The organism is Bacillus sp. WC2507 (assembly GCF_052656125.1).
In genome coordinates, this window is record NZ_JBQXPN010000003.1 from 230,687 (window position 1) to 346,029 (window position 115,343).

The 115,343-nt window shown below is 32.5% G+C and carries 92 protein-coding genes, 16 pseudogenes and 2 riboswitches (2 of these 110 running past the window's edge); of the genes and pseudogenes, 38 read left to right on the forward strand and 70 right to left on the reverse strand.

What is annotated here, in order from left to right:
• Positions 1-10: pseudogene (locus ACUN28_RS29025) on the reverse strand (IS6 family transposase) (its annotated part extends 121 nt beyond the left edge of the window); the annotation flags it as partial.
• A gap of 480 nt (positions 11-490) precedes the next feature.
• Between ACUN28_RS29025 and ACUN28_RS29030 the strand changes: the two are divergent.
• The 8 genes from ACUN28_RS29030 (at position 491) to ACUN28_RS29065 (ending at position 11,105) form a co-directional block, all read left to right on the forward strand.
• Positions 491-1,327, forward strand: coding sequence for an acyltransferase family protein (locus tag ACUN28_RS29030; RefSeq protein WP_445423467.1), 837 nt, complete (start codon positions 491-493; stop codon positions 1,325-1,327).
• Positions 1,294-2,304 (forward strand): acyltransferase family protein, encoded by a 1,011-nt coding sequence (locus tag ACUN28_RS29035; protein ID WP_445423468.1) that lies wholly within the window; start codon positions 1,294-1,296, stop codon positions 2,302-2,304. Before ACUN28_RS29030 ends, ACUN28_RS29035 begins: the two co-directional genes overlap by 34 nt.
• A gap of 481 nt (positions 2,305-2,785) precedes the next feature.
• Positions 2,786-3,199, forward strand: a complete 414-nt coding sequence (locus ACUN28_RS29040; protein WP_016089703.1) for a hypothetical protein — start codon at positions 2,786-2,788, stop codon at positions 3,197-3,199.
• Between the two features lie 269 nt (positions 3,200-3,468).
• Positions 3,469-5,874 carry a PAS domain S-box protein gene (locus ACUN28_RS29045; RefSeq protein ID WP_098560579.1) on the forward strand — a complete coding sequence of 802 codons (2,406 nt, stop codon included), beginning with the start codon at positions 3,469-3,471 and terminating at the stop codon, positions 5,872-5,874.
• A 275-nt stretch (positions 5,875-6,149) separates the two neighbouring features.
• Positions 6,150-8,366 (forward strand): binary toxin-like calcium binding domain-containing protein, encoded by a 2,217-nt coding sequence (locus ACUN28_RS29050; protein ID WP_016089701.1) that lies wholly within the window; start codon positions 6,150-6,152, stop codon positions 8,364-8,366.
• A gap of 374 nt (positions 8,367-8,740) precedes the next feature.
• Positions 8,741-9,454: a response regulator transcription factor gene (locus tag ACUN28_RS29055; RefSeq protein ID WP_016089700.1), complete on the forward strand. Its 714-nt coding sequence runs from the start codon at positions 8,741-8,743 to the stop codon at positions 9,452-9,454.
• A complete protein-coding gene (locus tag ACUN28_RS29060) occupies positions 9,451-10,509 on the forward strand; it encodes a sensor histidine kinase (RefSeq protein WP_016089699.1) in 1,059 nt (352 codons plus the stop codon). The genes ACUN28_RS29055 and ACUN28_RS29060 overlap by 4 nt, the downstream gene beginning before the upstream one ends.
• 98 nt (positions 10,510-10,607) lie before the next feature.
• Positions 10,608-11,105, forward strand: a complete 498-nt coding sequence (locus tag ACUN28_RS29065) for a DM13 domain-containing protein (protein ID WP_016136327.1) — start codon at positions 10,608-10,610, stop codon at positions 11,103-11,105.
• Positions 11,106-11,973: 868 nt separating this feature from the next.
• Here ACUN28_RS29065 and ACUN28_RS29070 read toward each other — a convergent pair.
• Complete coding sequence (locus ACUN28_RS29070) at positions 11,974-13,404, reverse strand: IS4 family transposase (RefSeq protein ID WP_016089694.1); 1,431 nt, start codon at positions 13,402-13,404, stop codon at positions 11,974-11,976.
• A 304-nt stretch (positions 13,405-13,708) separates the two neighbouring features.
• On the opposite strand from ACUN28_RS29070, the gene ACUN28_RS29075 reads away from it, so the two are divergent.
• On the forward strand, positions 13,709-14,218 hold the full coding sequence (locus ACUN28_RS29075; RefSeq protein WP_016089695.1) for an RNA polymerase sigma factor: 510 nt from the start codon (positions 13,709-13,711) through the stop codon (positions 14,216-14,218).
• On the forward strand, positions 14,199-15,215 hold the full coding sequence (locus ACUN28_RS29080) for an anti sigma factor C-terminal domain-containing protein (protein ID WP_445423469.1): 1,017 nt from the start codon (positions 14,199-14,201) through the stop codon (positions 15,213-15,215). The genes ACUN28_RS29075 and ACUN28_RS29080 overlap by 20 nt, the downstream gene beginning before the upstream one ends.
• 439 nt (positions 15,216-15,654) lie before the next feature.
• Here ACUN28_RS29080 and ACUN28_RS29085 read toward each other — a convergent pair whose 3' ends face one another.
• Positions 15,655-17,085: an IS4 family transposase gene (locus ACUN28_RS29085; protein WP_016136321.1), complete on the reverse strand. Its 1,431-nt coding sequence runs from the start codon at positions 17,083-17,085 to the stop codon at positions 15,655-15,657.
• A gap of 233 nt (positions 17,086-17,318) precedes the next feature.
• Between ACUN28_RS29085 and ACUN28_RS29090 the strand changes: the two genes are divergently transcribed.
• A complete protein-coding gene (locus tag ACUN28_RS29090; RefSeq protein WP_016090092.1) occupies positions 17,319-18,239 on the forward strand; it encodes a Nif3-like dinuclear metal center hexameric protein in 921 nt (306 codons plus the stop codon).
• A gap of 402 nt (positions 18,240-18,641) precedes the next feature.
• Here ACUN28_RS29090 and ACUN28_RS29095 read toward each other — a convergent pair.
• Together ACUN28_RS29095 and ACUN28_RS29100 are read right to left on the reverse strand one after the other, a co-directional pair.
• Positions 18,642-18,788: pseudogene (locus ACUN28_RS29095) on the reverse strand (DUF5065 family protein); the annotation flags it as partial.
• 160 nt (positions 18,789-18,948) lie between these two features.
• On the reverse strand, positions 18,949-19,911 hold the full coding sequence (locus ACUN28_RS29100; protein WP_098506198.1) for a nucleoside hydrolase: 963 nt from the start codon (positions 19,909-19,911) through the stop codon (positions 18,949-18,951).
• Here ACUN28_RS29100 and ACUN28_RS29105 point away from each other — a divergent pair.
• A complete protein-coding gene (locus ACUN28_RS29105) occupies positions 19,825-20,427 on the forward strand; it encodes a DUF1963 domain-containing protein (protein WP_016090089.1) in 603 nt (200 codons plus the stop codon). The two genes, ACUN28_RS29100 and ACUN28_RS29105, sit on opposite strands and share 87 nt — an antisense overlap.
• 301 nt (positions 20,428-20,728) lie before the next feature.
• Here the strand turns inward: ACUN28_RS29105 and ACUN28_RS29110 are convergent.
• A pseudogene (locus ACUN28_RS29110) lies at positions 20,729-20,914 on the reverse strand (DUF2935 domain-containing protein); the annotation flags it as partial.
• Positions 20,910-21,125 (reverse strand): annotated as a pseudogene (locus ACUN28_RS29115) (hypothetical protein); the annotation flags it as partial. The pseudogenes ACUN28_RS29110 and ACUN28_RS29115, both read right to left, overlap by 5 nt.
• A gap of 1,853 nt (positions 21,126-22,978) precedes the next feature.
• Here ACUN28_RS29115 and ACUN28_RS29120 point away from each other — a divergent pair.
• Positions 22,979-23,689, forward strand: coding sequence for a DUF421 domain-containing protein (locus ACUN28_RS29120; RefSeq protein WP_098506196.1), 711 nt, complete (start codon positions 22,979-22,981; stop codon positions 23,687-23,689).
• 189 nt (positions 23,690-23,878) lie between these two features.
• Here the strand turns inward: ACUN28_RS29120 and ACUN28_RS29125 are convergent, their stop codons facing one another.
• Positions 23,879-24,298: a DUF1259 domain-containing protein gene (locus ACUN28_RS29125; protein ID WP_016090086.1), complete on the reverse strand. Its 420-nt coding sequence runs from the start codon at positions 24,296-24,298 to the stop codon at positions 23,879-23,881.
• 412 nt (positions 24,299-24,710) lie between these two features.
• Here ACUN28_RS29125 and ACUN28_RS29130 point away from each other — a divergent pair, with 412 nt between their 5' ends.
• The 4 genes from ACUN28_RS29130 (at position 24,711) to ACUN28_RS29145 (ending at position 27,887) form a co-directional block, all read left to right on the forward strand.
• Positions 24,711-25,736 carry an alpha/beta hydrolase gene (locus ACUN28_RS29130; protein ID WP_016090085.1) on the forward strand — a complete coding sequence of 342 codons (1,026 nt, stop codon included), beginning with the start codon at positions 24,711-24,713 and terminating at the stop codon, positions 25,734-25,736.
• Positions 25,737-26,144: 408 nt separating this feature from the next.
• The gene (locus tag ACUN28_RS29135; protein WP_255290079.1) at positions 26,145-26,270 is read left to right on the forward strand and encodes a hypothetical protein; all 126 of its coding nucleotides are present in this window, start codon (positions 26,145-26,147) and stop codon (positions 26,268-26,270) included.
• Positions 26,271-26,498: 228 nt separating this feature from the next.
• The gene (locus tag ACUN28_RS29140) at positions 26,499-26,660 is read left to right on the forward strand and encodes a hypothetical protein (protein WP_154214109.1); all 162 of its coding nucleotides are present in this window, start codon (positions 26,499-26,501) and stop codon (positions 26,658-26,660) included.
• A gap of 66 nt (positions 26,661-26,726) precedes the next feature.
• Complete coding sequence (locus tag ACUN28_RS29145) at positions 26,727-27,887, forward strand: Ger(x)C family spore germination protein (RefSeq protein ID WP_141537581.1); 1,161 nt, start codon at positions 26,727-26,729, stop codon at positions 27,885-27,887.
• Between the two features lie 429 nt (positions 27,888-28,316).
• Here ACUN28_RS29145 and ACUN28_RS29150 read toward each other — a convergent pair whose 3' ends face one another.
• Both ACUN28_RS29150 and ACUN28_RS29155 read right to left on the reverse strand, forming a co-directional pair.
• Positions 28,317-29,264 carry an aromatic ring-hydroxylating oxygenase subunit alpha gene (locus tag ACUN28_RS29150; RefSeq protein ID WP_016090083.1) on the reverse strand — a complete coding sequence of 316 codons (948 nt, stop codon included), beginning with the start codon at positions 29,262-29,264 and terminating at the stop codon, positions 28,317-28,319.
• Positions 29,265-29,481: 217 nt separating this feature from the next.
• The gene (locus ACUN28_RS29155) at positions 29,482-30,249 is read right to left on the reverse strand and encodes a polysaccharide deacetylase family protein (RefSeq protein WP_016090082.1); all 768 of its coding nucleotides are present in this window, start codon (positions 30,247-30,249) and stop codon (positions 29,482-29,484) included.
• A 237-nt stretch (positions 30,250-30,486) separates the two neighbouring features.
• Between ACUN28_RS29155 and ACUN28_RS29160 the strand changes: the two genes are divergently transcribed.
• Positions 30,487-30,939: a MarR family winged helix-turn-helix transcriptional regulator gene (locus ACUN28_RS29160; RefSeq protein ID WP_016090081.1), complete on the forward strand. Its 453-nt coding sequence runs from the start codon at positions 30,487-30,489 to the stop codon at positions 30,937-30,939.
• A 577-nt stretch (positions 30,940-31,516) separates the two neighbouring features.
• On the opposite strand, the gene ACUN28_RS29165 is transcribed toward ACUN28_RS29160, so the two are convergent.
• A complete protein-coding gene (locus tag ACUN28_RS29165) occupies positions 31,517-32,638 on the reverse strand; it encodes an FtsW/RodA/SpoVE family cell cycle protein (protein ID WP_098560582.1) in 1,122 nt (373 codons plus the stop codon).
• A gap of 186 nt (positions 32,639-32,824) precedes the next feature.
• A riboswitch (M-box (ykoK) riboswitch) is annotated at positions 32,825-33,001 on the reverse strand.
• A 507-nt stretch (positions 33,002-33,508) separates the two neighbouring features.
• A riboswitch (M-box (ykoK) riboswitch) is annotated at positions 33,509-33,676 on the forward strand.
• A 279-nt stretch (positions 33,677-33,955) separates the two neighbouring features.
• On the opposite strand from ACUN28_RS29165, the gene mgtE reads away from it, so the two are divergent.
• From mgtE to ACUN28_RS29180, 3 genes are all read left to right on the forward strand, one after another.
• The gene (gene mgtE, locus ACUN28_RS29170) at positions 33,956-35,284 is read left to right on the forward strand and encodes a magnesium transporter (RefSeq protein WP_016090079.1); all 1,329 of its coding nucleotides are present in this window, start codon (positions 33,956-33,958) and stop codon (positions 35,282-35,284) included.
• A 157-nt stretch (positions 35,285-35,441) separates the two neighbouring features.
• Entirely contained in the window at positions 35,442-36,527 is a 1,086-nt protein-coding gene (locus ACUN28_RS29175) for a phosphodiester glycosidase family protein (RefSeq protein WP_098560583.1), read from the forward strand.
• 185 nt (positions 36,528-36,712) lie between these two features.
• A complete protein-coding gene (locus tag ACUN28_RS29180) occupies positions 36,713-36,967 on the forward strand; it encodes a hypothetical protein (RefSeq protein WP_016090077.1) in 255 nt (84 codons plus the stop codon).
• A 271-nt stretch (positions 36,968-37,238) separates the two neighbouring features.
• Here ACUN28_RS29180 and xerS read toward each other — a convergent pair whose 3' ends face one another.
• From xerS to ACUN28_RS29210, 6 genes and pseudogenes are all read right to left on the reverse strand, one after another.
• A complete protein-coding gene (gene xerS, locus ACUN28_RS29185; protein ID WP_016090076.1) occupies positions 37,239-38,315 on the reverse strand; it encodes a tyrosine recombinase XerS in 1,077 nt (358 codons plus the stop codon).
• Between the two features lie 1,098 nt (positions 38,316-39,413).
• Positions 39,414-39,566 (reverse strand): hypothetical protein, encoded by a 153-nt coding sequence (locus ACUN28_RS29190; protein WP_016090075.1) that lies wholly within the window; start codon positions 39,564-39,566, stop codon positions 39,414-39,416.
• A gap of 868 nt (positions 39,567-40,434) precedes the next feature.
• Positions 40,435-41,142 (reverse strand): IS6 family transposase, encoded by a 708-nt coding sequence (locus ACUN28_RS29195; protein WP_016136293.1) that lies wholly within the window; start codon positions 41,140-41,142, stop codon positions 40,435-40,437.
• Positions 41,143-41,790: 648 nt separating this feature from the next.
• Positions 41,791-42,015: pseudogene (locus ACUN28_RS29200) on the reverse strand (DDE-type integrase/transposase/recombinase); the annotation flags it as partial.
• Positions 42,016-42,038: 23 nt separating this feature from the next.
• Entirely contained in the window at positions 42,039-42,533 is a 495-nt protein-coding gene (locus tag ACUN28_RS29205; protein WP_016090072.1) for a hypothetical protein, read from the reverse strand.
• 53 nt (positions 42,534-42,586) lie between these two features.
• Entirely contained in the window at positions 42,587-42,997 is a 411-nt protein-coding gene (locus tag ACUN28_RS29210) for a transporter (protein WP_098560584.1), read from the reverse strand.
• A gap of 486 nt (positions 42,998-43,483) precedes the next feature.
• Here ACUN28_RS29210 and ACUN28_RS29215 point away from each other — a divergent pair.
• Positions 43,484-44,843 (forward strand): annotated as a pseudogene (locus ACUN28_RS29215) (alpha/beta hydrolase family protein).
• Between the two features lie 70 nt (positions 44,844-44,913).
• On the opposite strand, the gene ACUN28_RS29220 reads toward ACUN28_RS29215, so the two are convergent.
• Both ACUN28_RS29220 and ACUN28_RS29225 read right to left on the reverse strand, forming a co-directional pair.
• Positions 44,914-46,271 (reverse strand): IS3 family transposase gene (locus tag ACUN28_RS29220; RefSeq protein ID WP_154214473.1). Its coding sequence is split into 2 segments (ribosomal slippage): positions 44,914-45,815 and positions 45,815-46,271, totalling 1,359 coding nucleotides; the frame shifts between segments, so codons are not numbered across the junction.
• Between the two features lie 226 nt (positions 46,272-46,497).
• Entirely contained in the window at positions 46,498-47,550 is a 1,053-nt protein-coding gene (locus ACUN28_RS29225; protein WP_016090067.1) for an amidase domain-containing protein, read from the reverse strand.
• A gap of 123 nt (positions 47,551-47,673) precedes the next feature.
• Between ACUN28_RS29225 and ACUN28_RS29230 the strand changes: the two genes are divergently transcribed.
• Both ACUN28_RS29230 and ACUN28_RS29235 read left to right on the forward strand, forming a co-directional pair.
• Entirely contained in the window at positions 47,674-48,006 is a 333-nt protein-coding gene (locus tag ACUN28_RS29230) for a hypothetical protein (RefSeq protein WP_016136290.1), read from the forward strand.
• A gap of 437 nt (positions 48,007-48,443) precedes the next feature.
• A pseudogene (locus tag ACUN28_RS29235) lies at positions 48,444-48,680 on the forward strand (hypothetical protein); the annotation flags it as partial.
• 235 nt (positions 48,681-48,915) lie between these two features.
• On the opposite strand, the gene ACUN28_RS29240 reads toward ACUN28_RS29235, so the two are convergent.
• Positions 48,916-49,341 (reverse strand): DUF4879 domain-containing protein, encoded by a 426-nt coding sequence (locus tag ACUN28_RS29240; RefSeq protein ID WP_033660014.1) that lies wholly within the window; start codon positions 49,339-49,341, stop codon positions 48,916-48,918.
• A 679-nt stretch (positions 49,342-50,020) separates the two neighbouring features.
• On the opposite strand from ACUN28_RS29240, the gene ACUN28_RS29245 reads away from it, so the two are divergent.
• Complete coding sequence (locus ACUN28_RS29245) at positions 50,021-50,203, forward strand: hypothetical protein (protein ID WP_016090064.1); 183 nt, start codon at positions 50,021-50,023, stop codon at positions 50,201-50,203.
• Positions 50,204-51,192: 989 nt separating this feature from the next.
• On the opposite strand, the gene ACUN28_RS29250 is transcribed toward ACUN28_RS29245, so the two are convergent.
• The 10 genes and pseudogenes from ACUN28_RS29250 to ACUN28_RS29295 all read right to left on the reverse strand — a co-directional run bounded on the left by ACUN28_RS29250 (position 51,193) and on the right by ACUN28_RS29295 (position 62,041).
• Positions 51,193-52,629 (reverse strand): MBL fold metallo-hydrolase, encoded by a 1,437-nt coding sequence (locus tag ACUN28_RS29250; protein ID WP_098560585.1) that lies wholly within the window; start codon positions 52,627-52,629, stop codon positions 51,193-51,195.
• Between the two features lie 66 nt (positions 52,630-52,695).
• Positions 52,696-53,895, reverse strand: coding sequence for an FAD/NAD(P)-binding oxidoreductase (locus tag ACUN28_RS29255; RefSeq protein WP_016090062.1), 1,200 nt, complete (start codon positions 53,893-53,895; stop codon positions 52,696-52,698).
• Between the two features lie 641 nt (positions 53,896-54,536).
• Positions 54,537-54,862, reverse strand: a pseudogene (locus ACUN28_RS29260) (GntR family transcriptional regulator).
• Positions 54,863-55,171: 309 nt separating this feature from the next.
• On the reverse strand, positions 55,172-55,816 hold the full coding sequence (locus ACUN28_RS29265; protein ID WP_080118251.1) for an HXXEE domain-containing protein: 645 nt from the start codon (positions 55,814-55,816) through the stop codon (positions 55,172-55,174).
• Positions 55,817-55,824: 8 nt separating this feature from the next.
• The gene (locus ACUN28_RS29270) at positions 55,825-56,412 is read right to left on the reverse strand and encodes a TetR/AcrR family transcriptional regulator (protein WP_016090059.1); all 588 of its coding nucleotides are present in this window, start codon (positions 56,410-56,412) and stop codon (positions 55,825-55,827) included.
• 596 nt (positions 56,413-57,008) lie between these two features.
• Positions 57,009-57,221, reverse strand: coding sequence for a DUF2164 family protein (locus ACUN28_RS29275; protein WP_016090058.1), 213 nt, complete (start codon positions 57,219-57,221; stop codon positions 57,009-57,011).
• A 303-nt stretch (positions 57,222-57,524) separates the two neighbouring features.
• Positions 57,525-58,727, reverse strand: a complete 1,203-nt coding sequence (locus ACUN28_RS29280) for an MFS transporter (protein WP_016136288.1) — start codon at positions 58,725-58,727, stop codon at positions 57,525-57,527.
• 74 nt (positions 58,728-58,801) lie between these two features.
• Complete coding sequence (locus ACUN28_RS29285; RefSeq protein WP_016090056.1) at positions 58,802-59,851, reverse strand: Gfo/Idh/MocA family protein; 1,050 nt, start codon at positions 59,849-59,851, stop codon at positions 58,802-58,804.
• Positions 59,852-59,868: 17 nt separating this feature from the next.
• Entirely contained in the window at positions 59,869-60,729 is an 861-nt protein-coding gene (locus ACUN28_RS29290; protein WP_016136287.1) for an HAD-IIB family hydrolase, read from the reverse strand.
• Positions 60,716-62,041: a DegT/DnrJ/EryC1/StrS aminotransferase family protein gene (locus ACUN28_RS29295; RefSeq protein WP_098560586.1), complete on the reverse strand. Its 1,326-nt coding sequence runs from the start codon at positions 62,039-62,041 to the stop codon at positions 60,716-60,718. Before ACUN28_RS29295 ends, ACUN28_RS29290 begins: the two co-directional genes overlap by 14 nt.
• A gap of 98 nt (positions 62,042-62,139) precedes the next feature.
• Here ACUN28_RS29295 and ACUN28_RS29300 point away from each other — a divergent pair, with 98 nt between their 5' ends.
• On the forward strand, positions 62,140-63,129 hold the full coding sequence (locus ACUN28_RS29300) for a LacI family DNA-binding transcriptional regulator (protein WP_000256376.1): 990 nt from the start codon (positions 62,140-62,142) through the stop codon (positions 63,127-63,129).
• A gap of 284 nt (positions 63,130-63,413) precedes the next feature.
• Positions 63,414-63,743 carry a hypothetical protein gene (locus ACUN28_RS29305; protein WP_445423470.1) on the forward strand — a complete coding sequence of 110 codons (330 nt, stop codon included), beginning with the start codon at positions 63,414-63,416 and terminating at the stop codon, positions 63,741-63,743.
• Positions 63,744-64,034: 291 nt separating this feature from the next.
• Here the strand turns inward: ACUN28_RS29305 and ACUN28_RS29310 are convergent, their stop codons facing one another.
• On the reverse strand, positions 64,035-64,235 hold the full coding sequence (locus ACUN28_RS29310) for a PrpF domain-containing protein (protein WP_016135569.1): 201 nt from the start codon (positions 64,233-64,235) through the stop codon (positions 64,035-64,037).
• Positions 64,236-64,727: 492 nt separating this feature from the next.
• Between ACUN28_RS29310 and ACUN28_RS29315 the strand changes: the two genes are divergently transcribed.
• The 3 genes from ACUN28_RS29315 to ACUN28_RS29325 all read left to right on the forward strand — a co-directional run bounded on the left by ACUN28_RS29315 (position 64,728) and on the right by ACUN28_RS29325 (position 67,101).
• The gene (locus ACUN28_RS29315) at positions 64,728-65,843 is read left to right on the forward strand and encodes a response regulator aspartate phosphatase (RefSeq protein WP_088083746.1); all 1,116 of its coding nucleotides are present in this window, start codon (positions 64,728-64,730) and stop codon (positions 65,841-65,843) included.
• Positions 65,843-66,004, forward strand: a complete 162-nt coding sequence (locus ACUN28_RS29320; protein ID WP_016090048.1) for a transcriptional regulator — start codon at positions 65,843-65,845, stop codon at positions 66,002-66,004. Before ACUN28_RS29315 ends, ACUN28_RS29320 begins: the two co-directional genes overlap by 1 nt.
• A gap of 722 nt (positions 66,005-66,726) precedes the next feature.
• On the forward strand, positions 66,727-67,101 hold the full coding sequence (locus tag ACUN28_RS29325) for a hypothetical protein (RefSeq protein WP_016090047.1): 375 nt from the start codon (positions 66,727-66,729) through the stop codon (positions 67,099-67,101).
• A gap of 485 nt (positions 67,102-67,586) precedes the next feature.
• On the opposite strand, the gene ACUN28_RS29330 is transcribed toward ACUN28_RS29325, so the two are convergent.
• From ACUN28_RS29330 to ACUN28_RS29355, 6 genes are all read right to left on the reverse strand, one after another.
• Positions 67,587-67,922 (reverse strand): hypothetical protein, encoded by a 336-nt coding sequence (locus tag ACUN28_RS29330; RefSeq protein ID WP_033660013.1) that lies wholly within the window; start codon positions 67,920-67,922, stop codon positions 67,587-67,589.
• Between the two features lie 1,553 nt (positions 67,923-69,475).
• Entirely contained in the window at positions 69,476-70,024 is a 549-nt protein-coding gene (locus ACUN28_RS29335; protein WP_098885276.1) for a fascin domain-containing protein, read from the reverse strand.
• 255 nt (positions 70,025-70,279) lie between these two features.
• Entirely contained in the window at positions 70,280-72,481 is a 2,202-nt protein-coding gene (locus tag ACUN28_RS29340) for a M60 family metallopeptidase (RefSeq protein WP_098560390.1), read from the reverse strand.
• A gap of 549 nt (positions 72,482-73,030) precedes the next feature.
• A complete protein-coding gene (locus tag ACUN28_RS29345) occupies positions 73,031-74,299 on the reverse strand; it encodes a glycoside hydrolase family 5 protein (protein ID WP_016090043.1) in 1,269 nt (422 codons plus the stop codon).
• A 417-nt stretch (positions 74,300-74,716) separates the two neighbouring features.
• Positions 74,717-75,658: a hypothetical protein gene (locus ACUN28_RS29350; protein ID WP_098560391.1), complete on the reverse strand. Its 942-nt coding sequence runs from the start codon at positions 75,656-75,658 to the stop codon at positions 74,717-74,719.
• Between the two features lie 586 nt (positions 75,659-76,244).
• Complete coding sequence (locus ACUN28_RS29355; RefSeq protein ID WP_016090039.1) at positions 76,245-76,475, reverse strand: hypothetical protein; 231 nt, start codon at positions 76,473-76,475, stop codon at positions 76,245-76,247.
• Positions 76,476-77,246: 771 nt separating this feature from the next.
• On the opposite strand from ACUN28_RS29355, the gene ACUN28_RS29360 reads away from it, so the two are divergent.
• The 3 genes from ACUN28_RS29360 to ACUN28_RS29370 are packed head-to-tail and all read left to right on the forward strand — an operon-like array spanning position 77,247 to position 79,273.
• On the forward strand, positions 77,247-78,512 hold the full coding sequence (locus tag ACUN28_RS29360; protein ID WP_016090037.1) for a Y-family DNA polymerase: 1,266 nt from the start codon (positions 77,247-77,249) through the stop codon (positions 78,510-78,512).
• Positions 78,509-78,850 (forward strand): YolD-like family protein, encoded by a 342-nt coding sequence (locus ACUN28_RS29365; protein WP_016090036.1) that lies wholly within the window; start codon positions 78,509-78,511, stop codon positions 78,848-78,850. The genes ACUN28_RS29360 and ACUN28_RS29365 overlap by 4 nt, the downstream gene beginning before the upstream one ends.
• A 48-nt stretch (positions 78,851-78,898) precedes the next feature.
• Positions 78,899-79,273, forward strand: a complete 375-nt coding sequence (locus ACUN28_RS29370) for a hypothetical protein (protein WP_016090035.1) — start codon at positions 78,899-78,901, stop codon at positions 79,271-79,273.
• Between the two features lie 29 nt (positions 79,274-79,302).
• Here the strand turns inward: ACUN28_RS29370 and ACUN28_RS29375 are convergent.
• From ACUN28_RS29375 to ACUN28_RS29395, 5 genes and pseudogenes are all read right to left on the reverse strand, one after another.
• Positions 79,303-79,543: pseudogene (locus ACUN28_RS29375) on the reverse strand (D-alanyl-D-alanine carboxypeptidase family protein); the annotation flags it as partial.
• Between the two features lie 39 nt (positions 79,544-79,582).
• Positions 79,583-80,851 (reverse strand): serine hydroxymethyltransferase, encoded by a 1,269-nt coding sequence (gene glyA, locus ACUN28_RS29380; protein WP_445423471.1) that lies wholly within the window; start codon positions 80,849-80,851, stop codon positions 79,583-79,585.
• Positions 80,814-81,683 (reverse strand): pyridoxine/pyridoxal/pyridoxamine kinase, encoded by an 870-nt coding sequence (pdxK, locus tag ACUN28_RS29385; protein WP_016090033.1) that lies wholly within the window; start codon positions 81,681-81,683, stop codon positions 80,814-80,816. Before pdxK ends, glyA begins: the two co-directional genes overlap by 38 nt.
• Positions 81,684-81,741: 58 nt before the next feature.
• Positions 81,742-82,902, reverse strand: coding sequence for an aminotransferase class I/II-fold pyridoxal phosphate-dependent enzyme (locus tag ACUN28_RS29390; protein ID WP_016090032.1), 1,161 nt, complete (start codon positions 82,900-82,902; stop codon positions 81,742-81,744).
• A 136-nt stretch (positions 82,903-83,038) separates the two neighbouring features.
• On the reverse strand, positions 83,039-83,764 hold the full coding sequence (locus tag ACUN28_RS29395) for a type 1 glutamine amidotransferase (protein WP_016090031.1): 726 nt from the start codon (positions 83,762-83,764) through the stop codon (positions 83,039-83,041).
• A gap of 418 nt (positions 83,765-84,182) precedes the next feature.
• On the opposite strand from ACUN28_RS29395, the gene ACUN28_RS29400 reads away from it, so the two are divergent.
• Positions 84,183-85,079 carry a LysR family transcriptional regulator gene (locus ACUN28_RS29400; protein WP_016090030.1) on the forward strand — a complete coding sequence of 299 codons (897 nt, stop codon included), beginning with the start codon at positions 84,183-84,185 and terminating at the stop codon, positions 85,077-85,079.
• A gap of 383 nt (positions 85,080-85,462) precedes the next feature.
• Here the strand turns inward: ACUN28_RS29400 and ACUN28_RS29405 are convergent, their stop codons facing one another.
• From ACUN28_RS29405 to ACUN28_RS29425, 5 genes are all read right to left on the reverse strand, one after another.
• Positions 85,463-86,686: a cysteine desulfurase gene (locus tag ACUN28_RS29405; protein ID WP_016090029.1), complete on the reverse strand. Its 1,224-nt coding sequence runs from the start codon at positions 86,684-86,686 to the stop codon at positions 85,463-85,465.
• 2 nt (positions 86,687-86,688) lie between these two features.
• A complete protein-coding gene (gene hemL, locus ACUN28_RS29410) occupies positions 86,689-87,996 on the reverse strand; it encodes a glutamate-1-semialdehyde 2,1-aminomutase (protein WP_048894695.1) in 1,308 nt (435 codons plus the stop codon).
• 690 nt (positions 87,997-88,686) lie between these two features.
• Entirely contained in the window at positions 88,687-89,262 is a 576-nt protein-coding gene (locus ACUN28_RS29415; protein ID WP_016090027.1) for a replication-relaxation family protein, read from the reverse strand.
• 22 nt (positions 89,263-89,284) lie between these two features.
• Positions 89,285-90,451, reverse strand: coding sequence for an FtsK/SpoIIIE domain-containing protein (locus ACUN28_RS29420; protein ID WP_016090026.1), 1,167 nt, complete (start codon positions 90,449-90,451; stop codon positions 89,285-89,287).
• Positions 90,452-90,465: 14 nt separating this feature from the next.
• Entirely contained in the window at positions 90,466-90,786 is a 321-nt protein-coding gene (locus ACUN28_RS29425) for a hypothetical protein (protein WP_016090025.1), read from the reverse strand.
• A 293-nt stretch (positions 90,787-91,079) separates the two neighbouring features.
• Between ACUN28_RS29425 and ACUN28_RS29430 the strand changes: the two genes are divergently transcribed.
• On the forward strand, positions 91,080-91,301 hold the full coding sequence (locus tag ACUN28_RS29430) for a helix-turn-helix transcriptional regulator (RefSeq protein ID WP_016090024.1): 222 nt from the start codon (positions 91,080-91,082) through the stop codon (positions 91,299-91,301).
• 219 nt (positions 91,302-91,520) lie between these two features.
• On the opposite strand, the gene ACUN28_RS29435 is transcribed toward ACUN28_RS29430, so the two are convergent.
• The 9 genes and pseudogenes from ACUN28_RS29435 to ACUN28_RS29475 all read right to left on the reverse strand — a co-directional run.
• Entirely contained in the window at positions 91,521-93,503 is a 1,983-nt protein-coding gene (locus ACUN28_RS29435; RefSeq protein ID WP_048894686.1) for a methyl-accepting chemotaxis protein, read from the reverse strand.
• A gap of 1,355 nt (positions 93,504-94,858) precedes the next feature.
• A complete protein-coding gene (locus tag ACUN28_RS29440; protein ID WP_445423472.1) occupies positions 94,859-95,200 on the reverse strand; it encodes a zinc ribbon domain-containing protein YjdM in 342 nt (113 codons plus the stop codon).
• 132 nt (positions 95,201-95,332) lie between these two features.
• Positions 95,333-95,572 carry a D-alanine--poly(phosphoribitol) ligase subunit DltC gene (dltC, locus tag ACUN28_RS29445; RefSeq protein ID WP_016090021.1) on the reverse strand — a complete coding sequence of 80 codons (240 nt, stop codon included), beginning with the start codon at positions 95,570-95,572 and terminating at the stop codon, positions 95,333-95,335.
• Between the two features lie 357 nt (positions 95,573-95,929).
• The gene (locus ACUN28_RS29450) at positions 95,930-97,693 is read right to left on the reverse strand and encodes a SulP family inorganic anion transporter (RefSeq protein WP_016090020.1); all 1,764 of its coding nucleotides are present in this window, start codon (positions 97,691-97,693) and stop codon (positions 95,930-95,932) included.
• A gap of 135 nt (positions 97,694-97,828) precedes the next feature.
• Positions 97,829-98,269, reverse strand: coding sequence for a hypothetical protein (locus tag ACUN28_RS29455; protein ID WP_016090019.1), 441 nt, complete (start codon positions 98,267-98,269; stop codon positions 97,829-97,831).
• Between the two features lies 1 nt (position 98,270).
• The gene (locus ACUN28_RS29460) at positions 98,271-98,624 is read right to left on the reverse strand and encodes an ArsR/SmtB family transcription factor (protein WP_016090018.1); all 354 of its coding nucleotides are present in this window, start codon (positions 98,622-98,624) and stop codon (positions 98,271-98,273) included.
• A 676-nt stretch (positions 98,625-99,300) separates the two neighbouring features.
• Positions 99,301-99,807: a GNAT family N-acetyltransferase gene (locus ACUN28_RS29465; protein ID WP_016090017.1), complete on the reverse strand. Its 507-nt coding sequence runs from the start codon at positions 99,805-99,807 to the stop codon at positions 99,301-99,303.
• A 252-nt stretch (positions 99,808-100,059) separates the two neighbouring features.
• A pseudogene (locus ACUN28_RS29470) lies at positions 100,060-100,311 on the reverse strand (ABC transporter ATP-binding protein); the annotation flags it as partial.
• A gap of 104 nt (positions 100,312-100,415) precedes the next feature.
• A pseudogene (locus ACUN28_RS29475) lies at positions 100,416-100,649 on the reverse strand (transposase); the annotation flags it as partial.
• 206 nt (positions 100,650-100,855) lie between these two features.
• Between ACUN28_RS29475 and ACUN28_RS29480 the strand changes: the two are divergent.
• Both ACUN28_RS29480 and ACUN28_RS29485 read left to right on the forward strand, forming a co-directional pair.
• Positions 100,856-101,929, forward strand: coding sequence for a Rap family tetratricopeptide repeat protein (locus tag ACUN28_RS29480; RefSeq protein WP_016090016.1), 1,074 nt, complete (start codon positions 100,856-100,858; stop codon positions 101,927-101,929).
• Entirely contained in the window at positions 101,926-102,084 is a 159-nt protein-coding gene (locus tag ACUN28_RS29485; RefSeq protein WP_016090015.1) for a hypothetical protein, read from the forward strand. The genes ACUN28_RS29480 and ACUN28_RS29485 overlap by 4 nt, the downstream gene beginning before the upstream one ends.
• Positions 102,085-102,314: 230 nt before the next feature.
• Here the strand turns inward: ACUN28_RS29485 and ACUN28_RS29490 are convergent, their stop codons facing one another.
• The 5 genes and pseudogenes from ACUN28_RS29490 to ACUN28_RS29510 all read right to left on the reverse strand — a co-directional run bounded on the left by ACUN28_RS29490 (position 102,315) and on the right by ACUN28_RS29510 (position 104,253).
• Positions 102,315-102,608 carry an ArsR/SmtB family transcription factor gene (locus ACUN28_RS29490; protein WP_016090014.1) on the reverse strand — a complete coding sequence of 98 codons (294 nt, stop codon included), beginning with the start codon at positions 102,606-102,608 and terminating at the stop codon, positions 102,315-102,317.
• Positions 102,609-102,705: 97 nt separating this feature from the next.
• Positions 102,706-103,127 (reverse strand): annotated as a pseudogene (locus ACUN28_RS29495) (disulfide bond formation protein B).
• Positions 103,128-103,171: 44 nt separating this feature from the next.
• A pseudogene (locus ACUN28_RS29500) lies at positions 103,172-103,459 on the reverse strand (hypothetical protein).
• 76 nt (positions 103,460-103,535) lie between these two features.
• Positions 103,536-103,736, reverse strand: a complete 201-nt coding sequence (locus ACUN28_RS29505) for a hypothetical protein (RefSeq protein ID WP_016090011.1) — start codon at positions 103,734-103,736, stop codon at positions 103,536-103,538.
• 51 nt (positions 103,737-103,787) lie between these two features.
• Positions 103,788-104,253 (reverse strand): annotated as a pseudogene (locus ACUN28_RS29510) (thermonuclease family protein).
• A gap of 612 nt (positions 104,254-104,865) precedes the next feature.
• On the opposite strand from ACUN28_RS29510, the gene ACUN28_RS29515 reads away from it, so the two are divergent.
• The gene (locus ACUN28_RS29515; RefSeq protein WP_016090009.1) at positions 104,866-105,024 is read left to right on the forward strand and encodes a hypothetical protein; all 159 of its coding nucleotides are present in this window, start codon (positions 104,866-104,868) and stop codon (positions 105,022-105,024) included.
• A gap of 151 nt (positions 105,025-105,175) precedes the next feature.
• On the opposite strand, the gene ACUN28_RS29520 is transcribed toward ACUN28_RS29515, so the two are convergent.
• The 9 genes and pseudogenes from ACUN28_RS29520 to ACUN28_RS29560 all read right to left on the reverse strand — a co-directional run.
• On the reverse strand, positions 105,176-105,886 hold the full coding sequence (locus tag ACUN28_RS29520) for an epoxyqueuosine reductase QueH (RefSeq protein ID WP_176543713.1): 711 nt from the start codon (positions 105,884-105,886) through the stop codon (positions 105,176-105,178).
• 334 nt (positions 105,887-106,220) lie between these two features.
• On the reverse strand, positions 106,221-106,859 hold the full coding sequence (locus ACUN28_RS29525) for a nuclease-related domain-containing protein (protein WP_016090006.1): 639 nt from the start codon (positions 106,857-106,859) through the stop codon (positions 106,221-106,223).
• A gap of 16 nt (positions 106,860-106,875) precedes the next feature.
• Entirely contained in the window at positions 106,876-107,259 is a 384-nt protein-coding gene (locus ACUN28_RS29530; RefSeq protein ID WP_016090005.1) for a hypothetical protein, read from the reverse strand.
• A 342-nt stretch (positions 107,260-107,601) separates the two neighbouring features.
• Positions 107,602-108,237, reverse strand: coding sequence for a hypothetical protein (locus tag ACUN28_RS29535; RefSeq protein WP_016090004.1), 636 nt, complete (start codon positions 108,235-108,237; stop codon positions 107,602-107,604).
• The gene (locus ACUN28_RS29540) at positions 108,237-108,866 is read right to left on the reverse strand and encodes a hypothetical protein (protein WP_016090003.1); all 630 of its coding nucleotides are present in this window, start codon (positions 108,864-108,866) and stop codon (positions 108,237-108,239) included. The genes ACUN28_RS29535 and ACUN28_RS29540 overlap by 1 nt, the downstream gene beginning before the upstream one ends.
• 333 nt (positions 108,867-109,199) lie before the next feature.
• Positions 109,200-109,873, reverse strand: a pseudogene (locus tag ACUN28_RS29545) (transposase).
• 253 nt (positions 109,874-110,126) lie between these two features.
• A pseudogene (locus ACUN28_RS29550) lies at positions 110,127-110,535 on the reverse strand (DUF6018 family natural product bioysynthesis protein); the annotation flags it as partial.
• Positions 110,536-111,142: 607 nt separating this feature from the next.
• A complete protein-coding gene (locus tag ACUN28_RS29555; protein WP_016089999.1) occupies positions 111,143-113,872 on the reverse strand; it encodes a sensor domain-containing protein in 2,730 nt (909 codons plus the stop codon).
• Between the two features lie 700 nt (positions 113,873-114,572).
• Positions 114,573-115,343 carry the 3' portion of a hypothetical protein gene (locus tag ACUN28_RS29560; RefSeq protein WP_445423474.1) on the reverse strand. Its footprint extends 132 nt past the window's final position, so the window shows 771 of its 903 coding nt (coding positions 133-903); the start codon falls outside the window, past its right edge — the gene reads right to left on this strand; the stop codon is at positions 114,573-114,575.

Sequence of the window (115,343 nt, forward strand, 5' to 3'; positions counted from 1 at the left end):
TCTTTAAAATATCACATCTGTCATGTTCCTTATTTGCTTTCCCAGAATTTATTCTAGTTAAAAAAACCTTGCACTAGAACACATATTGTTCTGATGCAAGGTTCGCTGCAATATAAAATACACGACAGTAAGGGCAAGACATAAAATGTGGTTTCAAATGAAACATATGTATATGTGAAGTAAGGTAAAAAAGGGGCTGCTCATAACCAGTAGCCCTTCTTTATAACGTTATTTTGCAGGGAAATGTTCAAATATACGTTACATATTATATTCCTCTTTTTCGGAAGAGAAACAAGAACATCTAGCTTAAAAATTTTCACAACAGAGCCAGATAACGTGTTAAAGTATTAATTACTGTGCATGTAAAGATAAAAGAAGAGCCTTACAAAAAGATGTTTGTAATAGTTTAGCTTATACGATTTTAGGGGATTAATAGCATTTTATGCCGTTATTATTAACCTAATTTCCAAGAAATAGAGGTGAATGTAGGATGACTAAACCTTTTAAAAAAAATAGTCGTTATATGGTTGGGTTGGACAGTCTAAGGGGTCTAGCTATACTAGGTGTTATTTTGTATCATATTAATTTTAATTGGATGCCTGGAGGGTTTTTAGGAGTTACTGTATTTTTTGTACTTTCAGGTTATTTAATTACAGATATTCTAGCGATAGAGTGGAAGAGAAATAAGAGAATTGATTTAAAAAAATTCTGGCTTAGTAGGGCAAGAAGATTGCTTCTGGGAATGCTTGTTATGCTCGTTATAACGTTGGCATGGATTACGATGTTTCATAGCTCTTTACTTGAAAAAATGCGCGGAGATTCATTAGCGGCATTATTTTATGTTAGTAACTGGTGGTATATTTATCATAAATTATCGTACTTTGATAATTTTAACCAGCTTTCTCCATTGAATCATTTTTGGTCGTTAGCAGTTGAGGAACAATTCTATGTTGTTTGGCCGTTTATCATTAGTTTAGGGCTTTACTACATAAAAAAACAATCCCGTATGATTTTATTAATTTGTCTGGGAGCCGTTGCTTCAGCTTTAGCGATGGCAATTTTGTATGAACCTGGAGCTGACCCAAGCAGAATATATTATGGTACAGATACGAGGGCCTTTTCCTTACTTATCGGAGCGGTACTTGCCTTAGTTTGGCCAAGCAATAGGCTTGCAAATAAAATTATTCCAAAGGCGCGTTTCATTCTTGATGTAGTGGGGGCATTGCCCTTATTATTATTTTGGTTATGTTTTGGAAGACCAATCAATATGATCCATTTCTATACAAGGGAGGAATGGTTCTCTTATCAATTGCAACAGCATTGTTAGTGGCAAATCTAGCTCATCCAGCTAGTCGTATTGCTCAATTTTTACGATTTAGACCTTTACGTTGGATAGGGATAAGATCGTATGGTATATACCTCTGGCATTATCCAATTCTTACATTGACGACTTCAAAGGTAAATGCTGGGGATTTTTCACTAATAAGAGCAATCCTTCAATTTCTTTTGATTATATTGATTGCGCAAATTTCATGGAAGTTTATTGAAAAACCAATCCGAGAAGGAGCGCTCCGGAACATTCAGTTTAAGAATTTAAGAATTCAAAATGTCACTTTAGGTGTTAAGTTAGCTTTAATTTGTACATTATTCGTTTCGTCGATAGCAGTCGTAGGGTTATCAAAAGCTAGTAAGGCTAAGGAGAATTCTCAACAAGATAAGGTGGAAGTAGCACAAACACAACCGTCGCCACATCCAGTTGCAGTTTGGGAAAATCCAAATCAAGAGACGCCTCAAAAACAAGGGGAATCAAGAGAAGTAAATTCTGCGCAACCTAAAAATTCACTCACGGTTACTGCGATAGGTGATTCCGTTATGATTGATATTACTCCGTATTTAAAAAATACTTTTCCTGATATTAGGATTGATGCGCAAATTGGTCGCCAGCTGTCAAAAGCGATTCCGGTAGTTGAACAGTTAAAATATGAAGGGAATTTAGGAAACTATGTCATTATTGGATTAGGTACAAATGGAGCCTTTACTACTGAGCAACTTGTTTCATTAATAAAAGTAATTGGAAACGAACGTAAAATCATATTTATTAATACGAGAGTACCACGTCCGTGGGAATCAATCGTGAATGAGAGACTGAAAGTAACGGCATCTGAATATCCGAATGTAACTCTAGTCGATTGGTATGCAGCAAGTGCTGGAAAGAAAGACTACTTTGCACCTGACGGTGTGCATTTAACCAAAGTAGGTGCAGAAGCATACGCAGCACTTGTAGCCAAAGCGGTGAAGCAATAATTAACCATGTTTTATTAACTTCTGTTGGGTAAGGAAATGATTCTGGGTATGGGGTGCCACTCTGAGGTTTAATTACAATTCAAAAAAGAATATTATTCATGTTCTTCTAATCTACGATTTAGAGTGACCTGACTCACTTCTGTAATTTGACATGAAATATACGCAAACCTGAAAAGAAAAGGAACTAGAAGAGGCTATAAAAAATAAAAAATATGAAGTTGAAATATTAGGAAGAGGCTCCGCAGGTAGAAGCACTGCAAATACATTAAAAGAACGACTTGCAATGAAAAAAATTAATTCAAATCCACAAAGAATAGTTCTAACGAGAATACCAATGACAGATTCTTGTTGACCCAAAGAAGGTGGCTAGGCGCAAATGGCGCATAATGTAACTCTTGTAGCAATTCATTATTTTAAAAATAATAGAACAGGCGAATTTAATGATTTTAAATTTAAAAATTAATTTTTTGTTGATAGGAGCTTGTATGTAAAGGTACTATGTATAAAAAATTCAGGAGATACATTTTCAGAGGTTTTATTAGATCAAGGATATAATCGAGACTCTATTATAAATTTAGAAACCGATAAGGAATATGTGGTTTATGGTATTAATTCATTGAATGGAGCATTAGACTATCTAATCTTGGGTGAAAATGAAAACTTGCCTTCATGGTACCCAGCGGAATTGTTTGAAGTATCGAACCCTTTACAACCTTTAGAATGGTATTTTGCGGATCATAAACATAGTAAAGCGACAACAATAGAATATATATGGGGTTATAAAGAATTAGCTTTAAATGATAGACATGCTCTTGGTTTAATAGAAAGGGAGAATAAAGATATTGCAATATTTTTAAAGCGAAAAGCCGAAATTGAGGAATTAGAAGAATTGTAATAGTGAAGGAGTTGATTAATTTATAAAAAACGTAGGAATTAAATATTCCTACGTTTTTTTGTACATAACATTTAAATAAACACCTTATTTTTGGGGGATTTGCAGGTTCATATGGAAGATTCCCTGGTTTTCGATTTGAATCAATATGATACTATTTACATGTATTATCATGTACGGAATTATATTTTTTGCACCTGAACTGTTTATACTATTTGTAGGAATTTCTGTTTTTTTGTCGAATATATCTTTAATGCAAGGAGGGACATTACATGATTATTAAAGACTATTTCATCAATATTTCTATTTTTTCTTTATTAGTTAGCGCAGCGATATTTATTCAAGTGTTTTTGGTTCATTCCAGGCGATATTTCGAAAAATTCTATGGAGGAATTATTGCAGTTACTTTGATGCTCTTTTCTTTTCCATACATGGGATTTTCCTACGATCTTCGAGTTGTTCCTCTTATTCTATCTTTTATTTATTTTGGTCGCATTGCTGGCTGGATTACACTAATTAGCATAATTATAATGCGTATCTTTTTCATTGGTGGGTATTGGGAGCCACCTGTGATTGCATATTTAAGTATGAGTGTTCTATTTTCTACTTTTAAAACATATTTTAAAAACCTTCATCCTTTTAAAAGTGCATCTTTATATTTTTCTATTTTTGTCGGAATAAAGTGGTTAGTTGGTGTATTCTTTAATACTACGTTACTTTACTCTGGAGGTTTATTATATATAGCGTTAGGACTTTTAATTGGGCTATTTCTTATGGAAGCCTATCAGAGATTGTATTATTTAACACAGGACTTATCTAAAATGAATCGGGAATTAAAAAAATCCAAGCAAGAACTTACAGATACCGTACATGAGCTTCAAGGAGGGATTTTTAAATTTAAAAAAGTGGGTAAGCACTTTATACACACTTTATGTGATGGACAGTTTTATTATCAAAAAGGATTTTATTCTGAACAGGTGGTAGGAAAAAGCTTACGGACTATTGATGCTTCTATTGTTCCACCACATTTAGTTCCGCAATTGATGAAGTATTATCTTCAGGCATGGGAAGGGAAAGAAATTATATTCGAATTACCCTGGCCAGATGATAAAACAATTATTCTTATTGCACTTAGGCCGATTAAACGAAATGGACAAGTTATTGAAGTTGTTGGTTCTGCAGTCGATATAACCGAAAGAAAAAAGGTAGAATCAGAATTAAGGGCTACCAAAGAATTACTAGAATCATTTATAAAGCATAATGTAGATGCTATTACCATTTCTGATCGAAAAGGGCATATTTTACAAGCAAATAAAGCTTATGAAAAGATATTTGGATGGTCACTACAAGAAATCGTAGGTAAGAGATTACCCTGTGTACCAGATTTCTTAATGGAAGAATCACTTGAAAATATTCAGGAAATTCTAACAGGAAAATCCGTAGTTACTAGATTAGAAACTGTTAGACGACGTAACGATGGAAGTCTACTTGATGTCAGTCTGACAGTTTCTCCTATACTAGACGTAAGAGGAAATGTAATAGCTTTATCTGCAATATGTAGAGACATCTCTGAAAGAAAACAAGCAGAAAGAGAACGACATCGATTACACCAACAATTAAAAGATAGTGAAATGAAGTACCGTGCACTAATCGAACAAGCAACTGATGCAGTATATGTAGTAGAGCTGAATGAAAATCATGTTCCAAGTCGATTCATTGAGGTAAACCCTGTTGGTTGTAAAAGATTTGGATATAGTAGAGAAGAGCTGCTCTCGTTACCATTTCCAAATGTCGTACCACAAGATTCTAAAATGATTGTAAGGTTATTAGAAAAAATTAGAGAGGGACAAACTTCCTTCACTTTGCAAGATGAATATGCTTTTCCAACAGGAAAAATAATAACTACCGAGTTTAGTGTCCGTGTTTTTAACTTAAATGGTAAAAAGGTTTTCCTGAGTATTTCTCGTGATATCACTGAACGGCTAAAAACAGAAGAATTACTACGAAAATCTGAAAAACTTGCTGTCGTAGGACAATTAGCGACTGCAATGGCTCATGAAATTAATAATCCATTAACCGCAATGAAAGGGTTTATGCAATTACTAAAATCAACGGAAACTGAGAATAATCAGGGTTATATAAATATAGTATCATCAGAGATTGAGCGTATAGAAAGTATTACTAATGAATTTATGGCGGTAGCCAAACCACAGGTTGTAAAGATACAACCTAATGATATTAGTGTGCTAATGGATCAAGTTTTAATGCTACTGCAACCTCAAGCAATGATGAATAATATAAAAATTAGAATTGATTTTACACCTGGTATTCCACTGATTCCATGTGAAGGAAATCAATTAAAACAAGTATTTGTTAATATTATAAAAAATGCAATTGAATCCATGCCAACAGGAGGAGAAATTTTGATTCAATTTGATAAACTTGATAATAATCAAATAAGGATTCGCTTTATCGATCAAGGATGTGGGATTCCAAAAGAACGTATACCATATTTAGGAGAACCTTTTTACAGTATTAAGGAAGAGGGAATCGGTTTAGGATTAATGGTCTGTTATAAAATTATTGAAACACACCAGGGGAAGGTATTTATTGAGAGTGAAGTGAATAAGGGAACTATAGTTGAAGTAACTCTTCCAATTTGCACACTTCAAAATTAATACATTCTTTTACTGAAATTTTATAAATGAGTAAGCAGTTAGCTTTGGCTAGCTGCTTTTTTGTATATATTGTAATCGATTCTTCATATTACGGCTTTTTGATGTTTCATATATAGATTTTATGGCTTTTAAAAACTCTGTAAGTGTTTTGTAATATTTACGAGAGACTTTTTTAACAGTTATGAGAGAGAAAAGAAAGATTTGTTATATATGATGAAATTAATCTTACTAGTAGGTGTTCTAATGGAACTAGAAACCAAGGAGGAAAAATAACAATGAAACAATTGAAGCCAGCAATTAGTGTATTAGGTAGTGTATCGATGGCACTGACTTTAGCATCTCCTGCTTTAGCAGATGTAAAACAACCGAATCCAGGAGGTACAGTTGAAATATTCAAAGAGAATGCAAATGTAAAAAAAGAAGATAAGAATTTCACGCTCGGATCTGATGGGGAAATAGGTTCACTCATTACACAAAACATTGAAATGGCAAACAACGATTGGGATAAAGATGGTATTTCCAACGACTTAGAGATTAATGGATATAAAATTGAATTCAATTCACAAACTGGAAAAAATGAAGCGAAAGCATGGGATACCGAGAAGGATAAAGGGAAAACAAAATTTATATCGAATCCTATGAATGCAAATACGGATGGTGATCCTTTTACTGATATGTATGAGGTTGAGAATTATAACAACGATTCTGATACTAATTTCAATCCGATAGTTGCCAACATGCCGAATTTGCAAATTGGTGTCAAACGAATTGAAGTAATTCCTATTGCAACCATTACGGATAATAATGGCGGATCAGTTAGTAGAGGATGGGAAAAAAGTGTATCTACACAACATTCATTTAATGTAGGTTTAAGTGGTTCAGGTGGTGTAGAAGGCTCAGCAGCCGGTCCTGTTCCTTCCGGAAGTGTTTCAGCAAATGTGGGATACGGATATTCAAAAACAACTACGGAAACGGAGAGTTATACAAATAATTTCGATTGGTCTACTGCAACAACTGTGGATACAGCGAACGCAGCAAAATTACGGGTACATTTGGAATATAAGAATGTAGGAACAGCATCCGCTGAAAATGTTTCGCCTCATTTTAATATTCGTTTAGGAAACAAAATTATTAATACTGTAAAGGCAACACAAGATCGTTATAAAGCAAACTATTTAAGTACAGAAAAAGGTGGACGGAATAAAACAGAAGTAGTAATTGACAGTTTAGAAGGACAAGCAGATGCGAATATTGTCTTATCTTTGGATGAATTGAAAGCTGTTGAACAAGGGGAACTTCTTTCGATTGAAGTTTTACCTACAAGTACAATGGATTTATCTATTGAAAAAGGTGAAGAAATTATGCATTTGGGGGATTCAGGGAGATATGAGTCTAGAGTAAATGCAGCTACTGAACAATTAGAAACAGATATAGGAAATATACCAAAGTTTAGGGTATATACTCCTAAAGACAAATCTCTTGCTGATAAGCCAGTTTTATCCTATAACGAAGTTTTTCAACAGGTAAATATAGATACGAAAAAAGTAAATCATATTGTAAACAAGGCTAAAAGTACTAATAACGTATCAGTGGTTTCAGCTAATAATGGAACTGATGCATTGAACGATTTAAAAGCGGGACAGGGAGATCGCGGTTATTTACATAAAGACTCTGTACACGGAGCTTTTGCAAAACTACAGCAACCAACATTAGTAGAAGGTAGTTATGATTCTGTGACGCAAAAGATTAGGGCAACAATTTTACCTGGTTTATTTGGAGTGAGTAAAGATATTCCTACTACTTATAGTAAGAAATGGAGTGCTCCGTCACAAACAGTAACACTGGTTAAACGTGAAAATGGATTTACATATGAGTCTAGAGAAAATATACACCCTATTAAATCTGAAATTGCTGCGCACAGAAAAGTTACATTTGAAATCAATGACGCACACAATCTAACGCCTACACAAAAGATTGATACTGAAATTAAAGCTAATAAAGAATTTGAAGATTATGTAGTAGATAATTCAGGTGAATTTGTTACAGAAGGAGTCCCTTATACCGTGGCTTCATATGGAAATACAGCTTATTTGGGAAGTCATCATGCAGGGAATAAATGGGAGTATCTTTGGGCTGAAAAATCTAGCGATGAAAAAGTGAATGTAATTATTGAAAGAGTAGGTCAACCTAAACCTGGAAAACCAATTAAAAAGGATGAAGAGGTATTAATTAAATTTCAAAATCCTATTTATTCAGATTATGCATATTTAAAACTTCAAGATAGTTATATCCATTTAGATCAAAAACAGAACGCAAGTACTTTTAAATTTAATCATGCATATCCAAAGAATTTCACTGGACACCATAAGCAATGGAACATACTATCTAATGGTAATAAGTTAAAGGTAGGATATTTAATCGATTATATGAAATATGGTAATGGAGAGAATGGGACTGATACTATAGCATGGAATCTATCAAGAGTTCAGTAATAGGTAACAGTTCTGTTGCTAAGTTTGAAAAGAGAACCGGAAATGAATTGTATCTGAAAAGTTAGATACAAAAATTTAGGTTACTAGTAAGGAATGAGTTCGATGTTGAATCGGACTCATTCCTTTTAATTTATATATGATTTAGAAACTACTATTTTAAATACTTATCTAGTCATATAAGTAATCAAATGTTAAGATTACTATCTGTATTACATGATTTATTTTCCGAATTTTCATTCGTTTTGAGGGTTAAATGTGGAATTCTGATTTATTTATGTGATTAGTTTTTATATCTTTACCTATAAAGATATTTTTATTGGATAATAGAAAAAATAAATTTTTTGTTATTGGTGAAAAAGAAGTGAGGATAGTATATGAAGAAAAGAATTTTAATCGTAGAAGATGAAGAAAATATTCGAGAAGTATGCAAACGGTATTTAGAAAGAGAAGAATATGAAGTTTATACCGCTGTAAATGGTAAAGAAGGTTGGGATTTATTTCTTACACATCAACCAGATTTAATTATATTAGATTTGATGATGCCAAAAAAAGATGGATGGGAATTATGCGAGGAAATTCGTCAACAGTCAAATGTCCCTATTATTATGTTAACTGCTAAGGGAGAGGAAAGGGATCGAATTTTAGGCTTAACAATGGGGGCTGATGATTATTTAACAAAGCCATTTTCCCCTCGTGAATTAGTATTAAGGGTTCAAATTATACTAAGAAGAGGAAGCCATGTACCAATACAAGCGAAAGAATCCCTATTGGAAGTGATAGAGTTTCCAGATTTAAAAATATATCCAAAGACCAGATATGTACTTGTTTGTGATAAGGAAGTGGAGTTAACGGTGAAAGAGTTTGAGGTACTTTATCTCATGGCAAAGCATCCAAAACAAGTATTTTCTCGCTCGCAGCTTCTTGAAATAATTTGGGATTTTGGACATGAAGGGGCATCAAACACAGTTACCGTGTTAGTGAGTCGTTTACGTGAAAAGCTCGAGAAGCATACGATAAAGAATCGCTGGATTCATACGGTTTGGGGTATAGGATATCGCTTTGAGCCAAATGGAGGAAATGAAACATGAGATTACGTATTCAATTGTTACTCATGAATCTATTAAGTACTAGTATTATGGTAATTGCTATATGGTATAGTGATACGAAAATGTTACTTGAACCGGAACAAACGCGGTTATTAACAGTAATTGCATTTGTGGCATTCATTATTTCAACGTTTATTTATTGGTTAATGACACGTCCTATCATAAGATCTATACAAAATTTAATAAAATTGACAAAACAATTTAGTGATAGACACTTTAAAACGATGTATATAATTGGGCAAGAACCACGTGAGTTTAAAGAATTGGCAACAGCCTTTCAACAGATGGCAAAAAAATTAGAAGAAGGGTTTACTAAGTTAGAGGAACAGGAAAACTCTCGTAAGGAGCTAATTACCAATATCTCACACGACTTACGAACACCTATGGCTAGCATGCAAATGATGATAGAAGCATTACAAGATAACCTGATTGAAGATCCTGAAATGAAAAAGCAATACTTAGCAACGGTTTTAAAAGAAATAGAAAGATTAAATGGATTAATTAACGACTTATTTGATCTTTCAAAGTTAGAGTTTGAGCAAGTAGATTTTCACCCAAGTTTCACACATTTAGATAAAGTTCTATTAGATGTATTAGAGTCACATTCTGTCTTATTAGGAGACAAACAAATCCATGTGCAATTGGATGTCCCTGATACATTACCTCGACTTTTGATTATGCCTTGTAAAATAGAAAGGGTCATAGGTAATTTATTACATAATGCAATTCGATATTCTCCTATCTCTGGAACAATTGAATTGACTGTAGTGGAAAATAAACTAACTCAACAGGTTCAATTCATTTTGCGGGATGAAGGAATGGGAATTTCTCCAAATGATCAATTACGTGTATTTGAACGTTTTTTTAGAACAGATCGATCAAGAAGTTCACAATCTGGAGGTTCCGGACTTGGATTAGCTATTGCAAAATCATTGATTGAAATGCACAAAGGGGAAATTGGTGTAAGGAATCGCGCAGATGGTAAGCAGGGAAGTGAATTTTGGTTCACTCTTCCCATCACATCAGTAAAAAAATAAGATGGCTGAAAGACTTTTGTAACATTTACGTTAGAAAAATGAAAGACCTTCTTGTTAACATACTACTACACAGTATGATACAGGAGGTTTTTTACTTTATGAAAAGAAAATATGTATGGCTTATAGGTGGTTTGATAATTGTATTGGGGATATTATGGTCATTGTTCCGACCAGAGAAATTATTTATTGATAAGCACGTAAATGAATCATTGCCACAAACAGAGATACAATCAACTGAAGTAAGGCAACAAAGTGATCGAGTATTAAGGGAAGGTCAGTTTCAAACCGGTGTCCATGAAACAACTGGAACGGCAAAAATTCACCAATTAGCGGATGGAAAACGTGTTTTACGACTTTCTAATTTTGCAACATCAAATGGGCCAGATGTACGAGTTGTATTAGTTCCTACAAATCGTTTGAAAAATAATGAAGACGTAAAAAACTATCAGTATATTGAATTAGGAAAATTAAAGGGAAATAAAGGAGACCAAAACTACGAAATTCCTGAAGGGATAGATGTAAGTGAATATGGTTCGGTTTCTGTTTGGTGTAAAAGATTTAATGAAAACTTTGGTGCGGCTTATTTTAATAATTAAATATGAACTTAAAATTTCCTCTTACAGGCGAAATTCATATGAGATATGGTAATAGCTGCAGCGGACTTAGTTGCTAAGAAGGGCACTCATAAGAGTGTCTTTTTCATATTTCTCAATTTTTGTATATTTTAGAGCTATTGGACGTTTACGGAGAGATTTTATTTAGTGTGGAAGCGTACTGTCTGTGAATAGAAGGATGAATAATATGTTACAGGAAAACATAACTCTTTTATAACTTAATTTTGAAGGAACATATACTTTTTTCATTTATCGGCTTGTAAAGAAGTATGGAAATTAAAGTTTATAATTTAAAAGTCAGCTTAAAGATGCAATAAGCAATTTGAATAGTAATCTTAAGTAAATAAAAAAGAGAGAGGAGCATCGATGAGCTCTTCTCTCTTTTTAAATCTAATTAGGGTTTCCATAACTGTAAAGGGGATGGTGTAAATTGTTGGATATTACCAAAGTATTACTTTAAGTTAAGATTATAAAAAGAAGTTCCTTTTTTCTGAAAAAATTAATATTAATGCAAAATTAATGATTAATATTCAAAAATGATTTTATAGTTCATTAATTTATTACTTGCTATCTTTATTAATCATTTATTGCAACAGCTTTCATGTCCAAAATTAAATGTTTCAACAAAGGATAATATAAGTATCATTATAATGATTTTCCAATATAATCAATGTGTTAATGAAAGGAACTCTGTGTTATTTTTGCTTTTGGGGTACCACCCCATGCCCATCAAGCTAAAATTATATAAGTTTAATTTCATGTAAGATTTTTTCTTTTTTCTAAAAATCCAGTGTAAGTTCTTTAAAGATTTGCATACCAAAAAAGACCTATCGGGTTTCATTTTTTTGGATTACGCTACATGATTGTGAGGCATAGAAAAATTGTATACGACACCTAAAATATCAAATACTGTTTTCTTCTCATACCTATGAGATTTTCGTCCGTTTTTCTGTAAGAGATTGAACAGACGTAGTAGTATCTTTGATATATCTTGGATGCCCTTTTGTAGAGCTTGATAAAGAAGTGGAAAATAATCTTTTATGATATAGATTGCTTTATATTCGCTTAATTCTCGTTTCTTCTTGATGAGGAGTAATTGACGCATTTGAAACATAATGGAGGAACAAAGAAGAATACTTATTAATTGTCCGTATAAGTGACATTCTAGTCGTTCTAATTTTACAGAATTACATTGATGAATACGAAAAAATGATTTCCATGTTTTAAATATAAGTTCAATTTGCCATCGTAAGGAGTAAAAATCGTATACTTGTTCCTTTGGTAGATATTCCAAAGGAATATTTGTAATATAAAAGTTAATTGCACTGAGCCGCTTACTGCGTTCTTTATAGGTAATTTGCTTCTTATGTTCTTTAGATGCTAAATCCTTTTGTCTACGTTCCATTTGCGTTTCAGTTAATTTATACAGAATTAGTCTTGCAGGAAGTTTTTGATACATTCCAATATAAATTTCAGGAATTTCATATGTTTCACCTGACTGTAATTGATCAATGAATTGCTCCATATCTAATTGAATGTACTCAGAGTGCTTTTTTATTGTTCCATTTTGAAAATATTCAGGCTCATTATTCTTTTGATATATACGTGTATTGAGCTTTAATCTTGAAATAAAATAAGCATTACACTCTTCTATCGTATGTAAGTCTTTTAAGTCGAAGTATCCTAAATCACGTATACATACATCGTTCGGTTGAAGAGACGTTAAACAAGTAGAACCATACGTTTTATCATTGTGCTTTCCTGATCCTACATGAACATGTAGAAACTGACCACTTAGTAAATCATACTCTAGTTGAATTTTTACGCCAGCACCTTGACCACTACCACCGGAACCTTGATATGTAGAAATGAATTTATCCGGAATCTGAAAATGTGTAGAATCCAATACACGAATACGCCGAAAATAGTTTGTATACAAAGTTGGAATCTTGCTAGAAGAACAAAATTGTTGGTGAAGTAAATGTGCTAATAGTTGTTGTAAAAACTGAACAGCCTGAGAATTAAAACGCTGATTGAGTCCTTCTGGACTCATAGAAATACCTGTGTTAGCCTCTAATCGACTACATAGTTGTGTCAATGAAGTATGAGCTATATTTTGACTTAACCAAATACATAGAGCCACTAAATCTTGTGCGCCATACTTACTTTTTCGTTTCACAAATCCTACATTTCTTGCTAATTGCTCCAAAGCATGTGGTGACATATATCGTTGCAACTCTTTAGAAAACAATTCGAGTTCATCAGAAATTAATAAATTCATAGCAAAAACATCATCCTTTCTATCTATTTTTACAAAAAGAATAACGTTTTTTTCATTTTATGGATACAATTTTTCTTTAGCTCGATGGTGATATAGTGCACCCCTTTCTTTATTTGATATCAATAATGATAAAAAGCTAGCATAGAGATAACTTTTTTACTTAGATTAAGTGGTGTTATATTAAATGTAATTATATAGAAAAAACGTATTGTACATTATACATAGATGTACTTTTTTATTTTTTTTACAAAGTTTGTATACATTTTACGTTTTCAAACGTTAATTATATAGAAGGGAGAGTTAGATGAATCATGATACATTTGAATCGTTATTAGTAGAAAAATCCCAAGTTATTTATAAGTATTTATTAAAGCTTGGTGTAGGGGTAAAAGATGCTGAAGATATTGTACAAGATACATTATACAAAGCAATGTTTTTAATGGATGATATTTCGTTAGAAAAACTGACTCCGTGGTTATTACGGGTAGCAATTAATCACTATCGGGACTTATATAGAAAATCAAAACGTTTTAATCCGGTACCTATTGAGTCAGTTATACTTATTGGTCAAAAATCGTTAGATGAAATTATTCTAACGAAAGAATTCCAAGTGGAAATACAAGAAGTGCTGGAAACAATGAATCCAGATTATAAGAATATTTTATTATTGAAATATGATTATGAATTATCTTATAAGGAAATTTCTTCTTTATTAGACATGAAAGAAGAAACCGTTAAAACAAATTTATACAGGGCACGTAATCAATTTAAAGCATTGTATAGGGGGAAGCAACATGAGTCGGAAAGATTTTGAACTAGATATGGATGATAAACAGATGAAGGGGTTACTAAAGAAAGCAAAGAGGAAGCATCTTCTGCGAAATTGGATTATCTCTATATGTGCATCGATTGTCGTGATTATTGGAATTTATATTTCATCTATTTATTTTTCTCAAAAGACCTTTATTAAAATGGAAATACAAAGGAATGTATTGCATACTGTAAAAGGCCCTAATATTTTATTTAATGGACATACCAAATTAAGTATGGGTTTAACTGGCGGTACAATTATATATAGTTCTTATAAAAATATTGCTGGACAACCAGTTAAATGGATTGATGAAATATATGAGTATTCATCAATTTGGGGATATAGTCAATTGAATTTTAATGGAAATACAATATTAGACGAAGAATCTGGTAATAAGAAGGATGAATTTGAGACATTACCAGATTATAATAGTCAAACGATGCAGAGAGAAATGCGATTTTATTTACCGTTTGTTACATATAGAAATTATGTAAATGACCTTAAAAATATTGGAGAGCTTCAAAATAAAGTTGGAGAAATAGCTATATCTTTTGATAAAGCATATACAGTTGAGCAAATTGAAAAAATGTTACCAAAAGATGTACAACCAGTTTGGTATTGGGTAGACACATACAATGAAAATAGCCCAGATACTTATGTAGGTTTAAAAGAGCCTAAAACTGGTGCTGTTTTGAACGCTGTGATGTCTACGCATGTATATGGATTTCAAGGAATTTATACAAAAAAAGAAGAATATTCAAAAGAGAATGTAAAAAGAAATTCAAAAGATTTTATGGATGCAATGAAAAAATTAAATGAGAATAATCAACTTAATAATGATGATGTTCAAAATCATTATAAAAATATAAAAGGTATTTCTCCAAAAGATTTACCTATATATGGTGTAGTAATCACAGGAGCAACAGAGTCTTTGCAACAGTTACAAGACGCTCCTTATATAAAGGCAGCGGTCAAAGGAGTAATTGTTGATAAGCAGTAATAATTAGTCATTCAATTCATGATAAGTATAGGGTCCGTAGTACTTATGAATAAAAATTCCCTTTAAAAAATTTAAAGGGAATTTTTATTTACATAATCAGTATTATCCGTAGTCAACCATGTTTGAAATTTTTGTTTTGGAGTTAATCTGATTTTTAAAATTAATGGGCACGGGTTAGTACCCATGCTCATCAAGTGAATATTTTGAAGTATCCCCTAAACGAAAATTTCACCTTTTCATGGTTGTCCATAGGAACTTAATTTATTTTTTTCGTTATGGGGAGAAATATATTTCTTAGCTTGATGGGTATGTGGTGCTACCCCATGCCCATCAAGCTAACCAATTAAATTACTAGATATGAAACGATCCTTGTTTCAAAACTAGCAATTGATAGAAAAGTAGGCATGCTAAAGAAGCCTATTAAAACGTGATTTTTTCGCTAGGCAGATTGTCTATGCTTCACCGTCGTTTTATACACAATCCCTAGAATATCAAAGACGGTCATTTTCTTATACCGATGACATTTACGACCGTTCTTTTTGAGCAGCAGATAAAGACGATGCAAAATTTTCAAAAGTTCTTCTGTGCCAATGGCTATCGCTTGAAACAGTAGCGGAAAGTAATCTTTAATCATATAAATCGCTTTGTATTCACTTAGCTCCTGCTTTGTTTTTTCAAGCAGAAACTGTCGCATTTGAAACATCGTAGAAGAACAGAGGAGAATGCCGATGAGTTGTCCATATAAATGGCACTCTAGGCGTTCTCTTTTAATATTTTTACATTCATCAATTTTAAAAAATGACTTCCACGTTTTAAACAAAATTTCAATCTGCCAACGATGTGAATACAGTGAGTGCACGTAGTTCGTTGGTACTCCTTCTAGAGACGTGTTCGTGATATATACATTCATACCCATTAAACGTTTACTTTTATCCTTCATGACAATGCCTTTTTTCTTTTCACGTATCGCTTGGTTTTTCAGGCGTGTTTGCGTTTGATCATCGGTTAAACGATGGATAATGACACGTGCTGGAAGCTTCTGATTTTGTCCAATGTATGCCTCAGGGATTTCTATCGTTTCACCTGGGATTAGACCCGACATCATTTTTGTCATATCAAGCTGTATGTATTCTGTTTGCTTTTTTAACGTGCCGTTGTTGAAGTATTCTGGCTCAGGGTTCTTGATATAAATGCGTGTATTCAGCTTCAACCGCGAGATATAGTAAGCCTCTTTATCATGAATAGTTTGTAAGTCTCCTAAATCGAAGTAACCAAGATCACGTAAACACAAATCGCCCGCCTCTACGGTTTCAAGGCAGATGGTACCGTATGTTTTATCATTACTCTTTCCTGGTCCAAGCTGCACGTTAAGAAATTGACCACTAAGTAAATCATATTCCAATTGGATTTTCACGCCTGCCGTATTACTACTCCCGCCTGAACCTTGATAGTTAGTGGCGAAATGATCAGGCAGTTGAAACACTGTCGCATCTAGAATACGAATACGATTGAAAATAGAGATCATTTGTGCAGAAAGCGAGTGATTTGAACAGAGTTTTTGTGTGAGAAGGGAAGTAAAGACTTCTCGAAGAAATGCGACGGCTGCTGGATTAAAGCGTTGATTCAGTCCTTCTGAGCTCATAAGTACCCCAGTGGAAACTTCTAACTGACTGCACAATTGTGTAAGTGATGTGCTAGCAATTTCTTGACTAAGCCATACGCAAAGGGCAATGAGTTCGTTTGCTTGATACTTACTAGATTGCTGTACAAAGCCAACTTGTTTGGCAATATCTTGTAGGGCCACTGGAGATAAAAAGTATTGTAGCTCTTGAGCGAAAAGATTCAATCTATTTGAAATGATAGGATTCATCAAAACGCCATCCTTTCTTATAAACTGTTTACAATAAGCATAGCGTTTTTTCATTTTGAAGGTATGATTTTAACTTTGCTTGATAGGAATGTGGAGGGACCACTTTAAACAACAGGAGTGATTTTTTCATGAGGAAAAATGAATTTTTATGTTAAAATATTTAAAAGAATATAATAATTGTTATTTTTCTAACCGTTTGTATTGAATTATAAAATTTTTGGGGGAATAATTTTATGGTTAAACTAAGTGAAATAGTGTCTAAACTGGACATTGAACTTGATATAAAATCATTTGGGAAGGATTCTGCTTTCAGTCAATTCATACCAATGGTCTATGAACCTTTAAAGTTTGACTGGAAATCAGTTTTTGAAAAAGACTTTGTGGAATTATTTAATGGTCTAATGTTAAAAGGGGATGCAAATGTAAAGAAAATTTTTCTTGCCGTTTTCCCTACAGATGAAGTGTTGGAACGTTTTATAGAAGAAAGTAATAGCGGAGACTTACTTTTTATGCACCATCCCTTATTGATGGAATGTGGAGATCCAAAAGGAGCATGGGGCAAAGGCTTTGTTCCTATAAAAGAAAAATACATTAAACAAATAAAAGAAAAGGAATTATCATTCTATACATGCCATGTACCGATGGATTATCATGCCAATTTAGGTACAAGTGTAGCTATTGCTAAACAATTAAATGCAGAAATTATTGATGGGTTTTTAACAAGTTCTATAAATAATGAAGACCTAGTTCTAATTTGTAACATTGAAGAAAAGAGTACAAGTGAACTAACTTCTCACTTAAAAGAAATATTCGAAATTCCATATGTTGATTTTGAAGGTAAGAACATAAATAACGTAAAGAAAATAGCTATCGTTGCAGGTTGTGGCGACAAAGTAAGTTGGATGGAGGAAGCTGAAAAAAGAGGAGTTCAAGCTTATATCACTGGCGAAATCCATTGCCATATTGATAACGAATATGGTAAACAAAGATACAAACAAATGATGGATTATGTTTCTAATACTTCGATGTCTTTAATCGGCGTTTCCCATTCTGCATCAGAATATCTTGTCCATAAAACATTGATGAAGGAATGGTTTGAGAATAACTTTGATATTGAAACAGTTTTAATTCCACAGGAAAAATGGTGGTTATAAAGTTATTAAGTGATATTTAAAAGAGCTTGGGAATTCAAGCTCTTTTTTGCGAATTTAGCTGAGAATTATATCGTGAAAACTAGGTGCTTTAGTCTGTGCTTCTTGCTGAAGTTTTAAGTTTAGCACCCCAAAAATGAAAAAAACAAGCGGAATTTTCATAAATAACTGTAAAAAAGTAAAATTCTCGTTATGAGGGTGTCTCAAAATCTTAGCTTAATGGGCATGGGGCGGTACCCCTACAACTAAAAACAAAAGAAAAGGTACCTCTGCTGCAAGGTACCTTTTCCAAGGGGTATAACTCAATACCTAAGCGGCCGTTGGTTAAGTATACCGCTTATGAGTTATATTTTTATTATACATGGATCATATCAAAAATATTATCATTAGTGAAATTAACATTCATTATTTTGTAATTCTTAAGCTGCCACCATAATAATAATTCTCCCCAAGTTCCATAACAGCTACATATGATCCTGGCTTATATACTGATGTAATAGGTGTTACAAATCTACCATAATTATGCGCAGTACCAGAATCATAAATTGTTTTAGGAGTCTCAACCACAACATCATCAACTCAAGAAAATAAGTTACCCCAAAACACGATTAAATTAAATTTCAGGTCTATAAAAACATAAAATTCCCATTTAGGGGGTACTTTAAAATCTTCGCTTGATAGCAAAACATATCCTTATATATAAGGGGTTTACCTAAAATAGTTCGCCAGTCATTACAGTCATAAACTCCTTAAAAAACTTTTCATAATTCATTTGTATTGCAATCCTATGTTTTGGACGATTACCGAATGTTTCTGGTTCAAAGGTAGACCTAAAATCTCCTATACTTTGTCCTCTTACAGTATCAAGTACATTAACTGTCACTGCTGATTGATGGTATGTAAAAATATCATCACGATTAATCGCAATTAAAGTAAGTGCATCATGAACCGGGCTACCTTGTATTCCAGGAACTTTTTTTTGATAAAATTGATAATAGTAATAGTCTAAAAGAGGCTTTAAAAATTTAGTTTTCCCTTTAGAGTGGATATAATTGACCATTTCCGGTGTCACAATAGCCGATTGTGTAACATTCAAAGGATAAATTGATAGATTCTTTGCGTATCTCATTACAATATTGGCTGATCCAGGATCGCCATAAAAGTTAGCTTCAGCAATGGGAGTAACATTTCCTGGATATAGAAAAGCTCCTCCCATAATATAATAAGAATGTACATATTCCATTACATCACCATAAAGGAGAAATAAAGTTGCAAGTGAAGTTAGCCGCCCGGTATTCACGATAATAAGTTCATTTTTATGCTGCTTAATAAGTGTGAGAACCTCAAAAAAATTCTCAAATGTCTGAATCTCTAGTCCTGGATAAATGGGACCTATCCCAAATTTACCGTGAACTTCTGGATAAAAAGTTTCAGCTTCTGAAGACATGGAATGCTCCGCCCCACCAAAAACTTTTACATATTCTTTACCTACATTTTTAAGTAAAAAGCGAACATTTCTAACAACTTCAGCTTTAGGTACGTTCCCATAGTCTGCAACAATTCCTATAACATCAATTTTATCTGTCAAATGCGCATATATGATAGCTATCGTATCGTCAATTCCGAAATCCCCAAAAAACAGTACTTTTTTCCAAAAACAATAGTTCTCCTTAATTTAACTCAAATACCTTTTGTTCCAGAAGCAGTAAAAGATATGAAAGCCATCGCAGTATTTCTATCTCCAAACTTTGCTAAAGATTTGTCCAACTTATCAGGAAATTTTTGTATTAGAGAATATGATTCTTTAGAGGAACTAGTACCGAATGAAATGTCACTTACGTTTCCTAATCTAAAATCTTTTCCCTTAATACCTAAATTAGTAACTGATGAGTTTCCACAATGGGATACAGAAGATTTTCCAAACAATATGCAAGATAGAATTTTAGAACTTGAAAATACAAATGAGATAGACTACTACGAGGATATTTTTGAAGAAAATCATTATATGCATAAATTAGGTGGCTATGCTTGTTTTGCCCAATCAAGCATCCAATGGCCCGCGAATTATGAATTTATTTTTCAAATAACTGACGACCCAAAAGCACATTTAAATATTATTCATGGCGGAGGAATTTATTTTGCTAAAAATAGCAAAACCAATGAGTGGATCGCACGTTGTGATTTTTTATAGAATTAGAATATAAAGTGACGTTTTCTCGTGTAAAATCTTCCTTAAGTAAGTTAACCTTTGATAATTAACATTCTTTATCACCTATGAAAGTATCCTTTTATTATTCGTTTACCTTCAAATTCCTGAAACTATTGCCTTCCATCAATTTTCCTGAAATGCTCAATTTATTAAAAGAAATTATACATTAAAAATCCCTTTGGTAATATTTAATAAAATAAAGTATGAGTCCATCATAAAAAAAGAAGCTAATAATTTATTATTAACTTCTCAGCTTAAGGGAAAATAGTATCTTTCCATATTTTTAATATTTAGGTTGTGATTTAATATTGGTAAGATGAGCATCAAACATATCAATAATTTCAAGAAATCTATCTGCTTCACGAAATACATGTTCTGCTAATAATGGATGAATGGTACTCTTTATTTTACATTGCTCAATTAGATTACGTGCCGTTTTCTTAAAATCCCTAAGAGATGTGACTGACACACTGATACGCTGTTTCTGGTAACATGCCTTCATCAGACATATGAAAGCGTGGAACGACGGATTCTCCTTCGCGGGCAAACAGAGGATTTACAGAAAATTCGTGAGGCAGCTCTTTTTGCATGTGATGCGCTAGAGACTGTGGATTATCTGGCATGATCTCTTTTCCTTTGTATGCATCGTTTTGAACCTCTGCTTTTCGATTCTGTGGCATATAAGCACCTCTTAATTAATTGTTTAATAAACATATTATTTATAAAAAATCATTTGTTAAACAAAGGGGACAATTCTATTGAACCACTCAACACAATACCTACTTTAGCTTGGTATTCGCAACTTCGGCAAACGAGGGGCGATAGAACGTTAAAGATTTTACGGTTGCAACGTTTTTCTGCAACCAACCTCATAACTTCAGTTTTTGAATAGCAATCTGTACAAGTAAATGATAGTAAACATGTTGGCCTATGCCAATTGACACTCATCTCCCGCCTACTCACTAGGCTTTGACCCTTCACGCTCCTTGAGGAAGGAGTCTTCTTGACTAAAATGATAAAAATGCACTATTTAATACAATGCGTACATCAATTTAGATCCAATAATTTCGAAAGCGTTCGCACATATAAATAGTCAAAGAAAAGGCACTCCTAGGAGTGCCTTTTCTTTGACTTGAACCACGTTCCTATATATATTCCCCATCCCATAAAAACACTTCCTATAAAACAGAATCTTAGACATCAATAGACTTTATTTGAAAAATAGTTTACATATGTATGGGTGTTAACAGTAACGCCACATCATGAATATGAGATGCGTTACGCCTTCTGGCCTAAGAACCTACTTTATAGAAAATACCTTTCTCATATATTTTACCACGTGTAACATTGAGTTTGTTAAGTATTTAATTAATATGCACAATTACATAGTAAATACCGTTTAAATAGGAGAATAAAAAAATGAAAAATAAGTTTTTTAAAACATATTCCAGATAATTCCTAATTTTTTATTAAGTATTTATTTTGTGCTCAATCATCGAAGGAAGTACTGCTTGCATTCCATTTAACAAACCTGAAACATTCACATCATACATTTATTTCCATTACCTTCACTAGAAGTTTGCGTTAATACGTGTTGCTAACACGGACTTGCAAACAAATAATGTATGTTTTCATACAGGCGCAGCAGGCAACTATGATAGGGGTAATTAACGTTCCCCTGCAGCAACCTCTACCAGTACTAAATCATAACGTATAAAAAAAGGATAGTGAAGATTATAAATCTGCATTTGATTTAATCTCAAGGTCATTACATAAAATAATATCCGAAGAAATGTCTCAATTAATATAGCTACAAATGGAAAATCTAAAAATATGCGTAATATCATTAAGCGTTAGAGTGATTAGAGATGAAAGAGAAGGATAAATATCGACCATAAATAAATGATTCGAAATGAAATAGATACTTTACATGTTTGTCACTCCTTTAGGTGGAGGAGTTATTATACAAACTCCAGGAGGACAATGACGTAAATTGAATGTTATAACTATAACGCAAACTATAAGAGGTGTTTTTTACCTGTTACTACTAGGCCGCAAGCAAATGTCAGTATACCTATTATAGAGTTAGCATAAATGTAAATTGGAGCTTAATAAAATAGTTATTGTATGATGAATAAATAAAAGAACCCGTTTGCTATAAATGGGTTCTTTCCACACGATGTGCAAGAAATTCAAGGAAATTGGACCTTAGAAATCTGTGGGTTCCTTGTGATAATAATGTACGGAATAGAATCAAAAAGGTGCATGAGAATAAAATAAAATCTGTATTTAAACAAAAAAAGCGCTAATCGAGAGCGTTCCTTATAGCTAATCATAAAACGAAGTGAAGAACTGATATTATGTAGAAAGTTAGTATTATTTTTTGAGAAACTTGACAACAAGATTGAGATTAATTCATCTACATGAATTATCTAATGTTATTGAACATAATAAATTCTTTTGCAATGATACATATTATTCTTATATAAGATGTTATTATTCGAACACCCAACCGTAAAAGGAGGAGCTATTTGTGTCTCAACATATAGAGATTATTTTGAGAACTTTGTTATCTTTCTCGATTTTATTTATCGGAGCAAAAATATTAGGAAAACAAATTATCGCTGAAATGAATACCTTTGATTTTATTGGTGCTATCTCTATTGGAAGTATTATTGCAAATTTGGCATTTAATTTGAATGTAAAAACTCATCATGCAGTTATTGCTTTTCTTATTTTAGTATTTATCATTTTATTGGTAAGTTACATATCCATGAAAAGTCGAATAGGCAGAAAAATATTTGCAGGAAATCCAACAGTCATTATTGAAAATGGAAAAATTTTAGAAAATAATATGCGGAAAATGCGCTATTCTCTAGATTATTTAAATCAACAATTAAGAGAGAATGGTATTTTTAACATTGAAGAAGTTCTTTATGTCGTAGTTGAAACAAATGGTAAAATATCTGTTTTGAAAAAACCTGAATACCGTACTGTTACAAAACAAGATTTAAATATAACAACAAAAAAAGAGTATAAACTTCCTATCGAGCTAATTATGGATGGGGAAATTATGACAGAAAACTTAAGGCAAAACAATCATACGGAGCTAGAATTACAGTGTGAACTAAAAAAACGTAACCTCCACTACACAGATGTTACGTATGCTGTACGTGCTGCAAATGGAAATATCTATATTGATACCTATAAAGATAATATTACCTCTCCAGTGGACCAAGAATAGGCTATTTCTACTAAAAATACAAGTGAATATATCGTTGTAATGCTTCCACAAATGATTATAGTTCATTTTAAATGACCTATAAGAAAACATCATTTTTTAATCAAACTTGTTTAGGGGGATTAATGTTACTTAAGTTAATGGACACGTGGTGCTTCCCAGAATAACAAATGAATACGACCAAAACATTGATTAATGTTCTTCGTTATTAGCGACAGGGTAGCTGTTTAAGGACAAAAAGGAATTCGCCAATTTTTTTGCAAAATGTAACGGGGGCTCTACCGATTGGATATGAACATACATAATTAAGGGATTCATGTATAACCAGTGATTATGTAAAGCACTGACAATAATTCCTTGTTGTACAATTGATTTCATAAATGCAGGGATCTCTTCCTGTAGAACCGCGATTTCACCTAGATTTAATGCATTACCATTTTGATCTAATGATTCAAAACTTACTCCGACGGGTACTACATAGGCACTTGTTTTTCCTTGAATAAACACCTTGAAATTGCGGTGAAAAGACACCGAACAACCACCTTGATTTATTTTACACTTGCCTTTAAGAATTGTAGCAAATTGATCTGAAATGAAATTAAAATTGGACATAAATTCAATTCCTTTCCCGTGCTAAATTTATTCATTTAGAGATTTAATTTAAAAATTATATTTCCTCTTTTTAAAGAAAGGAACTACTTATAAACAACCTTGCTCTAAAATAAACAGACCGCGATGTGCAATATGTACCCTGTATATTTTAGAAGAAATATAAATGATATTTCCCAACAATCATAACTTAATGAACACTTTCTATATATCATTAAAGAATTCATAAAGTAGGCGATTGTACATCATTAGTTTATGTAGGTTAGATAAATATGTGCCTTAATAAGTCCATGTGTTTCTAATGGTACTAATTCATTTGATAGATTAGCATTATTTTTATATTTTTTAGTGCACAAAATTAATACTTACTTTTTCACATTGTTAGGATACTAAAAAGAATGGAGATTCTAAACTTATGAAATTAAAATCATCAAAATCTAAAGGGGTATGGAAGAAAAGAATGTTTATATTACTTACGATTATTTTCGGACTAATTGTTGCGGGGATTAGTTATTGGAATCTCTCTCCTAATCCAAAAGCATTTCTTATAAAAAAGGCGTTTGAAGGTGGAATGTTTGTTCAATCCGATAATTATAAAAATGCTATAAACGAAACACAAATTGTTAGGGATATCAATTATAATTCTAAATTTCCTGATGGCACATTAGATATTATTTATCCAAGAATTCATAATGAAAAAACACCTGTTATCTTTTGGGTGCATGGGGGTGGGTTTGTTGGTGGAGATAAATCCGACATTACTGGTTATGCAGTAGAATTAGCGGCTAAGGGGTATACAGTAATCAATATAAATTATGCTCTGGCTCCTAAAAGGAAGTATCCTACACCAGTACTTCAACTTGGTGAAGCTTACGAATATATAAAAGAAAATACGAAAAAATATCATTTGAAATTAGATCGCGTATATTTTGCAGGAGATTCTGCTGGAGCACAAATATCTGGACAATTCGTTAATATTCAAACCTCTCCTAGGTATGCAAATTTAACTAAAATTGATCCTATTGTTGAACCTTCAACAATTAAAGGTATATTACTATTTTGTGGTCCGTATGATATGCCTGCATTAGCTAAAATGGAAACAACTAAAGAAGTGCAAGACTTTATGCGTACCACTGGCTGGGCTTATTTTTGGAAAAAGGATTTTGAAAGCTTACCTGAAATAGAAATTGCTTCAATCTTTAAACATATAACAAAAGATTATCCACCAACGTTTATTACAGATGGAAATAAAGCATCATTTGAAGAACAAGGCAAAGCAATGGCTTCGGCATTAGAAAGTAAGGGGGTACCTGTAGAAAAACTCTTTTTTGATAAAAATATTTCTGGAGATTTAGCGCATGAATTTCAATTTAAAATGAATACACCTGCAGGTCAAGAAGCTTTTAACAAAGCTCTTGAGTTTTTAAATACATACAAATAATATTTCTAACGTTGGTTAACAAATAAATAAGTTAAGCCTTTCTTAAAAAAATAAAGTGGATTTGTATGTCTATTTCTGTATTTGATGAATTACAATTAATTGCACAATGGATTTATAATTTTTCATCCTAAAATACCTTACTAAATCTAGCTGAAAATGTTGTTTTTTTCAATGAAGAAGTAAATTTGGAGCGAAAGACTTATTGGTTATATTATGTTTTTGTTAATTTCAAACATATCTCATAAACGCCGTTATTTAATCGATTAGTATTTATGTCTGTGTTCGACTAGCCAAACGAGTTAAATAATTCATCTGTTAGAGCTATCCTTAAAGAGGGATAGCTCTTTTCTAGTATATATTTCATTCTACTAACAGAACCTAACTACAACCTATTAAAAGGAATGTTAAGTGAGTGGAATTGTTAAAGTTGGAATTAGACCTCTGAAATCGATGGGACAAACAGTTGGACTTGTAATTAGAGAAGTGGCGGTGAATATAGGGATTGTAGATTCGCTCTTAGTATTATTGTTTTAGTTATTTCGATTAGTTTTAGACTGTATGGAATCATTTTAAATCTTATTACACTTACGACTCAAATAATAAATTTAAAAGCGTTGGTGTTCCTTATACAACTCCTATTACTCCTGCATTTTTTAAGATTGAAAAGAAAAATTTATTCGTCTATCAAAAACGATATTGACAGATGAATCAGATTAATTGTGAATGAAAGATTTTATAATAAATCTAGAGAAGCAAAAATAATTGAAATCATTTGAGCATAAAGATGAAAAACTTAGACATTGGCGACTTGGTTTTGTGGCATCTTCAACTAATATTGATATAGGTGCATTGTCTATGTCTCGAGATAATGCAATACAAGTTTTATTTTCAGACGGTGGGATTATTTTGATTGCATTGATATGAACTTTGTTGTGTTAACGCCTTTACTAGTTTTGATTGTATATAAGCTAAAATAAAGGAATGGTGGAAATGAAATGTCTTCTTAAAATTATAACAATTGCGCTTATAGTTGGGGCTATCAGCGGTTGCTCTGAGTTAGCAGAGATAGAAGAAAGAGGATTTGTAGTAGGCGCGGCTTACGATATTGTTAAGGAAAAGAAATCAAATCCAATTATGAAAGGGACATATCAGATGGTACTTCCCAGTAAGTTAACGCAGCAAGGTGGAAAAGGGGCAGGAAATAATTATATTAATGTGAGTGCAAAAGCAGATAGTGTATTTGAACAAATACGAACTATCACTAAAAAAATTAGTCGTGAATTATTTTTTCCGCATATACAAGTAATCATTTTTTCTGAAAAATTACTCGCGAATCCTAATGTTTTACAAAATGCGCTAGATGTGTATATTCGTGATCATGAAATGAGAAGAAACATCCGTCTATTTGTTTCTGAAAAAAATGCAGAAGCTATCTTGAAGCAAAGTGCAAAACCAGAAAATTTACCGGCACAGTATATTGATATGCTAGCTGAACACCTTCCGAAAAATGCTCAAATGGTTGAGGCAGCAAGAATTGGTGACGTGCAAGAAAAGATAATTTCAAAACGAAGTTTTGTACTGCCTGTCTTAAGGCCAACAAAACAAGGGATAGAAATGAATGGGGCTGCGTTGTTTCGTGGGAAGGATAACAAGTGTGTTGGAATGTTAAACGGAGAACAGACAGTGGGAATGAACTTTGTAATTGGTGAAAAATTAGGAGGTTATTTTACCATACGTAAAAAGAATCAGCTTATTACATATGAAATTCATAAGCTACACCGAAAAATAAAGGTATTTACTGAAAATACTAAAAAACCGAAGTTTGATATTCATCTATTTCTCGAAGGTACTTTGGCGGAGTTGCATTTTAGTGATCATAAAAAATTTATGAATGAAAAACGCTTAACGAAGGATATTTCAAAAGAGATGGAGCAAAAGATTCAAAAATCAATAAAGCTTGTTCAAAAAAAATATAAGGTTGATGTATTAGCGTTAGGAGAAGTATATAAGCGGAATAATTATAAAGAATGGAAGAAAATAAGTAAGAATTGGGATCAAGGTGAAAATTATTTTAGTAATGCTGAAATTAATGTTCATGTTCATCCAGTAATTGAACATTCAGGCTCAGCTTTACCGAAGAGAGTAAAATAAGGTGACTTGAATAGCTAGCCAAAGCTCACTGTTATAATCAGGGATGTTCCTCTAGATGTAATTATTAATCAACTATCGTACTATAAATAGTATAGGTGGAGTTTGTTTTGGCTTATGTACATATGGATATAGCAAGTATAAAAGTGAAAAATTTGAAGAAGATGAGCTATAATGATTAACTCAAAATACCTTTCATTAGTTATTAATGAAAGGTATTTTGAATTATCTTTATTGATGTAGCGATAGACCCGATTGCATTTTTTCTTTAATAATCAGTACATGCTATATAAGAATTAGGTTAATTTTCTGGAAACTAAGTGTATTTTTATCGTTGTGGGGTGACACCAATACAATAGATTGATAGGTATGGGGCAGTATCCATATCTATAAACTTCGCTACACCTATATTCACTACTGGGTTACGTAACTTTAATCAAGTGAAAAACAAGACTCATTTTGTAAAAACTGAAACCAACGTTTTCTAAATTGAACTTGAGCCATATCTGCATGAACATGGGCTTCCATTTTTAAAGCTTCTGGTATAGGCCTAGGATGTTGATTTTCTACAATAATTTGATCCTCTTTTAGTACTTTTAAACTAAATTTAGCTAAGATTTGATCTAGAAAAGGGAAGTGCTTTAAAAATGTCCTTCCGGTATATCCCATAATTAATGTCTCTTCTTCATCAATTGGTGTAAACGTAATGTACTGAATAAATGACTCATTCTCCTGCTTTCCACTGTGAAGCATCCATTGATGTGGGAATTTGTATTCAAGGTAAGCATCACCATTTGAGAATATAAACTGATCCAGTGTGCCCTCAAGCTTATAATTGGTTGATTCAGCTTTTGTTTTTCTACCAATCGTTTTTTTATGTACATAAGCAAGGTGAGCAATATCCAGCACAGATTCGATTGATCGAGTAAGGTGTGCATTCCATGTGGCGTGGAAGGAAGAGAGTTTAAAAGGAGTGTTCTCCATTACATGAAAAGTTTGCCATTCAGGTGGAGCTTCCTCACTATCAGGGTATATCCAAATCAATCCAATCTTTTCTTTTACAGGGTATGAGAAGGTATGAGCAAATTTCGGGATAGGTTTATTGGGTTGGGATGGAATTCTTACACAAGTACCACAACTATTGAACTCCCAACCATGGTAGGGACAGACTAGTTTGCCATTTACTACTTGTCCTAGTGACAAGTCAGCGCCACGATGGGGGCAGTAAGGTGATAAAGCCTGAACTTCTCCTTTTTCATCCCGATATAATACAAAATCTTTGCCAGCAACTCTTTTTTTTACTGGCATCTTTTTTATATCTTTTGAATAACTCACAGCATACCAATTACGTGGGAATACTCTATTTATATTTAGAGTCATTTATTTTCTCCTTCTTTTTTATTCACGTAGTAGATTTTAATGATGTCTACTACATATTGTCTATTTTATGCTATAAAATATTTTAAATGTTCGTTTAAAACTAATAAATTTACAGTTTGATCTAATCATTATGAAAACGTGTATAATCTCTCTAAATGTAACAAAGATGACTATAGTACAATAGATTTTAAAAAGGAGAAAGTAAATAAACCCAGATTCACGGATAAATAGGATCAAAAAGAGAGGGAATTATTTTTATGGAACGATATAGCATTTCAGATACGGTGACACATGTATAACCATTGTTTTTAAGGTGGATCAGGATGCTTTCTAATGCTTCAACTGTCTGAGATGTCTCAGAAAATTCGCTACCATTCCAATCATGAAGTAGAATGATATTTCCAGGCTGTACACCTTTTATGATATACTTTGAAATTTTGCTAGCTGCTGGACTCCTCCAATCTTGGGGATCCTGATGCCACGACCATAAGATCACAAGTTTTCCGTTTTGTATGGCTGTATTAATAATTAAATCATTATGTAGCCCTCCAACTGGACGATACAGAGTTGGTTTATAACCAGTAATTTTCTTGATAACTTCATCCGTTTGATTTAATTCTGATGTTAATTTAGTTGCAGTAATGTTTTTATTATAAATGTGATTATAAGTATGATTAGCAATTTCGTGTCCTTCTTTTACCTCCCTTATTAAAATAGCGGGAAACCTTTTAACTTTATTACCTGCTACGAAAAAGGTTGCTTTTGCATTGTATTTAGCTAATATATCAAGTATTTGAGGGGTGAAAATAGGATGAGGACCGTCATCAAATGTTAGTGCAACGATTTTCTCCTTTGTATTTACCTCCCAAATTACCTTCCCTGTTTTTTCATATTCCTTACGACTATCTGTAAAAGCATATATGGATATTGGTTTTGAACAAAGAGAAATTATAAAAAAAATGAGGAATATCGAATTTTTTTTCACAACTAATACACTCCTATGAGATACAAGTAAGTTTAGTTTATGGAGTTATTACTAAATTATTTAATAAAAAATTTTTAAATGGTAGCCTAATGGACATGTGATGAGATCCCTTTTAGAATTAAGTAGCTTTATGTTGAATTGGGTTAATTGACTTTTCTCTGAAAGTAGTCCATGATAAAATGGTTCATTTATGAACAGTTCCATGATGAACTATATAGAGATAGAGGAGTTACTACAATGATACAAAAAAATCAAAGTCTTAAAATAGAGGCAGAAGTTGTACAGTCATTTGTAGCAATAAATAAAGAAATTATAAAATTTACAAATCGAAATGCCTCTAGTTTAGGATTAACAGTACAACAAATGGGAATCTTAAACACAATTTATGGAATCCCTAATATCACCCTTAAAAGTATTTCTGAACGGCTTTCAGTTCCTAAGAGTACAGTGAGTGTAAATGTGGATGTATTAGTCGATCTAGGATTACTCGAGCGAAATCCCTCATCTGAAGATCGTAGGGAGATAAAATTGAAAGTAACAATGAAGGGGCAAGAAATATCACAAAAATCTATTGAAAATTCTACTTCCTATAAAGCAATGTCATTAGCATTAGAACAACTAGAGGAAACAGAAATTCAAACATTATTGCATATTCATAAAAACATATTAAATTCTTTACAACAGAAGTGAACTGCGAACGATCAGTCATTCAAGAATCCCATCCGTTACACCGTAAGGTGTAGGATTTGCGGCTTTAGCCGTGGGAGTGACAAGTTCTTGAAATTTTAAAAAAGCGTATACTTTTAGCGAGATAATATGCGGCTTTTTTCTAAAATGAATTTTCTTATCGTATTTTTCCGAAATGCTGGGGGCAATCCATTGTTATAAGGCTAAGATTTTAAAGAACTCTCTAAAAAGAAATCTTATTTTTTTATATGCCGTGGGGAAGAATGTGTTTCTTGATTTAATAGTGATGGGGTGTATGGTAAGACTTCAGTTGCACTTACTTAAAGTGGAGCGTCAGAAAAAATACGGATTTAAATAGTTAAGGAAATGTAAATATAAAAAGCCTAATTTCTCGGTGTATAAGTGAGAAATTAGGCTTTAATTATTTCTTTAAAGCACCCTTTCACGGAATAACTGAAATGCTAATTTGATTTGATGAAGAAATACAACCGCATATGCCTCCTCATGCTTTAGAATACTTAGCCAAATAAAAAGGGAAGATTAACTTAAAATTGTTCGCTTACTTCATATATTAAATATATCAAAAAGGAGAATATCTTATTTTATTGAAAATTGAGACATTAAGCAATATTCCTATTGCTATTAAATTGACCATTAAAGAACTTCCACCAAAACTTACAAATGGAAATGGGGTACCTGTAAGAGGAAATAGTCCTGTAATACCACCTAAATTTACAACTGATTGCATACCGATCATACATCCTATACCAATTGCTATAAAACTGCCGAATGGATCTACACATAATTGTCCAATTTTTAAGGAGCGAAGTACTATAGTCAAAACTCCAGTTAAGATAATAAATACACCAATAAATCCTAGTTCTTCAGAAACTATTGCCATTATAAAATCAGTGTGTGGTTCTGGCAGATAACCTGTTTTTTGTATACTATTTCCAAACCCACGACCAGTGATTCCTCCAGAGCCAATGGCAATAAAAGAATTTACAAGCTGGTATCCATTTCCTTGTGCATCAACAAAGGGATTGAAAATCGTAGTAATACGTGTCTTTTGAACTTCTGATAAACTATATTGAATCAAATAATATAAAATAGGTAACCATAAAATAGAACCGATGGTAGTTCTTTTGATTAGTAGATTTATATTTATTCCTGAACAAAGAAATATGCTAAAACCTATACCTAATATTAAAAGTGCAGATCCTAAATTTGGTTGTTTAAAGATAAGAAAAAAAATTGTAGCTAAAAAAAATAAAAGTTTTCCGATAGCACTCCAATTATTTTTAGCTTGTTCTTGTCGTAATGCAAAAAAACGAGCTGTTACAAGTATTGTTCCTAATTTAAGAAATTCAGCTGGCTGTATTCCAAAGATCCATGATTGAGCATTATTTACTATTTTTCCTTTCCATAAAACCATAATTAATAAAAAAATTCCCCCAACCATAATACAGATTGAAACTATTCGTTTTTTCCATATTTCATATGGGAGTATAGCACAAACTATTAATCCTATTGTTCCTAAAAGTAGCTTTGTTAATTGAGAATCAACAAAGTGTCTACTGTTATAACCGTAATGCTGGACAGCGACAATGGAGCTCGCACTATACATCATGATAATCCCTAAAGTACATGTTATGAATAGAGGAAGGAGCAATAAATAATCGAGTTTTAATATTTTTTTCATTTTAATATCCTCCTGATTTAAAACAAAACATAATATTACATTTGCTAATGAATAGAATCTTGTTCTCGTCAATTACTAAATATGACTTTTGTTTAGGATGATTCTATTGCTTACTCCCTGTTTTTTTACGCAAAAATCCCCCTAGTATGTAACTAGAGGGATTTAAAATGGCATGACTAAATAAGGCTTTTCTCCCCCTAGTAGAGCTTTGGCACTATACAACGTAAAGTAATGAAAATTCATTACTTAGCTATCTTAAGAAGAGCCTTAATCCGACAATTCCTGTTCTACCCATTGGCGTCTTTCGACATTTTTGGGCAATAGCCTGTGTTTGTATAGGAGCCTCACCTAACAGGTTTAGCAATATAAATTTTATGTATTTGTTTCGTGTTGCAAGCATAAATATATTTTTTTTGCTTGTCAAGTAACCGTATTGCTAATTTTATATGTTTTATTGCTTTATAGCGCTTTGAGAAATGATGTGAGAAAATGTATGTAATCATTGCGTATAAATACATATATTCCACTTGTAGTGTATCGTTTGATTAAGTAGTTTAATCATATAAATTTGATAAACAGTAAAGAAGATTTTAATCATAAAAGAAGATTTTTGGAAAAATGTTCTTTTGAAGTAAAGAATAACTAATCATTCATTTTCTGTTATAAAGGTGAAAATTAATTATAAACAATAAGTTTCATATATTTTATAACGTTTCTTCAAATAAAATCTATTTGAATTCTATGTTTTTTAAGTGGAGTTTTAAATTTGTAGTAAAATATAATTTCATTTTCTATAAAAGATTTTTTTATGAATGGAATTTAAAGTCAGTTGACAAATATTAAATTCTGGTTTAAATTTTGAAGTAATTCAATAATCTTTGTTAGGTGAGGCTCCTGTATAGAGAAACGCTGCTGCCCAAAAATGTCGAGAGACGCCAATGGGTCAACAGGAACGGTCGGATTAAGGCCCTTCTTAATGTAGCTGGTTATAAAAACCTATGCTATACAGTGCTAAAACTCAACGAGGGAGTGGTATACGATTTGATAGAAAGGCACCTCTGTGATTTTGGCAAAGCTGTCTTAATAATCATTTATTTGTATTGTGAAAAAACCTTTACTCCTTTTTGAGTAAAGGTTTTTCTGTTTAATTTTATTTATTTTTATCTTGTCTATATTCAAAAAGGAGGTAATTTAAATTAATGAATTGATTGCAATGTAACTATTATTGCTCTAATAAAAAATTAAAGACAAATAAAATAAAACAAAACCACTCATGAAACTCTAGAGTCTCCCTTAGCAATATGAGGAGGAGTTAACATGAAGAAATTATTAAAGGAATTACTTGTAACCAAAAATAATCTGGATGCAGAGAAGGTTTTACGTCTTTCGTCGTATGATGTTGCGCAAGAAGTAAAACAGTTTTCAATTGAAGATCAAGTCATATTGCTAAATACGATTCCTGTATTAAAAAGCTCTAAAATTCTTCAATATATGAGTGCAGAAGAAAAATATAATATCTTAATTCACTTATCTGAAAACAAAGCTAAAAAGTTACTAAATTTACAACCAATTGATGAATTAGTAGATTTACTGCTAGCGGTTCATCCGGAAAAACAGGCTAAATTAATGGCGTATCTAGATAAAATCACAAAACATAACGTAAAAAAATTGATGACTTTCAAACCTGAAACGGCAGGAAGTCTTGTAACAAGTGATTTTGTTGCAGTTAGGGGAAATTGGTCAGTAAAAATGACATTGAAGTACATTAGGGAACATTCTAAAAACGTAGAATCAATATCTTATAGTTATGTTCTTGATAATCACGGGTATCTTAAGGGAATCGTTTCCATACATGAGTTATTACTAGCAGCAGATGAAGATCTATTATCTACTATCATGATTCAAGAGGTGATTTCAGTACACGCTGAAGTTGACCAGCAAGAAGTTGTAAAAAAGCTACTGAATTATAATTTAGCAGCAATACCTGTGACAACAGCAACTAATAAAATGATTGGTATTATAACATTTGATGACGTAATGAATGTTATGGAAGCAGAAGCTACAGAAGATATTCAAAAGTTAGGCGGAAGTGAACCATTGAATCAATCTTACTTTGAAGCTAGCATTTGGAGCATTTTCTTAAAACGTCTACCATGGTTATTACTTCTTTTTGTTGCTGAGGCATATACAGGTACAGTATTAAAGTATTTTGAAGACGAAATTGAAACTGTAGTTGCCCTTGCTTTCTTTGTTCCATTATTAGTAGGTACTGGAGGGAATACAGGAACACAGGTTGTAGCAACAATTACTCGTGCAATTGGTATTGGAGAGGTGAAATTTAAAGACATTTTCCGTGTAATGAAAAAAGAATTTGCAATAGGTATGCTTCTTGGACTTGCACTTGGTATAGCTGGGCTCACTCGTGCTTATATGTTAGGAGTTGGAACAGAAGTTGCACAAGTTGTAGCAATTACTTTACTATTTATTGTTATTTGGGCTTCTCTTGTAGCAGCTGTTTTACCTTTGATTCTAAGAAAATTAAAACTAGATCCTGCAGTTGTTTCAGGTCCATTTATTACAACATTTGTTGACGGAACAGGATTAGTAATTTATTTCATGGTTGCAAAAACGTTATTAAATTTATAAATATACACTGCAAAAACGAAATTTAGAATAAATATTTTTCCCTAATTGCTAAAATATAGCGGGGAATTCAGGCATGAGGAAATCGAACACTTTTGTCTTTAGATAAATAATATTTTAATGGATTTATTGAATGTAATGAATGCTGGAGGATAAAAATATGAAACATCTAAGAAAAATCTTCAAAAGAATCTTGCTTCTATTTTCTGTTTTAATGATTATTGGCATAGGAATATTATTTGGTACTAGCTATGGCCGAGAGCTTCGTATAACAATCGCTGGGAGTATACTAACTTCTCAGCATCCACAATATGCGAAATATACACTCCTATCCCCAAAGGAACTAGATAAACTGCAAGATAGAATTAATCATCCGAAATGGTCAAACAGTGATGAGCATATTTATAAAAAAATAGTAGGAAAAAGATTAGAAGAATTAATAAATCAGCCATTAGAAATTGATGTAGAAACAATTAAAAGTAATAAAGATAGTCGCTTTCTATTCGAAGGAAAGTTAGTCACTATTAGTAATCCTTTTAATGTTAAACTTGTTAGCCATCAAGGAACACAGGGCGCTAAAAAGGGAGAAAAAATTAGTGTAATGGCAAAACGTAATCATGCACTAGTTGCCGTGAATGCAAGTGGGTTCGCTGATGAAACAGGAAGGGGTGGAGGAAATGTTGCTACTGGAATTGTGATAGAAAATGGAAAAGCTATTGATACGAATATGGATAGAAATACCCCTACAATTATTACAGGTTTAACAAAGTTTGGACAAATGATAACAGGAAATTATTCTACACAACAACTCCTCGATAAAAAAGTCGTTTCCGCAGCTGGATTTATGCCACAGTTAATTGTGAATGGAGAAAAAATGATTACAGAAGGAGACGGTGGTTGGGGTTCTGCTCCGCGAAGTATTATGGCCCAAAAAGAAGATAGTACAATTATGTTTCTAGTCATTGACGGTAGACAGACGTACAGTATAGGGGCTACGTTAAAAGAGTGCCAAGATATTCTATATGAAAAAGGTGCTATAAATGCAATGGCAATGGATGGAGGTTCTTCGGCTACGCTATATTTAGGAGGAAAAGTTATAAATTCACCGTCTACATTATCCCATGAAGATCGTTATTTACCGAATGCTTGGGTGGTAACAGCAAATTCGAAGCAAAAAATAAAGATGACAATAGATGGAGAAAAAGTAAATCCCAAAACATTAGATAATATTGGTACAAATATTTAAACCCATATATGAGCTACTTATATAAATAAAGATTTTAAAACCGTAAAATGTATTAATGCATAAAATCCGTGAAATGAAATCAGTACACAAAAAGGAGAAATTGTATAATTGCATAAAGTTTATGAAAAAATGGGAGTATAATTTGTTATTGTGTAATAAAGATAAGGCCCACCTACGGAAATATAATGTCTGAACAATTGGAACAAAGAGAGTATTACTTCTCGTTAGTGAAAAAATCTTATGCCATTCGTTCCACTGTAATCCATGGACAGTCTATGTCAGAAAAAAGATATGCAGATGCCCTCGAACTTGCTATAGAGTTAGATAATGCAATTAGAGAACTATTGCTAAAGATTATATTAAATAGTGATTTTGAAAAAAATTTTGAACAGAATGAAGAAGATTTAGAAAGATGGTTTAGAAAATTTATTCTTTTATAATGGTCTATATTTATATTCCTATTTACTAGACAAGATTTAAAATCCTAAATGAAATGTACATTACATTTGTAATTAACGTAAACAACACTTGTGGGAATCTAAAATTTTCATTTATATCCATCAAGAGATAGTCTTTATATACCAATTATAGAAGGATTCAAATTATGTATTTTTTACATAATAAAATGAAATTTAAATGAATAATAAATAGAGTTTAAGTCCATAAGTCTGTAAAAGAATAAAAGTTCAGCAATGCAAAACTGCTGAACTTTTATTCTTTATTCTTTCCTATTCTCCCTAAACTATCTTTAATAGTTGTTTCCCCAAGTTGTGTATATAGCAAAGCAGTATCTTGACTGGTATGCCCAAGTTGTTGCATCACTTGTAACGAGTCTTTTTCTTCCATATATAATTTATTTGCCAATGTATGTCTTAATTTATGAGGGGACATTTTTTTACCATAGGCTTTAGTATATTTTTCTACTATATCCTGGATAGCTCTAACTGAAAGAGGTTGTGCAGTATGTTTATACTTTGATAAAAACACATTTTTTAATTCTTTCCCTGGAGCGTATTTGTTATCTCTAATTTCCATATACTTTTCTAGATCGTTCAATGCGATTGGGGTAATCCATACAGAATCTTCTTTGTTTCCTTTTCGGATTACATCAATTAGCCTTTCTTTTAAGTTTATATCTTCCATACGAAGATCGGCCAATTCACTTACACGAATGCCACTACCAAGAAAAAGGGAGAGGATTGCCACATCTCGATCTTTATCTCTTAGGAAATAGAACAACTGATGTTTCGTTAAAGATTTTTCATGCTCATACTTAACGTAATTTAAAAACTCTTGATCATCATCATTATGAAATATTTTAGATCTCATACGTTTTGCACGGGCATTTAATGTTTCTTTATCTTTATGTATTTCAATCTTAGCCATTACGTTTCTATAAAAATAGCATTCTCCTTCATCATTCTCTGAAAGGGAAGTAAGGTACTTGAATAAAGACTTTAAGGCTGAAATTTTTCTATTAACAGAGGAATTCTGCATGTTATGTTGTAGTTTTAGAAACCTCATGAAGTTCTCGACATCTTTTTTCTTTAAATTCTCCAAATCAGAGAAGGACATGTCTTTAATGGGCTTTAATTCAATAATTTGTTCAGATAATAGCCAGTTAAAGAAGACTCTAAAATCATATACATAATTCAGTAGGGTAGAGGGAGAGGCATCATGCAATTCTTTGTACTCCACAAATTCTTCTATGTAAAAAGGCATTTCATTTAGATTTTCGTATAATTTTTTACGATGTACGGATTTTTGACGTTGCTTGCTGTAGTCCATAAAAATCACCTCATATATAATATAACAGAAAACAGAAGCGAACACAAGTTCGCGTTAAATTCAATTTTTACACAAACTTATTTACATAATTAAATTATGAGATGCTAAAAATACTCAATAGTGAATGGAATAATGTATTTACTCAAGTAAAAATTATAGATAATTAAGAGAGAAATTTGTATTTGACCATAAAAATTAGTGCAAAAACTAGATATAAATGTATAGAAAATAAAACAAATTTGCTATAAAAATTCATAAAAAAGATTAATACATGAATATAGTTTAAAAGTCTTTATAAAAATATAAATTGGTTTATATAATCATAATTATGGGGGTTTAATTAGATCAACGTGAGAAAAAACCTTATAAAGTAAAATGTAATTTGCTATAAAAATTAGTAATGAGTTATTTAAAATTTAATAATTTCTATATAAAGTATGAATTATATAGATACATACCAACATACTAAGATTCATGCAACTAAGCTCGAAATCCCTAGATACGGTTATTAGATTTTTATTTAACTCCTTTATTGTTCGTAAAATTGGTATTTCGTGCGAAGTTGTAAAATGTTTGTTTCTCCCCTTTTTTATAATTCTTTTATGTTCATCCAACAAAATGCATCATGCACCTTTCATCAGTATAAATATCTTTTAGTTGCAGATTCATTCACCTATACATTTTAATTTTGATTACATGGTTGCTTATAGGGTATAGCTAGCATATAAATACATGTTAAAAAAATTTCAATGCAATACGGGTAACTTTAACCACTTAAGACTAAATAGGTTGTGCTTTACCCAAAACTTAATTGTTTTTATATTGAAAGAGAATGTTTCTTATAATCCTGTAAAAAGTATTCTTTATTGTACTTTGTTTATGTGAACATACAGTGATTTTTAATTCTAATACAGATTTTAAAATATAACTTCGCAATTTTCCCTTCCGTCTCAATAAGTTAAGAATTCTTTTTATTTTGAGACGGATTTCACTCCTTTTTTCAAGGTACGTGAAATTTTACCATCTCATTGTTGAATAAGGGAACGATGACTACAATACAGCCCCCACCACACTATTAGTCATTGTTCCGTTATCCATTCATTTCTTCAATGAATCTAGTACTTGTTTCAATTCACAATCATCACTATGACCACTTTCTTCGTCATAATAACAATACGGACAATCATGACCAATGAAACCTTGTGAAAACTCAAGTTCTTCTAGTAACTTAATAACTCGTTCTTTATCCATCTCTCCCCCTATTAAGCTGTTGTCTTCTTATAAAACGCTGCTATACGTTTCTCTTCATCGTGAATTCTCTATCCATCATATTACTCGATCCTGTGAGTTACATCTAGTTAATTTAGTTTTCAAAGAACAAGACTAGAGACTATCCCTCCACATTCGCTACATGCTTCGTCGGTACTTTGTCCCCACCTTCACAAGAATGAAGCAATTTCGGTTCGTTAGAACCTTATATGCATTTGTCCGCTAGTAGGCGTTGGTGACAGTTTCTTGCTTACCACGTTCCGATTGACTTAGCTATACATATATCCTTAGGTGCTTGCTTTAAGCCTGTTATCTTTACACCCTCATCGTTAGATGTTCCGAATTTCGTATCCTTTACTCTTACTTTTCGGTGGATAACGTCATCATTGACGACATACAAATTTCTATTGTATTAATAATTTAGACCCGTACATTCGCAAGTTAGCCAGTCCGTTATTTTAGACATTCTCACCATAGATATTTTGTAGCATCCCGACCTATCCATTACCATATGATTTCTCACTTAGGTTTTGTTCAGCCGACTTCACCTAGCTACATACAATTTGTGACTACTATCACGCCTTGCATGTAGGAGTATTAGATAAGTAGTTTCAGCTCAACCTGACGGCTTTCATTCCTACTTTCAGTCAAACAGTTGTTGTTATCAAATTGATAGCCCTCCTATTTCATGTTTGCACACTTATGAGGAAACGTGTCGCACAAAGGATTATTTTGTTAAGTTCCTTGTAATTTTTTTTCTTCTATCTCTTGACCTTCTTCTTTTATTGGTTCTGGTGCAAAAATAAAACAAAAGAGAATAAAGCACATATATTCCTAACGGAATCGTATCTTATATTGCAAGTCCAAACAATTGATGGATGAATTCTTTTTGATTTTGGACAGACTGGTCCCGTAAATCAATCTGTTCTTTTTTAATCATATGCATAGCTTCGACTCCAGAAAGAATGGATGTAGCTGTGTCAAAACATTTGAACCCTAGCATAGAACGGATTCGCTTCTTTATAAAGCGATGATCTTGTTCTACTATGTTATTCAAGTACTTTTGTTGTCTAAGTTGCATACCATCAGGTATGCTTTTTTCTTTTTTCAACTGTTCAATTGCTATAGGATAAGCTGGGTTCTTATCGACTGTTATAACACGTGGCTTTGAAACATGAAAAGACCGCAAAGCTTTCTTGAAAAAGCGCTTTGCAGCCTTCTGGTCTCTTGTTTTGTTTAGGAAAAAATCAATTGTGTTTCCTTTCGAATCAACAGCACGATATAGGTACACCCATTGACCTTTTACTTTGATATATGTTTCATCGACTCTCCAAGAGTCATTTATTTGTTTGAGGTAACGTCGGATCCGTTTGTCCAATTCAGGACCATACTGATGAACCCAACGCATAATCGTTGTATGAGAAATGGATAAACCCCGTTCCTCCATCATTTCCACCAAATCACGAAAACTTAGGTTGTACCGTAGGTACCATCTTACCGTTAATAAAATAATATCAGGCTGATAGTGCTTCCATTTGAACCAATTTTTCTTTTCCATACCGATTACACACCTTTTTAGAGTAATAGTATCAGTATGTCCAAGTTTTAGAGATTACTTGTAGTTACCTTGAAGTTTTTGCACCAGAACCCATTTTATTATTACTAATTCCAATACTACATATGTACATATGTAGTATTGGATGGCCGCAAAAAAACATGGGAATTTAATTCAAGCCCTATATCAAAATGAAAATAAAAACCACCTGTGATATACACAAAGTGCTTTTCTCTTGTCAATTTATCTATTTTCTTTTTATACCTCAAACTCCTTTGAATCGTACTTTTCTAGAGTTTGCTACAATTCATTTTTTCATATGGAATATGTTTATCTGTCTGTATATCTTCAACATTTTCTCCACCCGCTAATAATCTCCTGTACTTAAAAGAGTGCCCTGTTAATAATGGTGTAATTATGTTGTATGGCCCTCCTTTTGTTTGATTACTTGTATAATAAAACAAGTATCTGAAACTGATATGTGGTCTACTTTACTGATAAAAATAACAAATAAAAAAGGAAACCTGCATGTTCGTTATAGTGATTTCCACGTTATATATACTCATATAAATTCATTAATATGCAATATTACATATTAGGTTCCTGTATCTTCATGATATTAATGTATTTTTGATACTTTTATCTTCATATTTAGAAAGGAATACTATTGTACGTTGAAAAGGCGGAGTCTCTTTGAAGACTTCGCCGTTGTTTATATAGGGCATGAATGGTCTCGATACCTTTTATCGTACGTGAAGCATGACGAAGATTTTGAAATCCTGCAGATCTAGCAAAACGTCTCTTGACATGCCTATGATCCTGGTCAATAAGATGGCTAAAATTTTTGCTTCTACAATGGATTGTAGTTTGATAAACCGAGAGACCCTTTAGAATAGAAATCACTTTTGACACAAAACAATGATTTTATATGGTGTAGTTTGAGCTGGTATACTCATTGTTGTAAAACTATAAATAGCTATTAAATTTCGATTTACAAGATTACCTGTAAAGAATTGACCATTTGTTAATAAAATTTGAGTAGAAGGAGAAATATTTAATTTTAATTTTCCATCGCTACTCTCCAACTGTTCATTAAAATAGTCTACTTTTACATTTTGATGCGGTGTATATTTTGCCATAACAATCGCTTGAAATTGTGGTGGGAAAATAAGAGGAGCAGGAGCGTTGGCATCGTAAAAACCAGTTACTTTATCTCCTACTACTACCGTTGCATAGTCGATAAAATACGTATTTGGTTTCACTACAAAATTTATTAGATTCCCATAACCATTATCTACGGACATTAATTTATTACATCCTATATCTTCGTTTGACCCTGTTACAAAATCGTTAATCATAGTTATTGTACCATCAAATAATTGAAATTTTTTCATTCAAATACCTCTTTTGTTTATATAATTAAACCCCTATCGTTACTCTATAATTTTTAAAAACATGTAAATGAAATAATCCTTCTCGTATCAATTCCAAAAATAACCCAAAACCTACCGTTCCATCTAAAACCAGCAACAGACCTTGGTCCTACAAAAATTGGGAAATACCAAAATTGTTCACCATTACTAAGCCATATATAAGTATTTCGAAATAAACATAATGAAATTGCTCCGGGATCAACAGCAAATGGTGAAGCAGTTGATTGTTGAGGAATAAATGATGGGGGAGGAGATGTTGGAGCTTGTGAACTTTGCTGTCCTGGAAAACTTGGTACACCCGGAAAACTTGGTACACCTGGAAAACCTGGCATTCCAGGTATACCTGGAATCTGAGGACCAGAGAATTGACGGTCGAAGCATTGATCATAATTTATATAAGGAAAAAATATTGAATCATTATACATTTAAAAACCACCTCTTAATTTTTAAAACCCTCTAAATTATTAATATGTAATATTGTTCGTATAGGAAGCTTATTCGCTTCCTATACGAACAATATTTTAAACAGGAAAGTATACCTATACCCTTTTTTCTCGGTATGGGTAATGGAAATTCTAGTGTCATCTTTGCTACTACACACTGTTACCAATCAAACATACACAATGTAGAAATGAACCATAAAAATTTCTTCATCGTATGCCCCCTCTCTTCTTGTTTTTCTTCCCCTACATCATAACGGGATTGGAATCATTGTTGGAAAAACAATCGATTTCTATGATTTAGCAACGATTTATGTATAAATCCATTGCTTAACTCCTCCACTCTTTCAAACGGGCTTTTTATGATATGTATGCAGGATTCCCCCTTACATGTAACGAAATCCCAATAGGGAAACATTCCACTAATTACCATACCCATTTCATACCATTACGTTTTTGGGGTTAAAGAGGATGAAAAAAAAGAAGTTACAAAAATCAGCACTTTCTTTTACCCTACTCTTTTCTTTAGGTGTTTCTTCTTTTCCGCTTACAACAGCTATTCATGGGGATACACAAGGGGCACAAACTGCAGAAAAGAAACAAGTCTCATTAACGGAGCGTACGTCTTTATTTTTTGCATATCTCCAACAAGGTAAATATGCAGAGGCACTCCAGTTGACGTCTGCAGCTTTTCAATCCAAGTTTACGGCAAAGATATTACAAAGCTGGTGGACACAAAGTGGCGGGAGCAGAATTACAAGCATGGGAACACCTGTTATAAAAGAACGAAACTTGGTCCATCAAACGGTTGAAATTCCAGGAGCTATCGAAGGAACTGCTATTCCACTACTCCTTAAATTCACGCCTGCCGGCAAAGTTGATGAGGTTGGCGCCAGAGAAATCTTATACCATCCAGCATCCTAGCTATGACCAACCTGATTCCTACCAAGAACGAGAAATCGTCATTGGAAATGCTACATACCCGTTACCAGCCACATTAACGGTTCCAAAACATAAACCTGGCGAAAAAGTACCTGTTGTTGTTCTTGTTCACGGTTCTGGTCCGCAAGATCGTGACAGTACATTTATGGGAGCTAAAATCTTTAGAGACCTTGCAGCTGGTCTTTCATCCATCGGTATCGCAGTGTTACGTTACGAGAAACGTTCCTTAGAACACGGTTTTAAAATGAGTACAGAACCTGTAACGTTAGACCTAGATACTACAGATGATGCCATATATGCAGCAAAATCAGCAGCGCAGCAAGAAGGCATTGACCCAGATTCTCGGACATAGCCAAGGTGCCGGCACCATGCCTCGCATACTAAGCAAAGCACCTTCATCACTTGTAAGAGGAAGTATTTTAATGGCACCACCTGCACGTCCGTTTACTGACATGCTCCTTGATCAGTATCAGTACCTCAGAGCACCTAAGGAATATATTGATGAAATAAAAAAACAATTCGCTTACATTGAGGACCCTACTTTTGATCCAGATCACCCACCAGCTGGTTATAATTATCTTTCTCCACATTTCATGTATGATGTAACTCGTTGGCGTCCAGTTGAGGAAGCGAAATCACGAAAAGAGCCATTACTGATTCTGCAAGGCGCACGTGATTATCAAGTAACAGTAAAAGACGAGTTTACGAAATGGCAAGAAGGGCTTTCAAGCCGCAGTAATGTTCATTTCAAAGAATATCCGAAATTGAATCACTTCTTCACGGAGGGCGACGGGAATTAAGTCACCCTAGTGAACACGAAGTCCCTTCCAATGTTCCTGCGTATATCATCAAGGACATCGCTACATGGGTCAATGAGACAAAGAAATAAGAAAACAACAAAAGCCATCATGCAATCATCATTGTGAAGTGACCCCTAAAAGTTAGGCACGGTTAGTTCATTAGGCAGCTTGATAAAAGTGAGTCCGGTATTGTACCGGACTCATTTTTAATTTTGCCTTTATCCGTTTGGTATTATAATAATCTATATATTTTTCTAATTCTATTTCGAAATGCTCTACACTTTCAAACTCTTTTATGTAGAGAAATTCAGACTTCATGATTCCAAAGAAATTCTCCATTACTGCGTTGTCGTAACAGTTGCCTTTACGAGACATACTTTGTAGGATACCTCTTTCTTGTAATGCGTGACGGTACTGTTTCATTTGATAATGCCAACCTTGATCTGAATGCATCAATAGTTGGTGACTTTCAGGTAAACATTCTAATGCTGTCTCTAACATTTCTGAAACAAGTGAGTATGTTGGTCTAGAGCCAATTGTATAAGTAATGATTTCACCATTATACAAATCCAATACAGGGGATACATAAAGTTTCTCACCGAATAATTTAAATTCCGTAATATCGGTTACCCATTTTTCATTTGGCGCATCTGCCGTAAAATTACGCTCTAAAATATGGGGTGCAATTTTACCAACCGTTCCTTTATAAGATTTATATTTTTTCATACGTACAAGGCATTTTAAACCTAACTCTTTCATAATTCGTTGCACCTTTTTATGATTCACTATTTGATTACGGTTGGCTAATTCATCACGGATACGACGATATCCATAACGACCTTCGTGTTCATCATAAATCGCTTTAATTTCTACTTTTAAATCCGCATCTGGATCGATTCTATCCATTTGTTTTACATAAAAGTAATATGTGCTTCGAGGGATACCCGCTAACTTTACTAATTCTTTCACTTGAAACTCATGCCTTAATTCATAGACTACTTGTGCCTTATCTTGTTTGGTGATTTTTCCTTGTTTTGAACTAAGGCATTCAACTTTTTTAAATACGCGTTTTCCATACGTAAGCGTTCTAATTCAGCTTGTAACGCTTCAACTGAACCTTCTGCCGGAATTTTTTTCGTATCCTGTTTTGTGTTTTTATTTTTCATGGATGGACGCCCCTTTTTCTTTGGTTCAAGGGCATCTAAGCCACCTAATTCAAATTGCTTCTTCCATTGATAAACCGTTGTAAAAGAAGGAATCATGAATATAGCCGCTGTATCCATTAACGATATACCCGATTGAGCCATAAAATTTAGTACGTTTAGTTTAAACTCTACGGTGTAATTTGTATAGACCTCGTGTAAACCTTCTTCTCCATGGAGTTCGTATAAGCGCAACCAGTATTGAAATTGCGCCTTTGTAATATGCATCTGTTTTGCATATTCTGCTTGAGAAATTGTTTTTGGATTAAATCCTTGAACGAGCTTTAACCTTGAATCCTTCGTAAATTTTGTCATAAAAAAACTGCACCTCCAATTGTTAGACTGTGTCTAACAATTGGGGTGCAGTTCATTGCGTGATGGCTTTTTTAATATAAATGATTCCATACACGTGATACTGACATATCTATTACTCTCTTTATTGTTTCAAAAGAGCAAATAAGATGCCACCTCTTTTGAGAGAAATAGCATCTTTTTTTTATATGAGATTAAATTATTGATTGTAATAACTATTGTTCACACATTATGAACGAGTAAATTGAAGAATTAACAGCTTAGACTCTTTCACTTTAGGATCAGAGTCTAAAATATATCCAATTTCATCATTTTTTCGGTCGGAAGTATGCTGACTAATTTGGAAACTGCCTGGTGATTTTTTTGTAACCATTAAACTATGCCATTTACGGCCAGTCACATCACTTCGATATTGAATAACGTCCCCAACATTCGCATTCCCTTCTAATGCTTTTGGGCTATAAGTCTCATAGGTTGGTACTCTAGAAGACCAGTAAGTATAGAAGTTTTCAACTACTGTCCAAGTATGTGAAGCTTTATGTACTACACGATTTCCATTCGCATTCGGCATAAATACACTGTACCAATATGTATTACCTGGTAATAAATCAGGAGATGTGAATGAAATGTTACTTGTCTTATTCATACCTTTACCACCCGCATTAACAGCTTGTGAAACGAAATTCGTACAATCTCCACCGCCACCCGTAATTCCAAGGCTATAATCGCCAAAGCTAGGATTCCGTCCCTTTGCCCATTTTACTGCATAACTAGCAGCTGCACTTCCACTATATCCTGAACTTGCTGCAGCCATTTTTGGTGCTCGTTGCATTTGTTCGATTTTTGCAGATGCTTCTTTTGCTTGTACTTCTTCTTTAATTTGTCCAATTGTTTTCTGCGCCACAGGTTTCATGCTAAATTCTTTCGGACTAGACTTAGCCTGTAAAGAATTCGTTTTTGACGCATCTGTAGTAGTCGGCGCATTTAAGGATTTTTCATGTATATATTCTGCTGCATATCCTAAAATTTGCTTATATTGAGGATGTTTCTCCAATTCTTTATCCTCTTGATACATTAATTGATTAAATAGATAAGCATAAAACTCTTCACTGTTCACTTTAAACGTAAGATTGTGCACTTTTAAATATTCGAATAAAACGCTTTCAATTTCACCTAACGTATAATCTTCTACTTTTTTCTCTTCTGCGCTTGCAACAGACATTTGGCTGCATAACAAACCAATTGATAATGTAGCACCAACTAAAGTCTTTCTTAATTTCATAAAATTTCCCTACTTTCTGAATATTTATATAACTCCCATTTATGATATAATGATTCCAGGTGGAAGTAAAGAGTTATTTTCCTAAAATTTTATAAAACAGGAAATAAAAGGAGATGAAACTTAGTGAAATGGAAGGTACCATTGACAATACTAGTCGTAGTTATTATTGGAATTATCATTTATTATAATCGGACTGTTGAATCAAAAATACAGGGATTTCCTGTACCTGCTCGTGCAGAATATGTGTATCAAGAAGAGCATAAGGATTATGAATACAATGGAACATGCTTTTCAAACGGTTTACCTTTTGATTATCAGTTAGGAATATGGTTTGCCGGATGGAAAACACAGAAAGCAGACGGCGCGATGATTACATATAAAAAGGATGATAGAGTTGTAGTTTTAGTACTAGGCGGAAATGCCATTTATATTTACGAAGAAGGAAAAACTCAATAGGATAGGTTTCTGAATATACGTAATTTTTGTTCAGTTACTATCAGTTTATCCAATGTAATATCCTATAAAATAAATAAAAAGCCGTTCTTTCTTAAAAATCATAGAAAGAATGGATTTTTTGTATGTCTACGTTTTGTATTTATTTGACTAAATTATTTTCTACATAAGAATAAATAATATACATATTGATTAGAATCAATAAATCACAGCTAATTGAACTCCCCCCTTTCGTTTAAAACATTCTACCTGAACTTGATAAATTAAAGAAAGTTTACCTAGAAACTGATTTGTAAATCCTCAAAAAACACCATAAAATGAAGAGATGACTGATGGATAATTTATATACATATATAATTAAATAGGATCAGGATACTTCTATAAGAGATGGGAATATAGATACTAAATTATAGAGTGAAAAGGAAAGAGGTGGAATTTATTTGTACAGAAACTTGTTGAATTTTTCATTATATTGTATTCTAAGTCTTTTTATATATTTAACAACTTATTTCATAGCTATAAAACCTGCTATTATTACTGCAACGTCTATAGATTATAATAGGCTGCAATTTTTGGGGCAGTTACTTCTACTCATATTATTTTCTATGACATATGGTTTAATAATAAAAAAAATAATTCGTTATAATTCTAGATCTTCCCATTCTATTGCAAATGAAGTATGTTAAGTATGTAAATACAAGTTCATTTACTCAAGTTATTATTCTTCTAACTTGTAAAACTATTAATACAAGAAAATCAGAATACGATTTAGACAAATATATTGCACAAGTAAGCATTTATGGCGAATATAGGAGTCCTCCTAATTCAGGACGACTCCTATATTTTTTATAACTGAATTCAATTTTATGAACTGAATTTTGTATGTTAAATCCCTATTACTATTCAAAGTACTTATTTGATATAGATTGAAGTTCGCATCGTATTAAATGGAGCGTTAATAGATGTTTTTTGATATTCAAATGTTCCTTGCTGATGCCCAGAAGCATCCCACTTATAATACCAGCCAACAATTGGTTTTCCACCAATTATAGTAGAGCCAATACTTTTCACATTAGAACCATTCATTTTCGCAAATGGGTTTTGGCCATATCCCATTTCCTTCGTAGTAATATATAAATATTTTCCCCCGTGATCACGTGTTGTGCTAAAACTGTTTGGATTAATCGTTTCTACTCCGCCCTGCTCAGACTCTACTTGTACGACATTTAGTGAAGTAAGTGGTGCTGCAGGTCCAGCAGAAGCTTCTGTTGCCATTCCAAATCCGACAAACGCAGTTACAGCTAACGATGAAATACCAAGTGCTGCTTTTTTAAACATAAAAACATCCCCTTCCATCTATTGTTTTCTCTTTCATTGCCAATATAATTCTATTACTTCTATAAGTATATAGTTTGAAACTATAGAAATATTAGTGGGAATATTCTATCTTATGTTTCTGCAATTATATGATCTATTCAGATACACTTCTAACCTATGAACCTAGTTGGTTTTTGTTTTGATTCATCCGTCCATGCCTTAGTATGACCATTATCACTAGAGGCATACCACAGGATGAAGAAAGAAACGAGAGAAAAAATTTTTTGGATGTATTGAATCAAAAAAGGATTGATGATGCAAGATTGCATTTTTTATTTAGATATATTGATGTAAAATTAAATAGAACTGCTTAACATTTTTCGTTAAAGATAGTCTTTAAACCTCTAACTACCTAGTGAACTCAAGTAAACGCATCTTAAGTCATTTTAAGAGGTATAAAAAAAACCTTATTTGCTATAAGGTTTTTTTATACTTGGGGTACCGTTACACATCCATCAACTTAAGAATTTTATAACACCCTAAAACGAGGAAATTGACATCTTCATGTGAAAATGTACAATTCCCTCGTTTTGGGGGTATTTGTATTTCTTAGCTTGAGCTCAATGTGGTGCTACCCAAAAATCACATAACATATCGTTTCATTTTGATGTTAAAATATAAAAAGAGGAGGTGTAAAATCATGAATAAACTTTTAGGTTTCTTGTTTGTTGCGGCTGGCATATGCTTTCTCATGTTAACTTTGACAATGAAAGTTCAGAATACTGCATGGGCTGTAATGTTAGGAGTCAGCATTGTATCTAATATAGCAGGGACAACCTTATTGTTCAGATACATTAGTGAGTATAAGAAACAAGCATTTTGATTGTTTTTGCATTGTTGAAAAAAACAAACTTCTCTCCGAAGGGAGAGGAGTTTGCTCTACTATTAAAAATTAGCTTCCTATAACGAATTTTATGTAAATAATCCGTCCATATGATGATGGGTGGCCTATTGTGTATTCGTTAAAACTTATGCCTTAATGAGACACGATGTAGGAATTACGAGAGAGAAACGGCTTAAAAATAAGATTTATATTAGACCTTGTTTACGTATTCATGGATCTACAGACACATTGGAACACTTAAAATATCCTGTAGCATCAGAAACGTTGTATTCGTTTGATTTAGGTTTTCATGACGCTGAAGAATTTGAAGAGACCCACCAACGGGAATAGGTGGGTCATTAGGGTACTACTATCTCATTGCACAAAAGGGACTTTGTATTAACATAATAGCATATTCTTAAACTTCTTATATTGAGAAAAAAGAAAAGTCACCCTAAGGTGCCTTCCTCCGACTTGAACCACTTTAATTTTAACAATATGTATTGGACTCCCATCCAAATATTATTTTACCACGTTAAGTAATGTTGTGCATTGAGAAATACGGTACATCTCTTTATTTAAACGCAAAAAGCCCTAGGGGGACTAGGACTTTTTGACAGAATGAAAATGATACAAAAAAGGACTTTTATAACGTAACATATGAATGTTTCATAAATGTATCATAAAAGTGAACAAATTCTATATTTTATTAGAATTTATTTTATTTGATTCTTTTCCCTCAACCATCTTGCCTAGTTTATCTGGCCATGTTAATCCGGTAGCTTTTATCATAGCTTTAATAGTATTAATGTCTGGCGCTCCATTATATAGCATACTATCAATCGTTTTACCGTCTCTTCTTAGTTCACACTAACCCACTTTGCTTCTGATGTAGTATCTTCAGCTTTGTGTAATAAAATGGACAAGATTTTCTTCGCCTTGGGCATAAAGTGTATTATAACCCTTTTAAATTAATATGAGTCTATTCCCTACACATTGAGATTAGAAGTTACGTAAGGAAGCTTTTCTTTTTTCCAAGCAAGAAATCCTCCCTTTAAATTCACTACTTCTTTTATACCAGCTCTTTGTAAAATACTAGCTGCTATAGCGGAACGCAATCCGGTTCGACATTGTAAAACTAATGGGCAATCTTTTGGTATGCAATCTAGCTGCTTAAATAGATTTCCTAGGGGGATATGTATTGCATCATGAAGATGTCCTTCCTCCCACTCTTTTTTACTACGTACATCGATAACCTTAACACTACCATCCTTTATATGAGGATGTAATTCAATCGATGTTTTTTCTTTATAACTTTCAAATCTATCAAGTCTTTGTATTACTTGTAAGGGTGCAAAAGCAAGAATATTATCTAGCCCAATAGATTCAAAGTCTCTAATAACCTCCTCCACTTTAAACTTTTTCTCATCTAGAATGATTAAAGTTTCTGTTTTATAATCTAGTAACCATCCAGACCAAGTTGTGAATGAGTTGTTATACGGTATGTTAATTGATTTCTCCATGTGACCAGAAGCAAAACTTTCTACATCCCTTATATCAACTATTTGCTGAACGCTCCTTATAACTTCTTGAAGTTCTTCTACTGTATTAATAGTAAAAACTTCTCTCTTATTACGAATTGGAGGACCGTACTTATTTAAATTCTTCATTAATGAAAAATACTTTGGAGGCTCTGGCTGTCCCGTCAATAAAGTCGATACAAAATCACTTTCTTCATTACACTGAAATGCCCAATTAAACATCTTTTCATAACCTAATGTAGAAGTGGGAATTGCTCCTAATGCTTTTCCACATGCGCTTCCTGCACCATGTGATGGCCATATCTGCAAATAGTCAGGGAGTATTTTTATTTTTTGTATAGAATTAAATAATTGTTTCGCTCCTATTTTTGCAGTATCTTTCATACCTACAGCGGTTTCTAATAAGTCCGGCCTTCCTATATCTCCTACAAAAATAAAATCACCTGTGAATACTCCTATCGGCTTATCATTCGTATAATTATTTTGACTTGTATCAGTTACTAAAAAAGAAATACTTTCAGGCGTATGCCCTGGCGTGTGCATTACATTAAATTTTATATGACCTACTTTAAACTCTGAGTCCTCTCTAACTAATTTGAATTGGCCTTCGTTAAGATATTGATATTTCCAATCACAATCTCCTTCATCAGATACATATAAATTGGCATGATAAAGAGTAGAAAGTTCTCTAGACCCAGAAAGAAAATCTGCATGAATGTGTGTTTCAGCCGCAGCTATTACTTCCATCCCCTCTTTCTTAGCAAATTCTATATATTGTTCTATATAGCGACTCGGATCGATTACAATTGCTACGCCTTCCTTCTGACAACCAACTAAATAAGAAGCATGTGCTAATTTTTCATCATAAAAATATTTTAAAAGCATAGCTATTCCCTCCAAATAGTTATTTCAAATTACTTTTCAATTTTTATAACCGCTTTCTATCTTCCCTTATAGCAGCCCTTTCAACATAAAATTCCAATACATATACGGCAGCATATATCTTTTAAGTAAAAACATACTATACCGTTCTTTCGCTTGATTAAACGGAAACGTTTCTTGAGGTTCATGATCATAGTTAAATTCAGCGAGTATAAGACTTTTATAACCTGTAACAATCGGACAGGATGTATATCCATCATATTTAGCGTGCAAGTCTCTTCCGTTAAGTACGTCCATAATATTTTGTTTTAAGACAGGTATTTGTTTTCGAATTGCCGCTCCAGTTTTAGAGGTTGGTAAATTGGTACAATCTCCAAGTCCGAAAATATTCTTATACTTTACATGCTGCAAAGTATAAGGGCTTATATCTACCCATCCCTGAGAATCACTTATCTCACTCTCTTTAATAAAACTAGGTGGCCCCATTGGTGGAACAACATGGATCATACTATACGGTACTGTTTCTCTTTTCAGTGTTTGCGTATCTTCAAAAATTGCTTCTTTCTTTTCAGCAATAATTTCTACTAAGTTTTTATGATAATTTGTTATAATTTGCTTTCTTTCAAGTACTTGTTCTAATGTATTAGCATATCGCGGAACCTGAAATATGTTAGCGTTCGCGGTATAAAACATTACTTCACTTTTGTTTCTTACACCGCTATTAGAAAAATACTCTTCTGCTAAATACATAATCTTTTGTGGAGCACCACCGCATTTAATAGGAGTATTGGGGTGGGTAAACACCGCATTTCCTCCTTTAAATTTTTCAATTTCTTTCCAAGTAGAATCAACATATTTATAAGAGTAATTGCTACAAACCCCATTAGTCCCAATAGACTCCTTTAAGCCTTTAATACCGTCCCAATTTATTTGTATACCAGCTGCTACAATAAGAATTTCATACTCAAGCAGCAGTCCATCATCTAAAAGTAGCTTATTTTCATCCGGAAACAACTTAACAACACTTTTAGGTATCCACGTTGCTCCTTTTGGAATAAGTAATTCTTGATCACGCATCGTACTTTCCTTTGAAACAATTCCTCCCCCCACTAAACTCCATAGTGGTTGGAAATAATGTTTTTTTGATGGATCAATAATTGCAATACTGTCTTTCAATAGGGGTACATTTCGTAACAAATGTGCTGTAGAAGATATTCCAGCAGTCCCAGCACCAATTACAACAATTTTATAACTTTCTCTGGTCTTCATTATCCTCTTCCTATCTAAAATTGATTTTAAAATAACTAATTAGTAGCCATATTTTCATCGTAGTAACATTATTATAAGTTAAAAACACAATGCATTTATTTGATTAAAATGAAAATTTCGTTAATTTTACCATCAATATTACTTTATGCGTAAATCCCCTTTGCTACTTCCATCTTTTATATTTTTCAATACTAGTCTTTACCCCATCTGGTTTTTATTACAGTTTCTCTCTACGCTCAAAGCTATCCTTAAAAACCCATGTGATTTTATATGTAAAAAAGCCCCTTTTTTATCTAAAGGAGGCTAAGGATTATTCTTATTAAGCTAATACTTTGAGGTATCCCTAAAACAAAAATTATATATATCTACAACCATTATTTATGAGAATTCAGGTCATTTTTTTCTTTTTGGGGAACAATGGATTTCTTAAGTTGATGGGCATGTGGCTGTCCCCTATTCAGAATGTAATGCTAAGGTGTTATATTTGTTTGAGCGCATTTTTTCATTTTTAGGGAGAACTTTGTTTTATTAGTTTGATAGCGATTGAGTAGCACCACAGCGTTTAAGAGCACATCTGTATAACAGTTACTCATTAGGTATTCTATACCTCTGCTAAACAAGACCCCTAAAAATCAGTGCGTTTATAAATAATTAGCCTTACTCTCTCGAACGATTGTACTGAACTTTTCACGTATTGGATCACTTGGTTCATCTACTTGTTGCTTTTTTGTTTTTTGGCAACAAAGGAGCCTTTGCCCACTATAGAGTAGATGTAACCTGCTTTTTCAAGTTCTTCGTATGCTCTTTTTGAAGTAATAACACATACCTTCAAATCTCTAGCTAATGAACGCATGGAAGGTAATGCATCATCTTTTTTCAATGTCCCATTTGATACTTGTAATATAATTTGGTCAATGATTTGTTGATAAATAGGAGACTTAGACTTATTAGATAGTAAGATTCTCATGATTCAACTCCTTGCGTCTTATATGCTTATGAACACATAATACACACTATGCACAATATATACATTTTGAACAATGTTAATTTTTCATATAGAATACCATCATATTAAGAAAAAGACGTTATCCTTTCCTATGATTTCTCAGAAAAAATAACATCTTTTTTATTTTAGGGGGTATTTTGTCTAGTTAGCTTGATAGCAATGTTGCGCTAGCCAAAATACAAAAATCTCCTTCAAAAAAAGAAAGGCACCTACGTACCTTTCTTTTTTTAATCACTTGCACTCTCTTCAGCACCCAAAATCCCTTCTGAATCACTTAAATGCATCATTGTACGGACCTAATTGCTTTTTTGAAAAGTAATGAATTGTCTCCTTACTTTTCAGTAACATATTTCCTTTTATAATTAAAAAATAGGTAGCTACTAGAAAATAGATTAAACCTAATATCCAATCCAAATTTGTAGCTAAATTGTGTAAAAGAACATATCTCATATATGCATAACCAATCGGAACATGTAGTAATACAACCGCACCTAATCCTGGGTTGTATATTGTTTTTGCTTTTATATTCGCAAAAATACCATGCCATATGAATTGAAAAAATCCCATTAAAATAGGTGCCAATCCAAGCCATATAATATTTGGAAAGAAAACCGGAAGTAAATAAAAAACATACGCAATCAAAATATTTATTACCATAGCAGATTGCGTATTTAATGGATAACGATCTGGTATATCACTTTTAAATATAACTACATTAAACAGACCAGCGAAATAACCTGGCCAACGATACTCTTCAAATTGATGCACTAAAATGGCTACAAAACTTAACGCTAACAGTACTTTTATTTCACTCATTTCTCCAAAATTTGCGACTAAACAACCTACGACAGCAATAGCCATTACTAACCCTACATCACACCAGTGTTTTCTAAAAAAACTAATCATCTCTACCACCCACTATCTCAATTTTTATAAAAATAGCGTTCAAATAGGAAATCAATTTGTTTTTCTACAGGCAGTATTTTTATATCTGCCCCTGATTCAAGAATTGGCATCATTAATGCTGGAAGAAAAACGGATCCGAATATTTGCACTGTCATAATCATTAAAATTTCCTGATCCGTTTCATTTGTTATTTCACTCAAAGTATTCTTCACTTTACTAAAACCAAGACTCTTCAAAAAATCTCCATATTCGTATTGAGATGTAAATACCGTAGTTCCCATTGCAATAATTTTCCTAACTAACTCAGGGTATTGCCGAATTACTAGTACATAATCAAGTAAAAATATTTTTAATCTTTCTTTCACTGGCACTTTAATATCATCTAAAATAGAAAAAGTGCCTTGAAAGCTAATTAATAGGACTTTAATTGTTTCGCTAATCAACTTCTCCTTTGAGCCAAAATGGTAATTTACAAGCGCAATATTAGTATCTGACAATGCCGCAATTTTTCTTATTGTTACACTTTCGAAGCCTTTTTCTTTAATTAACTCCAATGTTGTATTTAAAATCTTTTCTTTCGTAGATATGTTTTCATTTCCCTTCAACTTATCTCCTCCTCTAATATTTATCAATTAAACAACGTTTTAAACGTTGTTTAATTTTATGGTATCACCTTCAATTTTTAATATCAATTTATTCCTTTCGACATTTCCGATTACCTATTCTTTTTTTATCTTTGTTATTAAAAGTTCATATATACATCTGAGAACGTCTTTGTTGTTTTCTAGTCCCTCAATAATGTGAGCATTCGGTAATTTTAATAATTGAACTGTAGTGTAAACAAATATATAAAATAAGATTATTTTTCTTTTCTAAGAAAAAAGATGAACATATTTTTTTTATGCATCATATTTTTTGGTAACTAATGTATTACTGTGACCTAGCTTGGACTGAATCCCCTTGTTGAATATTTTTATTTTATTATTAATAATTACGGTACATGAAATTATTAATAATAAAATAAAAAAAAGCTCCTTTCAAAGGACGCCCTCACCTTGGCTAAAATGATAAAATAAACACCCATCCTTTATAATTAATAAAATTTGATGGGTGTTTTGTAACGCATTATTTATTTTATTCTTACTGCGTATGAAGATATCTAAAATGATATCTTAGTTTTTCAATCGTCATTTAAAGTCCATTAACTGTATATATCTTTCTCTATATTCTTTAACAACATTTCCAACCTATCCTTAGTAACTTGATTAAAATGTGGATTTAATTCCTTTATTATGAATTCAAGTAACTCATAGCTTATGTATTCACCCAATTCCAGTGAATACTGTTCAGCTAAAAAAGGCTTTAATTTTTTAGAGATATCAATCTTATCCTTTTTACTAATCTTTATCTCCATTCGATAACAAACCCCTCTTAGATTAATCTTAAAAGCTAATTAAAATAACTTTTTATTACTTATGAAAATATGTTCTTTACCACCTTATTGTATATACAACAAGGCATTCTTTTCATATCATGACATTCAATCACCTGAAAACTGTTCACTGTTGCATATCATTTTTATTTTTGAAGTAACTCTGATTTCTATATTACACATTACAATATATAAAACAAAGCCCAAATACGGAATTTTTAACTTTATCAATTTTTTTAGAGATTCCACATAATATTACCTTTTTCACATTATGAAAAATTTTTTCTATAAATTTTTCATACTTTCTACTTTTTTGGTACTTTCATTACTGTAAGTTGAAATTTTCCTCATTTTTAAAATAATACAACCTAGACTAAATGCAAAAAGAGAAAATATCCCAAAAGTAACAGTGATAGTATTTAATGATAGACTCCAGCTAATTAGGAAAGATACTAATGCCCCCCCTAAACTGGCCGATGCAATAAATAGACTAGTCACTTGATCAATATTATTTTCCATAATACGAGAAGCTAGGATTAATGTTATTGGAAAAACACCCGCTATGACTAAACCAATAATAAAGATGATAAACAAATACATACCTGTACCTCGAACAAAGGGAAATAGAGATAAAAGAATCACTAATGTAAAGCAACTATATGTAATGTATGTCCAATAATTAAATTTATGGGCTAGCTTACCTACAAGTAATCGTCCTATAACTATTGCTAGCCAAAAACAAGATATACTTACTGAACTGATTAATTCATTATTGGTAAGAATCATTATTGTAGATAAAAAATTTGCAAGATTAGTTTCTATGCCTGCATATAAGAATGCAAAAAGTGAAATAAATAATATAACTGTAATCTTTTCACTTTTAAATTTTAGAGTAAATGAGGAAAGGGATGCTCCTCCCTTTTCATTATTTTGAGGAGAAAAATTTAGAAATTTTGTACGTCCAAACATGTACCAAACAAATAGTGTAAAAATAAAGAATAGTAATATCCCATAAAGAATAAAATACCATTCATAAAATTTTATAATATAATTAACTAGTAACGGAAACCCTAGCGCCCCAACCCCAAACCATACTTCGAGAATGCTAAATTTAGCAGCACTATTCCTTTCTGCTGAAATAATAAAGGAACCCACCGTAGTTTCTAACAAACCTGCTCCATAGCCTAATACAAAGCAAATAACGGCTAAATATGCCCATTCTTTAATATATATAAAACCTCCTAGAACGATAGACATTACTAAAACACCTAATGTTATTGTTTTAAAATAATGATACTTTCTTACTAGTATGGGTGAACTTAGAACACCGAATAAAAAACCTGTGAATTGAAAAAATATTAAAACACCTAATTGATCAGGGGTTCTTCCATAATATTGTATTAATGAAGGAATTAAACTACCTATGCAAACATGTATTATTCCTACAATAAGATAAAACAAGCAACCATAATAAAACATTAACCGCATCTTTTCTCAACTCCAATCCAAAATAAAAACAGGGATTTAAGTAAATGTTCTAAACCCCTGTTTTTACCATAAAACTAAATAGTTGCTACAGATTGTTCTTTATTACTACTGCTTTTATCAAAAAACATATCCAATATAACTTGTGAACGAAATCCATCTTCAAATGTTGCTACAGACTTTTTAGGGCCACCTTCCGCAGCCTTTGCCCATTCTATAATTTCACTTCTAAAAGAATCAGACCATTCAAAAATCTCATTTTCTGGATCGACTAGTAAAGGTAATGATAATGGGATTTCATGTTTTTCCAATCCATCAAAGAGTACATACTTATTTGGCTCTTTAGAAGAATACTTATATTCTTTCTTCGTACCTATTACCTCTATACTAAAACCACAATCGTCAAGAAACGAACTTTTAGATGTTGTAATATTAACAAAAACCTTATTGTTCAATTGGCCATACACCTCAGCATAGTCATCAACAAATACTGGTTTGCTTTCTTTTTCCTTAACATTTGTTTTAATTTTAGTACGAACGGTATCCTCTCTAAAATCACTCTCGAACAAAAACCATAGTAAGTCTATTAGATGGATCCCCAAATCTCCCAAGGCCCCACTAGTTTTATTACTTTGAAAATCATCTCGCCAAGTAAACGAAGTTCTCCTAAAAGCGCTATTCTTTTTAAAATGCAATCTTATCACTACTATTTCCCCTAATTCTTCATTTTGAATTAATTGTTTTAAAGCCTTAACATAGGATAAGTAGCGATAGTTAAACCCCATTGAAGCGACTAAATTAGTATTTTTTGCTATTGTCATCATATATTTTGCTTCTTCACAAGAGATTGCCATTGGCTTTTCACATAACACATGTTTGTTTTTTAATAACGCTTGAACAGCTTGAGATTTATGACAAAAATTCGGGGAAGATATTATTACCCCATCAACTACTTCTAGTAACTCTTCATAGCTATTAAAAACCTTCCCACCAAAATCCCCTATCAATTTATCGGCATTCTCATAATTAACATCATACACTCCAACTAATTTACAATTATCAACAGTTGATAATGCTCTAGAATGAGCTCTTGCAATACTTCCTGCACCTATAATTCCAATATTCATTATATGAACATCCCCTTTTAATTAATAATGTGCTTTAGAGTATTTAAAATTCCAATCGAGTATTCACCTTGAGCTAACATTGAGTGTATTTTTTTAGCCTCTTCTGTTGCATTTTCTACTAAATAACCATGCCTTACAGCTTGTAGCATTCTTAAATCATTCCCACTATCTCCAAAAGCTATTGCATTTGTTTTATCTAGTTCGTACTTGTCTAAAATAAATTTCACTATCTCATCTTTACCTGTTCCAAGTGGAATAAAATCTACATCATAGCAATTTTCTGGATCCCCAGCTAATGGATTACATTTGTTAATATTAACTCCAACTTGGAATATTTCTCCGATTTCTTCTATCTTCTCTAAATTCTTTGCATCAATAAATTCATTTTGCTCTTCATAATAAAAATTAAATTTGTACTTAGAACTTCCTAATTGCGTCTGAGGTCTTAAAAAAATTTCATATTTTATTTCTAGCAATTTAAGAATTCTTTCAATCTTTGAAGAATCAAAACCACCCTCTATAATTCTCCCTTCCCAAATTTGATCATCTATAGTAGTCCCATTACTATCAAAGTACGTTATTTCTGTACCTAATCCACTCGCCACAAAATGAGGGAAATACTGAATACCACCCTTTTTCATTTTTTCAGCAATTGATTCTAAACTACTTCCCGTTACCCAACCAATTACTATATCCCCTTTACTTCCGTGTTCATACAAATACTTTTCTAACAATTTCATATTACTTCTTTTAGAATCATCCATGTTATGAGGATAATAAGTTTCATCAAAATCACAGAAAACTACATATTTAGGCTTTTTAACCTGTGGTAGTCTTCCAAAATTTAAAGACTTTAAAACTTCATTATTTATTGACATTGAATAATCCCTCCAAAACGAAATTTTGCTCTTCTAACATCATGTTTGGGTGTAAAGGTAAATGTAATATTTCTTTATGAACTTGCTCTGTATTTAATATATTTTTTTGTAAATCATTTTCCTTTACCCACTTAGTATTTTGTTTATGAGATAATACCGGATAATAAATATCTGTTTCAATGTTGTACAATTGGTACAATTTATTTTTCAACTCGTCTCTTCTTCCATTTTCAACTCTAATCGGAAAAAGGTGCCAGACATTATCTTCTGTCATCTTAGGTAGCTTAATTAATTCTCTATCCTCTAATTCCTTTAAATCACGTATATATCGTTGAGCTAAATACGCTCTTTTTAAATTGTTGTATGATAAGTACTTCATTCTTTCCAAACCAATAGCTGCTTGCAAATTATCAATTTTAGAATTGAATCCAAAGTCTAATATCTTTTTATTTTTTTTATCAATTTCAAATCCATGATAACTATATTGATTGCAACGTATTGCAAGAGTTTCATTATCGGTAACTATTGCACCTGCCTTACCACATACACCAAAATTTTTATATGGATTAAAACTAAGAACTATAATATCTCCATATTCTCCAAGATTTGAAGAACCAATAGCTTGACATGCATCTTCAATAACTCTTAATTGATATATATCCGCGATTTCACGAATTTTTTTCATTTCACATTGTTTTCCATACAAATGTACAGGCAAAATGCATTTAGTTTTTTGGGTTATAGCTTCTTCGATTTTAGACGGATCAATACAATAACTCTTCTGATCTATATCTACAAATATAGGTTTTGCTCCGACTGCTAACACAGCATTTTCTGTAGCAGCAAAACTATTAGCTGGCATAATTACTTCATCCCCCGGCTGGATATCAATAGATAACAATGACACCATAAGAGCATCTGTACCACTACTTGTTGCAATTACAAACTTTTTATTTAAATAACTTCCGATTACTTCTTCTAGTTTTTTTGAAAATGGTCCACTTGTGAATTGACCTGTCGGTAAAACATCTTTTAAAACCCCTATAATTTTTTCAACCTCATCTTGAGAAATCAACCGATTAACTGGCATAAATTCTATTTTCTGTATATTTTTTCTGCTATAATTGAAAATATCTTTTTCTATATCAATATCTATTTTCAATTTGTTTTCCCTAAATAATTTCTCTTTCATCTTGTGATTCGGTAATATATTACTAATTTCAAATTCTTTTTCTTTTGTTTCCCCCTGTAGGCACTTTAATAAAGCTAAATTGTCTTTACTATGTCCAGAAATTGTAGTAAGAGTTTTCACGTTAAATCACCTCTAAGAAATTATTTTGAAAATCATGAGTAGACTATATTTTATGTTATCGATTACATGTCAACATATTTTTTACGGAGGGTTTCTCTATGGTAACAATTAATGAAATAGCTAAATTATGTAATGTATCAAATGCTACGGTTTCAAGAGTTCTAAATAATCATCCTTATGTAAATTCAGAAAAACGTGAGAAAATAATAAAAGTAATGCAAGAATTCAACTATACTCCTAGTTCTATTGCAAGGAATCTTAGGATAAATAAGACACAAACCATTGCACTATCAATTCCCAATATAGATCATCCCTTTTTCGGAAAATTAGCTAGAGAAATTTCTAAAGAATTATTAAAGCATAATTACAAATTACTAATTTATCAGACTTTTTATGAGAAAAAAATTGAACTTGAATTACTTTCCTTACTAAAGAATAAGGCTGTAGATGGTGTAATTCTCGCATCCCTAGAAAATAGTTGGGAAAATATAGAGCATTATTTAGCATATGGGCCCATAATACTTTGTAATGAGTATGAGGAAAATGCACCTATTCCGATAATTTGTTACGATGAATTTGAAGCTGGATACAAAGCTGTTAAACATTTAATAAGCAAAGGCCATAAAAAAATTGGCTTTTGTTTTGATTCTCTTAATAGTCAAGCACAATTAAAACGCCAACAAGGTTATCTGCATGCCTTAAAAGAAAAACAATTACCATTCAATAAAAAATGGCTATTTGGAGATGCAATTACTATTAATGATGGGTTTAGAATTTTTGAGAAGCTAGATAAATTAAAAGATAAACCTACTGCATTATTTACAGGAAATGATCAAGTTGCTGCTGGAGTCATTAAAGGAGCTACTATTAAAGGGTATTCTATTCCAACTGACTTGGCTGTTTGTGGTTATGATAATCAATTAATTTGTACAGTTACAACCCCAACAATTAGTACTATTGATATTCCAATTGTTAAACTGAGTAAACGAACCGTTAACGAGATACTACTATATATAAATACAGATGAATCTATTAAACGGAAAATTATTGAATATCCTACTAACTTAATTATTCGTGAATCTACATAATTAAAATAAAAGTTTCTGCTTAAATTTATCTAATATATAAAAAGAGGACGTAAATAATAATGCGTTCTCTTTTTATATTAAGCTAAAACAATCCATTAAAATGCTTTTCACGAAGCCAAATATATAATGTTATTAAGAAAAGATAAGTACTAACATTTTAACTGTTACAATAGGTGACATCACATAATTCATACCCACGACAAGCATTACATGTCATTCCATATTCAGCAAAAAATTTCATTGTATGCTAATATTTACATATTATCATTAGAAGGATTTAGATGATGAAGAAATCAGTATTAGTAGTTGGTTTATCGGTTGTAATGTTAGCAGCTTGCAGCGAAAAAGAAATGGTTCAAAAGGAGCAGCAAAAAACACAACAAACAACGGTGAAAACAGAACAACCAAAAGATGAGCAGACAAGAATGACGAAAAGTATTGAACGTAGAACCAAAGAGATTATAGAATATTTCGGTGGTACTGTAACAGCGGTTGAATTAAATAAAGAAAATAACTTGTATGTCTTATATGTTTTCGTAAGCCTTCGTCAGCATTGTCAAATGCTGACGAAGGCTTACGAAAAAATTTCGGCTACAGAACGAGAACAAAGTTAAAAGACGCCGTTACGCAAAGTGGATTGCAAGAATACGACAAAACAACCATAAGATACTTCACATCAGATGGTAAAACAGAAATCGAATTTGAATAAGCACTTCTACTTGAGTGCTTATTATTTTTACCTGTTATTTCAAGGTTTAGAAGATTATTTCGAACCTTTGACATTTAACCCTGGTTCGGAAAATTAATACGCTCTTTTCTCTTTTCTTTCCATACATCATAACTTTGATTCTTTCTCATTATTTTGAACTACCCCCACTTTCACTTCGTTTAGAAGTGAGGGATTCCTAAGTATAATCGATATCTATCCCTGGTGTAGTAGACGCCCGAATAATCGCAATTTTATTTGATAAAGGGTCTAATGTACCCATTCCATCAACACCTCTTGCATTCCCTATCCCTAATGCTTTTAAAATAATCTCATCTCTAATAGATTGATTGGAAGGCAAATCTTTATCTAAAAAAGAAGCCTTTTGACGTTCCTCCACGCATGATAAAACAAGGTATTTTCATTTATAAGCATCTCCCTTCTATACTTCACAATATAAAAATTTTATTCTTTATATACAAAATAAAAAATATAAGTTTTATTATTTTGTCAACTAATCTAATCAAAGAAAAATATATTAGTTTGCAATCTTTTTTCTCTCTTATTTGTAAATAAAATCCTTGAAAAGGTTTAATTGTAAATTATGTTAATAAACCCCTATCATTTGGTATCTATTCTAACAATAAAGTAAAAAATAATTAATCGAATACTGTGTATAAACAAAAGATTGATTATTCTGAATGTTAATCATATTAAATTGATCACATTTACCAAACAAATAACTTAAATTATAAGCACATTCGACAACAATTGATTGTTTTCTGAATATTATTGAAAAAAATGTAAAATCACTTCATTTTCCCTTCTATTTTGCTATGATAGTTACAATTAAATTGGATTAGGATATTTCTATAGGATGGGGGAGTATATAATGAGTGTTTCATTAAAGAGAAATGAAGAATTAACCTCTCTATTGAACGACTGGTATCGATCTATGCTATCTCAACAAGTTATAAAAGCTACTAATCTGAAAAAGAAAATTGATGAAAAAATTAATAAGTTAAGCATTGAGTCGAATCAAAAACATCAGGATCAAAATTTGTTACTGTATTACTCACTACTTGAATTTCGTTACACGGTCTTAACAGATAGCCTCGGTATTCAACATGATAGTTTTGACGCTATTAGTGATTATGATATGCCTACAGACCATTTTCTGCGCTTCTATTATCACTTTTTTAAATCCATTCATTCCACTTTTATATCAAGTTTTTCTGAAGCAGAGGAACATTATAAACTGGCAGAAAAGATATTAGTAAAAATTCCAGATGAAATTGAACACGCTGAATTCTACTATAGAATTGCTACTTTTTATCACCATACCTATAACATGCTAGCTTCTATCGAATACGCAAATAAATCGAGAGAAATCTTTTCGAAGTATGAAGGTTATGAAGTAAAAACAGCCTTTTGTAATAGTTTGCTAGGAGGTTGCTGTATCTATTTAAAGCAGTACGAACAAGCAGAAGAATATCTGCATTATGCAATTGAATTACTACAAAAGAATGAAGAAGAAGATTCCTTGTTATTCGTAAAAAGTACTTTAGGATGGCTGTATTCTGATCAAAGTATGTCTACGTTAGCTATTCGTCATCTTTCAGAAGTAACAGAGAAAATCCCTACACACTTCAAGGCTATCTTCCTACAAGCTAAGGAGCATTATAAATTAGGACAACAATCAGCAGCTAGCAAACTCATTGATAAGGGATTACAGATTTGCAGAGGAATTCAAAACGAAGAATACACACACCACTTCTCTATTTTAAAAAGATTAAACGAAAATATTCCATTGGAAGAATTAGAAAAAATCATCCAAGAAGGAATCTTATACTTTGAGGAAGAAGAATTATGGGAATATGTTGTCGAATACGCTGAATTATTTGCCACAAAATGTAGACAATTAGAGAACCATCAAAAGGTAAGTGATTATTTCCAAATTTGTTACCAAGCAAGACGAAAATCAATCGAAAAAGGAGTGTTAAAATAATGAAAAAAATCAGCCTATTATTATCAGGTATTGCTTTTATTGGGATTCTAACGGTGGGAATTTCTCCATTTTTTAAAGCGGATCAGTTTGCTACTCATGGACATTACCCTGCTCCTACATATAGTGTTGGCGATCATGGTGGTGCACCACAACAAACTTAATATAAGTGTATGTAAGGACCCTTCATTTGAAAGGTCTTTACATATCAAAATATGTATTGTTCTTTTTGGCTACGCCAAATCAAAATTCTTCTCTCACCTATCACCCTACACTCTCTTAGGGTAGGAGAACTCTTTCGGAAAATTCGTTAAATAATAGAAATAGACTAACTATTATATCTATCAACTCTTTATATGCAATATTACATGCGAAGTGCCTTAAATATTTTGTTATACTATGTATGTGGATTTTTCATCCAAAAATCCTCTTAAACGCATATTTTTGTATATGCCACCCTAATTGATGAAAGTGAGAAGAATGTTTATCATTTTTCTCACTTTTTTTATTTTAATTATGTGCTTGTACTTATTCTTTAGTTATTTTAAGTAATATAAGCTCAAAAAGAGAATTCACTTTTCAAATCCAACCTATCGAATCAATTATTATCTAATAATACCACACCATCTTTATCAACTCATTTTAGAATATTTGAACAATAATTTCATATACAAGTCCTGCATAAATTATTCATTTTCATTTATATAATTCCTACATTTTTACTTCTGATAAATTATCAAACATTGAATTATTATACACAAACCAAAAAACACGAGGTATTTTGTAGAATTTTGTCTATCAATATGTATGTACACCCTTATGTAGTGGATATAGACTGTGAGGTGTAAGGAGGTACCTTACAAAATAATGAAAAGGAGATTATAAAATGATTAGATTAACGAAAGTCTCAAAGTTAGCATTTGCAACATTAATTGTGGGAAGTAGTTTAAGCGTCTTTGTGTCGTCACACAGTGTACAGGCTGACACCTTAGATCATAATTACCAAGACACTCAAAAATTCATACCACCTTCTAGTGCTAGGCAAACATTGGAACAAAAAAACACTATTGTTCCAGAATCAAAAGTTATTAAAAACCATTATGTAAAATACTCTAAAACACATTTCCAATCTAAAGAAAGTATACCAAAAGAAATTTATTATTCTTCAGAAGGTTTTAAGGGCTATATACAGGCAAGTACCGTTTTGGATATGGGAAATCATTTCGTAACGCTATATTCTGGAACCGTTATTCGATGTTAGATTTTTAATCCTACCTCTTTAAATGCTTATAATGATCAATAGCTCACTGCCAATAATGGAATATCTATTGTTCAAAAAATAAACCACAAAATTTTTTGATTTCATGGTTTATCAAATATAAAGATAATGCTAAATATATACTCTAACATTACCTTCCCCAAAGTTAATTATAGAGTATTTTCTCAAAAAAGACACTCCTGTAGTGTCTTTTTTATATTATTTTGATTTACTCCCATCTTACTTTTATTAAACTCATATATGTAATAATGCATATTTTTTTGATTGTATATTATGATATACTCTCATTGTGAGCTGATACATAATTTCTTTAGATTGGAAAACTAAAACCTCGTTTACCCAATTTGGGGGCGCCTTATGGCGTCTTTTTTTATGCTATTGAAGTAAAAAACAGGACCGTAATATCATTGGTAAAAAAATTGTATACTTTAACAAGAATTCCGCCTACTAACCCTTATTTTTTGCGGCTATTTATTTGTTTCAACATAATAATTTTTCATCTCGTATATGCAATAGACAATGATAGCTAAACTCCAACTGACACCATAGTAATCATGTGTGTAGAAATCATAACCTGCCTTAATACCTTTTTCCATTACAACTAACGTAAATCCTAACGCCACCCACTTGTTAATTTTCATCTTAATATACGTTATCGCTATAATTATTAAAAATAAAATATTTGTAAGGTAGTTTATCATTAGCTCGTATTTTTGAATGTATACTGCCATTATACAAGCAACGATATTAGTCGCAATGCCCAAGGCAATCACGGCTCCCCAAATCCTGTCCGAAATTCCCACTCCTGATTCAGTCCCTTCCTTAATCACATTCTTTTCCTTAATTCGTTCCTCCCCCCTATTCAAGGTATGCTGTATTATCCTTGTCTGATGAATATCTATTTATCTTTTCATATAGAGCAAACAAAATTTTCACTCATAATTTTTTCTTTATCAGGCAAACTAGATTTAAGCCGTTTGAACTAGCGGCTTAAATCTTCTGGTAATGGGGTAGGAATTTATAGGAATTGACTAACTCATTCAGTCCCTTGGCACCGGCAGGCGACAAAATTGTTGTCTGCCATTTTCATGTATACTTTTTCTGATTCCATTCCAAACTATATGTTTGCTGTACCAATTTTAAAAAGAGCGGGATTTGATTTTTGAATAAGTAAAAAAGATAAAGCTCAATCCACTTTTGGTATAGGACTTTTTCTTTTTACATATACTATTTTTAAGCCTTTTTACCAATACGTGTCCTATTGGTGTCTTAAATTCCTCCTAAAAAGGGCGGCAGATACGACTGCATGCCCTTTTTATTTATACTGATTTTCTATATCCAATATAGTAATTGAAGACTAAAAATGCACTATTACATATTCTGTTCAGTCTAGATTATGTTAAAATTTCTTATGTTGTTTATTTCATAGTCGAATTATGGTTTCATATCTAATTCAACAATATGTGAGCTGTATACCAAAAGAAAAGACACCCAAAAGGTGTCTTTTCTTCTTTTAATCTAAAAAAATATTTTTCTTTTTCAGGAAGATTAATTATCTCACTAACCTAAACCTCTAATTCAATGCCCTTTTGATCACGGTGCTCAAAAGGTTTCATCTATATTAACATGTAAATAGTTCACTTCCTAATCATATTTCCACCACTATATTTGATTTCTCAAAGATTTTCTGTCTTGTTCTTAATTTTGTCAAAATCTTCATATAGCTACACAAAATATATATGCTATTATGTTTTTAAGAAACTATGCGTTCCCTTAACCCTGTATCCGACCCTGTATTTTTTTACAGGGTCTTTATTTACTTTCATTAGCTTATAAGAGTTAATACACACCCCATTTCAATTATAATCGTTTAAATGTTAGTTAGAATTTGAAATGATAAACCTATTAGCTTTTTAACACTTGTAATCTAATACTAGATTTCTAAATGTATACTACACTAAACACCTATTAACACTATACACATAGTGTTAACCATCTTAATTGAATATTAGTAATAGTAAGTATAAAGATTATCAATTTACTATATCTTACATTTATGTAAAAATAGATGTATGTTAAGCTTTTTCAAAATCTTTCCCCTAATAAAGGTTTGAAGTAGCATTTCATGATTCTCCTTACGGTTAATATGCCTTGAAAAAGAACCCTATAGGGTTCTTTTTCTTCTTATTACATCCACAGCAGATAATTAATTAACATACAAAAAGGACTGACAATTACTTGCAGTCCTTTTTGTACCTAAATATACACTTATATTAAGTACTTAACTCTTTATTTTATTTGGCATGCATATGAACTACACATGTCATTATCATCTAGATACATAACACTTCCAAATTTAGAAGTACACAATAACAAATCTTTCCCAGCTTCCAGCTACATAACTATTAGCAGTTAATTCTCTACCGCCATTTGCTGATATAAATCTACCATTACTTAGCGCTTGTAATACATATATCCTATTGTCTCCACCATTATATAAGATAAATTTTTCCCCTGCCCCAATTGATGTACGATCTGCTACTACTCTACCATTTGGCTCAAACGAAACGTACTTTCCATTACTTTTCGCTTTTAAAGCAAACGTATATAATTCCCCAGTCGGAATTAATTCAAATTTCTCCCATTCATTAATTGCACTACGATTTGCTACTACATTTCCCGATGGTTCAGCAGACACATATTGTAAATTTGCAGCTTGTATAGCAACAGTCCAGCTTCCATTAAATAGATTCACACCTTTTAGTGAACTTGCATTTGATTGGTCGGCTGCCAATGCATCATTCGATGGGGTTATCATCATTAACATTAGAACCATTGGTAACACCATTAAAACTAACTTTTTAAAGATCTTATTACCATTTGCATGAGCTATGAACCTCTTCATTCTCATTCCTCCCTTAATATATAGCACTCATATACATCATACCAAATATGTAAAATATTGTAATACCAGAGAGTCTTTATCAACAAATACCTTATTATTCTGTTTCTTTTTTCTCAAATCTACAGCACCTAAACATCACTCAGTCCTCAAACATATTTTTAAAATTAATTTCACTTTATATTAAATAAAAGCCAAATAGCCGTTCATAATGAACGACTATTAAGCATCTAACTAAAAATTTGAATGTTTTTCATGTTAATCTATTTTGTTTAATCCCGTTGAAGTAACTTGATAGATTCTTTTTTTTCCTATATATTCTTGTTTATTATTCTCAAGGTTAGTAAGTTTAGCCCGTGTCTTTTCATTTACTGCTTCCCCTTCTATATGGGTAAACTCGATATAATCTCCCACTTTGACCGGCACAGTTTGGCTTTCAGCAGTTTGCTGTCTATTTCCCACTATTTCTTTATTGTATACAACACTACCGGATGAATTCTGTACTTTGATACTCGCATACGTATTATTAAAATAAGAATGTGGTACGCCTGTTTCTAAATTCACCTGCATTTTCTCTGTTACCCTATTATAATTTACTTTTGCAATTTCTCTATCACTATATCCTTTTAAAGACCAACTAAATTGATTTCCGTCTAAAACCGTTGCTTCTGGCATTTTTTCTACTTTCTTCAGACCTTCTTTTGTAACTTCGTACATTGCTTTTTTTCCAAAACTTTCTTGTTTACTATTATTTACATTTGTTAAAGTAGCTCTATGCACACCTTCTAGATGTGTTAACTCAATATAATCTCCTACTTTAGCTGGAACTTTTTGCGATTCAGCATTTTGTTGTTTGTTTCCATAAATATCTTTATTGTATACTACTTTGCCTGATGCATTTTGTACTTTAATACTCGCATATGTTTCATTAAAATAATGATGCGGTACGCCTGCTTTTAAGTCCACTTGCATTTCTTCAGCCGACTTATTGAAATTGATTTTAGCAAACTCAAAATCACTAATCCCTTTCATTGACCATGCAAACTGGCTTCCTTCTAAAATATTATTTGCATTAGGTACATCTGGTTTAATCGGATTAGAATCCGTCCCCTTCCAAATCTCTGCTGTTAAAATCGGATAGCCTAATGCAGCCACTTTTTGAATGGTATCATTATTTGGACGTAATCCCCACTTCTCAAAGAAAGGCATCAAATTTTGTTTGGCTACTTTTGATGCTGAGATCATAAATAATTGTTTTTTATTTTCATCAGTTTGTGGAAGTTCATTAGAAGGCATATCTCTATACAATTGATGCAGCTTAGGATAGAAGTCTTCTCCATATGCTAATTGTAGTTGCCAGAGCATAACAAGCTTAACAAAAACATCACTAATTTCGTCATAATTTTTATTCGTTTGTTCTAGATATTGAAACGCTTTCGGATAAATTCCACTTTTCTCTAAATTGGATGGTTGATTAAACGCCTTTTCTACAGAAATGCTGTAAATATTATTTTGTACTTCTGTCATATTATAAAACTTCCAAGGTGATTGCTGTCTCAAATGCCCTGCCTCATGCCAAGGACCCCAACCATCTTTTATAAATTTATTAATATCTAACACGTATTGAATTGCATCTCCTACATATGCAGTTCGATAAGAAGTCGCATACATATAATAATCTGGTGAATGATTTTCTTCTACGTAATGAATATAATGCTTGTCTGCTTGTTCTTCGGATAATCCAGCTACTTTGTCTTGAATTCGGGTAGCTTCATCCATCTTTTTTAAGAGTTGTACAGGATCTGTATTAGAACCTAGCAAATATTTCTTAACACGTGCAGGGCTGGCCGTAATTAATACACGTTCTCCTTTTAGCTCCACTGCATGTGCATTTGGATATTGGTTCAGCATATCTATTAAATCTTGTTTTGTATGCTTACCTAGTTCAAAGAGAGGAGTAGTCGTTCCACCAGTTGTGACTGTTGTTCGAATGGTACCACCTTGTTGTTTATTGTAAAAATAAATCATTCCTCCATTTGGAGATTGGATTGTGTTTATACCTGGTTTTAATGTAAATGATTTTATTTTAGAATCTTCTCTCCAAGAAGCATCATACGAATACGTTCCAATGTATGCTTGAATATTTTGATTTCCTTCTACATTAATCGTTATTTGTTCATTTGGCTTTGCATATAAACCAGTCGGTTCATATGGACTAAATGCCATACTTTTTCTTTCCTGTTGTTTCAGTACCTCAACATCCCCTTTTCCTGGGACTGTATATATTCTGTTTTCTGATTTAACTGACTTTCCCTCTTGAAATGATGTCGATATTTTATTTTGCTGTTGAGTTTCCTCTGCAATGATATCTGTTGTAGAAATCATTCCAGTTGCAAGCATGGTTACTGTAGCGGTGGCTGCAAGTATTTTTCTAGTTTTATGTTTTGAATTATTCCCCATATTAACTCCCTCATTTTTCCTTAATGCACTTAAGGATTTTTGTTTTACACCCCAAGCTATTCATGCTATCTATGTTGTATCTTTTAATCTATTTTTTCTCATAATAATCTCCTTTTCTTTATTTATCATTGTATACAAATACTATTTGATGAAACATTAAATAACAACTTTACGATAAACTCATCAATAACAAACTATTATGTTTTGATTCAACACCCTTAACTTCCATCTAATTGTATAAATGTATTCATTTGGCGAAATAAGTAAATAAATTTCAACATTTAAAGCTTATAATCTAGCGAAAAATTCATAAAAGTTTTTTAACTTCAAGGTTTAAATAATTGCAACCACATTTATTTAAACTTCCTTAACTTTTTTTAAACTATTCTCTAAGAATCTTATTATTTATTGTAAATAAACCAGGTTGCTACTCTATATGTAAAAGAAAGGCGGAATCTTTAATATGACTCCGCCTTCTTTGATATAAAAAGCATCTAATTCTATTAGAATTAGATGCTTACATTTAGTTCTTAAACCAAGCATTCTAAACTACTTATGCCCCTGTAAATCTTTTTTTATTACATCCCAGAGTGGATTATCTTGACGTATCGGTTTACCCTCTTCGTCCCATTTTATTTTTCCTGTTCCTAATTCATAATTCATTCCCGTCCATGTGTCTTCACGGAATGCATAGAATGATTTATGCCAACCTCTTTGGTTGAAGATAGAAATAAGATCTTGCATGTATTGGGTAGCTCCTGGAACGGTACGGTTAATTCCAAACTCCTCTGCAATAATTCGGTTAGATGGTACATGATTTTTCTTAGACCATTGTTGGAGTGGCTTTAAAAATTTTTCTAATCCCTGTTTATTCCACATTACAGGTTTCTCTAAATCCCCTACTTTTACTAATCCTGGATATTGATATTCCTTGTTTTGTTTTTCACCTTGGCTCGTTAATTCATATGGTTCATACATATGAAATGCGTATAGTGTTTTTTTATCCTCTACTGGTTTTAAATATTTAAAGGCCCATGGAGTAGCATATAAACCTGAATCTAAAATAATCGGTGTTTCTTGGTCCACTTCACGGATAGAATGAATCACCTTTTCATAAAATTTGTTTAAATCTGCTGTCGTTCCTTTTACTTTTGCATACCATTTCTCATAATCTTCCGTCCAAAAATCATTATATCTATTATTTTTAGCTGTTTCTGGATGAGGTTCATTTATAATATTATAACCGACCACTGCAGGGTAATCTTTTAGCTCCAAAGCAAGGTCTTTCCAAAATTGACTTGCTTGTTCTTGATACTTCTCTTCTTCCCATATTCTGTCGTCATTCTTGTTATTATTAAATTGGCGCCACCGATCACCAGGCAAAGATAACATTGTAAGAACAACTTTCATTCCCTGTGATTGTGCGGCATCTAAATCCGCTTTTAATTTTTCTAGATCCTCCTTTACTAATCCCTGATAGTTATCTGCACTACCTATCAGAAAATCCTTTCCAGAGGTATCCGGTTTATCCTCAAATAAAAAATCTTTATCCTTTGCCCATTTATCAGGTGCTAAACGAACATATTCAATATTAGCTTCTTTTGCACTTTTATAGTTCTCGGGCAATGACGTACTATTCATGAAATTAGTACCCTTCCTTTTCGAATCCCAAAAACTAATTTTTGAATCGCTCTTGTAATAGGTATCAGCTCTTACATTCATTTCCTGTGCTCCAAAACTCATCAAGCCTAACAACGCAACAATTGGTAAAATTTTTTTCACAACTTTTCCTTCTTTCTCTTTATATTTTACACACATAACATACCTTTGTTTTGTTACAGGAATATGGCAATTTTCCAAAAATACCTTTTATGTTTATAAAACAGAAGGTCATTCACTCATACATAAAAAAGACAGAGATAATAGGAAGTTGCTTCATTTAAAAAAACAAAAAAGGAACCCTTTACGGATTCCTTTTTGCCTTGCACTCTTTTTCAAATAGTGCATTTTTGCACCTACTTTTAATATAACTCATAATTCCAATAAAATAAATAAGATTAAATGGAATTTGCTACTATTTTTTTAAAAAGATTCGATTCAGAAAACTAATACTAGTAAGTTCACTTTCGAAAAATTTATGCTCTTTCACAAATTATAAAATGTCATACTTTCTTAGAATTCTACAGATAGTATATAACATATTAAAGATTCTGATTTTTAGGCAGTTCAATAGCATTATACCTCTTGAAGTACACTACGAAAGAACATCGAATTAACACAATAAAAACCGTAGAAATAATTTATTTCTACGGTTTTTTTACTTACCCACGCTCTTATTTTTTTGGCTTCTGGTTCAATATGCTTATTTAGTTTATCATCTTGTACCAACACATAGTTTCCTTCTGCATCCATATAATGGCTTAAATGCGTCGGCAATCGGTTTGAAAAACTAGACCCATCAAGGGGCCTTCTACTAGAATAGTGAGTCGCTTTTAAATGTTTAAAATCTAGTTTTACATAATAAGATTGTCGGTATAGTTCATTTGATGCACCCAAATTATCACTCATTCGGAATAGAATCTCATCATCAAATCTTTGTATATTTCTTCCCGCTATAAAGTCATCGAAGTATTTTGTGAGAAACATACTTTGTCCTCTAAAATCATTGACAGGCGCATCTGAATTTGTGAATTTTATAGAATGTTCAAAGTCAGTCCCATTCCATTTCGATCCGTATAAATAAAACGGCGTAACTTGATTCGTTTTTAAGTTAACAATATATATAGTTGGAGCGTGAGAATAATAAGCCCTTGCATACGTAAACACATATTCATACTCCTCATTGCTTAACCACTTTAAGGGGTGAAATTCCATGTTTTTTAATCCTGGTGCAGCATAGGAACCCTTCATATTTTTAAATGAATCCAGTAGAATATCTTCTCCTGTTTTCTTATTTTTCATCATAACGTTGAAATCTGTATCGTTTAATTTATCTACTCTAAATTCATGATTTTCTGCTATATTTGTATCTGTTTTAGGCGATACTTCCTGGGTTATTTTTTGATTTACACTATCCTTCTTTTCTAATGTCTCTGCAAAAATATCTCTGGGTGTAAACAATGCCCCAACAATTAATACAGATCCAAAGAAAAAACTTAAAATGAATCTATTCTTCATAATTTCCCTCCAACTTTTAAATTTCAAGTAAATTACCATTTGATCGAAGTTTTCAAATAATTTTATTAAAGAACTTCTTCTCCGCTTGCAAATATACTTTTTTAGAATTCAAATTTCATTCTATTAATTCCCGTATACTATTAAATCACCTCCTTTCAAATAGAGTACTTATTCTGTCTATCTTAAACACTCTTTTAGTTGATCCTTAGCTATCTTTCGTTCATGGTCTTCACTAGTACCAAAGACAACCTTGAGGATATAAACTCTAAAACACATAGCTACGCTCCTCCATCTATATGCTTTCGTGTATACCAATCATCTTTTCTTTTAATGATTTGGACCTTATTGTGTTTATTAAGAGAGTCTATAGATTTCTATATATAGGATTCTTTAAAAACTTTATTGAAAACTTTTTAATTTTATATTTATTTATACAAATAAATAAATATAATAAGGATATGCAAAATTGCATATCCTTATTATCAATAGGAAAAATACTGTTATAAGAAGTGACAATCCTGTTTGTAAGAAGTCTAGAAAAATAATTAACAAATTCGTTCTCGTATATTTAATTATTACCAATCTGCTATTTAAAACTTTCCCTTGAACACTCCTTTAGTTGTTCCATAGCAATCTTTCGCGCATGCTCCTCACTATCTATCAAAGTGAATCCTTGTGATATATAACTCCAAAATTCATATCCACAATCCTCCATCGATCTATAAGCTTCTGTTGTATATAGCCCATCTTTTCTTCTAATGATTTGAACCTTATAGTTTTTACTTGGAGAAAAAAACTCTTGTATCACCTGCTCCATTTATGAAACATCCTCCTTCAATCTATTATGTGAAATTATATTTTCACATAATCTCGTAATAGAAACCTCTTTTTACGATAAATTACTATCACTTTTTGAAAGGATAATATACCTTACATCCTCCCATCATTTTCTTCCTGTACTACCCAAATAAAATGTCATACTTTCTTAGGATTCTACAAATAGAATATAACATTCCTTAAAAAGAAGCCTCTTTTATAAGGATGACCTTCTTTAACCTTTTATTAAATTGAACTACCTTACGAAATGCCATACATTCTCTGATCCAATTCAAGATACTTTACTGCACTAAAAAACATAACGATAACGTCATTTATAAATACTTTTTTTTTACTATTTTCGTTACTTTACACAATCTAACGACTCCCACAATTAAAAAGAGCAATGGTATTAAAAATAAGAGTTGCCCTATTTCCGGAGCAAATAATGTTACTGTGGACAAATGACCAAATAATTTAGGGAATCTAATTAAAATAATTAACGGCAGCAACCAGTTACATCTTATGTATTCAGAATATGATATAACAAGCTTCCCTCCCATCATTTTCTTCCTGTACTAATCAATATAAATGATACAGCTTATATCCTAGAAACTTCAATAACATTTGGCCGTTATTTCTCTCTGTCGTTCTACTTATTTCTACTACATATAATTAAATATTTTTTCAAAAATCACTTCATAAAAGAACATAAGTTCGTGTATAATAATAACAAGAACAAACGTTCTCGTTATTATTAGGAGGAGTTATAGTGTATGACTATTCAATTTTACCGAATAGAATCATTTTATGTGTCGACCTTCGCAGCTTTTATGCTTCTGTTAGTTGCATCAAAATGGGATTAGACCCACTTCATACAAAATTAGCTGTAGTCGGTGATGTGAATAGGAATGGGTCCATTGTTTTAGCCGCAACTCCACCTTTAAAAGCAATGGGTGTAAAGAAGATGGCAAGGCTATACGAGATTCCTCGACAAAAAGATATCCTTATTGTGAATCCAATTATGGGAACCTATATTAAGTGCTCCAATTACATAACGAAGTTAGCTCTACAATATGTTCCTATTGAAGACTTTCATCAATACAGCATCGATGAATTTTTTATGGATATTACCGATAGCATCCATCTCTTTGCCCGAAATCCAAATGAATTTGCATTACAGTTTAAACGTGAAATATATGAACACACACGAATTGAATGCACAATCGGGATTGCACCTAACCTATTGATGAGTAAGGTAGCTTTAGATATTGAAGCAAAGAAAAATAAAGACGGAGTCGCTTATTGGACATACGAAGATATACCGACAAAATTATGGAGCATACGACCGCTTAATAAGTTTTGGGGGATTTCGCATAAAACAGAAACAAAATTAAATCAAAAAGGAATACATTCAATTGGAGATTTAGCTAATTATCCTCTTAAATATTTAAAACAAAGCTTCGGCGTGATTGGCGAAGAATTACACTTACATAGTAATGGGATTGACTTTAGTCGCATTTCAGAAAAATATGTTCCTGCCACAACTTCTATAGGAAAAAGCCAAATTTTAATGCGTGATTATACAATAGAAGAATTTCCGATTATCCTACTGGAACATACCGAAGAAGTTTGCTATCGATTAAGACAACAAAACAAACTTGCTCAAACCGTTCAATTTTCAATTGGATATAGTAAAAGTTATTCGGGTGGCTTTAGCAAAACACATACCTTAAGCCGTCCGACCAACTTAACCATGGACATTTATCAAGTTTGTCTATATTTTCTACATCAACAATATACTGGAGAACCAATTAGAAGTATTACTATTTCTCTAACAAAACTAATTGGTGAAGGAGAAGAACAAATTTCTCTTTTTGATAACATCATACAACGAGAAAAAGAAATAAAGCTAACGAAAGTAATGGATGAAATACGTACAAAATTTGGAAAAAATATCATATTAAGGGGAATTTCCTATACAAATAATGCAACAGCTAGATACAGAAACACACTGTTAGGGGGACACAAATCATGAACAACGCTAATATGCCAAAAGGCAGAGGAATGGTAAAATGGACACCGTTTGCAGCAATGCCAGAACAATTCGTCGGAATACGTGAAATGATCAAAGAGAAAAATAAAGTTGCACGCCCCATTTTAACTTCTGAAGAGAAAGAACGGATTGAGAACATGTTACTATGTTCATTGCTATCTGAAGAAGAGATATTAATTACATATTATGAAGACGGTTATTTACTCACTAACTATATGACCGTTATCGATATAGATCCATTAAATAGCTCCATCATATGTACGGATGCTTTCTATAATAAGATGACAATAAAATTTTCGAATATAATAGACGTAAAATAGAATACATTTAGGTGATGATGTTTGGAGTGTTATAAAGGAATGTATACAATGCAAGGGAATCAGATAAGAAAGAATACAGCGCGAACAACTATTCATAAGGATATAAATAATTATTCCTATTTAAATATACCTATGATTATCAATGAGAAAGATGGAATAACTTACGAGGTTTTAAGCGCTGGTTTTCATAATAATGATGCAGTAGCGATGATAACAACAGATGGTTTTGCTACAACTAGGGTAAATACACCAATCTTAACAGTAAAACACAATGATGGTAGTATCCAGGCATTCCGCTTACCTATAGAATTGGAGTATTGGGTACTTTCATGTATGTCTGATGCTTCAACAGGGAGAAATCCATTCCCATGTAAAGTCGCTTTTGGAATAATCGATACTAAGTTTCATGTGGAATTCAAGTGAAAAAGGAGCAAATTAATTTGCTCCTTTTATCGTTTTGTATGCTCTTTTCCTTTTCTTTTTACATTTTTTGCATACAGACTTTTTGATAATTATAAGAGCGAAGCCCTGAAATGGCATTCAACTGGATTCCTTCATGCTTTACTAAATCAAATAACTTTTCTATTGCTTCTTTACGAAGGTGACTCTATTCTAAAGTTCCACTAAATGAGAATAGTACATTTGGTACAACTAAATCCTCTGGTTCTATTCTTCGGGCAATCCATTCATTTTGCTAAGAATTAAATACAAGGTGCAAAAAACCGACCCGGGTTAATTACTTATTATCTCTTTCATTAAAGTCATATCCTTGTATATTGGAAATTTCTTAGTTAATTCTTTTACGATAGAATATGCTTTTTCTTTAGCTCTTACATTCTGGGGATTCTTTAATACTAAACAAATGATTTCAGCAATTTTAATCATTTCTAGTTCACCCATTCCTTGTGTTGTAACTGCTGGTGTCCCCAAACGAATTCCACTCGTAATAAAAGGACCCTTTTTATCAAAAGGAATGGAGTTCTTATTAACCGTTATCTCTACTTCCTCTAATAATATTTGAGCCTCTTTTCCTGTTAGGTTCATATTACAAAGATCTATAAGTAGCAAATGATTGTCCGTTCCACCTGTCAACACATTAAAGCCTAACTCTCTTAGTTCTTTTGCTAGCACCTTAGCATTCTTTATTGTATTTGAAACATATTTTTTAAATTCGGGCTGCAACGCTTCATTAAAAGCGACTGCCTTGGCCGCAATCATGTGCATAGCTGGCCCTCCTTGTATACCAGGGAATACACTCTTATCTATTGTAGCAGCCCAATCTCTTCGGCAGAGTATAATTCCCCCTCGAGGACCACGCAGGGTTTTATGGGTAGTGGTAGTAACAAAATCAGCATATGGAACTGGGCTCGGATGCATTCCAGTAGCTACAAGCCCAGCAATATGGGCTATATCTGCCATAAAAAATGCATTCACTTCTTTTGCGATGCTCGATAATCTCTCAAAATCAATAATCTTTGAATATGCACTTGCACCAATTACCATCATTTTAGGTTGATGTTTCAGCGCTAAAGTTCTAACTTCATCATAGTCAATATTGAAATGTCGCTTATTTACTCCATAAGATATAAAATTGTATAATACACCCGAGGAATTAACAGGGCTCCCGTGTGTAAGGTGACCACCGTGGGATAAATCCATTCCTAATACTGTATCTCCAGGCTTCAAACAAGCAGAGTAAACAGCCATATTTGCTTGTGCCCCGGAGTGAGGCTGCACATTCGCATGGTCCGCTCCAAATAATTGTTTTGCTCGCTCTATAGCTAAATTCTCTACAATATCTACATATTCACATCCACCATAGTATCTCTTTCCTGGATATCCTTCAGCATACTTATTAGTCAGCACTGTGCCCATTGCCTCTAAAACGGCTAGACTTACAAAGTTTTCAGAAGCAATTAGTTCAATATGTTTTTGCTGGCGTTGTAATTCATAATCAATTGCCTCAGCTACTTGATAATCTTTTTCCCTTAATTTCTTCATTATTAACTATCCCTTCTAATGAATTAGTAGTTTTTTTGTATGCACTATGATTTGTTGAGCCAACATATTGATTGAGAGCGAATGAACTGCGTATTGCTTCTGTAATAAATAACTTTGCAATGCTTACTGCCTCTATAACAGACTTCCCTTTCGCTAGTTCAGCAGCAATCGCTGCAGAGTAAGTACATCCAGCACCATGTATATGGTCGGTTTGAAATCGTTCTGATTGTATATATTTAAAATTCTTTCCATCATACAGTAAATCTAATGCTGTCTCATGTGCTAAGCGGCTCCCCCCTTTCACTAAAACATATTTTGGACCTAAATCGTGAATGATTTTTGCTGCTTCTTTCATGCCCGTAATGGATTTAATCGGAGCCACTTTACTTAAATGTGCCGCTTCCAGTAGATTAGGTGTGACAATTGTAGCTTTTGGTATGAGCAAATCTCGTAAACTATCTACTGTTTCGGGATGCATTATTTCTGTTACACCTTTGCAAACTAAAACAGGATCAATAACAATATTTTCGAGTTGATGTTGATCAATTACCTTGGAAACCAAATCGATTAGTTGGACCGATCCAAGCATTCCTGTTTTTACTGCATCAATGCCAATCCCTTCAATAATAGTTCTTAATTGCTCCTTTACTGTTATAATTTCTTGTGGAAATGTACGATGCTCCCAATAATTTTCAGGATCCATCGTAACAATAGTTGTTAATGCAGTCATCCCGTAGACATTTAACTCCTGAAATGTTTTCATATCGGCTTGGATTCCAGCACCTCCACTGCTATCCGAACCGGCTATAGACAAGACCTTGTTTTTCACCATAAGAAATCCTCCTATTTAACTGCTAATAGTGATAAGTGTAATTCGTAAAAGCAAGTATCTAGGATTGTAATTCACCTAGATACTTTTCAAGACGATTTAGAGCTTCCTCTAGTACCTTCATTGGCTGTACATAAGAAATCCTCACATAGCCTTCTCCATATTCCGTGAATGAGTCTCCAGGAATGAGTGCAACCTTAGCTTTTTTTAATACATCAGCAACAAATTCTGATGAGGTTTTCCCAAACTTTGAAATAGACGGAAAAAAATAAAATGAACCGTTTGGTTTGACTACAGTGAATCCCATATCTTGCAACCTCTCATATACATAGTCACGACGTATACGATATTCGTCACGCATGATGTAAGCATCGTTAATTCCTACTGTCAATGCCTCGATAGCAGCAACTTGACTAATCGATGAGACAGCAGCCGTCGTGTATTGCTGTAGCTTCTTCATTTCTTCAATCAGATATCCTGGTGCAAAAGCAAATCCTACTCTCCATCCTGTCATCGCATGGGATTTTGATAGCCCATTAATGACAATTGTTTTCTCTTTCATTCCCTCCATTTTCGCAATTGATACATGCTCCTCTTCAAAAACCAATTCGCTATATAATTCATCTGAAACAACCATTACATCTTTATCAACCAGCAAATCCCTAATTGCTTTTATTTCTTTTTGATTCAGTGTAACTCCAGAAGGATTCATCGTTGATGGGATAATGACACACCGTGTTTTATCTGTCATCATTTTTTGAAGAGCCTCTACTGTAACCTTAAATCCCGTATCCCTTGTGTCTAGATAAATAGGTGTTGCGCCACATAAACGAATAACCGGTTCGTATCCAGGATAAATAGGAGTTGGTAGAATAACTTCGGAACCTTCGCTAAGTATAGTTCTAAGAGCAAGATAAATCCCTCCGGTTGATCCGTTAGTTACTAGTATTTCGTGGTTAGGATCATAAGTAATTCCATATTTTACATGCATGTAGTTTGAGGAAACTTTAAGAAGTTCTGTATAACCCGAAGAAGGTGGATACGTTGTATGGTTATTTTCAATTGCCAATTGTCCAGCTATCTTTATATGCGCTGGAGTAGGAAAGTCAGGTTGACCAATGGTTAAATGGATGACATCCTCATATTGCGAAGCCATATCAAAAAAGGGGTCCATTTTTGAGGACTGCAATCGTGTTACTCTATTGTTTAATAAGTGTTTCATGTTTACATAGCTCCTTTTAGAGAGGGGTAGCAAAAGCCACCTCTCGCTGCCAAAGATGGTGACCAGAAAGTTAAATAGTATATGAATCTTTGATTTTTCACATTATAATAAAGTGATTAATTGTAGCATTAGAAATTTATGAACAATTTTCTACGTTAGCAAACACCTGATATTTCATCTCCATTGCATCGAGCAAAGTGAATAGTATGAATTTTGATAGAACCAACGAGTGTGTCTCTTCAAGCATTTCATGTGGCCGTTGTACATACATCCCTTGCTCAATTTCATCAGCACAATGTACTATTAATCTCTCAATACTGGCAGCACTTGACTCTAAATGAAATTGTAATCCAACGACATGGTCTTCATATACGTATGCCTGATTAACACATCCTTTGCTATACGCAATTCTCTTTGCTTGCGGAGGAAGTTGGAATGTGTCTGCATGCCAATGGAAAGGAACAAACACCTCAGGAAATCTGCTAAAGAAATCGATTTGCTTGGCCTCCTCCGACAATTTAACAGGAAACCAACCAATCTCCTTATAATGATTTTTAAATACTTTTCCCCCAAGGACTTCTGCGATTAACTGAGCTCCAAGGCATATCCCAAGTACTAGTTTTCGATGCTGAATAGCTTTCTTAATTAACTGTTTTTCCAATCCAAGCCATGGATATATTTTCTCGTCATAAACACCCATCGGACCACCTAGTATGACGAGCATGTCAAATTCCGAATAAGAGGGTAGACAATTGCTTTCATATAATAATGTCCCTGTGACTTCATGCCCTTTTTCCTCCGCCCAAGTTAAAATGTGTTCGGGTGATTCAAAAGATACATGCTGCAAATAGTGTATTCTCAAATTCTTTCCCTCCTTAAGATGTAGTTAAATTATTTAGATTTTAAGTATAATCTTGAGATTACCATTAAACAATTCAATCATTATTATAGAAACGATAGTTTTTACCTATCATTTTGTCTAATTGATGACTCATAATATACGTAAAAACCCACCTGCAGTACGGATATCTGAAAAAAACCTTTCCATTCACAATTAATCTATTAATTCACAGATTCAGCATGCATACGTACAAGTGGCAAAAGACAAGTTCACCTAAAGATTGTATGAAACAAGGTGATTACTGTCATATGAACAAAACCTTTTCAATGTAAAAGAAATAACTGTATGTACGAACACAAACAATAGATATTTACTATAATTTACCCTATAATGATTATTATTTCCTATAAAAAAATAATAACTTTTGGAGGAATAACTATTGGATCTAAAGCAATTGGAATACTTCATGACCTTATGTCAGGAACTACATTTTACTCGTGCCGCCGAAAAGTTAGGAATCGCCCAACCCTCATTAAGCCAGCAGATCCGTTTGCTGGAACATGAAATCGGTACGCCATTGTTTGATCGTGTTGGAAAACGAACCACTATTACCGAAGCGGGCAAAACACTGCTCCATCATAGCTATAATATATTCCATGAGCTATCACAAGCTCGTGCCGCAATTAGTGAAATACAGGGTCTAAAAAGAGGATCATTAAAGATAGGAGCACTCCTGACAGTTACAAATTACTTGATTCCTCAAACTGTAATTGAATTTCACCAAAGGTATCCGAATATTGAATTGGCTGTTTCAGGTATGCGAACTGGGGATATTTATAACGGTATTTTACAAAATGAACTCGATTTGGGGATAGTATTTTTGCCAATGCAACATGATGAATTAGAAACTATTCCACTCTTTAAACAACATCTTTCTTTAGCAGTTCCAATCAATCATTCCGTTGCAGAAGAGGAATTTGTCACGCTTGACGTTTTAAAAGATACACCTTCTATTTTATTACCTGACACATATTTTTTGCGGCAGCTGATTAACGAACAATGTAATGAGCTTGGATTCACAGCAAAACCAGTTATGGAAATGACGACTATGGAATCAATCATACAAATGGTCAGCAAAGGCGTCGGCGTCACCATTCTACCCAAAGGTTACCTTGACTATATCGACAATAAACTTATACGGACAATCCCTATTCAAAACCCGATGCTTATTACGCAAATTGGCATCGCTTACCGTAAAAACAAATATTTGTGTGCAGCAAGTCGAGTATTCATGGAGCAGTTGATTTCCACTATAAAAAGTGAACAATTTAAATAAATTGCACTTTATACACATCGAAATCAGTCTGAAGTTTAAGAATCCTTTTGACCTATTGTATTTTACTTAAACTATAATGTACATCCGATAAGAGTTGATTAAAAATCCTGTATTTAGCATACAGGATTTTTATTTTCTTCTTCCACAAAATAGAGCATACTTGAACTAAATCTATTGAAACAGATATGAAATGCATAGAAAATGGAGACAGCAAAAGCTAAGAAAAAATTAGGGACTCATATATGGTATTCCTTTTCATTTTTCTTTATAAATTCATAACTGGTAGTCTTTTTCCTTCCTCCTCTTCCTTTATAGATGTTCACTTAAATAATTGCTTTCTTTTCAAGCTTCTAATCATACTCATTATTAGTCTGCAAAGCCTATTAACCCTTCACCTTGAAGAATTCTCTTGCTTTATGAAGAGCAAATATGAATCGATCAATCTCCTCTTCTGTGTTATACAAATAAAAACTCGCACGTGCCGTGGAGCTGGTACCCAGATGTTCCATGAGTGGCTGACAACAATGCTGTCCAGCACGTATGGCTACTCCATATGCATCCAAAACAGTAGCAATATCATGCGGGTGAATATTCTCCAATTGAAACGTCACCAGTCCCAAACGCTCTTTTTCTGGACCAACTATTGTTAAATCTTCAATCTGTTTCATTTGCTCTACTGCATAGCCAGTTAAAAGCTTGTCATGCCTTGCAATGTTTTCTATTCCGACTTGTTCAAGAAAGTCTATCGCCACTCCTAAACCGATAGCCCCAGCAATAATCGGCGTACCCCCTTCGAATTTCCAAGGTAATTCCTTCCATGACGAAGCATATAAGCTAACACTATCAATCATTTCCCCCCCGAATTCAATTGGCTCCATCTTCTTAAGTAAGGATTCTTTTCCATATAGGGCACCAATCCCCGTAGGCCCACACATTTTATGTCCTGAAAACGCATAGAAATCACAGTCCAATTCTTGAACATTCACCTTTATATGAGGAACACTTTGTGCTCCATCCACTAAAATGACAGCTCCATGCTTATGTGCAATGGATGCCATTTTCTTCACCGGGTTAGTAATGCCTAGTACATTGGATATGTGTGATACGGCAACTATCTTTGTCCGTTTTGTGATTGTATTCTCCACATCTTCTATTGTAAACGTCCCGTCTGGTTGCAGTGGAATATATTTCAATACAGCTCCGGTGCATTTTGCTACTTGCTGCCAGGGAATTATATTACTGTGATGCTCCATTGCAGAAATAACAATTTCGTCCCCGTTTTTACATACCGATCGTGCATAACTGCTTGCTACTAGATTAATTGCTGCTGTGGCACCTCGAGTGAATAGTATTTCTTTTTCTGATTTTGCGTGAAGAAAACGAGCTACCTTAAACCGTGCTCCTTCATAAGCATCCGTTGCTCGTGAACTCAGTGAATGAACCCCACGATGGACATTTGCATTATCCCATTCATAGTAGTGTTTTAGTGCCTCAATTACCTGAATTGGCTTTTGTGCTGAGGCAGCATTATCTAAATATGCTAGGGGATGCCCATTAATCTGCTGATTAAGAATCGGAAAAAGTTTACGTATTTCTGAAATATTCATGATTACTCCCCCAATCCTTTGCTTATCATACTTAATACTCGATAATGAGCCTCAATTGTTGTTTCAATTACCTCATCCGAATGAGCATTCGATATAAACATGGCTTCATAGGGCGTAGGAGCTATCAAAACACCATGATTCAACATAGCCGCATAATATTTTTTAAATAAACGCATATTTGAAAGTTGAGCAGTTTCATAATTCACAACCTCATGTTCTGTAAAATAAAAGCAAAGCATTGAACCCACTCTATTTACTTTCAATGGAATACCAGTCAGTTTGGCATTTTGTATAAAGCCTTCAGCTAACCTAGCACCTTTTCTTTCTAGTTTTTCATAGATTCCATGCTGAGACAATAATTGCAAAGTTGCATACCCGGCTGCCATTGCGACCGGATTCCCAGATAATGTTCCAGCTTGATAAATCGATCCAGAAGGGGCCATTTGTTCCATAATTTCTCGCTTTCCGCCATAAGCGCCTACCGGGAGCCCTCCTCCAATTACTTTTCCTAGACATGTAAGATCTGGCTTAATTCCGTATAAACCTTGCGCTCCATAATAGCCTACACGGAAACCAGTTACCACTTCATCAAAAATGAGTAGACTTCCGTAGCGTTCAGTAATCTCACGTAACCCATGAAGAAATCCGGGCAATGATGGTATGACCCCCATATTTCCTGCAATCGGCTCAACAATAACAGCAGCAATCTGCTCACCAAATTTTTCAAATACAAAACGAATACTATCTAAACTGTTATAAGGTACTGTAATGGTATTGGAAGCAACACTTTTCGGGACTCCTGGACTGTCAGGTAAACCCAATGTTGCCACACCAGATCCGGATTTGATTAAAAAGGGATCCGCATGTCCGTGATAGCCTCCTTGAAATTTCACGATTTTTTGCCGTTTCGTATATCCTCTTGCTAAACGAATGGCACTCATGGTAGCTTCTGTACCAGAATTGACCATACGTATCATTTCAATAGATGGAATACTTCTACATATTAACTCCGCCATTTTTGTTTCAGCTTCTGTTGGTAAGCCAAAACTTGTTCCCTGACTTGCTGCCTCCTTTATGGCTTTAACAACTTCCGGGTGAGCATGCCCTAATATGAGTGGACCCCATGAACCAATATAATCAATAAATTCATTCCCATCGATATCAAATACGTGTGCACCCTGCCCATTTTTAGCAAAGATAGGTGCTAAATTTACGCATGAAAATGCGCGAACCGGACTATTAACTCCGCCAGGCATAATTCTTTTAGCTTTATTGAACGCTATTTCAGAATTTGTGTCTTTCCTTTTCATGTGCAATTTTTATCCTCTCCTTTTCAACGACTAATACTTTGCCATACATAAAAAAATATGAGATTATACTCTACAAATTCCCTACTACTCTATCTTTCATTCATCCTCTTATCCGAAAGCTTATTTATAACCATTTATTGTATAAATCAGCAATCCATTTATCTTCCACTAAAAAAATTGCTTCACGACCACGACTTTTGCATCTGTAAAAATAATTACCAATAAAATCGACTTGTGTAAGTTACACGCTATGATGATTTTATTGGATTAGGTATTTTCACCTAAGAATAATTTTAATGGGTCCTCCATTCTTTCTCATTTCTTATGAACTTGTATATGGAAAGAAAACATTTTTCGCTTTGCATGTTCTACTAAATCTGTAAACAATGGTGTACGTTCATCGTTCATAATGAAACTAAATTCCTTTCCGATAGTATTTTGTATTCCAACTTAGTTTAAAATGCAGCGATTCATAGTTCAATATAATAATAAATATAGTTTCAATAGGAATTACCTATTATAATAAAATCAAGATGGAAATTTACTTTCCTTAATTTGTGATTCATATCCAAACGGACATTATCGTTATCAATTTGATGGGTGACTACATCTGCTTTGCTGTAATAGAGCATCATACATTTCTTAATAGATTATTGAAAAGAAAAAAGCTCTGCACTTCGCAGGCTTTCTTTATGATTTAATTATTAAATTATTCATAAAATCCCCTATAGAATTCGCTTGGAATATACGGAAATAAGAAGATTGAACATCGTAATGTTTGTCAGTAATGATTAGGATTGAAGGGAAAAATTTAGAAGCTTTCGGTTGCCAAGATTCATTGTGCCATTCTTGACTATGGAAGTATAACTCATATCTATTTATCTTATCTTGCATTATTTTTTTACTGTATACTGACTTTTGAACTTCAATAAAAAATGGAGATCTACGCCATATCGTAAAGGCATCTGGCTCCATATACTCTTTCCCATACTTAGGTTCCACTTTGAATAATTTAGGATTTTCGTAGTAGACAAGTTGTTTGTATACGTCAACAATACCAAGGAAATGAGGAATTTTTTGACTCGTCTTTTTGATAGAACTTGGTTGTGGAAAATAAATGTATGGGTGCTGCAATACGTTCGCATCAACATAACCATCTCTCCTTAATCGTTTCATAACCGTATTACAACAAGTTACTGCATTCTTTAAGCCTTGAAAATGCAAGTCAATAATATCATCACGGGACATGCATCTAAATCGCTTCAAATCATTTAAAATTCCTTTATCTCTACTCCTCATCATCTAACACCCCAAATAAAGGAATTTCTTCTTTTAGAGGCATTTGGAGCATTTTCTCTTCTTTAGACATACGATAGGGCTCAACAATTTGTTTTGCCTTACTTAATTCCAAATAAGGTGCTTGAACTTTCTTTAATCCATTTCGTTTTAAAATCATTTGGCCAGATTGCTCTAAATGCTCTGAACCAGGAGTACCCATGATATTACTATTAATTGCACTATCACATTTAAAACCAATTCTTACGGTCATATTGAGTTTTAACTTACCATCTAAAACCTTTGCATCTGGCCTCTGCATACTAAGCATAAGAAAGACTCCAAGTGATCGGCCGACTGCTGAAATCTTTTCAATTGTAGTCATACACTCTTTTTCATCTTTAAGCATAGCCACTTCATCGATAGCCAATAAAATATATGGTTTTTGATGATCAGAGTTCAATTTGTTGTACGCATCAATATGGTCAACCTCAAATTGTTCCATGAGTTTTCTTCGTTCTCTGATTTCCTTCCATAGCTTTTGAAGCATTATTTTCATTTCGATTTCTTCCATACAAACTTCTTTTACATGCTTCACTCTTCGCAAGAAATGAAATTCAGAATTTTTTAGATCTCCAAGATACAAATGCAACTTATCAGGTGACATATATTGAATGAATGTGGAAAGTACAACACGCACCATACTACTTTTTCCGCTTCCCGTTTCCCCTGCAATTAATAAGTGTGGTGAATTGGAATCAATCATATCGTATGTAATCATTTTTCCAAATTGATCCCGGCCAACCACAACAGGAAGACGGTATTCCTTTAATAATGACTGCCACTCTTTATAACAGTACTTATAAGGTTTTAATCCAGTATCTGAATCGAATACATGTAGTACAAACTTTTTCACATCCCCTTCAATCGTAATATTCCGTCCTAATATTTGCTGGAAACAAAACCACTTCTTTTCAATCTTTTGTGGATCTAATCCGTTTGGTATGGTAAATACATATCTCACGCTTTCTGTTGAAGAAGAAACCTTATGTACCTTTGGATAAATAGGCAATTTCCCTCCACGTGTTTGATGTTCCGTATATAAACCTGCTTTTACAAACACCTCTATAAGGCGATTCCTTAACTTTTGTGTATGAAGCCACTCCTTTATAATCCTCATTACTCCATTCCTCCCTAAAACATGATTACGATGCGAAAAAATGCGTATCCAATCAAGCAAACTCCACCAATTCGCATACCATAATAAATACTTCCACTCACAAACTTTGCAGCAAATATATGGTCATTTTGTACCAAATACTTTTCTAACAAGACTGCCCCAATTAAAACCGTCCCCATTACTCCTAATGCAATATAGGTATTTAACACTTGATCGGACATATGAAAGAATGCAAAAGGACTTAATGAATTGTATTTACGAATTGTATTTTCTTTATCTTTGTATGACCGATCTATAAACTTGCGGAAAAAAATCCTTTCTTTCCTTACTCGCATTTAAATGCCTCCGTTCTCTTTATAAACAGAATAAGAAACCTTATAAAACATAGGGTTGATTCACTTATTACCTTGTTAACATTACTTTGATAGTTAATTTGGTATGTACTTTGCCAATACAAAGGCGAATTGATTTGATATCTATCTTGATAATACGTTTGCTAGCAACTTTGATAGCGACCTTGATACATCATATTGCGAACAGCTTGTACATTATTAACACTTTTGTTTAAAAAAATCATGCTTTGGTAAAAATGTGATTAATAGAGTATCTACGAATAGGAGTGTTCGCAGTGTTTGGCTTAGGAAAACCATTATCTAAGTTTGGTAAATTTTTAAGAAAGAATGATATTACTCAAACGGAATTAAAGGAATGGAGTGGGGTAAACCAAAATACAATTAGCCGTATCTCTCGTTCGAATCAATACAAGCCTTCATTAGGGAATGGTCAAAAGATAATTAGGGCCTTAAAAAGAAAAGGATTCGGCGTAGACTTTGAAGATTTTTGGATGTGATAATTCGCTCAATATGTACTACTGTATCAACACTACACTTTAATGAAAGAGATATTCAAAAATGACTATCTAATAAAAAAGATCAACTACCATTTAAAGTAGTTGATCTGCATGTGCAATCTCTATAAAAAATACATATTATATTTACTTACTACATTATAAGGTTTTTAACTTCTACCCTTAAACATACTATCTAGGATTCTAACCTAGAATCTGAACTTATATCTTAAATCCACCAATTAATTCTTGAAGTTCTTCGGCCATCTGTGCTAATTGTATTGCTGAAGAATTTATCTCTTCCATAGAAGCATGTTGCTCCTCAGATGAACCGGCTATCGTTTGCATACTTGAAGAATTCTCTTTCACAGCCATAGATATTTGATTAATTGATGTATCGACTTCCATTACATCACTTGTCATTTTATTTGATAATTCCACCATACCATGTACTTTTGACACGATATCATTTGCAGATTTTGAGATTTCATAAAAACTTTGTTTTGTATCATTCGCAACCTGAATCCCTGACTGCACTTCAACTCCTACTTCATTCATAGCTTTTACAGTCTCATGTACATCTGCTTGTATTTCATTAATTAAACTTCCAATTTCCATTGAAGATTCGGATGATTGCTCCGCTAACTTCCTGACTTCATCGGCAACAATTGCAAATCCACGCCCCTGCTCTCCTGCTCTAGCCGCTTCAATCGCTGCATTCAATGCTAATAAATTTGTTTGTGCTGCAATACTTTGAATTGCTTCTAATATACTTCCGATTTGCTGCGATTTCTTATCTAATAATTTAATTACATTATCGGATTGAGAAACAGAATGATGTATAGACTGCATTTGCGTTACAGTTTGTTCTACTAATTGTTCACCCTCATTGGCTTTTTGTTTTGTGTATAAGGATGAGGCCGATACTTCTGAAGCATTATCAGCTACGTACTGAATGTTACGCGTTACATCACCAATTAAATTCGCTCCAGACGCCACTTCATTATTTTGAACTTCTGCACTATTCGATATTTCTTCCATTTCTTTTGTAATTTGTTCTGTCGCAATACTGGCTTGCTCTACGCTAGCAGTTAGTTCCTCAGACGAAGCAGCCACATGTCCTGCAGATGTATTAATTCGAGAAATTATATTACGTAACGACTCTGCCATTGTATTGAAACTACCACCTAATTGACCAAGTTCATCCTTTGAACGAATATCTATTTTCTCAGTTAAATCTCCCTGACTAATTTTTTGAGCTGAAATAACTAATTGTCTTAATGGATTAATAATAGATTTAAGAATGAAGAAAATTACAAATCCACCTAACAACAATGAAGCCCCTATTATAGTGAGCGTTTTATAAAAAATAGAATTGGTAGCCTCTTCAATTTCTTTAATAGGCATTACGCCAGCTATTTTCCAACCTGTTTTTTTGTTTGTCTTAAAGCTTATGTTTCGATCCTCACCATTAAGGCTATAAGTAATTACTCCATCTTCTTTCTTGTATAGTTCATCTGCTAATGATTTTTCTAATTTCTCACCTGGCTTAAGCGTAGGATGAACAACTATAGTCTTATCTTGACTTACTATAGATACAAAGCCTTGTTTTCCTATTTTTATCATTTTAGAAGTTTTTACGATATCATCAATATTCAAATCCACACCAATGACACCACTTTTATCAGCATTTTGCTTTGCAATTGCTATTACCATATTTCCTGTAGCCTTTGATTTATAAGGAGACGAAACAATAATCTCTCCATTAGCTTTTACTGCATCCTTATACCAACTACTTTCTAACGGATTAAATCCTTCTGGTATTTTTCCAACAGGTGCATGAATAAATTGATTATTACTGGATGTAGTATAAATTGTTTCTATCTCTGGATGTAACTGTATATATTGATCAAATTTACTTTGTACATTTTGCAATTGGTCAGCATTATAATCACCTTGTGTAAGTATCTTTGCAAAATGAGTTACATCTACATGTTTATTTTCTAATTCATCATCAACTATCTTATTTAAAATACTTACATTATCTTTCGCAGTTTGTAGAATTGTTTCATTAAGATCTGTTTTTGCTTTATCATAAGATGATACTCCTACGACAAGACTAGGTATAATTAATATTGCAATAAATGCCATGGACAACTTCGTTTTAAGCTTCATTTGTTCCAATCCTTCTTTTATTTTAAACACTTTCCACTTCTTCCTTTCATTCAACTTATATAGTTTATTTAATCGTTTGCTCCTTTATTTTTTCTACTTTCATTTATGATATCATTCGAAATGAAATTACCGTTATATCCTTTTACATATATCTTCTTATATAACAATTTAATTTTTACAAGCGGAGTTTTATCTATCCACCTTTCGAATATGTTATTTTTCTATATTAAGCAATGTTAAGACTATAAATTACCTGCATGAAACATAGACTTCAATTAAAAGATAATTTTTGACTTTGATTGAATCAAAAGTTTAATTTAGAACGATTCAAATTGGATGAAATCCTTACCATAATAAATTTACTAAAACTTAACTAAGTGAATTTATTCTTTGGATAATTATACTTAACAGCTTTTTAACCACTCTAGCCGCTTCACTTCATTCATTTACTACAGCCATTTTTGTATTATTGGATACCAAACCATAAATTCTAAATAGGAGAATAAAATAAATTGGAGGACTTCATTGTAACATGTATGCATAAGTTTTAAATATTAAAATTAAAAAATATATTTTTCATTATATTATCTTCTTGAATTACTAATAATAGATTGTGAACTTTTTGGACTAACGTCTATATCAGGGTATTACTAAGATTAGAATGAATGAATAACAGCACCAATCAATATATATTTTAATGATGATATTCTTTATTTAACCCAACACTAAATTATTTGTATATTCTATAGATATATCATTACTCAATCCCTTTTAATAAAACAGGTCACTTAATCTGTAAAGAAGGTTATTCTATTACCGAAGTTTTTAATTTTTTCCAGCTTCTCTTTTAATATTTTCTTACTCTTTTTTTAAATAAATATATAACTACGTTTTCCCCATATGTATACATTAAAGATGCTTCCTTTCCTTTAAACTGAAACATACATTAGAATGTTTTTCTTTATTTCTCAGAATTAAGACCCTAGGATTTTTCTTAATAATCATGTAATATACGAGCCAGAAGTAAATAAAAAGACTTGCTCTGTGCTATTGAGGGAGAGTCTAAGAGCCATCTCAATATGTGGCTACATAGAGTCTCGCCACCAAAACGTGGATATTATACGCTAAGAAACATTTCAGATTTAAAAGCTGATTTTCACACGTTAAGGAATTTCCCTTCTTATGTTTCTAGCATATTCAAGCATCATTTTTTAAAAATACAGTTGAGATGCGTTCAAAAAAATAGAAAGACTTCATTCAAGAATACTTATCATGAATGAAATCTTTCTCTTATAAAAGATATTTAATTTCCACCTTGAAAATGTTGTATATTAATTGATTTTAAACAATTAAGTTCAACTAGTTCTGTTGCATTAAAATTGCATTTATATCTTTTTAACAAATTTAGATTTTAATTTCATAGCTCCAAAACCATCAATTTTACAGTCAATATCATGGTCACCATCTACTAAACATATACTTTTTACTTTTGTACCGATTTTCACAACCGATGAAGTTCCTTTTACTTTAAGGTCTTTGATTACTGTTACAGAATCACCATCGTTTAAGACATTTCCATTAGCATCTTTAATAACCTTTGTATCTTCATTATTTTCAGTTTCTGATTCTAAAGTCCACTCATGAGCACATTCTGGGCAAACAAAAAGATTTCCATCTTCATAAGTGTATTCTGAATTACATTTTGGGCAATTTGGTAAATTAGACATATTTTTATTTCCTCCACACTTTATCATTCTAATAAGTATTTTTTAAAATTTCTGTTTACAACTTCATAAGAATAGCAATTATGAACTTTAATTTTGAAAAGTGGTTCTTATCTGTATCTCAAACACCTATTTTCATCCCATAGCTTTCAATTTCTTAATAATCATGTTCGGTGTCGCCCATTCGTCACGGTCAAAGTCAGAAATAGACACTTCGATGTTTAAACGGTCTTGAAATTCGACTAATAAAGATACTGTAGCAAAAGAATCTAGAATTCCTTCTTCAAATAATTGCACATCTGGGTTCTCTTTTACGATATCATTTTCACATACTTCTTCTAACACATTTAACACTTGATTTTTAAATTCAGACATTATTTTTTCTCCTCTATAACTATAATTTATAATAAACTTCTTCATAGACTTCTATTTTTTAACACATTTTTTTAAAAACCTATCCCATCATCATTACAAAATTATGCCTGGTCTTTGTATAATAGTTATTAAGGCATAACAGATAGTTGTTCCCCGGAACATATGTGATTACAAATCTCGTATTTGTTTATTATGGAAAAGGAATATATATGATCGATACCGTTTATATAATTCATTTTGCGTTTAAACGTAAGGAAAATATTCTCCGCATTTGCCAAAGTAAACTTTCTCCTTCTCTATTTTTATAAACGGATTAAAAGAGTGAATCAAACAAACTTTGTATGTGAAGTGAATTTTTTAAAAATCTAATGCATTTGTCTTATTCTTTATTGTATTCACTTCCTGCGATTGCTGAGAAAGCCCGGTACACTCATGAAATGCGAAATGCTTACATCCTATACATTTTTTTGTATTCAAATGTCCTAAAGCACAATTAATAGCTTCCCCAGTATGATCAAAAAAGTTTTCTTTCCCAATCTCAGCATACAATCCACTCTTATCTAATGTTACTTTTAGTTCTGATTGAATTCCTGAAATAAGAAGTATGCCACCTTGTTTTTTAAAATGCTGAACGATATTCCTAAAGTAAGACTCTCCTGTGGTATCAATAAAAGGAACTTTTCCCATACGCAAAATTAGAACCTTTGGTTTATAATTAATGTTCGTTAAAATATTATGTTCAAATGTTTGAGCAGCCCCAAAGAATAATGGCCCTTCTATTGTGTAAATACTAATTTGTGGGCAGTCATGAGCTTTATTTACCACATGTGGTAACAATTTTTCATTCCTTTTTGTATGATCAGGAAGCACTTTTGTTATGACAAGCATATTACTCATACGTTTTGTAAACAAAATAATAGCTAAAATAAGACCAATTTCCACAGCTGTCGTTAAACTAGTAAATACAGTAAGTAAAAATGTTATCAATAATACAAGAGAGTCTCCTGTCTTCATTTTAAGTATGTGATAAAAATGTTTTTGTTCGCTCATATTCCAAGCTACCACCATTAAAATGGGAGCCATACTAGCAAGAGGAATATGTGAAGCATATGGAGCTAACAGTAAAAGTGTAAATAACACAAATCCCCCATGAATAACACCCGACAGCGGAGATACAGCTCCACTCTTAATATTAGTTGCTGTACGGGCAATTGCTCCAGTTGCAGGAATTCCACCAAATAACGGGGTTACAATATTAGCAACTCCCTGACCGATAAGCTCTTTGTTGCTGTTATGTTTACTATTTGTCATCCCATCTGCCACGACAGCGGATAAAAGAGATTCAATTCCACCGAGCATCGCAATAACAAATGCAGGACCAATTAACTGTTTTATACGTTCTAATGTGATTTCTGGTATATCAAACTGAGGAAGTGTATTTGGAATCGTACCATATGCTGTACCAATAGTTGGTACCTGATCTGAGAAAAATACAGTTGCAATTACGGTTGAAATAACAACACCCACTAATGAACCTGGTACTTTTGGCAAAATCTTTGGTGTGATGAGTATAACAAAAAAGCAAATCAAAGCAGTTATAACACAATAAAAATTGGTAGTATTGATATGCGTAAAGATTTCCTTCAGATTCGCTGAAAATTCCTCATACTTTTTTATACCTGTTAGACCTAAGAAACTAGCAATTTGTCCCGTAAAGATAATAACAGCAATACCTGACGTAAAGCCAATTGTTACAGGACGTGGAATAAACTTAATCAAAGATCCTAGTTTAAAAATTCCCATAAGGCATAAGATGATTCCGGCTAATAAACCAGCAAGCAGTAAATTTTCATACCCATAGGTAATTACAATTCCTAAAAGAATCGGAACAAAAGCACCTGTAGGCCCTCCAATTTGATACTTCGAACCACCAAATAGTGAAATGAGTATCCCAGCAATACATGTTGTATAAATCCCATACTCCGGCTTAACGCCAGAAGCTATAGCAAAGGACATAGCAAGTGGAATCGCTACAACTCCGACAATCATTCCAGAAAGAAGATCCTTTTGAAAATGTCCCAATGAGTATCCTTCAAACCTTCCCGTAAATAACCCTCTCATTACAAACCCTTCTTTTCTATTTTTAATAAATCTTACTTCTTTTGAAAGAATATTTTTTTGATAAAATTGAGTTACAAGTGCGTTTCTCATACCCTTATACAGACAATTTTTAACTCTTTATACAAGAAAACCATCCTAATATTGGTTATATGTTTTACTTAAATGACGTTCTAATTTACCAATATCTCCTCCTTCTTGTATATAGGAATTTAACCTTTCTACTAAAAGTAAACTACCTCGACTATCTAAATTTTTCATTTCAATGAACGATTTAATTTTCACATTATCTGGGGTGCAATCTCTACGAAACATTTGCCCCGGAATTCCATTCCAGAAACGATTCCATTCGTTCAGTAACCCTATTTGATCAAATAAAAAGCTTTGAATCCCACATAACCAAGCTGTACAAGCTGTATTTCTCTTTTGACATCCAACTCCATCCTGTAGATGCTGGCATGAAAAACAGCAAGAATGCCCACTTTTAATACAAACATTACAAACATGATGAGCTCCTATTGAGCTAAATACTTCAATCCCATGCTGAATGATATCTTCTTTTTTAACGTCAATGCTCAACCTATCCCTCCGTTACCATGGTTTCACTTTCTGTTTCATCTAGCTCTTCTAACATTGAAATTGTATCGATTAAATGGTTGTTAAAAATTTTACGTGCAACTACCAGTAAATCCACAATCATAGGGTCTCGTAGAGAATATAAAACTCGTTTTCCATCTTTAGTACCAACAACAATGTTTTTTGAACGTAGCACACTTAATTGTTGAGAAACAGCTGAACCTTCCTTGTTAAGGATAGTTTGAATTTCATTTACACTTCTTTCACCCTCTGACAATAGTTCTAGAATACCTATTCGTAATGGATGTGATAAGGCTTTAAAAAAATCAGCTTTAAATTGTTGCATTTCATTTCCCATAAAAACACCTACTTATTTTTGATTAAAAACACAAAAGTATCATATACATCTTCAAATGTTTGAATATGTATATGATACTTCCAGGACTTTGAATTTTCAATATAAATCTTAAAATATTAAATAAGAAACAAAAAGCACAGAAAACATTTGCTACACTCTATTCGCAAAGAAACAGCATCAGATTCCATTGTCATGAGCAAAATGGACTCTTACTCCCGGCAAAACAGTCTTATACCAACACTAAGGGACGTATTGAAAAACACTGTTTAACCTAGACTATATTTTTTTCAAAACCTTATGCCGATAGATTCTACAAAGATTGAATTTATGAGAAATTACGAATGCCTTAGCACACGTAATTTTTTTGGAAAATACGGGGATTTTCGAGAATGAGCACTACAAGACCAATTACAGCGTGCCAGTGCATTAAATTTAATTATCAATGCAATCAGCATATGGAATACTGTGTATCTAGCCAATGATTATTCAAATAAAAACTCCCGTATCATTAAACAGATACGGGAGTTTTTTTATCAATTTCACTTTCCTCATTGTATAAACTTTACTTTTCAGACACATCGCTCACATTTTAACGATTTTATACACCAAGCGATTCTCAAAAATCAAAATCACAATTTAAATTGTGATTTTGATTTAAATAATGCGCTCTGAAACACTACTCTTCTTCTAAAATAGCGTAATAATATTCATCCCACCATTCATTTCCATGGGGGATACACTTCCTGAAATAGCCTTCTCTTCTCATTCCAATTCTCTCCATCAATCGATATGATGGGGTATTTTGTGGCTGACATGTCGCTATAATTCTATGTAATTTCATTTCCTTAAACCCATATTTCAATGTAGCTTGTGCTGCTTCAGAAGCATATCCTTTATTGAAATATTTAGGATTGAATACCCACCCAATCTCATAAGTATGCTCACCAAAATATTTATGAAAAACAATATGACCAATCAGAATATTTTCATCTATCAGTATCACAGGAAAGTTCTTAGCATTTTCACCCATATTTTTATTTACAAAGTTTCTTGTATCTTCTTCAGTAAAAACCCCTTCAGGTATGTATTTCATAACATTGCAATCTGATGTATACTCATGGACAGCTTGCCAATCTTTAAACTCAAAATTTCGTATTAATAATCTTTCTGCTTTTATAAACATTTACTTTTCTCCTCTCAAAAAATTGTTTCTTTATTTCAAATCCACATTCAATCCTTAAACTAAAAAGAACTTGTAGGAATCTCTACAAGTTTTTTTTAGTTTAAGGTGAACATTTGGGACAAACAAACTATCTTACAGATTCATCATAGAAACTACAGGGATAGTGCTTTGACAAATATATCATATAACAAATATTAACATCTATATATTTGTTGAAAATATTGTTAATTAAGAAAAAAATTATCTTTCTTCTTATCTGTTCTTAATTTCGTTTACTACTAACTTCTTCTTACTTAAATAAACTGCTCGATCTGATTTTTTTGCAAATTCTTGCGAATGCGTAACAACAATTACGCATTTACCTTCTTGATGTTCGAGTTCCTGAAACAACTCAATAATTTTATTTGCTGTTGGTTCACCAGTAATAAATAAAACAACATAGCAAGATAGTTCCCTAGCAATTGCTACACGTTGTTGGTCTTCGCGACTTAGTTGAATTATATTAAATGACCGTTTCTGTATATAAAGAAAATGTTTACCTGTATTTTGAAAATCCTCTTCTTTAACGAGATTTATACATTTCTTGATGATACATACGCTAGTACCCAATCAAATGAGTAATCTGGAATCCAGATTTTACGATCATAGATTTTGCTCATTACTTTTTTCTAAAACATCCTCATACTCTCTCAGTTTCAATCTACTGTTACGAGCCGTAATCTTATATATATGCCTCTTTTGACCAATTTGATATGGTTTTGCGTTGTTTTGGCTTTTAGATAAGACCATATCATTTTCGTTTGCAATAGTTGCCTTTTAGGACCTTTTGTATGATTTTTCACTGCCTTTCCTTCGTCGCTATTTTAAATTTATACTAATAATTTATTTTAACTTGATATGGGGAGGTATCGAACTTGGCCTATTTATAATAATGAATTTTCAGATATTTGTTTAGAAATACACTTTAAACTAATAACATCTGTAATAATATGGATTTCACTGCTATGATAAAAACATATAGATATAAACATACAAAGGGGGAAGCTATGTGATCGTAGCAAAAGGAAACGAAAACATTACTACATTAATGAACGATTGGTACAAAGCTATGCGTTCTCAAAAGTTATTACAAGCCAAAAATCTAAGGTCTGATGTTGAAAAACTTCTCGAAGAAATGGAACAAGATCAAACGCTTCTTATTTACTATTCTTTACTAGAGTTTAGGTATAATCTTTTGATAAATAATACATCTGGATTATTAAAACCTGGAGAACATATAGAAGAATCTACTATAGACATGCTCAATTACTACTACTATTTGTTCAATGCTATACACGCAATGAAGATTGGACAATATATTGACGCTAAGCACTTCTATCACAAAGCTGAAACACTTCTATCTCTTATTCCGGATGAATTAGAACAAGCAGAATTTAATTATCAGTATGCTCTTTTCAACTATTATCAGTTCCAACCACTAAATACAATAACATACGCTAATAAAGCGAAAGAAACCTATTCTAATGAAGTTGGGTATGAAATAAATATAGCTTCATGTAATAATATTTTGGGACTTGCAAGTACTTCTCTAAAGCAATACGAGTTAGCTGAAGAGTATTTTCTTTCCGCTTTAGATATTGCAACCAAACAAGAGCAAACACAACTTACTCATATGATTCGCCATAATATAGGGCTTCTATATTCAGATCAAAATATGCCTCAACTAGCAATCAATTATCTCTCCAAGGCACTAGAAGGTAGCTGTAAAACAATGTATTTGTTAGCTAAAGAACATGAGAAACTAGGGAATGTAAATGAAGCTGCTGATTATATAAATAAAGGATTGCAAATTAGTAATGCACAAAATAATAAAGAATATTATCATCATTTAACGATTTTAAATGCAAGATTACAGCATACTCCTATAGATGAATACGAAAAGATTATTGTTGAAGGAATCCATTATCTCCAAGAAGAAAATTTATGGCACTTTGTTGAAATATATGCTGATGAATTAGCAAACAAGTATTATGATGAAGGTAACCACTTGAAAGTAAGCCAATACTTCCGTGTGGGATACAAAGCTAAAATTGAAATGGAGAAAAGGAGTGCTTTAAAATGATGAAAAAAATACTAATTAGTACAGCAGGACTTTTATTCTCAGGTTTTATGCTCGTAGTACCAATCACTTTAAGTAATACCCACGGCGAGGCAATGATTGCAGTACAAAAACAGGAAATTATACAATATACAAATACCCATGGTGAAGGAATGTAATAACCGAAGAAATCCTCCCCTACAATTAATACACCATTATTTGCAGGGAGGATTTCTTCGTATGTTATATATACTTACTTTGTGATACTTAGGGAGTAAGACTCTCCTCAATAAATCTATACAGTTATATTTAATAGAACTCTTTACTTAGGAATCCCCCACTTTCACTTCTAAACGAAGTGAAAGTGGGGGTAGTTCAATCTCGTAAACTACTATTTAGTTTAAGTTAATTATAAACCTAGCACACTAACAATCTGGCATGCTTTGGAATTTACAATATAATAGTACATCTCTAACCCTCTTCTTTCCGAGCGTAGAATCTTGCCACGCATCTTAGATAAATGCTGAGATACGGTTGATTGAGGCACTTCTAATAGCTCTGTTAACTGTGTTACATTACATACTTTGCGATTTTCTAGTTCTTTCACGATTTGTAATCTAACTGGATGAGCCATAATCTTTAATAATTCTACATCCGCTTCTGGAATTTTGCACATTTCATTACCTACTTGTATTGTTGTCATTTTTTATTTCTCCATTTTCATTTCTTTTTTGTTTTTATTATCAATTTATGAGTATTTTTAATTTGTCTAAGTATATATTTCACAATCACTTTGTTGCTCAATCCTTTGTCTCTCTATCAGGTTTAATATATAGAAGGATTATTTTATGGCTAAAAATCCAACAAAAGATAGCATAGGAATCGAGATGAAGCCATACAAATTCAAGTAATCTTCTGTACAAGAAACTCCTACTGAACACATCTTCAATTCACTTGTAGGAAAAGCCTGGATTGTGATTTGATAAGCGGCTATTAATAGGCCAATACATACAAATGGAAATGCATATGTACTTACGTATGGATCTTTTCTAAACATACCTATACCTAATATTAATACTAGTGGATACATGGCCATCCTTTGATACCAGCATAAATCACATGGAGGCAGCTTCATCCATTCACTAAAAACCAAACTTATGACTGTTGCACTAGTAGCTATCATCCAAGCAATTACGATGTGATACTTTCGAATGATTGACATCCTATATTCCCCTCACCTGTCTTATTTAGAATGTAAAACGTTTGCTAATATATGACTAATTTATTTCCGTATTTGGAGTACCCTGTTTCAATAGGCTGTATCCAAACATTGATATCATCCCAATCATAACCCTACTCTTTTAATTCTAAAGGGAAAAGATTCTCAAAATCATCACGCATTACATACATGACTTCTAATGCTTTTTCTAGCGAACCAAATCTATATACAATATGTGTATGTACTCTTTTGTTTTTCTTTTTTGCTACCGCTAAGTATACATACCGTCTTTCTTTCGCTAAAACAAACTTCAAAAACCCAGGTACTTGACTCACCTTTCGCACCCCTTTTCAGTTTTCCCTACCCTTATTAAAAAGAAAAGGGTAAGGAAAACTATTAAGTCTCACTTTACTAATTTAATAAATGTCCCGTTTTTTTAATTTGAAAATACAAGAATACACTCATCATTACAATATTTATTACACCAGCTGCAGCACCAATTTTGGAGATAACATACACACATTCATTACTACTAAAAGGCAATAGACTCGCGAAAATAAATAAAGTTGAAATGATAAAGGATAAGAGCATATTTCTTTTGTTTTCATTCATTCAAAAAACCTCCATTTTGTACGAATATTTATATTGCAATGGATTAGTGTACTAAGCCGTATTATTACGGTTATAATGATGTTCTTCTTCATCCACAACCCCCTTTATGCTCCACACACCAATTTTTGACGCTTTTGCTTCTGTTTTGCTTTCTAGCATTTGTGGAAGCAGTGAAATGCTAAGTTTTAAAATGTAAGCTACAATACCATATCCTGATTTAACCATTAATTCGTTGATATGTATCCCTTCACAAAATACATATGCCAATTTCCCGCCATACTTGTCCTCTTTTGGTCCACGATCATAGACTTATGTTACGTTTTTTCCTTTTAATTGTTTCTTTAGAAATTACAACGCTTCCTTTCCCTTTAACTGTTTCTAAGCCATTTAATTTTTCCTTATAAGCTTCTGTAATATTAACAATACTTTTCCCTTTTACGTGCTGTTGTACTCCCTTTTGTACTGTTCGTGCAGGTTTCGAACCATTTACTTGAGTCGAACTGTTGTATGCTGTCATTTAAAAAACGAATGACGTAATACAAATAACCTTAATCCAAGATTTCATAATGTCTTATCCTCGAAATAAGCATTTCTCTCTACCTAATAAACAAATAGACTATATATTGAATTGCCCCCTCGATAATTAAAATAAATACAACACTGAATCCAATTCGAATAATCATTAAAAACAGGTTTAAATGAGTGCTTTTCACATTCTGGACAATTCAATACCATGCCTCTCTCATTCTTTTTTTGCCTATATACTTTTTATAAATGGCACATTTGTCAATGTAATTTCATTAATACACGACATTTATCTCCCCTTTTGGTTCCAAAGTTTTAAAACAAATAAAAAAGGACACACCTATAGCATATGTATGCGTAGGTGTGTCCTGTTGCAAGATAGATTTAGAAGAATTTTGTTACTTTTATCATATCATATTTCTTATTAATTTTATATATAGAATTTAAGATTTTATTATTCTATTTCTTCTTATCTAAATCGTATATTGTGAAACTTATTTAATCACCTTTTTACTTTACGTGATATTCGTTCAACTACTCGGGTATACCGAGTATATTTTTGTAAATAATAAGGTTGTTAAACGTGAAATCGAGGAGGAGTTGTATGCAAGGTCATAAAAAAGCTATAAAAAGCACTGGTTCTGTAATGAAACCAGATTTTGCTGAAACTGATGCACAAAAAGTGAAACAAGAAATTCAGAATGATGTAAGAGCGGGACAAGGAGCAATGACTTCCCGAGAAGCAGGGGCAATGCGAGATTAAGAAAACACTCCTTATTGGTTTTTTCTTTTCTAAAAATTTAACCAGTAAGGAGTTATTGCAGAACTATTTTAGCTTTTTACATTTATCATTTAAAAACATAATGTATTTCTTTTGTAGATCATAGGTTAATTTCACATCAAATTTTTCACGATTAAATCTCTTTTTTCAAACTAAGATTATTTTCTTTCAGATAATTTATTGCATCTTTGTTCACCGCTCGTAAATCTATACCTTGTTTTTCCGCTGCAAATGAACATCCACAATAACATTGACGGAAAACATCATATTCATTACACATTTCAATTGAGCGTTGATATCCGTTACTTTTTTTGAAATCACTTGGTAAATAACGTGAATCATAATTTTGTTGCACACCGATTCCAAGTTCATTTATTAATTGACTATTTTTATTTTTAGAAAGAGTAATCGCACTACCGAAGTAATCAAATCCCCTTTCTTGTGCTACCTCAGCTGAACGATCCAATCTCATATCAAAACAAGCTGAACAACGAAGCCCACCTTCTGGCTCTTCAGCCAAACCTTCTTCTTTTACCATTTTAAAGAATACATTTGAACAATATTTATCTTCAATAAATCCTACTGTGTGCCCTGTACGATCATTAAACTTGTCTACAAAAATCTTTTGTTCATTAGAGCGTCGCATGTATTCACTTTTCGGGTGGATATTTGAATTTGAGAAGAAGATTGTGACATCTGCATGTTCTGCAAGAAATTCCAATGAAGAAGTACTACAAGGAGCACAACACGAATGAAGTAACACTTTTGGTCTTTCATTTCTTACTTCCCAATCTTTTATCATTTTTCTTAATACTTTGTCATAATTTATTTTCTGATTCTTCATTTTTTGTAAATACGTTTCAACATCTATCACTTCTTTCACAACTAAACCTCCTATTTATTTTTATTTATTTTATCATTTACATCTATAAATAAAAATATAGTTATACTTATCTATTTATCAGTCTTAAAACGGTTCTCATGGACTTTTAATGACGGTCTAAATAATGTACGTAGTCTATTACCTTTATGGCTAAAATATATTTTTAATCATTCTTTTTCATCATAAAATCTTTTGGGTTACCTTTTAACTGATAATACTTCACATTAAGACAAATAACTACTACGATGATTACCAAAAATCCTATTAAATATAACATTGTTCCTTTCTCCGTTTCTTATAGTTTAGCAAACTTATTCTGTAAATACTTCACATCTTTCTTCTCAATGTCCTTATCCATAATGTTTGCTTGTAATATAGTTTGATAGATATGTTGGACTTCATCGATTGTTAGTTGCGGTTCAATATATGATTCAATACATGTTTTTAGATCGTTATAATATAAGGTATGTTTATCTTTCGAATGAACATTTACCCTTTTTAGACTGCATTTTGGATGAAACGCTGCAATCGAGATACACGGCAGCTGTTGTTCCATCACCCATTCAATTGCCTTAATATGTTTATAGTTTTGTCGAAATGGGTTTTGAAAAGAGGATTTCTTTCTAAAAATACCCTGTGTCCACCTTGCTGATTTCTCACTTCCATATATCCAGCCCTCGTAGTTCTTCATCTCTATAACAAATACACCTGTTTCCGCAATAACAATATGGTCAATTTGCGTTGTATCACCATACTCCGTATGAACCGTCACATCATGTAACACATAATAACTTGTGGGATGCAATTTTCCCAATATACGTTTCACTAGTTTTTCCCCGGCTCTCCCTTTGCATTTCGGTACATGTTTTTTTAAAACGATGTTCAAAGGAACCAGAATCATAATGAGAATCAATTCGAATATCAATACTTTCATAATAGAAGCCTCCTTTTCACACTCTTGCATTTCTGCGCATCAAACGATATACATACGTTTCTAATCCTAAAATAAAATATGAGATACATAAGCCTTTTATCACCATTTCTACGAATCCCAACGCTAAAGATACAAGGATCCCACCCCGAAACTGAAAGGGTCTAGTTACCCTTCTATTTACTGGCTTTTCAATGACACCAAAGTTAGCCCATGTAGGTAAACGTTTTTCTACATTCTTTATTGTGCCCATTAATCCGTATTTTAGGGACAGAATGAAACAACCGATTAATAAATACGCAATGGAAGAAAAATAGACAGATAGGCCCATAACAATAATTGTGAGCAGCCAACCAAGTAAAATGGAATTTCGCAAAACAATATATTCTCGATTTCTTTTCAAAACAAACAGTCCTTTCAAAATAAATAAAGTTATTTTTCATTAAGAAATATTTACGTTTAATTGTAAGCATGATGTGATACGCGTCTCTATTAATTTACGAACTAGCCTAAAGAGGATTGTGATAACATATTCAAACTTATAGTAGATAATACGGTAACAGAACAAGAAACAGATTCAGCTTTTTCAAATCTTTTAACCTGCAGATATACAGCTGTTTATCTAAGGGGCATATTATCCCCTATATCGGCAGAAGTACTTGAAGAATAAGAAAGAAGAAACCCGATGGATAGAGAAAAGGTACTGAATGTAGATTCAGCACCTTTTTATTCTTTATATAGTTTTTCACATATTATCAAATAGCCATGGAGCGAGTACAGCTAACACACACAGCAAACAAGAGCCCGTTATAACACGATTAGACCAACGGTAATACTCAGGCTGTTTTGTACTCTCATGAATTATTCTTAGACGAATACCCGTGGTTAACATAAATGGTGTGAAAATAAGTGCTGTTGCTTTAAACAGGTCTAAAAAATCTGTAAAGATGTTCATAAACGAAAATACATCAGAACTGAACAAGAAGTACACACTTAGTCTCATGGACATCATACTAATAAATGAGAAAATCATACTTCCAGTTGCCCACTTCATCCATTGACCATTCTTTGTAATTAACGCCATAACCATGACAATAATGCCTAATACGAATGAAATAGAAAAGATATTTACTCCTACCTTAAAAGCCGGTGCATACAAACCTTCAATCTTTTGTATGATTGATGAGCCAAATGAATCATCTTTCTCTTTTGTTTTCGTTCGATTGTTTAATCCCTCTTTAAAGGATGACGAAACATCGTTTCCCTTCAATTCATTAAAATCAATTTTTGCAGAGGCTTGAGCTGCTTGTAAGGGGATAAATAGTAAAGCGATTAAAACAAGCATACTTAAGACTCCTATCATCCATTTTTCTTGTTTCATCATACATCCCCCGCTAATTTGGGTTTAACGCTCTTTAATTTGATTTGATTTCCTTCTGCAACATAATAGAGATCTGCTGCATAATAGATATTTGCTTTTGTATATGCCCTCATAATTGCATTCGCGATTTCTTCCTTCTCTACTGCCATATATGTTTCATTTTCATTGTAAAATCCAATTTCAATTCGATTAATATTATTATTTAATACTGTAAGATGTAACTCTTTTAAACTATCTAAACGATTGCCTAATCCACACACTAACTTAAATACTTTATTTGCAATTGTTGGTGGTTTAACATACGTCGTATTAAAATGAATAGTTTCATCATCTATCACTCCATCCTCCTCAACTGTACATGTCATAATGAAAGAATGATTTTGTTTTTCTATTTCTTGTTGACTCAACTTCCGATCAATCACATATTTCAAGCTTATTGATAGGTTTTCTATATATTCATTCAGTTCGGTATGGGAAATTTTAGCCTCTGAGAATTCCGGAAAAATCATGTAAGCGTGTATATTAGAACTACTTTTACTTACACGTAATAACTGAACTTGTTTCTTTTCATAGCGCACCGCTTGTTCTAATTTTTCTACTACGTTGTTGTTTATATGATCGATTGCCATATATTATCACTCCTATTTAATTTGATAAAATAATTTTTTATACAATAATCATGTTTTAATGCTATCTATTTAAAGCATTGGAATATTACGGAGAGTTCTCAATTCTCCTGTTTTAAGGCTGTTAATCACCTGAATCTCAAAACATCTTAATATTACAATGACGTACAGTGTTCCATTATAGTAGAATATCCTAATATGTTGAATCATTCTATTTCACTCATTTGTACAAAAATAAAAAAATTTTATCCTTGTACAAATGAGTGAGAAAATGCTGTTTTTCATGCTATTTAACTAAGAAAATACAACTAGGAAATACATTCAGATATTTCCTAGTTATCTACCACTCCATCTAACTAATGTATAGGAATACGATGAATCAATTTTTACTTCTAAATACAGCAGTTGATTTTCTGGTAATATCTCTCCCCCTGTATGAATCCAATAATGCTTGTTATCAGACATATTCATTACACTTGTCAGTCATTGTTTTCGTCTTATCACTTTTGCAGTACACTTCACAAAAAACATATTTTCTACATTGGGTACTCCTCGTTGAACTGGACAAATGTCTTCTATGTTTTCTCTTTCTAAAAGAATCGAAACTAGTTCTGGAAAGAATCCCTATATTCTAATAGTCCCTCTGGTATATCCTCATCACTTGGAAATGGAATATAATAAACCGCCTTATCATACTCCACTTCTTCTATAACTTCATGTTTTAACTTGTTACCCTCTTCCTTATCGAGATTCTCATGAACCGATGTAGTAACTAGGTTATATACACTTTCTACATCCTTTTCTAAGTTGATTTCTTTCGTTGGAACAATAACACGCTCTTGTTCCCTTCCGACAGGTCTATTTTCTCTTGGGCACCAATAAACGGGTCGTTCCACCGGTTTATTTTCCCTTTCTTTTTTCTTGGCTTCTTCTATTAAAAATTTTTCCTTTGAATTACAAACTACCAAAAACACATAACAAAATAGACCGATAAAAATTTTTGTAAACATGATATTCCCTCCAAGTTCTTTTTTACAATAAAAAAAGAAGATCCAAGTATATACATCACTTAGCTCTTCCTTTTCCCCTCTATACACTACCTCGATATAATTAAAATGGTAGTTCATCATCTGTAATCTCCGATAGCTCATCCAAAACAGCGAATATATCATTTGAATCTTAGGATTACTCTTTTGTTTCCCGCTCTTTTGGGTTATCTAACACTTCCAAAATGTTATCTTTTTTCATATCTATCCTTCTTAATTTTTCAGTTTCATAAACCGCTTCTTTATAATCGAAGAAATAAGCTTTCACCTTACGTAGAAATGTACGAAACTTTGGTTGAGCAATAATCTTTGTACTATGATAAAAACTTTGTTGTGCGACAAAGCACCATAAGATGACATAGCCTATCTTCATTTCCTAAATCCCTTCAATATAACGCAATTTCTTGAATGGCTTCTTTTTCATTAAGAGTATTTAGTTTAAAATATTGAAATTTACCATTTAGCATTATAATTTCAACTTCAAAACATCCTCTCATTTGATTTACTCTCGCTCTGGATTTAGATGACATTGCTGGTGCAGCATATGACTTCTGAGTTTTTTCCATTCGTATTTTATGTCCCTCTACTGTTGGTACTAGTTGTAAGTGTCTACAATCTTTTTTCATTTTATTATCTCTTCTACTATTAAATTTGTTATTTTATGAATCATTAGTAAACCCACCTGCAAACTTGAAAACAACACAAAAAGGGCTTCTTCAAGTCGATTAAAAATGCGCATAGCAAAATAAGCTATAAATACACTAATCGGCTCAAAGAAGCCCTTTCACAAATGAAACAAGACGCAACTTGCTTCTACAACTCAACCACAACACAATAAGGTGTGGGAATAAACGGAATCAAATAAACTAACAATATAACCATATATTACACAATTTTGATAATATAATCAATATATTTTCTAAGTTTCAACGTATTCCCCGAAAGAATTCTCCTTCCTCAAACATGCGAAGGACATCTAAGGAGTGGTACACCCCGAAGTAACGCTCAGGGAGTCGAAAGCTTACTTTCGTCGCGGAACTGAGAAGCTCCCACTTCAAGCTTTGCTAAGTGGCGTGTAGCTCACGATAAATTTGATCCTGGGAATATGAATACTAAATTTACTCTCAAAAACAGAAACCTAACTGCATATCTGCTGAAAATAAACATAAGAAAAACGTTCTACTCCATATGAGTAGAACGTCTTCTCACTTTAATTCATATATTTTTTTGGACTTATTTATTTTGTTTCGTATTTAAAAAATTAATAAATTCATCTTCATTTACAGGCTTACTGTAGTAATACCCTTGAATTAGATAACATGCACTTTGTTGTAACACTGTTAATTGCTCCTCCGTTTCTACCCCTTCTGCTATTACTTTCATATTTAAAGTATGGGCTAGCGAAATAATCGTTTGTATAATTTCATCTCCATCATTTGAAGTTCCAATCCTATTCACAAATTCTCTTGGAATTTTCAAAGTATCAATTGGATACAAAGGTAGATACGCTAATGAAGAATATCCTGTACCAAAATCATCAATTGATAAATGTACACCATATGATTTTAATGCTTTTAACTTCGATAAAGTTTCTTTTTCATCTACCATGGCAATTCGCTCTGTTAATTCCAAATCAATTAAGTTAGCTGGTACTCCTATTTCTTCTATGGTAGAAATAATCGTTTGAACAAAATCTTTCTGTTCAAACTCTATAGCTGATAAGTTTATCCCCATCTTTAAATTTGAATAGCCCGCAGAATGCCATTCTTTTAGTTGCCGACACGCTTCCTGTAACGTCCATTTCCCAATTGCAATAATCTGCGACGTTTCTTCCGCGATAGGTATAAACTCAAAAGGTGAAATTAACCCGAACTCTGGATGTTGCCAACGTATTAAAGCCTCTGCACCAATAACCTTGTCTGCCTTACTATCAACTTGTGGTTGATACAATAAAAACAACTCATTATTTTCTATTGCATTTGGTAAATCCTGTTCTAATTGTAATCGTCTTATTATTTTTTGAGATAATATCTCATCGTACATACAAACAGCATTGTTACCTTTTTCCTTCGCGCTATACATGGCGATATCAGCATGTTGTAAAAGTGTTGTGGCATTGGTTCCTCCAAATGGATACAACGCTATTCCTATACTAAGTGATAAATAAAAGCTGTGTTGATTTATTACAAATGGTTCTTCAGTTATACGAAAAAGTATTTCGCACAAATCTAATAGCTGTTGCTCTGTTTTATTATGGACAATGATTGCAAACTCATCTCCCCCTATTCTTGCTAAAGGAATAGTTGGTGACAAACATGTCCTAAAACGTTTGGCAACTTCTTTTAAAACCCTGTCACCAATTGCATGACCTAGTGTATCATTAATGGTCTTAAAGCGGTTTAAATCTATATATAGGATTCCAAACTTATCCTGTGTTATTTGTACACGCTCAATGGATCTGTCTAATTCTTGTTGGAAGAATATTCGATTTCCAATCTCCGTCACCGTATCATGAAATGCTAGATAGTTTATCTCATCCTGTTGTTGCTTCATCCTCGTTATGTCTTTTACCATTACATAACTCCCAAAAGTTTGTCCTTCTATCATAATAGGAACAATAGTGACATACCAAAAATGTATATCCTTCTCATTATTATTTTTCACACGTAACTGTAACGAAGACGAACTACATCGTTTCCCCATCTTTAGAGCTGCTTCCAATTCAGGTTTATCTTCATCTAAAAAAATAGAGAAGCACTCTTTTCCTATTAATGCAACACTGTCTTTCCCTAATAACATACTTCCAGACTGGTTTATATTTAATACAATACCATTTGAATCAATTGTTAATATAGGGTCTGGATGATACTCATATAAGGACTTAAACCTCTCTTGATTTTTCACCAAATCATTAGATTTTTTTATTAAATCTTCCGTTCTTTGAGATACTTTTTGCTCTAATTGATTATTAAACACTTTTAATGTTTCGGTTAAATCTTTGTTTTGCATTCGTACAATTGTATGACGAATCAGTACAAATACAAAGGCAATACAATTGCCCGTAATCAGTGTAGATGAAGCCGTTTGCTCTTTTAAAGTAAAACCAATTAAGATTGCAACTGCAAGATAAGGAAATATGACAAGAAGTTTCTTTCCAAATGTCGGATTAATAATAAAATAATTTCTTCTAGAAGATGCACTCCTTGGGATAGTAGCGACAATGGCAATAAATAATAGAAAAACTCTATACAAACACCTTAATAATATGAGTGAACGATATGATAAATCATCTTGTAAATAGAAATATAAATAGTCCGTAATAGACAATCCAGTTAATACTAAGATGAAAATAAATAATTTACTTTTCGCATTAAAAATTGCTGGTCGAAAGATAAGGCTAACTCCTAGTAAAAGAAGCAATAAATCTATAATCGGGAAAATAAATGAAAGAAAAACATCTCCAATTGATAAGAATAAAATATTTGCAGAAGGTTTATTAAATAAGTACCACTCTAAGGTGAAAATAGCAGTAACAACAATACATAAATCACAAATCAAATACGCTTTCTCCCATTTGTTACATTCCATCATGATTTTATAAAAGAACGCAAAGAGAAAGAAGAATAAGAAAAACAACAAAAATACATCAGAGATATTAAAATTTTGTATTGGTAATTCTATATTAAGTACTTGAAAAGCAGATATAAAATTCCCTATCAAGAAACACCCTATTGCAATAGTAATACAAGCCCAAAACACTCCTAACTTAACTTTTCTGGATACTATAGAATAGAGTAATGAAATAAGTACAATAGTTTCAACAACTAAAGATGAGAGTCGTATATTAAAATCTGATACAAAATACTGATTCGGAAAAACAAATAAAAATATAAAGCAAAAGCTTAAATAAGCTATTAGAGCCAATATCAATACATAAAATTGCACATGTGAATGTTTACGCAATATATTCACCTTCTTAAGTCTTTCATCATTTTTTATTAAATTTGTTTCTAATTATTATTTCTATTATGACCATTTCAAAAGATTTCTTTCAAAATAAAGCAACCTCAAATTACACCTGTTAATATTCAACAATTATAGAACAGGAATTATAAAAATGTTTCTAACCGTATGAAACGAACGGAATCTTCTGTCGGAAAATGATAAATCACCATATTTCTCTGCATCCTTTTTCTCATAAAAAGCCACAAATATGTCTAGTACTCTAGCATGCTTTCAAATGGATTGGACAATGCTAACATCATGATTCCAAAATTAATAGATTACAGAAAGGCTTATACTGATTAGATGCATTAAATATTATCAACAAAAAAAGTTTTTATATCTCTATAAAAAAATTTCACGAAATTAAGTGTATGTATAGACTTTCCAGTCAAAAGAATATAAACAGGACAATCATTATATAAACATGTATCTCTGAGAAATTATATAAATGTAACATATCCCCAATTAATGGAGCTATTATAGTTACTTATATGAATGAGTGTCCACGACAGAAATATGACATTTTTGCAAGCAGCTAATAAAAATGAAACAGAAGATAATGTTTTAAAGTAACTAATTCAAAAAAGCCTTGTAACATATTACAAGACTTTTTGAATTGGTATATACATTATAGATGGATAATTTTATTTTATTAAAATCAAGACCAAACCCATTGCTCTTTATTTGTATTCTGTTTAATTTTATCGTTAATTTTCTGGATATGGTCATACGTTGTTTTATCCATTCCATGGAAATTAGATCCATCATGAAAATCTACTCGAACCCTATCACCTATATTAAATTGTTGACCTTGTGTTAAATCCACAAAAACAACATCATTTTTCCCATTTTTAGAAGGGTACTTGACAGCTACATAATCGGTATAATCTTTGTCTATTTTTGTAATTTCTCCGATTACAAAATTAGGTTGACCATCTTCTTTTTCATACATTCCTGGTTTCAATGTTGTACCTTCTTTTTCTAAAGACTCAGTACTAGTACTATAATCATTAATTTGCGTTTTAACTTTTTCTACATTTGCATTTACAGCTATAGGTGGTATGGATCTCGCCCAAAAATCACTTTCTACTTTCACTAAGTCATTAACCTTAAAGTTATGAGTGTTTTTTAGAGGTACACGAAGATCCTCTGGATTTCCGTTATTATCTATATATGTAACTAATAACTCATTAGAAGAAACTTCACTTACATGCCCTACTGTATATTGTTCGTAGTTTCCAGGAGCTAATTCAAAATGCTCAACAGAATTAGCCGTTAAACTTGTAGTAAATGCGTTTTGAAGTAATGGACCATTACTATTTACTTTTACATATTCACCTGGTTTTGCATTTGCTTGAAAATCAGTATAAATAGTTACACTTTCATTTAATTCTTTACTTTCAATGATAAAATACTTTGACTGTACTTC

Excerpts from the sequence above, each read along its gene's own strand:
- ACUN28_RS29505 (WP_016090011.1), bottom strand. The coding sequence starts at position 103,736 with ATGAATGAAAACAAAAGAAATATGCTCTTATCCTTTATCATTTCAACT.
- xerS (WP_016090076.1), bottom strand. The coding sequence starts at position 38,315 with ATGGACTACAGCAAGCAACGTCAAAAATCCGTACATCGTAAAAAATTA.
- ACUN28_RS29350 (WP_098560391.1), bottom strand. The coding sequence starts at position 75,658 with ATGAAGAATAGATTCATTTTAAGTTTTTTCTTTGGATCTGTATTAATT.
- ACUN28_RS29145 (WP_141537581.1), top strand. The coding sequence starts at position 26,727 with ATGAAATGTCTTCTTAAAATTATAACAATTGCGCTTATAGTTGGGGCT.
- ACUN28_RS29465 (WP_016090017.1), bottom strand. The coding sequence starts at position 99,807 with ATGTTTATAAAAGCAGAAAGATTATTAATACGAAATTTTGAGTTTAAA.
- ACUN28_RS29130 (WP_016090085.1), top strand. The coding sequence starts at position 24,711 with ATGAAATTAAAATCATCAAAATCTAAAGGGGTATGGAAGAAAAGAATG.
- ACUN28_RS29075 (WP_016089695.1), top strand. The coding sequence starts at position 13,709 with ATGAATCATGATACATTTGAATCGTTATTAGTAGAAAAATCCCAAGTT.
- ACUN28_RS29525 (WP_016090006.1), bottom strand. The coding sequence starts at position 106,859 with ATGAAAGTATTGATATTCGAATTGATTCTCATTATGATTCTGGTTCCT.
- ACUN28_RS29205 (WP_016090072.1), bottom strand. The coding sequence starts at position 42,533 with ATGAAAAAATTTCAATTATTTGATGGTACAATAACTATGATTAACGAT.
- ACUN28_RS29335 (WP_098885276.1), bottom strand. The coding sequence starts at position 70,024 with ATGAAGAGGTTCATAGCTCATGCAAATGGTAATAAGATCTTTAAAAAG.
- glyA (WP_445423471.1), bottom strand. The coding sequence starts at position 80,851 with ATGAAGAAATTAAGGGAAAAAGATTATCAAGTAGCTGAGGCAATTGAT.
- ACUN28_RS29285 (WP_016090056.1), bottom strand. The coding sequence starts at position 59,851 with ATGAATATTGGAATTATAGGTGCAGGAAGTATTGCAAGAGCTCATTCT.
- ACUN28_RS29365 (WP_016090036.1), top strand. The coding sequence starts at position 78,509 with ATGAACAACGCTAATATGCCAAAAGGCAGAGGAATGGTAAAATGGACA.
- ACUN28_RS29190 (WP_016090075.1), bottom strand. The coding sequence starts at position 39,566 with ATGGATAAAGAACGAGTTATTAAGTTACTAGAAGAACTTGAGTTTTCA.
- ACUN28_RS29035 (WP_445423468.1), top strand. The coding sequence starts at position 1,294 with ATGGTTCTCTTATCAATTGCAACAGCATTGTTAGTGGCAAATCTAGCT.
- ACUN28_RS29175 (WP_098560583.1), top strand. The coding sequence starts at position 35,442 with ATGAAACATCTAAGAAAAATCTTCAAAAGAATCTTGCTTCTATTTTCT.
- ACUN28_RS29240 (WP_033660014.1), bottom strand. The coding sequence starts at position 49,341 with ATGTTTAAAAAAGCAGCACTTGGTATTTCATCGTTAGCTGTAACTGCG.
- ACUN28_RS29405 (WP_016090029.1), bottom strand. The coding sequence starts at position 86,686 with ATGAATATTTCAGAAATACGTAAACTTTTTCCGATTCTTAATCAGCAG.
- ACUN28_RS29520 (WP_176543713.1), bottom strand. The coding sequence starts at position 105,886 with ATGAAGAATCAGAAAATAAATTATGACAAAGTATTAAGAAAAATGATA.
- ACUN28_RS29535 (WP_016090004.1), bottom strand. The coding sequence starts at position 108,237 with ATGAAACAAGAAAAATGGATGATAGGAGTCTTAAGTATGCTTGTTTTA.
- ACUN28_RS29045 (WP_098560579.1), top strand. The coding sequence starts at position 3,469 with ATGATTATTAAAGACTATTTCATCAATATTTCTATTTTTTCTTTATTA.
- ACUN28_RS29460 (WP_016090018.1), bottom strand. The coding sequence starts at position 98,624 with ATGGGAAATGAAATGCAACAATTTAAAGCTGATTTTTTTAAAGCCTTA.
- ACUN28_RS29210 (WP_098560584.1), bottom strand. The coding sequence starts at position 42,997 with ATGTATAATGATTCAATATTTTTTCCTTATATAAATTATGATCAATGC.
- ACUN28_RS29030 (WP_445423467.1), top strand. The coding sequence starts at position 491 with ATGACTAAACCTTTTAAAAAAAATAGTCGTTATATGGTTGGGTTGGAC.
- ACUN28_RS29315 (WP_088083746.1), top strand. The coding sequence starts at position 64,728 with ATGAGTGTTTCATTAAAGAGAAATGAAGAATTAACCTCTCTATTGAAC.
- ACUN28_RS29125 (WP_016090086.1), bottom strand. The coding sequence starts at position 24,298 with ATGTCCAATTTTAATTTCATTTCAGATCAATTTGCTACAATTCTTAAA.
- ACUN28_RS29070 (WP_016089694.1), bottom strand. The coding sequence starts at position 13,404 with ATGAATTTATTAATTTCTGATGAACTCGAATTGTTTTCTAAAGAGTTG.
- ACUN28_RS29305 (WP_445423470.1), top strand. The coding sequence starts at position 63,414 with ATGAAGAAATCAGTATTAGTAGTTGGTTTATCGGTTGTAATGTTAGCA.
- ACUN28_RS29450 (WP_016090020.1), bottom strand. The coding sequence starts at position 97,693 with ATGAGAGGGTTATTTACGGGAAGGTTTGAAGGATACTCATTGGGACAT.
- ACUN28_RS29325 (WP_016090047.1), top strand. The coding sequence starts at position 66,727 with ATGATTAGATTAACGAAAGTCTCAAAGTTAGCATTTGCAACATTAATT.
- ACUN28_RS29275 (WP_016090058.1), bottom strand. The coding sequence starts at position 57,221 with ATGGAGATAAAGATTAGTAAAAAGGATAAGATTGATATCTCTAAAAAA.
- ACUN28_RS29370 (WP_016090035.1), top strand. The coding sequence starts at position 78,899 with ATGCAAGGGAATCAGATAAGAAAGAATACAGCGCGAACAACTATTCAT.
- ACUN28_RS29090 (WP_016090092.1), top strand. The coding sequence starts at position 17,319 with ATGGTTAAACTAAGTGAAATAGTGTCTAAACTGGACATTGAACTTGAT.
- ACUN28_RS29515 (WP_016090009.1), top strand. The coding sequence starts at position 104,866 with ATGCAAGGTCATAAAAAAGCTATAAAAAGCACTGGTTCTGTAATGAAA.
- mgtE (WP_016090079.1), top strand. The coding sequence starts at position 33,956 with ATGAAGAAATTATTAAAGGAATTACTTGTAACCAAAAATAATCTGGAT.
- ACUN28_RS29065 (WP_016136327.1), top strand. The coding sequence starts at position 10,608 with ATGAAAAGAAAATATGTATGGCTTATAGGTGGTTTGATAATTGTATTG.
- ACUN28_RS29165 (WP_098560582.1), bottom strand. The coding sequence starts at position 32,638 with ATGAAAAAAATATTAAAACTCGATTATTTATTGCTCCTTCCTCTATTC.
- ACUN28_RS29355 (WP_016090039.1), bottom strand. The coding sequence starts at position 76,475 with ATGGAGCAGGTGATACAAGAGTTTTTTTCTCCAAGTAAAAACTATAAG.
- ACUN28_RS29390 (WP_016090032.1), bottom strand. The coding sequence starts at position 82,902 with ATGAAACACTTATTAAACAATAGAGTAACACGATTGCAGTCCTCAAAA.
- ACUN28_RS29485 (WP_016090015.1), top strand. The coding sequence starts at position 101,926 with ATGATGAAAAAAATACTAATTAGTACAGCAGGACTTTTATTCTCAGGT.
- ACUN28_RS29085 (WP_016136321.1), bottom strand. The coding sequence starts at position 17,085 with ATGAATCCTATCATTTCAAATAGATTGAATCTTTTCGCTCAAGAGCTA.
- ACUN28_RS29425 (WP_016090025.1), bottom strand. The coding sequence starts at position 90,786 with ATGCGAGTAAGGAAAGAAAGGATTTTTTTCCGCAAGTTTATAGATCGG.
- ACUN28_RS29320 (WP_016090048.1), top strand. The coding sequence starts at position 65,843 with ATGAAAAAAATCAGCCTATTATTATCAGGTATTGCTTTTATTGGGATT.
- ACUN28_RS29420 (WP_016090026.1), bottom strand. The coding sequence starts at position 90,451 with ATGAGGATTATAAAGGAGTGGCTTCATACACAAAAGTTAAGGAATCGC.
- ACUN28_RS29060 (WP_016089699.1), top strand. The coding sequence starts at position 9,451 with ATGAGATTACGTATTCAATTGTTACTCATGAATCTATTAAGTACTAGT.
- ACUN28_RS29290 (WP_016136287.1), bottom strand. The coding sequence starts at position 60,729 with ATGTCAATAAATAATGAAGTTTTAAAGTCTTTAAATTTTGGAAGACTA.
- ACUN28_RS29225 (WP_016090067.1), bottom strand. The coding sequence starts at position 47,550 with ATGAAATTAAGAAAGACTTTAGTTGGTGCTACATTATCAATTGGTTTG.
- ACUN28_RS29440 (WP_445423472.1), bottom strand. The coding sequence starts at position 95,200 with ATGTCTAATTTACCAAATTGCCCAAAATGTAATTCAGAATACACTTAT.
- dltC (WP_016090021.1), bottom strand. The coding sequence starts at position 95,572 with ATGTCTGAATTTAAAAATCAAGTGTTAAATGTGTTAGAAGAAGTATGT.
- ACUN28_RS29055 (WP_016089700.1), top strand. The coding sequence starts at position 8,741 with ATGAAGAAAAGAATTTTAATCGTAGAAGATGAAGAAAATATTCGAGAA.
- ACUN28_RS29490 (WP_016090014.1), bottom strand. The coding sequence starts at position 102,608 with ATGACAACAATACAAGTAGGTAATGAAATGTGCAAAATTCCAGAAGCG.
- ACUN28_RS29345 (WP_016090043.1), bottom strand. The coding sequence starts at position 74,299 with ATGTGTGTAAAATATAAAGAGAAAGAAGGAAAAGTTGTGAAAAAAATT.
- ACUN28_RS29300 (WP_000256376.1), top strand. The coding sequence starts at position 62,140 with ATGGTAACAATTAATGAAATAGCTAAATTATGTAATGTATCAAATGCT.
- ACUN28_RS29280 (WP_016136288.1), bottom strand. The coding sequence starts at position 58,727 with ATGCGGTTAATGTTTTATTATGGTTGCTTGTTTTATCTTATTGTAGGA.
- hemL (WP_048894695.1), bottom strand. The coding sequence starts at position 87,996 with ATGAAAAGGAAAGACACAAATTCTGAAATAGCGTTCAATAAAGCTAAA.
- ACUN28_RS29050 (WP_016089701.1), top strand. The coding sequence starts at position 6,150 with ATGAAACAATTGAAGCCAGCAATTAGTGTATTAGGTAGTGTATCGATG.
- ACUN28_RS29180 (WP_016090077.1), top strand. The coding sequence starts at position 36,713 with ATGTCTGAACAATTGGAACAAAGAGAGTATTACTTCTCGTTAGTGAAA.
- ACUN28_RS29160 (WP_016090081.1), top strand. The coding sequence starts at position 30,487 with ATGATACAAAAAAATCAAAGTCTTAAAATAGAGGCAGAAGTTGTACAG.
- ACUN28_RS29340 (WP_098560390.1), bottom strand. The coding sequence starts at position 72,481 with ATGGGGAATAATTCAAAACATAAAACTAGAAAAATACTTGCAGCCACC.
- ACUN28_RS29250 (WP_098560585.1), bottom strand. The coding sequence starts at position 52,629 with ATGCTTTTAAAATATTTTTATGATGAAAAATTAGCACATGCTTCTTAT.
- ACUN28_RS29150 (WP_016090083.1), bottom strand. The coding sequence starts at position 29,264 with ATGACTCTAAATATAAATAGAGTATTCCCACGTAATTGGTATGCTGTG.
- pdxK (WP_016090033.1), bottom strand. The coding sequence starts at position 81,683 with ATGGTGAAAAACAAGGTCTTGTCTATAGCCGGTTCGGATAGCAGTGGA.
- ACUN28_RS29245 (WP_016090064.1), top strand. The coding sequence starts at position 50,021 with ATGAATAAACTTTTAGGTTTCTTGTTTGTTGCGGCTGGCATATGCTTT.
- ACUN28_RS29255 (WP_016090062.1), bottom strand. The coding sequence starts at position 53,895 with ATGAAGACCAGAGAAAGTTATAAAATTGTTGTAATTGGTGCTGGGACT.
- ACUN28_RS29080 (WP_445423469.1), top strand. The coding sequence starts at position 14,199 with ATGAGTCGGAAAGATTTTGAACTAGATATGGATGATAAACAGATGAAG.
- ACUN28_RS29105 (WP_016090089.1), top strand. The coding sequence starts at position 19,825 with ATGCGCATATATGATAGCTATCGTATCGTCAATTCCGAAATCCCCAAA.
- ACUN28_RS29540 (WP_016090003.1), bottom strand. The coding sequence starts at position 108,866 with ATGGCAATCGATCATATAAACAACAACGTAGTAGAAAAATTAGAACAA.
- ACUN28_RS29195 (WP_016136293.1), bottom strand. The coding sequence starts at position 41,142 with ATGGAAAAGAAAAATTGGTTCAAATGGAAGCACTATCAGCCTGATATT.